99 protein-coding genes and 1 pseudogene (2 of these 100 cut by a window edge) are annotated in these 112,778 nt (G+C 72.1%); 60 read left to right on the top strand and 40 right to left on the bottom strand.

Features of this window, described 5'->3' with window-relative positions; all coding sequences use genetic code 11:
- A protein-coding gene (locus HAV39_RS18375) for a DUF2127 domain-containing protein (protein ID WP_191840436.1) crosses the window boundary here: on the top strand, positions 1–208 show its 3' end. It extends 563 nt beyond the left edge of the window; only the last 208 of its 771 coding nucleotides appear in the window; the start codon falls outside the window, past its left edge; the stop codon is at positions 206–208.
- Between the two features lie 145 nt (positions 209–353).
- Here HAV39_RS18375 and HAV39_RS18370 read toward each other — a convergent pair whose 3' ends face one another.
- Positions 354–761, bottom strand: coding sequence for a YidB family protein (locus tag HAV39_RS18370; RefSeq protein ID WP_120319986.1), 408 nt, complete (start codon positions 759–761; stop codon positions 354–356).
- A gap of 124 nt (positions 762–885) precedes the next feature.
- Between HAV39_RS18370 and HAV39_RS18365 the strand changes: the two genes are divergently transcribed.
- Positions 886–1,284 (top strand): hypothetical protein, encoded by a 399-nt coding sequence (locus tag HAV39_RS18365; protein ID WP_120319987.1) that lies wholly within the window; start codon positions 886–888, stop codon positions 1,282–1,284.
- 150 nt (positions 1,285–1,434) lie between these two features.
- On the opposite strand, the gene HAV39_RS18360 is transcribed toward HAV39_RS18365, so the two are convergent.
- Together HAV39_RS18360 and HAV39_RS18355 are read right to left on the bottom strand one after the other, a co-directional pair.
- Positions 1,435–2,682, bottom strand: coding sequence for an FAD-binding protein (locus tag HAV39_RS18360; RefSeq protein WP_191840435.1), 1,248 nt, complete (start codon positions 2,680–2,682; stop codon positions 1,435–1,437).
- A 205-nt stretch (positions 2,683–2,887) separates the two neighbouring features.
- Positions 2,888–4,294 carry a GH1 family beta-glucosidase gene (locus tag HAV39_RS18355; protein WP_191840434.1) on the bottom strand — a complete coding sequence of 469 codons (1,407 nt, stop codon included), beginning with the start codon at positions 4,292–4,294 and terminating at the stop codon, positions 2,888–2,890.
- A gap of 297 nt (positions 4,295–4,591) precedes the next feature.
- On the opposite strand from HAV39_RS18355, the gene HAV39_RS18350 reads away from it, so the two are divergent.
- From HAV39_RS18350 to HAV39_RS18325, 6 genes are all read left to right on the top strand, one after another.
- Positions 4,592–8,089, top strand: a complete 3,498-nt coding sequence (locus HAV39_RS18350; protein WP_191840433.1) for a discoidin domain-containing protein — start codon at positions 4,592–4,594, stop codon at positions 8,087–8,089.
- Between the two features lie 248 nt (positions 8,090–8,337).
- Entirely contained in the window at positions 8,338–9,390 is a 1,053-nt protein-coding gene (locus tag HAV39_RS18345; RefSeq protein WP_191840432.1) for a LacI family DNA-binding transcriptional regulator, read from the top strand.
- 201 nt (positions 9,391–9,591) lie between these two features.
- Positions 9,592–10,992: an ABC transporter substrate-binding protein gene (locus HAV39_RS18340; RefSeq protein WP_244958826.1), complete on the top strand. Its 1,401-nt coding sequence runs from the start codon at positions 9,592–9,594 to the stop codon at positions 10,990–10,992.
- A 74-nt stretch (positions 10,993–11,066) separates the two neighbouring features.
- Positions 11,067–11,963, top strand: a complete 897-nt coding sequence (locus tag HAV39_RS18335; protein WP_191840431.1) for a carbohydrate ABC transporter permease — start codon at positions 11,067–11,069, stop codon at positions 11,961–11,963.
- Positions 11,963–12,859 carry a carbohydrate ABC transporter permease gene (locus HAV39_RS18330; protein WP_191840430.1) on the top strand — a complete coding sequence of 299 codons (897 nt, stop codon included), beginning with the start codon at positions 11,963–11,965 and terminating at the stop codon, positions 12,857–12,859. The genes HAV39_RS18335 and HAV39_RS18330 overlap by 1 nt, the downstream gene beginning before the upstream one ends.
- Complete coding sequence (locus HAV39_RS18325; protein ID WP_191840429.1) at positions 12,856–14,247, top strand: GH1 family beta-glucosidase; 1,392 nt, start codon at positions 12,856–12,858, stop codon at positions 14,245–14,247. The genes HAV39_RS18330 and HAV39_RS18325 overlap by 4 nt, the downstream gene beginning before the upstream one ends.
- Before the next feature lie 119 nt (positions 14,248–14,366).
- Here HAV39_RS18325 and HAV39_RS18320 read toward each other — a convergent pair whose 3' ends face one another.
- Positions 14,367–15,029: a hypothetical protein gene (locus HAV39_RS18320; RefSeq protein ID WP_191840428.1), complete on the bottom strand. Its 663-nt coding sequence runs from the start codon at positions 15,027–15,029 to the stop codon at positions 14,367–14,369.
- Between the two features lie 155 nt (positions 15,030–15,184).
- Here HAV39_RS18320 and HAV39_RS18315 point away from each other — a divergent pair, with 155 nt between their 5' ends.
- The 4 genes from HAV39_RS18315 to HAV39_RS18300 all read left to right on the top strand — a co-directional run bounded on the left by HAV39_RS18315 (position 15,185) and on the right by HAV39_RS18300 (position 21,697).
- On the top strand, positions 15,185–15,616 hold the full coding sequence (locus HAV39_RS18315) for a potassium channel family protein (protein WP_239120897.1): 432 nt from the start codon (positions 15,185–15,187) through the stop codon (positions 15,614–15,616).
- A 56-nt stretch (positions 15,617–15,672) separates the two neighbouring features.
- The gene (locus HAV39_RS18310) at positions 15,673–16,254 is read left to right on the top strand and encodes a hypothetical protein (RefSeq protein WP_191840427.1); all 582 of its coding nucleotides are present in this window, start codon (positions 15,673–15,675) and stop codon (positions 16,252–16,254) included.
- 497 nt (positions 16,255–16,751) lie between these two features.
- Positions 16,752–18,137, top strand: coding sequence for a DUF1996 domain-containing protein (locus HAV39_RS18305; protein WP_191840426.1), 1,386 nt, complete (start codon positions 16,752–16,754; stop codon positions 18,135–18,137).
- Between the two features lie 212 nt (positions 18,138–18,349).
- Entirely contained in the window at positions 18,350–21,697 is a 3,348-nt protein-coding gene (locus HAV39_RS18300) for an AfsR/SARP family transcriptional regulator (protein WP_191840425.1), read from the top strand.
- Positions 21,698–21,793: 96 nt separating this feature from the next.
- On the opposite strand, the gene HAV39_RS18295 is transcribed toward HAV39_RS18300, so the two are convergent.
- Both HAV39_RS18295 and HAV39_RS18290 read right to left on the bottom strand, forming a co-directional pair.
- On the bottom strand, positions 21,794–22,612 hold the full coding sequence (locus HAV39_RS18295) for an ABC transporter permease (protein ID WP_191840424.1): 819 nt from the start codon (positions 22,610–22,612) through the stop codon (positions 21,794–21,796).
- A complete protein-coding gene (locus tag HAV39_RS18290; protein WP_191840423.1) occupies positions 22,609–23,565 on the bottom strand; it encodes an ATP-binding cassette domain-containing protein in 957 nt (318 codons plus the stop codon). Before HAV39_RS18290 ends, HAV39_RS18295 begins: the two co-directional genes overlap by 4 nt.
- A 144-nt stretch (positions 23,566–23,709) precedes the next feature.
- On the opposite strand from HAV39_RS18290, the gene HAV39_RS18285 reads away from it, so the two are divergent.
- The 5 genes from HAV39_RS18285 to HAV39_RS18265 all read left to right on the top strand — a co-directional run bounded on the left by HAV39_RS18285 (position 23,710) and on the right by HAV39_RS18265 (position 33,257).
- Positions 23,710–23,910 (top strand): hypothetical protein, encoded by a 201-nt coding sequence (locus HAV39_RS18285; RefSeq protein WP_191840422.1) that lies wholly within the window; start codon positions 23,710–23,712, stop codon positions 23,908–23,910.
- Between the two features lie 243 nt (positions 23,911–24,153).
- Positions 24,154–24,573, top strand: a complete 420-nt coding sequence (locus HAV39_RS18280) for a hypothetical protein (RefSeq protein ID WP_191840421.1) — start codon at positions 24,154–24,156, stop codon at positions 24,571–24,573.
- A gap of 53 nt (positions 24,574–24,626) precedes the next feature.
- Complete coding sequence (locus tag HAV39_RS18275) at positions 24,627–25,037, top strand: hypothetical protein (protein ID WP_191840420.1); 411 nt, start codon at positions 24,627–24,629, stop codon at positions 25,035–25,037.
- Between the two features lie 102 nt (positions 25,038–25,139).
- Positions 25,140–28,442 carry an AfsR/SARP family transcriptional regulator gene (locus tag HAV39_RS18270; RefSeq protein WP_191840419.1) on the top strand — a complete coding sequence of 1,101 codons (3,303 nt, stop codon included), beginning with the start codon at positions 25,140–25,142 and terminating at the stop codon, positions 28,440–28,442.
- 546 nt (positions 28,443–28,988) lie between these two features.
- Positions 28,989–33,257, top strand: a complete 4,269-nt coding sequence (locus HAV39_RS18265; RefSeq protein WP_373311849.1) for a discoidin domain-containing protein — start codon at positions 28,989–28,991, stop codon at positions 33,255–33,257.
- Between the two features lie 67 nt (positions 33,258–33,324).
- Here HAV39_RS18265 and HAV39_RS18260 read toward each other — a convergent pair whose 3' ends face one another.
- The gene (locus tag HAV39_RS18260) at positions 33,325–34,410 is read right to left on the bottom strand and encodes an alpha/beta fold hydrolase (RefSeq protein ID WP_191840417.1); all 1,086 of its coding nucleotides are present in this window, start codon (positions 34,408–34,410) and stop codon (positions 33,325–33,327) included.
- A 175-nt stretch (positions 34,411–34,585) separates the two neighbouring features.
- Between HAV39_RS18260 and HAV39_RS18255 the strand changes: the two genes are divergently transcribed.
- Entirely contained in the window at positions 34,586–35,554 is a 969-nt protein-coding gene (locus HAV39_RS18255; RefSeq protein WP_191840416.1) for an aldo/keto reductase, read from the top strand.
- Between the two features lie 281 nt (positions 35,555–35,835).
- Here HAV39_RS18255 and HAV39_RS18250 read toward each other — a convergent pair whose 3' ends face one another.
- Both HAV39_RS18250 and dhaM read right to left on the bottom strand, forming a co-directional pair.
- On the bottom strand, positions 35,836–36,096 hold the full coding sequence (locus tag HAV39_RS18250) for an HPr family phosphocarrier protein (protein WP_191840415.1): 261 nt from the start codon (positions 36,094–36,096) through the stop codon (positions 35,836–35,838).
- Complete coding sequence (dhaM, locus tag HAV39_RS18245; RefSeq protein ID WP_191840414.1) at positions 36,080–36,472, bottom strand: dihydroxyacetone kinase phosphoryl donor subunit DhaM; 393 nt, start codon at positions 36,470–36,472, stop codon at positions 36,080–36,082. Before dhaM ends, HAV39_RS18250 begins: the two co-directional genes overlap by 17 nt.
- A 205-nt stretch (positions 36,473–36,677) precedes the next feature.
- Between dhaM and dhaK the strand changes: the two genes are divergently transcribed.
- From dhaK to HAV39_RS18210, 7 genes are all read left to right on the top strand, one after another.
- A complete protein-coding gene (gene dhaK / locus HAV39_RS18240; RefSeq protein ID WP_191840413.1) occupies positions 36,678–37,676 on the top strand; it encodes a dihydroxyacetone kinase subunit DhaK in 999 nt (332 codons plus the stop codon).
- Positions 37,676–38,317 carry a dihydroxyacetone kinase subunit DhaL gene (gene dhaL / locus HAV39_RS18235; protein WP_191840412.1) on the top strand — a complete coding sequence of 214 codons (642 nt, stop codon included), beginning with the start codon at positions 37,676–37,678 and terminating at the stop codon, positions 38,315–38,317. Before dhaK ends, dhaL begins: the two co-directional genes overlap by 1 nt.
- A complete protein-coding gene (locus tag HAV39_RS18230; protein ID WP_191840411.1) occupies positions 38,314–39,918 on the top strand; it encodes a putative PEP-binding protein in 1,605 nt (534 codons plus the stop codon). Before dhaL ends, HAV39_RS18230 begins: the two co-directional genes overlap by 4 nt.
- A 210-nt stretch (positions 39,919–40,128) precedes the next feature.
- Positions 40,129–40,998 (top strand): MIP/aquaporin family protein, encoded by an 870-nt coding sequence (locus HAV39_RS18225; RefSeq protein WP_191840410.1) that lies wholly within the window; start codon positions 40,129–40,131, stop codon positions 40,996–40,998.
- Between the two features lie 40 nt (positions 40,999–41,038).
- Positions 41,039–42,556, top strand: a complete 1,518-nt coding sequence (glpK, locus tag HAV39_RS18220) for a glycerol kinase GlpK (RefSeq protein ID WP_191840409.1) — start codon at positions 41,039–41,041, stop codon at positions 42,554–42,556.
- A 10-nt stretch (positions 42,557–42,566) separates the two neighbouring features.
- A complete protein-coding gene (locus HAV39_RS18215) occupies positions 42,567–44,267 on the top strand; it encodes a glycerol-3-phosphate dehydrogenase/oxidase (RefSeq protein WP_191840408.1) in 1,701 nt (566 codons plus the stop codon).
- Between the two features lie 19 nt (positions 44,268–44,286).
- Complete coding sequence (locus HAV39_RS18210) at positions 44,287–45,744, top strand: M1 family metallopeptidase (RefSeq protein ID WP_191840407.1); 1,458 nt, start codon at positions 44,287–44,289, stop codon at positions 45,742–45,744.
- 93 nt (positions 45,745–45,837) lie between these two features.
- Here HAV39_RS18210 and HAV39_RS18205 read toward each other — a convergent pair whose 3' ends face one another.
- Both HAV39_RS18205 and HAV39_RS18200 read right to left on the bottom strand, forming a co-directional pair.
- Complete coding sequence (locus tag HAV39_RS18205; protein ID WP_191840406.1) at positions 45,838–47,157, bottom strand: chloride channel protein; 1,320 nt, start codon at positions 47,155–47,157, stop codon at positions 45,838–45,840.
- A 24-nt stretch (positions 47,158–47,181) separates the two neighbouring features.
- Positions 47,182–48,108, bottom strand: coding sequence for a DUF5996 family protein (locus tag HAV39_RS18200; RefSeq protein ID WP_191840405.1), 927 nt, complete (start codon positions 48,106–48,108; stop codon positions 47,182–47,184).
- 71 nt (positions 48,109–48,179) lie between these two features.
- Here HAV39_RS18200 and HAV39_RS18195 point away from each other — a divergent pair, with 71 nt between their 5' ends.
- Positions 48,180–48,929 (top strand): AAA family ATPase, encoded by a 750-nt coding sequence (locus HAV39_RS18195; RefSeq protein WP_191840404.1) that lies wholly within the window; start codon positions 48,180–48,182, stop codon positions 48,927–48,929.
- On the opposite strand, the gene HAV39_RS18190 is transcribed toward HAV39_RS18195, so the two are convergent.
- Complete coding sequence (locus tag HAV39_RS18190; protein ID WP_191840403.1) at positions 48,926–49,591, bottom strand: class I SAM-dependent methyltransferase; 666 nt, start codon at positions 49,589–49,591, stop codon at positions 48,926–48,928. The genes HAV39_RS18195 and HAV39_RS18190 overlap by 4 nt on opposite strands.
- Before the next feature lie 189 nt (positions 49,592–49,780).
- On the opposite strand from HAV39_RS18190, the gene HAV39_RS18185 reads away from it, so the two are divergent.
- Entirely contained in the window at positions 49,781–49,984 is a 204-nt protein-coding gene (locus HAV39_RS18185) for a cold-shock protein (RefSeq protein WP_144124622.1), read from the top strand.
- A gap of 70 nt (positions 49,985–50,054) precedes the next feature.
- On the opposite strand, the gene lon is transcribed toward HAV39_RS18185, so the two are convergent.
- From lon to HAV39_RS18170, 3 genes are all read right to left on the bottom strand, one after another.
- On the bottom strand, positions 50,055–52,418 hold the full coding sequence (lon, locus tag HAV39_RS18180; protein WP_191840402.1) for an endopeptidase La: 2,364 nt from the start codon (positions 52,416–52,418) through the stop codon (positions 50,055–50,057).
- A 269-nt stretch (positions 52,419–52,687) separates the two neighbouring features.
- On the bottom strand, positions 52,688–53,479 hold the full coding sequence (locus HAV39_RS18175; protein ID WP_191840401.1) for a hypothetical protein: 792 nt from the start codon (positions 53,477–53,479) through the stop codon (positions 52,688–52,690).
- A 28-nt stretch (positions 53,480–53,507) separates the two neighbouring features.
- Positions 53,508–54,743, bottom strand: a complete 1,236-nt coding sequence (locus tag HAV39_RS18170; RefSeq protein WP_191840400.1) for an MFS transporter — start codon at positions 54,741–54,743, stop codon at positions 53,508–53,510.
- 100 nt (positions 54,744–54,843) lie between these two features.
- On the opposite strand from HAV39_RS18170, the gene HAV39_RS18165 reads away from it, so the two are divergent.
- A complete protein-coding gene (locus HAV39_RS18165) occupies positions 54,844–55,929 on the top strand; it encodes a DUF5937 family protein (protein WP_191840399.1) in 1,086 nt (361 codons plus the stop codon).
- Between the two features lie 3 nt (positions 55,930–55,932).
- Here HAV39_RS18165 and thrS read toward each other — a convergent pair whose 3' ends face one another.
- A complete protein-coding gene (thrS, locus tag HAV39_RS18160; protein ID WP_275413973.1) occupies positions 55,933–57,216 on the bottom strand; it encodes a threonine--tRNA ligase in 1,284 nt (427 codons plus the stop codon).
- Positions 57,217–57,428: 212 nt separating this feature from the next.
- Between thrS and HAV39_RS18155 the strand changes: the two genes are divergently transcribed.
- Positions 57,429–57,815 carry a DnaJ family domain-containing protein gene (locus HAV39_RS18155; protein WP_191840397.1) on the top strand — a complete coding sequence of 129 codons (387 nt, stop codon included), beginning with the start codon at positions 57,429–57,431 and terminating at the stop codon, positions 57,813–57,815.
- A 67-nt stretch (positions 57,816–57,882) separates the two neighbouring features.
- Here HAV39_RS18155 and HAV39_RS18150 read toward each other — a convergent pair whose 3' ends face one another.
- The 3 genes from HAV39_RS18150 to HAV39_RS18140 form a co-directional block, all read right to left on the bottom strand.
- Positions 57,883–59,157, bottom strand: a complete 1,275-nt coding sequence (locus HAV39_RS18150) for an arginine deiminase (protein ID WP_191840396.1) — start codon at positions 59,155–59,157, stop codon at positions 57,883–57,885.
- A gap of 177 nt (positions 59,158–59,334) precedes the next feature.
- Positions 59,335–61,248: a GH25 family lysozyme gene (locus HAV39_RS18145; protein ID WP_191840395.1), complete on the bottom strand. Its 1,914-nt coding sequence runs from the start codon at positions 61,246–61,248 to the stop codon at positions 59,335–59,337.
- Between the two features lie 8 nt (positions 61,249–61,256).
- Positions 61,257–63,020: an NlpC/P60 family protein gene (locus HAV39_RS18140; RefSeq protein WP_191840394.1), complete on the bottom strand. Its 1,764-nt coding sequence runs from the start codon at positions 63,018–63,020 to the stop codon at positions 61,257–61,259.
- Positions 63,021–63,155: 135 nt separating this feature from the next.
- Here HAV39_RS18140 and HAV39_RS18135 point away from each other — a divergent pair, with 135 nt between their 5' ends.
- Positions 63,156–63,482: a plasmid stabilization protein gene (locus tag HAV39_RS18135; protein WP_191840393.1), complete on the top strand. Its 327-nt coding sequence runs from the start codon at positions 63,156–63,158 to the stop codon at positions 63,480–63,482.
- 42 nt (positions 63,483–63,524) lie between these two features.
- Here the strand turns inward: HAV39_RS18135 and HAV39_RS18130 are convergent, their stop codons facing one another.
- Positions 63,525–63,749, bottom strand: a complete 225-nt coding sequence (locus tag HAV39_RS18130; protein WP_191840392.1) for a hypothetical protein — start codon at positions 63,747–63,749, stop codon at positions 63,525–63,527.
- Positions 63,750–63,887: 138 nt separating this feature from the next.
- Here HAV39_RS18130 and HAV39_RS18125 point away from each other — a divergent pair, with 138 nt between their 5' ends.
- The 3 genes from HAV39_RS18125 (at position 63,888) to HAV39_RS18115 (ending at position 64,981) form a co-directional block, all read left to right on the top strand.
- Positions 63,888–64,217, top strand: a complete 330-nt coding sequence (locus HAV39_RS18125) for a DUF2795 domain-containing protein (protein ID WP_191840391.1) — start codon at positions 63,888–63,890, stop codon at positions 64,215–64,217.
- Between the two features lie 82 nt (positions 64,218–64,299).
- On the top strand, positions 64,300–64,698 hold the full coding sequence (locus tag HAV39_RS18120; protein ID WP_191840390.1) for a hypothetical protein: 399 nt from the start codon (positions 64,300–64,302) through the stop codon (positions 64,696–64,698).
- Positions 64,699–64,738: 40 nt separating this feature from the next.
- Positions 64,739–64,981 carry a hypothetical protein gene (locus HAV39_RS18115; protein ID WP_191840389.1) on the top strand — a complete coding sequence of 81 codons (243 nt, stop codon included), beginning with the start codon at positions 64,739–64,741 and terminating at the stop codon, positions 64,979–64,981.
- Positions 64,982–65,008: 27 nt separating this feature from the next.
- Here the strand turns inward: HAV39_RS18115 and HAV39_RS18110 are convergent, their stop codons facing one another.
- Positions 65,009–66,592: an HAD-IIIA family hydrolase gene (locus HAV39_RS18110; RefSeq protein WP_239120898.1), complete on the bottom strand. Its 1,584-nt coding sequence runs from the start codon at positions 66,590–66,592 to the stop codon at positions 65,009–65,011.
- Positions 66,593–66,801: 209 nt separating this feature from the next.
- On the opposite strand from HAV39_RS18110, the gene HAV39_RS18105 reads away from it, so the two are divergent.
- Positions 66,802–67,254: a CBS domain-containing protein gene (locus HAV39_RS18105; protein WP_191840387.1), complete on the top strand. Its 453-nt coding sequence runs from the start codon at positions 66,802–66,804 to the stop codon at positions 67,252–67,254.
- 21 nt (positions 67,255–67,275) lie between these two features.
- Here HAV39_RS18105 and HAV39_RS18100 read toward each other — a convergent pair whose 3' ends face one another.
- Positions 67,276–68,214 carry a sensor histidine kinase gene (locus HAV39_RS18100; protein ID WP_191840386.1) on the bottom strand — a complete coding sequence of 313 codons (939 nt, stop codon included), beginning with the start codon at positions 68,212–68,214 and terminating at the stop codon, positions 67,276–67,278.
- 9 nt (positions 68,215–68,223) lie between these two features.
- Positions 68,224–69,825, bottom strand: a complete 1,602-nt coding sequence (locus HAV39_RS18095) for a PP2C family protein-serine/threonine phosphatase (RefSeq protein ID WP_239120899.1) — start codon at positions 69,823–69,825, stop codon at positions 68,224–68,226.
- A gap of 493 nt (positions 69,826–70,318) precedes the next feature.
- Between HAV39_RS18095 and HAV39_RS18090 the strand changes: the two genes are divergently transcribed.
- Together HAV39_RS18090 and HAV39_RS18085 are read left to right on the top strand one after the other, a co-directional pair.
- A complete protein-coding gene (locus tag HAV39_RS18090) occupies positions 70,319–74,422 on the top strand; it encodes a HAMP domain-containing protein (RefSeq protein ID WP_425321547.1) in 4,104 nt (1,367 codons plus the stop codon).
- Positions 74,423–74,540: 118 nt separating this feature from the next.
- Positions 74,541–75,086: a response regulator gene (locus tag HAV39_RS18085; RefSeq protein ID WP_144124773.1), complete on the top strand. Its 546-nt coding sequence runs from the start codon at positions 74,541–74,543 to the stop codon at positions 75,084–75,086.
- A 13-nt stretch (positions 75,087–75,099) separates the two neighbouring features.
- Here the strand turns inward: HAV39_RS18085 and HAV39_RS18080 are convergent, their stop codons facing one another.
- On the bottom strand, positions 75,100–77,448 hold the full coding sequence (locus HAV39_RS18080; RefSeq protein WP_191840385.1) for a SpoIIE family protein phosphatase: 2,349 nt from the start codon (positions 77,446–77,448) through the stop codon (positions 75,100–75,102).
- A 143-nt stretch (positions 77,449–77,591) separates the two neighbouring features.
- Here HAV39_RS18080 and HAV39_RS18075 point away from each other — a divergent pair, with 143 nt between their 5' ends.
- The 3 genes from HAV39_RS18075 (at position 77,592) to HAV39_RS18065 (ending at position 79,686) form a co-directional block, all read left to right on the top strand.
- Positions 77,592–77,906 (top strand): STAS domain-containing protein, encoded by a 315-nt coding sequence (locus HAV39_RS18075; RefSeq protein WP_155385517.1) that lies wholly within the window; start codon positions 77,592–77,594, stop codon positions 77,904–77,906.
- A gap of 103 nt (positions 77,907–78,009) precedes the next feature.
- Positions 78,010–78,729 carry an ATP-binding protein gene (locus tag HAV39_RS18070; protein ID WP_191840384.1) on the top strand — a complete coding sequence of 240 codons (720 nt, stop codon included), beginning with the start codon at positions 78,010–78,012 and terminating at the stop codon, positions 78,727–78,729.
- Between the two features lie 183 nt (positions 78,730–78,912).
- On the top strand, positions 78,913–79,686 hold the full coding sequence (locus HAV39_RS18065) for a SigB/SigF/SigG family RNA polymerase sigma factor (RefSeq protein ID WP_191840383.1): 774 nt from the start codon (positions 78,913–78,915) through the stop codon (positions 79,684–79,686).
- A 43-nt stretch (positions 79,687–79,729) separates the two neighbouring features.
- On the opposite strand, the gene argS is transcribed toward HAV39_RS18065, so the two are convergent.
- Positions 79,730–81,451, bottom strand: coding sequence for an arginine--tRNA ligase (argS, locus tag HAV39_RS18060; protein WP_191840382.1), 1,722 nt, complete (start codon positions 81,449–81,451; stop codon positions 79,730–79,732).
- 321 nt (positions 81,452–81,772) lie between these two features.
- Between argS and HAV39_RS18055 the strand changes: the two genes are divergently transcribed.
- From HAV39_RS18055 to HAV39_RS18045, 3 genes are all read left to right on the top strand, one after another.
- Positions 81,773–82,525, top strand: a complete 753-nt coding sequence (locus tag HAV39_RS18055; RefSeq protein WP_191840381.1) for a class I SAM-dependent methyltransferase — start codon at positions 81,773–81,775, stop codon at positions 82,523–82,525.
- A 165-nt stretch (positions 82,526–82,690) separates the two neighbouring features.
- Entirely contained in the window at positions 82,691–83,206 is a 516-nt protein-coding gene (locus HAV39_RS18050; protein ID WP_191840380.1) for a hypothetical protein, read from the top strand.
- Between the two features lie 76 nt (positions 83,207–83,282).
- A complete protein-coding gene (locus tag HAV39_RS18045) occupies positions 83,283–83,894 on the top strand; it encodes a DUF305 domain-containing protein (RefSeq protein ID WP_191840379.1) in 612 nt (203 codons plus the stop codon).
- Positions 83,895–83,976: 82 nt separating this feature from the next.
- Here the strand turns inward: HAV39_RS18045 and HAV39_RS18040 are convergent, their stop codons facing one another.
- The 3 genes from HAV39_RS18040 to HAV39_RS18030 all read right to left on the bottom strand — a co-directional run bounded on the left by HAV39_RS18040 (position 83,977) and on the right by HAV39_RS18030 (position 85,956).
- Positions 83,977–84,498: an SRPBCC family protein gene (locus tag HAV39_RS18040; protein ID WP_191840378.1), complete on the bottom strand. Its 522-nt coding sequence runs from the start codon at positions 84,496–84,498 to the stop codon at positions 83,977–83,979.
- Between the two features lie 93 nt (positions 84,499–84,591).
- Positions 84,592–85,119, bottom strand: a complete 528-nt coding sequence (locus tag HAV39_RS18035; protein ID WP_191840377.1) for a DUF4396 domain-containing protein — start codon at positions 85,117–85,119, stop codon at positions 84,592–84,594.
- A gap of 39 nt (positions 85,120–85,158) precedes the next feature.
- On the bottom strand, positions 85,159–85,956 hold the full coding sequence (locus HAV39_RS18030) for a methyltransferase domain-containing protein (RefSeq protein WP_191840376.1): 798 nt from the start codon (positions 85,954–85,956) through the stop codon (positions 85,159–85,161).
- A gap of 129 nt (positions 85,957–86,085) precedes the next feature.
- Here HAV39_RS18030 and HAV39_RS18025 point away from each other — a divergent pair, with 129 nt between their 5' ends.
- Positions 86,086–87,165: an AI-2E family transporter gene (locus HAV39_RS18025; protein ID WP_191840375.1), complete on the top strand. Its 1,080-nt coding sequence runs from the start codon at positions 86,086–86,088 to the stop codon at positions 87,163–87,165.
- Between the two features lie 55 nt (positions 87,166–87,220).
- A complete protein-coding gene (locus tag HAV39_RS18020; protein WP_191840374.1) occupies positions 87,221–88,165 on the top strand; it encodes a YihY/virulence factor BrkB family protein in 945 nt (314 codons plus the stop codon).
- Positions 88,166–88,218: 53 nt separating this feature from the next.
- Here HAV39_RS18020 and HAV39_RS18015 read toward each other — a convergent pair whose 3' ends face one another.
- Entirely contained in the window at positions 88,219–89,955 is a 1,737-nt protein-coding gene (locus HAV39_RS18015) for a sensor histidine kinase (RefSeq protein WP_191840373.1), read from the bottom strand.
- Positions 89,952–90,644: a response regulator transcription factor gene (locus HAV39_RS18010; protein WP_191840372.1), complete on the bottom strand. Its 693-nt coding sequence runs from the start codon at positions 90,642–90,644 to the stop codon at positions 89,952–89,954. The genes HAV39_RS18015 and HAV39_RS18010 overlap by 4 nt, the downstream gene beginning before the upstream one ends.
- Positions 90,645–90,946: 302 nt before the next feature.
- Here HAV39_RS18010 and HAV39_RS18005 point away from each other — a divergent pair, with 302 nt between their 5' ends.
- Positions 90,947–92,152: an ATP-grasp domain-containing protein gene (locus HAV39_RS18005; protein WP_191840371.1), complete on the top strand. Its 1,206-nt coding sequence runs from the start codon at positions 90,947–90,949 to the stop codon at positions 92,150–92,152.
- Between the two features lie 91 nt (positions 92,153–92,243).
- Here the strand turns inward: HAV39_RS18005 and HAV39_RS18000 are convergent, their stop codons facing one another.
- Positions 92,244–93,461: an MFS transporter gene (locus HAV39_RS18000; protein ID WP_239120754.1), complete on the bottom strand. Its 1,218-nt coding sequence runs from the start codon at positions 93,459–93,461 to the stop codon at positions 92,244–92,246.
- A gap of 100 nt (positions 93,462–93,561) precedes the next feature.
- On the opposite strand from HAV39_RS18000, the gene HAV39_RS17995 reads away from it, so the two are divergent.
- From HAV39_RS17995 to HAV39_RS17965, 7 genes are all read left to right on the top strand, one after another.
- Positions 93,562–93,873 carry an ArsR/SmtB family transcription factor gene (locus tag HAV39_RS17995; protein ID WP_239120753.1) on the top strand — a complete coding sequence of 104 codons (312 nt, stop codon included), beginning with the start codon at positions 93,562–93,564 and terminating at the stop codon, positions 93,871–93,873.
- Positions 93,874–93,878: 5 nt separating this feature from the next.
- Entirely contained in the window at positions 93,879–94,418 is a 540-nt protein-coding gene (locus tag HAV39_RS17990; protein ID WP_191840370.1) for an SRPBCC family protein, read from the top strand.
- A 109-nt stretch (positions 94,419–94,527) separates the two neighbouring features.
- Positions 94,528–95,355: an endonuclease/exonuclease/phosphatase family protein gene (locus HAV39_RS17985; protein ID WP_191840369.1), complete on the top strand. Its 828-nt coding sequence runs from the start codon at positions 94,528–94,530 to the stop codon at positions 95,353–95,355.
- On the top strand, positions 95,355–96,011 hold the full coding sequence (locus tag HAV39_RS17980) for an HAD family hydrolase (protein WP_191840368.1): 657 nt from the start codon (positions 95,355–95,357) through the stop codon (positions 96,009–96,011). The genes HAV39_RS17985 and HAV39_RS17980 overlap by 1 nt, the downstream gene beginning before the upstream one ends.
- Complete coding sequence (locus tag HAV39_RS17975) at positions 96,008–96,931, top strand: 1-phosphofructokinase family hexose kinase (protein WP_191840367.1); 924 nt, start codon at positions 96,008–96,010, stop codon at positions 96,929–96,931. The genes HAV39_RS17980 and HAV39_RS17975 overlap by 4 nt, the downstream gene beginning before the upstream one ends.
- A 234-nt stretch (positions 96,932–97,165) precedes the next feature.
- Positions 97,166–97,903 (top strand): metallophosphoesterase, encoded by a 738-nt coding sequence (locus HAV39_RS17970; RefSeq protein WP_191840366.1) that lies wholly within the window; start codon positions 97,166–97,168, stop codon positions 97,901–97,903.
- A 22-nt stretch (positions 97,904–97,925) separates the two neighbouring features.
- On the top strand, positions 97,926–98,387 hold the full coding sequence (locus HAV39_RS17965; RefSeq protein ID WP_191840365.1) for an SRPBCC family protein: 462 nt from the start codon (positions 97,926–97,928) through the stop codon (positions 98,385–98,387).
- 18 nt (positions 98,388–98,405) lie between these two features.
- Here HAV39_RS17965 and HAV39_RS17960 read toward each other — a convergent pair whose 3' ends face one another.
- From HAV39_RS17960 to HAV39_RS17945, 4 genes are all read right to left on the bottom strand, one after another.
- A complete protein-coding gene (locus HAV39_RS17960) occupies positions 98,406–98,945 on the bottom strand; it encodes a hypothetical protein (RefSeq protein WP_191840364.1) in 540 nt (179 codons plus the stop codon).
- A 58-nt stretch (positions 98,946–99,003) separates the two neighbouring features.
- Positions 99,004–99,435 carry a hypothetical protein gene (locus HAV39_RS17955; RefSeq protein ID WP_155385541.1) on the bottom strand — a complete coding sequence of 144 codons (432 nt, stop codon included), beginning with the start codon at positions 99,433–99,435 and terminating at the stop codon, positions 99,004–99,006.
- Between the two features lie 84 nt (positions 99,436–99,519).
- On the bottom strand, positions 99,520–100,164 hold the full coding sequence (locus HAV39_RS17950) for a 2'-5' RNA ligase family protein (protein ID WP_191840363.1): 645 nt from the start codon (positions 100,162–100,164) through the stop codon (positions 99,520–99,522).
- Complete coding sequence (locus tag HAV39_RS17945) at positions 100,161–100,526, bottom strand: VOC family protein (RefSeq protein WP_191840362.1); 366 nt, start codon at positions 100,524–100,526, stop codon at positions 100,161–100,163. The genes HAV39_RS17950 and HAV39_RS17945 overlap by 4 nt, the downstream gene beginning before the upstream one ends.
- A gap of 75 nt (positions 100,527–100,601) precedes the next feature.
- Here HAV39_RS17945 and HAV39_RS17940 point away from each other — a divergent pair, with 75 nt between their 5' ends.
- Positions 100,602–102,134 carry an aldehyde dehydrogenase family protein gene (locus HAV39_RS17940; protein ID WP_239120752.1) on the top strand — a complete coding sequence of 511 codons (1,533 nt, stop codon included), beginning with the start codon at positions 100,602–100,604 and terminating at the stop codon, positions 102,132–102,134.
- A gap of 1 nt (position 102,135) precedes the next feature.
- On the opposite strand, the gene HAV39_RS17935 is transcribed toward HAV39_RS17940, so the two are convergent.
- The gene (locus HAV39_RS17935; protein WP_191840360.1) at positions 102,136–102,342 is read right to left on the bottom strand and encodes a hypothetical protein; all 207 of its coding nucleotides are present in this window, start codon (positions 102,340–102,342) and stop codon (positions 102,136–102,138) included.
- A 153-nt stretch (positions 102,343–102,495) separates the two neighbouring features.
- Here HAV39_RS17935 and HAV39_RS17930 point away from each other — a divergent pair, with 153 nt between their 5' ends.
- Together HAV39_RS17930 and HAV39_RS17925 are read left to right on the top strand one after the other, a co-directional pair.
- Positions 102,496–102,900 carry a winged helix-turn-helix domain-containing protein gene (locus tag HAV39_RS17930; protein WP_203736399.1) on the top strand — a complete coding sequence of 135 codons (405 nt, stop codon included), beginning with the start codon at positions 102,496–102,498 and terminating at the stop codon, positions 102,898–102,900.
- A gap of 5 nt (positions 102,901–102,905) precedes the next feature.
- Positions 102,906–103,766: a phosphotransferase family protein gene (locus tag HAV39_RS17925; RefSeq protein WP_191840358.1), complete on the top strand. Its 861-nt coding sequence runs from the start codon at positions 102,906–102,908 to the stop codon at positions 103,764–103,766.
- 17 nt (positions 103,767–103,783) lie between these two features.
- Here HAV39_RS17925 and HAV39_RS17920 read toward each other — a convergent pair whose 3' ends face one another.
- Both HAV39_RS17920 and HAV39_RS17915 read right to left on the bottom strand, forming a co-directional pair.
- On the bottom strand, positions 103,784–105,160 hold the full coding sequence (locus HAV39_RS17920) for a Shedu anti-phage system protein SduA domain-containing protein (protein WP_191840357.1): 1,377 nt from the start codon (positions 105,158–105,160) through the stop codon (positions 103,784–103,786).
- 149 nt (positions 105,161–105,309) lie between these two features.
- Positions 105,310–106,266, bottom strand: a complete 957-nt coding sequence (locus HAV39_RS17915; protein ID WP_191840356.1) for a S41 family peptidase — start codon at positions 106,264–106,266, stop codon at positions 105,310–105,312.
- A gap of 57 nt (positions 106,267–106,323) precedes the next feature.
- On the opposite strand from HAV39_RS17915, the gene HAV39_RS17910 reads away from it, so the two are divergent.
- Positions 106,324–106,890, top strand: a complete 567-nt coding sequence (locus tag HAV39_RS17910; RefSeq protein WP_239120751.1) for an ArsR/SmtB family transcription factor — start codon at positions 106,324–106,326, stop codon at positions 106,888–106,890.
- Between the two features lie 80 nt (positions 106,891–106,970).
- A complete protein-coding gene (locus HAV39_RS17905) occupies positions 106,971–109,130 on the top strand; it encodes a bifunctional SulP family inorganic anion transporter/carbonic anhydrase (RefSeq protein ID WP_191840355.1) in 2,160 nt (719 codons plus the stop codon).
- Between the two features lie 77 nt (positions 109,131–109,207).
- Here the strand turns inward: HAV39_RS17905 and HAV39_RS42725 are convergent.
- Positions 109,208–109,699, bottom strand: a pseudogene (locus HAV39_RS42725) (dihydrofolate reductase family protein); the annotation flags it as partial.
- A gap of 257 nt (positions 109,700–109,956) precedes the next feature.
- Between HAV39_RS42725 and HAV39_RS17900 the strand changes: the two are divergent.
- Entirely contained in the window at positions 109,957–110,385 is a 429-nt protein-coding gene (locus HAV39_RS17900) for an STAS domain-containing protein (RefSeq protein ID WP_191840354.1), read from the top strand.
- On the opposite strand, the gene HAV39_RS17895 is transcribed toward HAV39_RS17900, so the two are convergent.
- A complete protein-coding gene (locus HAV39_RS17895; RefSeq protein WP_191840520.1) occupies positions 110,272–111,246 on the bottom strand; it encodes a sigma-70 family RNA polymerase sigma factor in 975 nt (324 codons plus the stop codon). The two genes, HAV39_RS17900 and HAV39_RS17895, sit on opposite strands and share 114 nt — an antisense overlap.
- 206 nt (positions 111,247–111,452) lie before the next feature.
- On the opposite strand from HAV39_RS17895, the gene HAV39_RS17890 reads away from it, so the two are divergent.
- Together HAV39_RS17890 and HAV39_RS17885 are read left to right on the top strand one after the other, a co-directional pair.
- Positions 111,453–112,160 carry a DUF4386 domain-containing protein gene (locus HAV39_RS17890; RefSeq protein WP_191840353.1) on the top strand — a complete coding sequence of 236 codons (708 nt, stop codon included), beginning with the start codon at positions 111,453–111,455 and terminating at the stop codon, positions 112,158–112,160.
- A gap of 76 nt (positions 112,161–112,236) precedes the next feature.
- Positions 112,237–112,778 carry the 5' portion of a GNAT family N-acetyltransferase gene (locus HAV39_RS17885; RefSeq protein ID WP_191840352.1) on the top strand. It continues 175 nt past the right edge of the window, so the window shows 542 of its 717 coding nt (coding positions 1–542); it begins with the start codon at positions 112,237–112,239; its stop codon lies off the right edge, out of view.

Here is a 112,778-nt window from a genome sequence, read left to right as displayed (position 1 = left end):
GGAGGTGTACGAGCTGATCGAGCGCGTCACCTGGGTGCGCGTCACCGCCCTGCTGATCAACATCGGCGCCGTGGTCTTTCTCGTCTACCGCAAGCGCCTGTTCGGCGCCCGCGGCGGCCGCCCCGCCTACGACGCCGAACGCCACCACGCCAGCCTGATCCAGGTCGCCCGCGCCGCCACCGGCCCACCCCCGCCGCGCAACTCTTGACGAGTCGCGGCCTCCCGGACCTTCCGATGCCGCGACTCTTCAAGAGTTGCGGCTCGGGGACGGGGTGGGGGGGCGGGCGGCAAGGCGCCCGCCCGGCGGGGCCGGGCGGGCGCTGGTGCAGGCGGTCGCTGGTGCGGCCGGTGGGTCACTGGCCGAACAGCTTGCCCATCATCTGCTGGAGCTGCTGCGGGTCGGGCATCTGGCCCTGCGGCGTCGCCTGGTTGACGATCTCCGGCAGCACCTTGGCGAGGTCGTCGGCGGCCTGGCGCGGCGTGGTGCCGGCCTCCTGGGCCACGTGCTCGAGCGTGCCGCCGCCCAGTGCCTGCTGCAGCTGCGCGCCGGTGACGTTCTCGTTCTTGCCGGTGCCGATCCAGGACTGCACCTGGGGGCCTAGGCCCGACTTGCTCAGCTGATCCACCAGACCGCTGAGGTTCGGCTGACCGCCACCGCCGCCACCGCCGCCACCGCTCATCTGGCTGAACAGGCCCTTGAGCAGGTTCTGGATCTGCGGGTCGCTCATCAGCTTCATGATCTGGTTGAGGTCGACTGCCATTTCCCGTTACCCCCGTACTCGGTGCTGGACACTCTTCCTCGACCCTAGAAGGTCAACTGAACGGCTGAGGCAAAAGCGGTGAAATGGCCGCAGGACTGGGCTTGCTTCGCCCAGAATGTGCCGCATGACGGAATACACCGATCAAGAGCGCCAGACCCTGCGTACCGCGGCCTTCGGCGCAGTCTTCCTCGTGTCCCATGCGGACCCCGGCTTCTTCGCGAGTTTCAAGGAGAGCATCGCGGGCGCCAAGGCGCTCGCCGGCGCGTCACCCGAGCTGCAGAGCGTGTTCAAGTCCGGCGGCCTGCCCGAGATCCCCAAGGGCTCGCCGGCCGAGCTGGAGTCCGGTGTGCTCACCGCGCTGCAGCAGTCGGCGGGCATCCTGCAGGCCAAGTCGCCACAGGACCTGACCGAGTTCCGCACGGTCATCACCGCCGCCTGCGACCAGGTCGCCAACGCCTCCGGCGGCGTCAAGGACACCGAGACCGCCGCCATCGCCAAGGTCAAGTCCGCCATCGGCGCCTGACCCACCCACCCACCCACCCACCCACCCACCCCGTTGATCATGAACTTACGGACGTGTTCGACGGCGTGTCTCCACCCTGGCGCCGTGATCAGCGGCTCTGCGGGTGGCACCCGTCGGGCGGGGGCGTGGGGCCGGTGCGGGGGCGGAAGATCAGCGCGTGGGCAGGTGGCGGTCGAGGAAGCGGTTGCGGAACTTGGCTGCGGGGTCGAGGCGGGCGGCCAGGGCCGTGAAGTCGGGCAGGCGGGGGTACTGGGCGCGTACGAGGTCGGGGTCGATGCCGAAGACCTTGCCCCAGTGCGGCCGTGCGCCCAGCGGGACCAGGCGGTCCTCGACGGCGGCGACCACGGGCGCGACCGCGGCCTCGTCGGCGATCCAGGTGAAGTGGAACGCGATGCTGTCCTGGCCGTATGCCGGGCTCAGCCACAGCTCGTCCGCGGCGATGCTACGGATCTCGGACACCTGCACGACCAGCGCGATCCGGTCGGCGATCTCGTCCAGCGCGGCGAACGCCGCCAGCGCCCGCGAGCGCGGCACGAAGTACTCCGACTGCAGCTCGTCGCCCGCGCTGGGGGTGAATTCGAGCCGGAAGTGCGGCAGCCGCTCGTGCCACGGGCCGGGCACGCCCTGCTGCGCCGTGCAGTTCACCGGCGACATGGTGACGATCGGGTGCCGCGCGCCGTCGGCGGGCCGCGCCCCGAACAGGTCCGCGCCGAGCGGCTCGGCGTCGGCGCGCTGCTTGAGCCACACCTGCTCGATGTCGGGCCCGCGCCAGCGGGTGAACAGGCTGACGCTGTACGCCGCACCGAACACCTCGTCGAAGTGCTCCTCCAGCGCGGCGCGCGGCAGGTCCTCGTAGACGTGCTGGCGCACCTCGAAGGTCGGCACCACGTCGAGGTCCAGCGCGGTCACCACACCCAGCGCGCCCAGCGACACCACGCTGCCCGGCAGCTCGGCCGGGTCGACGGTGATCAGGTCGCCGTCGGCGGTGACCAGCTCGATGCCGCGTACCGCGGTGGCCAGGTTGCCGTTGCGGTCCCCGGAACCGTGGGTGCCGGTGGCGACCGCCCCCGCGATGGAGATGTGCGGCAGTGAACCCAGGTTGTGCAGCGCGTACCCGTGCCGGTGCAGGTAGGGCGCGAGCTCGCCGTAGCGGGTGCCCGCCGAGACCCGCACGGTCGAGCGCGCCCGGTCCAGTTCCGCCACCCGCGGCAGCCGAGCGACCGTGATCAGGTCGTACGGGGTGTCCGCGATGCGGTTGAACGAGTGCCCGGTGCCCAGCGCCCGCACCTGTCGCGCCCCCGCGACGGCGGCCCGCAGCTCGTCCACCGAGGACGGGCGATGCAGCCGTGCCGCGCTGAAGGTGACGTTGCCGGCCCAGTTGGTCCCGTCAGTGGCCATGACACGTGAGCCTAGATCACATCCCCCGCCCCCGGGGCGACGACCCGAAACCCGCCCCCACCCCCGGCGCAACTCTTGAGGAGTCGCGCCGTCAGGACGCCCCTGAAGGCGCGACTCCTCAAGAGTTGCGACAGGAAGGGGCGGCGTCGTCGGAGAGGTCGACGACGCCGCCCGGTGCTGACACCGTCCCAGCCCCGGGAGGGTGTCAGGCCGCGATGCCGCCGGCGCTGATCACATCGCGGTACCAGTGCGCGCTGTCCTTCAGCAGCCGCTGCTGGGTGTCGTAGTCCACGCGGACGATGCCGAAGCGCTTGCCGTAGCCGAACGCCCATTCGAAGTTGTCCAGCAGCGACCACACGAAGTAGCCGCGCAGGTCGGCCCCGGCGGTCATCGCCTCGTGCGCGGCGGCCAGGTGGGCGCGCAGGTAGGCGATGCGCTCGCCGTCGCGGACCCGGCCGTCGGCGTCGACCTTGTCGTCGTACGCCGCCCCGTTCTCGGTGACGTAGAGCGGCAGGTCCGGGTAGCGGCGGTGCACGGTGGTGAGCACGTCGCGCAGGCCGGTCGGGTCGACGGTCCAGCCCATCTCGGTGCGCGGGCCGGGCGTCTGGTGGAAGGTGATGTCCTGGCTGGCCGGATACACCGAGAGCTCCTCGTGCGGCGTCGCCGCGGCGCTGACCAGGTCGGGGGCGTAGTAGTTCACGCCCAGCGCGTCGATCGGCGCGGCGATCACGGCCAGGTCGCCGTCGCGCACGAACGACCAGTCGCTCACGGACGCGGTGTCGGCGACGACGTCGGCCGGGTAGGCCCCCGTCATGATCGGGTCGAGGTAGACGCGGTTGAGCAGGCCGTCGATGCGCCGGGCGGCGTCGCGGTCGGCGGCCGAATCGGTGAGCGAGCGCACCGCGCCCTGGTTGAGGGCGATGGAGACCTGCGCCGACGGCACGGCCGCGCGCAGCGCCTGCACGGCCAGGCCGTGGGCCAGCAGCAGATGATGGGTGGCGAGCAGGCTGTCGGCGGGGTTGCGGCGGCCGGGGGCGTGGAAGCCCGCGCCGTAGCCGAGGAAGGCCGAGCACCACGGCTCGTTGAGGGTGCACCACAATTGCACCCGGTCGCCGAGGCGCGCGGCGACGACGGCGGCGTAGTCGGCGAAGCGCAGCGCGGTGTCGCGGGCGGTCCAGCCGCCGCGGTCCTCCAGCTCCTGCGGCAGGTCCCAGTGGTAGAGGGTGGCCGCGGGCTTGATCCCGGCGGCCAGCAGCTCGTCGACGAGCCGGTCGTAGAACGCGATGCCGGCCGGGTTCTCCCCGGCGCGCCCGCCCGGCTGCACCCGCGGCCAGGACACCGAGAACCGGTACGCCGACAGCCCGATCTCGCGCATCAGCGCGACGTCGCCGCGGTAGCGGTGGTAATGGTCCGCGGCGACCTCGCCGGTGTGGCCCTCGGCCACCAGGCCCGGGGTGGCGCAGAAGGTGTCCCAGATCGACGCGGTGCGGCCGTCCTCCGCCACGGCGCCTTCGATCTGGTATGCGGCGGTCGCCGCACCCCACCAGAAGTCGGGGGGAAACCGCAGCTCCTGCGCGGTAGCTGCGGCTGGTGCCTCGGTCTGGGTGGGCATGGGTTCCCTTTCGTGGAAACGGGCCGGCGGCGGAGCGCGACGGGAAACGCGATGGAGAGCGCTCTCCGAGTGAGACCCAGGCTCCCGGCAACGGGCCGCCGATGTCAAGAGCGGATAGCTCGGCGACGATGAGGGAATCGACGAGACGGCATACAAATCGCTCTCATGCGGACAGTTCGGCATAGCCGACGATCGCTGTCTTGACAGCGGAGAAATATCGGCGTAACACTCGGAGAGCGCTCTCCACCTCACGGCCCTCCGGCCGGAGCTCTCCCCGTTGCAACAGGTAGGAGCCCCATGACCCCCGTCAGTCACCGCCCGGGTGCGCGGCACATCGCCCGCCGCTGGCGGATAGCGATACCCGTCGCGATCACCACGGTGATCTCGTCCCTCGCCCTCGTCATTCCGCTGACCAGCGCCAGCGCCGCCGACTCGCTGATCTCGCAGGGCAAGCCGGTCACCGCCTCCTCGGTCCAGGGCGCCGACCTCGCCGCGGCCAACGCCGTGGACGGCAACTCCGGCACCCGCTGGGGCAGCGAGTGGAGCGATCCGCAGTGGATCCGCATCGACCTCGGCCAGACCGCGTCGATCAGCCAGGTGATCCTGGAATGGGAGGGCGCGTACGGCCGCTCGTTCCAGATCCAGACCTCGGCCGACGACGTGAACTGGACGCCGGTCTACACGACCGCCACCGGCCCCGGCGGCACGCAGACCCTCACCGTCACCGGCTCCGGCCGGTACGTGCGGATGCACGGCACGGTGCGCAACAGCGGCTACGGCTACTCGCTGTACGAGTTCAAGGTGATCGGCTCGTTCGGGGCCGCCCCCAGCCCGAGCAGCAACCCGGGCGCGTGCGGCACCACGAACGTCGCCCAGGGCAAGACCGCCACCACCTCCTCGATCGAGGGCGCGGGCACCCCCGCCTCGGCGGCCGTCGACGGCAACGCCGGCACCCGCTGGTCCAGCCAGTACAGCGACCCGCAGTGGCTGCAGGTCGACCTCGGCAGCACGCAGAGCATCTGCCAGGTGGTGCTGCAGTGGGAGGGCGCGTACGCGACCGCCTTCCAGCTGCAGACCTCGGCCACCGGCACCGGCGGCTGGACGAACATCTACAGCACCACCACCGGCCCCGGCGGCACGCAGACCCTCAACGTGGGCGGCAGCGGCCGCTACCTCCGGATGTACGGCACCACCCGCGCCAACGGCTACGGCTACTCGCTGTGGGAGTTCAAGGTCTTCACCGGCGGTGTGGTGACCTCCCCGTCGCCGAGCACCAGCCCGCCGACCAGTCCCAGCCCGAGCCCCAGCCCGTCCGGCAACTGGACTACGGTCTGGGAGGAGAACTTCGACGGCGCGGCCGGCACCTCCCCGAGCGCGGCGAACTGGCTCATGCGCACCGGCACGCAGTACCCGGGCGGCGCGGCGAACTGGGGGACCGGCGAGGTCGAGACCGCCAGCAACTCCACCGCCAACGTCTACCTCACCGGTGACGGCAAGCTGAACATCAAGGCGATCCGCGACGGCGCGGGCGCGTGGACCTCCGGCCGGCTGGAGACCCAGCGCACCGACTTCGCCCCGCAGCCGGGTGAGCTGCTGCGCTTCTCCGCCGTCATCCAGCAGCCCAACGTGGCCAACGGCCTGGGCTACTGGCCGGCGTTCCGGGCCACCGGCGCGGCGTACCGCGGCAACTTCAACAACTGGCCGGGCGTCGGCGAGACCGACATCATGAGCGGGGTCAACGGCCGCAGCCAGCTGTCCAACACCCTGCACTGCGGCACCGCGCCGGACGGTCCGTGCGGCGAGTACAACGGGCGCACCTCCGGCCTGGCCACCTGCCTCGGCTGCCAGACCGCCTTCCACGAGTACGCGCAGGTCATCGACCGCACCAAGACCGACGAGGAGATCCGCTTCTACCTCGACGGGCGGCAGACCTGGGTCGTACGGGAGAGCCAGGTCGGCGTCGCCGCCTGGCAGGCCGCCGTGCACCACGGCTTCTACCTGCGGCTCGACCTGGCCATGGGCGGCCTCTACCCGAACGCGATCGCGGGCGAGACCGTGCCGACCTCGGAGACCACCTCCGGCGGCGTGCTCGCCGTCGACAAGGTCACCGTGTCCAAGCAGGTCGGGACCACCGCACCGGCGATGACCGACCCGGCGATCCCGGCCGGGCCGAGCGTCGTGCGGGTCACCGGCACGCAGGGCAACTGGCAGCTCCAGGTCAACGGCGCGCCGTTCCTGGTCAAGGGCCTCACCTACGGCCCGCCGCAGGGCGCGGCCGACGGGTACATGCGCGACCTGAAGAACATGGGCGTCAACACGATCCGCACCTGGGGCGTGGACGACACGCAGACTCCCGTGCTGCTCAACACCGCCGCTCGCCAGGGCATCAAGGTGATCGTCGGGCACTGGCTCAACCAGGGCGCGGACTACGTCAACGACACCGCGTACAAGAACGCCGTCAAGGCCGAGATCGTGGCCCGGGTCAACACGCTCAAGAACAACCAGGGCGTGCTGATGTGGGACGTCGGCAACGAGGTGCTGCTCACCATGCAGGACTTCGGGCTGCCGGCCGCGGAGGTCGAGGCGCGCCGCAACGCGTACGCGGCGTTCGTCAACGAGGTCGCCGTGGCGATCCACGCCGCGGACCCCAACCACCCGGTCACCTCGACCGACGCGTGGGTCGGCGCGTGGCCGTACTACAAGAACAACGCGCCCGCGCTCGACGTCTACGGCATCAACTCCTACGGCGCGGTCGGCGGCCTCAAGCAGGCCTGGATCGACGGCGGCTACACCAAGCCGTACGTGCTCACCGAGGGCGGCCCGGACGGCGAGTGGGAGGTGCCCAACGACGCCAACGGGGTGCCGCTGGAGCCGACCGACCTGCAGAAGCGGGCGCAGTACACGGCGAGCTGGAACGCTCTGCTCAACCACCCGGGCGTCGCGCTCGGCGGCACCGAGTTCCACTACGGCCTGGAGAACGACTTCGGCGGCGTCTGGCTCAACACGCTGACCGGCGGCTGGCGCCGGCACGGGTACCACGCCCTGAAGCAGGCCTACAGCGGCACGGCCTCGGCGAACACCCCGCCGGAGATCACCAGCCTGACCCTGTCGAACACCACCTCGGTGCCCGCGGGCGGCCAGTTCACGCTGTACGTCGGCGCCACCGACCCGCAGGGCGACCTGCTGCGCTACAACCTGATGTACAGCAACAAGCACATCAACGGCAACCGCGGCTTCGACAACGTGCGCTTCACCCAGCTGGGCGGCAGCAACGAGTTCTCGGTGACCGCGCCGCAGCAGATGGGCGTCTGGAAGATCTACGTGTACGTGTTCGACGGCCACGGCAACGTGGGCATCGAGCAGAAGTCGATCCGGGTCGTCGCGCCGACGGTGCCGGGCACGAACATCGCCCAGGGCCGTCCCGCGACCGCGTCGACGTACCAGCCGACCGGCACCAACGGCCCGCAGTTGCCCTCCTACGCGGTGGACAACAACTACGGCACCCGCTGGGCCAGCGAGTGGCTGACCACGGCGTGGCTGCAGGTGGACCTGGGCTCGGTCAAGACGTTCAACAACGTCCTGCTCGGCTGGGAGGCGGCGTACGCCAAGTCCTACCAGATCCAGGTCTCCAACGACGGGACCAACTGGAACACGGTCTACTCGACCACCGCCGGCAACGGCGGGTTCGACATCCTCCCGGTCACCGCGACCGGCCGCTATGTCCGTATGAACGGCCTGGAACGGGCCACCGCGTACGGCTACTCACTGTGGGAGTTCGGCGTCTACCAGAGCTGACGCCGGACCGCTCACCGGGTGCGGCGGGTGGAGGCATCGACCCGCCCGCCGCACCATCACCCCGCTCGCCGTTGCGTGATCGCTCGACTTGCCAGGCACCTGGGCGTATCTTGAAGCGCCGTTCGCCCAGTTGCCCGGCAAGTCGGACGATCACGCGCGCGCGTGTGGCCGCCCGGGCCGGGAAAGCGGCCCAAGTCCGTGCAGGTCGAGAGCGGAGAGCGCTCTCCCTTTGTGCTATAAAGACGTTCATGACCAGTGACCAGACGCCGGCACAGCGGCTGCCGACGCTCGAGGACGTCGCCCAGGTGGCGGGCGTGTCCAGGGCCACCGTCTCACGGGTGATCAACAACATCCGCAACGTCGACCCGCAGCTGCACAAGGTCGTCTGGGACGCGGTCACCGCCACCGGATACGTGCCCAACCGTGCGGCGCGATCACTGGTCACCGGCCGCACGGGCGCGATCGCCCTGGTCGTCTCCGAGGCCGAGAACCGGGCCGCGGACGACCCGTTCCTCGGCCGCTTCTTCTCCGACCCGTTCTTCGGTCGGGTGGTCGGCGGCGTGCTCAGCGTGCTGCGGCCGTCCGGGGTGCACCTGGCGCTGGTGCTGGCCGGTGACGAGGACGCCTGCGCCAAGGTCGTCTCGGACGTGCGCCAGGGACAGGTCGACGGGGTCGTGGTGCTGTCGCTGCACCCGCACGACCCGCTGCCGCGCCTGCTGGCCGACGCGGGCGTGCCCGCGGTCCTGTACGGCCGGCCGGCCGCGCCGATGCCGATCAGCTACGTCGACGTCGCCACCTACCAGGGCGCGAAGCTGGCCGCCGACCATCTCGTCGCCCGCGGCTGCCAGCACGTGGCGACCATCTCCGGCTCGGTGGACATGCCGGCCGGCGTAGACCGCCTCAACGGTTTCCGTGAGGCGATGGCCAAGCAGGGCGTGGCGTACGTGCCATCCTACGACGGCGGCTTCACCCAGGAGGGCGGCGAGCGCGCCATGGAGCGGCTGCTCGCCGAGCACCCCGAGGTGGACGGCGTCTTCGTGGCCAGCGACGTGATGGCCCAGGGCGCGATGATGGTGCTGCGTGACCGGGGCAAGTCGGTGCCGGACGACGTCGCCGTCATCGGCTTCGACGACAGCAGCGCGGCCCTGTCCAGCCGCCCCCCGCTGACCACCGTGCGCCAGCCGGTCGAGGACATGGCCGCCGAGATGGCCCGCCTCCTGCTCAGCCGCATAGACTCCCGCGCCAACCGCACCACCAGCGTCATCTTCGACCCCGACCTGGTCCTGCGCGCCTCCGCCTGACCCACCCCGCAGCACCGGAAAGCCGTTTCCCGTCGATCATGAACATGGGGCACGGGTCGGCGGTGTGTCGTGCTCGCAACCTCATGATCAACTTCTGTTGATCGTCGGGGTCGGACCGTCGCTACCTGCTCCGATGTCTGTTCCTGTAACAGCACGGCAACTGACTCTTGACAGGACCGGACCGCGGGGCGATGCTCTGGCGTGGGAGAGCGCTCTCCGATAGAGCGCTCTCACGAAGCTCCTCAGCACGTTACCCCAAAAGAACGCACCATCCCTTCCTGTGTTTGGAGGAAAAGCATGCGTCCAGCCCTCAACGGCGGAAGCCTGCGCCGCCGCGCCGTCATGGTCGCGGGTCCGCTGCTCGCGACCGCGCTCGTGCTCGTGCTCGGCACCGCGGCCTGCGGTGGCAGTGACGACCCGGCGAAGCCGGGTGAGAAGGTCAAGCTCACGATCGCGACGTTCGGTGAGTTCGGGTACAAGGACTTGTACAAGGAGTACATGGCCGCGAACCCGAATGTGGAGATCGTGGAGCGGATCACCAAGGCCGAGGACCACCACAAGAACCTCGCTGCGCACCTGGCGACGAATACGGGTGCCGCGGACATCGAGGCGATCGAGGAGGGCTGGGCGGGTCAGTTCACGGCGAATCCGGGCAAGTTCTACAACTGGATGGATTACGGCGGCGGGGACATTAAGTCGCAGTGGCCGGCGTGGAAGTGGCAGCAGGGTTCGTCGGCCAAGGGCGAGGTCGTCGGTCTGGGCACGGATGTCGGTGGTATGGCGATGTGCTACCGCCGGGACATCTTCGAGAAGGCGGGCCTGCCGACCGATCGTGAGGCCGTGAGCAAGCTGTGGCCGACGTGGGAGGACTACATCGCCACGGGTGTGAAGTTCAAGAACGCCAACATCAAGGGCTCTTCGTGGATGGACGGGCCGACGATCATCTACCGTTCGATCCTGGGTCAGCAGCCGGTGGGTATCTACGACGCCGACAAGGTCGTGGTGGAGACCAACCCGGGTGTCAAGAAGGCGTGGGATCTGACGATCGACGCGATCAACAAGGGTCTGTCGGCGAAGATCGCGCCGTGGTCGGCGGACTGGAACGCCGGTATGGCCAAGGGTTCGTTCGTCACTCTCGCGTGCCCGTCGTGGATGATGGCCTACATCCAGAGCCAGGCCAAGGACTCCTCGGGTAAGTGGGACATCGCTGCGGTTCCTGGTGGTGGCGGTAACTGGGGTGGTTCGTTCCTGACGCTGCCCAAGCAGGGCAAGAACGTGCAGGAGGCTGCGAAGCTGGCGAAGTGGCTGGTGGCTCCGGAGCAGCAGGCGAAGGTGTTCCGGGCGCTGGGTAACTTCCCGTCGACGGTGTCGCTGTACGAGGATGCGGTGATCAAGGACTTCAAGAACCCGTTCTTCAACAACGCGCCGGTGGGTCAGATCTTCTCGAACTCGGTGAAGACGATGGTGCCGCAGTACATGGGTCCGAAGTCCGGTGACATCAACACGGCGATTCAGAATGGTCTGACCCGTGTGGAGCAGGGCAAGCAGAAGCCTGACGAGGCCTGGACGCAGTCCGTCAAGGACGTCAACGCACTCCTGTGAGCCGGGGGCGGGCCCGGTCATGGCAGCAGCCGTGGCCGGGCCCGCCCGCACCGCCGCCTGAAGGGACACCCCCGATGAAAAACTTGATGTACCGCTTGGACGTGAAGGGTTCCCCCTACCTCTACATCGTCCCGTTCTTCCTGCTCTTCGCCGCGTTCGGGATCTTCCCGCTGGCGTACACCGCGTGGGTCTCCCTGCATGAGTGGAGCCTGCTGTCGGAGACGCACACCTTCCTGGGGTTGCAGAACTACCAGGAGTTGTTCGCCGACGAGTACTTCTGGAACGCGTTGCGTAACACCGCCCAGATCTGGGTGCTGTCGACCGTTCCGCAGCTGTTGATGGCCCTGGTGTTGGCGCATGTGCTGAACCAGCGGTTGCGGGCGCCGACGTTCTGGCGGATGACGGCGGTGCTGCCCAACATCACGTCGGTGGCCGCGGTGGCGATCATCTTCGGGCAGATCTTCGGTAAGGACTACGGCCTGGTCAACTGGCTCCTCGAAACGCTGGGCCTGGGGCGGATCGACTGGCAGGCCGGGACCGCGTCGTCGCAGATCGCGATCTCCGTGATGATCCTCTGGCGGTGGACGGGCTACAACGCGCTGATCTATCTCGCCGCGATGCAGGCGGTGAACAGGGACCTCTATGACGCCGCGTCCCTGGACGGGGCCAGCAGCTTCCAGCAGCTGACCCGGATCACGGTCCCGGCGATCCGCCCGACGATCATCTTCACGGTCATCGTGTCGACGATCGGCGGCATGCAGGTGCTGGCCGAGCCGCTGCTGTTCGGCGGCGGTTCGATGACCGGCGGCAGTGACCGGCAGTTCCAGACGCTGTCGCTGTACCTGTACGAGGTGGCGTTCTCCCGGTTCGACTTCGGTTACGCCTCGACCGCGGCGTGGGCGATGTTCGGCATCATCGTGATCGTCGCGGCGATCAACTACTTCCTGACCAGCCGCCTGCGGAGGTCCTGATGACTACCACGTTGACCCCACCGAAGCGCGCCGCCGAGGCCACCGAGCCCGTGCCGTCGCGACGCTACAAGGGCTTCGTGGAGCGCCGTCCCGGCAAGCTCACCTACCTCGCCCTGACCGGTCTGGCGCTGTTCTCGGCGTTCCCGCTGTACTGGTCGTTCGTCGTCGGCTCGCACGACAACGGCATCCTGGGCCAGGTGCCGCCGCCGCTGGGCCTGGGCCCGAACCTGTTCGAGAACGTCGAGCGGGCCTTCGGCACGATCGACTTCGCCAAGGCGCTGGCCAACTCGTTCATGGTGTCGGGCGCGATCACGATCAGCGTGGTGCTGTTCTCCACGCTGGCCGGCTTCGCGTTCGCCAAGCTGCGCTTCCGGGGCCGCAACGCGCTGCTGGTCATGGTCATCGCGACCATGATGGTGCCGACGCAGCTGGGCATCATCCCGCTGTACATGCTGATGGCCAAGATCGAGTGGACCGGCACCATGTACGCGGTCATCGCGCCCGGCCTGGTCAGCGCGTTCGGCGTGTTCTTCATGACGCAGTACCTGGGCGAGGCGGTGCCGACCGAGCTGATCGAGGCGGCCCGTGCCGACGGCTGCACCACGCTGCGCATCTTCTGGCACGTGGTGCTGCCGGTGTCGAAGCCCGCCGCGGCGGTGCTGGGCATGCTGACCTTCATGACGGCGTGGAACGACTTCTTCTGGCCGCTGGTCGTGCTCACCCCGGAGGACCCGACCGTGCAGGTCGCGCTGTCCGCGCTGGCCAGCGGTTACATCACGGACTTCTCGCTGTCGCTCACCGGAACGATCATCGCGACGGTCCCGTTGCTCATCGTCTTCGTGGCGCTGGGCAAGCACATCATCGGAGGCATCATGCAAGGGGCGATCAAGGGATGACCAGCGTTCTGCCACAGGAGATCGCCACGCCCTCGCGGCTGTCCTTCCCCCAGGGATTCCGCTGGGGCGCTGCGACCGCGTCGTACCAGATCGAGGGGGCGGCGACCGAGGACGGGCGCACCCCGTCGATCTGGGACACCATGTCCCGCGAGCCGGGTCGGGTGTTCCGCAACCACAGCGGTGACGTGGCCTGCGACCACTACCACCGCTACCGCGACGACGTGCGCCTCATGTCCGAGCTGGGCCTGGGCACCTACCGGTTCTCGGTCGCCTGGCCGCGCATCAAGCCCGACGGCTCCGGCCCGGTCAACCCGCGCGGCCTCGACTTCTACGACCGCCTCGTGGACGAGCTGCTGGCCAACGGCATCGCGCCGATGGTCACCCTCTACCACTGGGACCTGCCGCAGGTCCTCGAGGACCGGGGCGGCTGGACCAACCGCGACACCGCGTACTACCTCGCCGATCTGGCCTCGGCGACGATCGCCCGGCTCGGTGACCGGGTGGCGACCTGGACCACGCTCAACGAGCCGTGGTGCTCGGCGTTCCTCGGGTACGCCAGCGGCGACCACGCCCCGGGCCGGCGCGAGCCGCAGGCCGCCTACCTGGCCGCGCACCATCTGCTGCTCGGCCACGGCCTGGCCGCGCAGGCGCTGCGGGCCGGCGGTGCGCGCGAGCTGTCCATCACGCACGTGCTCACCCGGGTCGACGCGCAGAACCCACACGACGCGCACGACCGCGACGCGGCCCGGCTCGTCGACGGACTGCAGAACCGGATCTGGCTGGACCCGGTGCTGCGCGGGCACTACCCGGCCGACATCCTGCCGCTGTTCGAGCGGTTCGGCGCCGCGGACGCGATCCGCGACGGCGACCTGGACGTCATCTCCACGCCGATCGACCTGCTGGGTGTGAACTACTACCAGCCGGCGCTGGTGCGGGCGAAGGTCGGCGCGGTCGGCCAGGCGAACTACCCGGGCAGCGAGGGCGTCGACTTCCCGCCGCAGGGCCTGCCGGTCACCGGTATGGACTGGCCGATCGACGCCACCGGCCTGTCGGACACGCTGGTCCGGCTGTCCCGGGACTACCCGGGCACCCCGCTGATGATCACGGAGAACGGCTCGGCGTACCACGACATCCTGGAGGGCGACCGGGTCGCCGACCCGGACCGGATCGCCTACTTCGACGGCCACCTGCGGGCCGTGCACAAGGCGATCGAGCGGGGCGCCGACGTGCGCGGCTACCTGGCCTGGTCGCTGATGGACAACTTCGAGTGGGCGTACGGCTACGACAAGCGCTTCGGCCTGGTCTACGTCGACTACGACACCCAGCGCCGGGTGCCCAAGGACAGCGCCCGCTGGTACACGCAGGTCATCCGGGACAACGGCCTGTGAGCAGCCCGGTCTGAGCGCTGCCGTCCGTCGCGCTCAGGCAGTGTGACGGTGGGGGGGTGACCGTCACACATGAACGCCCCGGCCCGCGAACTCGCGGGCCGGGGCGCCGTGCTTGCGGGTCAGTGCTGCGGGGCGTTCCACATCGCGGCGAAGCCGGCCGCCTCGCCGGTCAGCCAGCGGTCCACGTCCGCGCCCTTGGTGGCCTCGCTCTGGTAGGCGATGCCGCGCCGCACGTCGACCAGCACCGGCTCGGCGTGCGGCAGGATCTGGTCCATGTTCGCGCGCAGCAGGTGCAGCGTCGCCATGATCAGGTCGGCGGTCGGCGGGTCCTCGTCGAAGTGCAGCCGGACCGCCTCGTTGCGGCCGTCGTCGTAGCGCAGCCCGAAGTGGGCGCTGATGCGCACGGGCAGGGAGCCGATCATCGCGAGCGCGTCGTTGGTCCGCGTCACGCGGCAGCCCTGCCCCTCGATGGACGTCAGGTAGCTGGCCGCGCCCGCCGTCAGCGAGGCGTAGAGCCGCTGCCAGCGGGGGTCGACGACGTCGTTGACCTCGACCAGGTGGGTGCCGGGCGTGTGCTGGTCGATGTCGGTCTTGAGCGCCTTGATGAGCCGGCTGTGCGGGTTGAACCCGCCTCCGGTCTCGCGCTGCTTGCGCAGCTTGCCGACGAAGGCGGCCTTGGCGGGCCCGGACCGGTCGACGTAGCGGGTGAAGGCCAGCAGCGTGGCGTAGGGCAGCGCGGCGGTCGAGGGAGTGTCGGCGACGGTCGCTTGAGGGGTAGGCATGTCGGCTCCGTTCGCAGCTCAGCGATTATTTTTCGTACACACATTCTAATCGACGGCACTGACATTTCCGCCCTCTCGTGCCGTCCGATCGGACGTCGCCGGAGCCGTCCGGTCGGCCACTGACGGGAGTTTGCGCGCGGCTGCACAATGTGGCGGTGAACCTGCTCAAGCGCTTCACCAACTCGCCGAAGGCGCTGGTCTTCACCTACCTGCTGCTGATCTTGGTGTCCGGCATCCTCTACTGGGCGTTCGAGGAAGGCAAGTCGCCGGGTGACGCGGTCTGGTGGGCGGTGGTCACCGCCTCGACCGTCGGCTACGGCGACAGCTACCCGCTCACCTGGCAGGGCCGGATCCTGGCCGGCTTCCTGATCTCCGTCATGGTGCTGTTCGTGATCCCGCTGATCACGGCGCATTTCGCGAGCAAGCTCATCGTCGACAACGACGCCTTCCAGCACGAGGAGCAGGAAGAGATCAAGAACCAGCTCCGGCAGATCCGCGCGATCGTGGAGCGGCTGGCCCCGGCCGACGCCGAGCGAGCCGGTGCGGCGCTGGACGCGGTCGAGGCACGGGCCGACGACGGCCGATGAGCGCGGGCTGCCGGTGATCGCGGCCCGGTGCCACGTCCGCCGGTAGTGTCACGCCGGTGTGGGGACTCGCGGGCTACCGGCCTGAACCGGTGACGGACGTGGCAGGCCTGCGCGGCGCGCACGGCGACCACCTGCGCTCGCTCGTCGGCCGGCGGCTGACCCGGATCCGCGGGCTCTGCTACGTGGCCGAGGGCGACAGGTGCACGACGCTGCCGGTCGTGCTGGAGTTCGAGGGCGAGCGGCTGGAGCTCGCCGCGGAAGGCTTCGACCGGCTCTTCGTGAGCCGTGACGACCTGGCCGACGATCCGCTGCCGGACACCGACGACCAGGACGACCCCGATCAGGAGGTCGCCTGGGCCGACCCCGCGCGTGCCGAGCTGGACGTGCTGCTCGGTGCGACGGTGACCGCGGTGCGGGCGCTGGAGCACGACTTCCGGCTCACCGCGCGCGACGGCGGGCGTATCGAGGCCTGGCTGCTCGGTGGGCTGGAGCTGGTCTTCGCGTGCGGACGGGCCGTGCAGCTCACGAACGCTCTCGACGCATTGGAGATCACCGTCGAGGCGCCGGACGCGGGCCCGTGGCGGCGGACCGCGGTCGACCTGCCCGGTCAGGACCAGCGGGCGCCCGACAGGTCCTGACCGGAAGCAGCGATCTCCGCGACGAGACGGGTCCGCGTCGCATGGCGTGTGCTCTCCGCGCACCGGACCGGCCTGCGAGAGCCGCTGCCGGTGCTTGACACCGGTGCCGCAACCTCGGATCCAGGGGCGGCACCGGCGATGGAGAGCGCTCTCCACAGCGGAGATGTTACGCGGATGTTGCCGCTCGTCAATACCCGGGTGGAATAAGTCCGATTTAAAGCATTAGCGACCGACTTTAGGACGACTCCGTTGGGGTGCAAGGTGATCCGGCTGGTGGGCCGAGTCGCACCGGCCGGCGCGGCGGGCACGGCATAACGGCCAAAACGCCCGGGACATTGACGGAGGTGCACCTGCGGCGCAACACTGTTGGAGAGCGCTCTCCATCGTACTGCGGTGTGGAGACGCCATGCCCGTCATCGGCCCCGCGGTACGGCCCGTCCGTCCCGGCTCGCCGCACCGTTCCCGGTGCGCCGAGCCCCCATCCTCCGGGAGATTCGATGACATCGATCGGCCAGAGCCGGCCGAGGCGCTCCACGCTCGCGGGACTAGCTGCCGCAGCCCTGCTGGCGTCACTGGTCACCGTGGTGCCCATGCAGTCCGCCCAGGCGGCCGTCACCCTGCTCTCGCAAGGCAGGCCGGCCACCGCGTCGTCCACCGAGAACGGCGGCACGCCCGCCACCGCGGCGGTCGACGGCAACCCCGCCACCCGCTGGTCCAGCCAGTTCAGCGACCCGCAGTGGCTGCGCGTCGACCTCGGTTCCACCGCGGCGATCACCCAGGTGGTGCTGCAGTGGGAGGGCGCGTACGCGACCGCGTACCAGATCCAGGTCTCGAACGACGGCAACAACTGGACCTCGATCTACAGCACCACCACGAGCACCGGCGGCACCCAGACGCTCAACGTCACGGGCAACGGCCGCTACGTGCGGATGTACGGCACGGTCCGCAACGGTGGCTACGGCTACTCGCTGTGGGAGTTCAAGGTGTACGGCGACAACGGCACCGCGCCGCCGGCCACCGGCTACGTGCTGGCCAATCCGCAGGTCACCGGGGTCACGCCGTCGACCTACAACCCGCCGCACGCCTACTTCCACGAGTTCCAGGCCAACTGCGCGTTCAGCCACGACCGGCCCGACGACCCGATCGTCTACCCGGGCCTGCCCGGCGCGTCGCACATGCACACGTTCATGGGCAACCGCACCACCAACGCCGCCAGCACGCTGTCGTCGCTGAACGCCGGCGGCACGACGTGCCTGGCGCCCGGTGACAAGTCCGGCTACTGGATGCCGACCCTCTACAACGGCAACCAGGTGATCACGCCGGTCGGGCCGCAGGTCATCTACTACAAGACGGGTGTCAACGACTACACCAGCGTCCGGCCGTTCCCGCCGGGCCTGCGTTTCGTCGTGGGCAGCCCGAACGCCACGGCCGACCAGTTCATGTTCGGGTCGGTCGAGGGCTGGGAGTGCGGCGAGAGCTACCACAACGCCGACTTCCCGACATACTGCCCCGCGGGCACTCAGGTCAACGTCCGCTACCAGGCCCCTAGCTGCTGGGACGGCCTCTACCTGGACACCCCCGACCACAAGAGCCACATGGCGTACCCGGTGAACCTGGTCTGCCCGACCAGCCACCCGGTGGCGCTGCCGATGATCGAGTTCAAGATGGCGTTCCCGGTCAGCGGGGACATGTCCCAGGTGCGGCTGTCGAGCGGGCGGGGCTACTCGTTCCACTACGACTTCTTCAACGCCTGGGACCCGGCCACGCAGGCCGCCCTGGTCAACCACTGCGTACGCGGCGGCCTGCAGTGCAACGCCCGCGGCTACGACGAGACCCAGCCGGGTCGCGGCGCGGCCCTCAACGCGAACTACCAGCTCCCGTAACGCACCGAGGCCGGCCCCGGCATGGCGGGGCCGGCCGCCCCCAAGGTCACCCGACTTGCCTGGCAACCGGTCGTATCGCGGGTCAAGATACGCCCACCTGCCAGGCAAGTCCGATGATCTTGCGGCGGGCGCAGGCCCGGTGGGGGTGGCCGGACCCACGTGCGGGATCGGTGGGATCGGCGGGCGGGCGCACGCCTGGAACACTGGGCGACATGCGCGTGGGGATCCTGGGTCCGCTGGAGGTGCACCTTGCCGGGGAGCCGGTCGAGGTGGCCGGGGCCCGGCTGCGCGCGCTGCTGATCCGGCTGGCCGTGGACGCGGGCCGGACCGTGCCGGTGAACGCGCTCGCCGACGCGCTGTGGGGCGAGACGCTGCCCGCCGACCCGGCCAACGCGGTGCAGACCCTGGTCTCGCGGCTGCGCCGTGCGCTGCCCGACGGCGCGGTCAGCTTCGGCCCCGGCGGCTACCGGCTGGAGATCGTGCCCGAGGCCGTCGACGCGCTGCACTTCGAGGAACTGGCCCGGCGCGGGCGCACCGCACTGGCGGCCGGGCACCCCGGGGAGGCGGCCGAGCTGCTCGGGCGGGCGCTGGCACTGTGGCGCGGCGATGCGCTCGCCGAGGTCGCCGACGTGGCGTACGCCGGCGCGGCGGGCGCGCGGTGGGAGGAGCTGCGCCTGCTCGCGGTCGAGGACCGGGTCGAGGCGGAGCTGGCGGTGTCCGCGCCCGACCGGGTGGTGCCGGAGCTGGAGCGCCTGGTCGCCGACCAGCCGCTGCGGGAGCGCCCGCGCGCGCTGCTGATCCGGGCTCTGCACGCCGCCGGGCGCACCGCTGACGCGCTGGCCGCCTACGCCGACTTCCGCGGGCGGCTCGCCGGGGAGCTGGGCGTCGACCCGTCCGCCGAGCTGCGGCAGCTGCACCTGGCCGTGCTGCGCGACGAGCCCGCGGCCCGGACCTCCTTCACACCGCCCGGCACGATGCGGACCTCGCCTGAACGGCCCGGCATGGCGCAGACCTCCTTCACCGCGCCCGGCACGACGTGGACCTCGCCCGAGCCGTCCGGCATGGCGACGCCGTCCGGCATGGCGACGCCGTCCGGCATGGTGGGCACCTCGTCCGAGCAACCGGGCGCGTTCGTGACCGGCTCCCCGGCTCGCCGGGACAACCTGCGGACCGCGCTGACCAGCTTCGTCGGGCGGGCCGAGGAGCTGGACCGGATCGCGCGCCTGCTGGCCGGCAGCCGGCTGGTGACATTGGTCGGGCCCGGTGGCGCGGGCAAGACCCGGCTCTCGCTCACCGCCGCCGCGCGGCAGCACGCCGACGACCCCGCGCTGCGGGTGTGCCTGGTCGAGCTCGCCCCGGTCACCGACCCGGTGACCCTGGTCCAGGCGCTGCTCGGCGCCCTCGACCTGCGCGAGTCGGGCTACCTGGACAACGGCCAGCCGGTGCTGCCCCGCGACGCGACCTCCCGGCTCGTCGACGCCCTGTCCGCCGAGGACGTGCTGCTGGTGCTCGACAACTGCGAGCACCTGGTCGAGCCCGTCGCGACGCTGGCCGAGGAGCTGCTGACCCGCTGCCCGCGGCTGCGGGTGCTGGCCACCACCCGCGAACCGCTGAACATCCTCGGCGAGGCGCTGTGCCCGGTGTCGCCGCTGGCCCTGCCCGAGCCTGCGGCGAGCGTGGCAGGCGCGCTGGCGTACCCGGTGGTGCAGTTGCTGCGCGACCGCGCCGCCGCGGTGCGGCCCGACTTCGCGGTCACCGACGGCAACGTCGCCGACGTGGTGGAGATCTGCCGCCGCCTCGACGGCCTGCCGCTGGCCGTCGAGCTGGCCGCCGCCCGGCTGCGGTTCATGTCCCCGGCGCACCTGGCGGACCGGCTCGGCGACCGGTTCCGGCTGCTGACCGGCGGCAGCCGCACCGCCATGGCCCGCCACCGCACCCTGCGCGCGGTCGTCGCGTGGAGCTGGGACCTGCTGCTGGAGCCCGAACGCCTGCTCATCGAGCGGCTGTCGGTGTTCCCGGCCGGGGCGACCCGCGACAGCGCGGCGGGCGTCTGCGCCGACGACCGGGTCCCGGCCGCCGACGTCGCCGACCTGCTCGACGCGCTGGTCGACAAGTCACTGCTGCAGGTCACCGGTGACGGCGAGCTGCGATACCGGATGCTCGACACCATCCGCGAGTACGGACTGGAACGGCTGGCCGACACCGACCTGCCCCGGGTGCGGGCCGCGCACACGGCATACTTCCTGGCTCTCGCCGAGCAGGCCGAACCGCACCTGCGCGGGGCCGAGCAGCTGCACTGGATCCGGCTGGTGTCCGCCGAGCGCGACAACATGCTGGCCGCGCTGCACGCCGCCGTCGACGCGGGCGACGCCGACACCGCGGTGCGCCTGGTCGCCGCGCTGGGCCTCTACTGGACCGTGCTCGGCGCGAACGCCGAGGCCGCGAGCTGGCTCGGGCAGGCGCTCGCGGTGCCCGGTGCGGCGCCCGGCCCGCAGCGGGCCATCGCCACCGCGTTCTACCTGGTCAACACCGCCAACTCGGACCAGCCCGGCGACGGCACCGAACTGGTCAAGGAGATCGGCCGCCTGGCGAGCAGCCTCGATCCGGCCTGGGACCATCCGCTGCTGGCCCTGCTGGAGCCCGTCGCGGCGCTGCTGATCGACGACACCGCCGCCGGCCTAGCCGCGATCGACCGCAAGCTGTCCCACCCCGATCCCTGGGCACGGTCGATGCTGCGCCTGTCGCGCGCGTTCATCTCCGACAACGACGGCCACGGCGAGGCCATGTACGCGGACCTGCTCGCCGCGGTCGACGGCTTCCGCCAGGTGGGGGAGCGTGGCGCGCTGTCCATGGCGCTGACCGCGCTCGGCGAGGCCAGGTCCAACCGCGGCGACTTCGACGGCGCGGTGGCCGCGATCACCGAGTCGATCGAACTGACCCGGGAGCTGTCGGGCACCGACGACACCGAGTACCAGCAGGTGCGGCTGGCCGTCGTGCGCGGGCACCGGGGCGAGACCGAGGCCGCCGAGTCGGTGCTGCGGGAGATCGCCGAGCACGGGTCGGCCCGGCACGCCTGCGGTGCCCGCCTGGGCCTGGGCGACCTGGCCCGCCAGCGCGGCGACCTGACCGAGGCGACCCGGCAGTACGGGCTCGCGCTGGCGCAGCTCGGCGACGCGGTGATGGCGTCGCCGCAGTTCCGTTCGCTGATCCTGAGCTCGAAGGCACACCTGGCCCTGGCGGTCGGCGACCTCGACGAGGCGGCCGCCTGCCTGGTCGAGGCCTACGCCGGCGCGCTCACCGTGAAGGACATGCCGGTGGTGGCGCGGGTCGGTGTCGGCGTGGCCGACGTGTGGCGGGCGCGCGGTGACCGGACGCGGGCGGCGCGGGTGCTCGGCGCGGTCGAGACTCTGCGCGGCAGCCCCGATCTGGCCAACCCCGACGTGCTGCGGCTGACCGCCTGGCTGGCCGCGGACCCCGCGCTCGCCGACGCGTTCGCCGAGGGCCGCCTGCTGGACCGCGCCGGCTGCCTCGACGCCGTCGACCCCCACCACCTCACCTGACTCGTCCCGAATCGCCCCAGCTCACCGCCCTGCACGGAGGGGAAGGGCACCTTCTGCACGGACGTCCGTCAAGAAGGTGCCCTTCCTGCGCTCTGGTCAGGTGCGGCGGCGGTAGGCGCGGACGGCGAGGGGGGCGAAGACGGCGAGCAGGCCCAGCGACCACAGGAGGGTGGACGTGATCGGGCCCGCGATGGGGCCGCCGAGCATCAGGCCGCGGGCGGCTTCCATGACGTCGGTGACGGGGTTGAGTTTCACCCAGGCCTGGAGCCAGCCGGGCAGGGTGTCGGTGGGGACCATCATGTTGGTGCCGAAGGTGAGCGGGAACATGATGAGGAACGAGATGCCCTGCACCGCGCCCGGCTCGCGGACCAGCATGCCGATCAGGACCGAGGTCCAGCTCAGGCAGAACGAGAAGACCAGCACGAGCAGGCAGGCGGCCAGGCCCAGGAGCAGGCCGTTGCCGAAGCGGAAGCCCAGCGCGCTGCCGAAGCCGATGAGCACCACCATCGCCACCACGAAGCGGATCACGTCGCCGACCACCGCGCCGATGAGCGGGGCCGAGCGGGCGATGGGCAGGCTGCGGAAGCGGTCGAAGACGCCCTTCTTGATGTCGCTGTTGAGGTTCACCCCGATCGCCGTCGAGGCGAACATGGCCGTCTGCACCATGATCGCGGGCAGCAGGAACTGCAGGTACGCGTGCTGCGAGCCGGCGACCGCGCCGCCCAGCAGGTACACGAAGATGACCACGAAGATGACCGGTTGCAGGGTGACGTCGAGCAGTTGCTCGGGGGTGCGACGGGTCTTGGTCAGGCTGCGGGCGGCCAGCGCGAGGCTGTGCCGGATCAGGCGGAACGGGCGCCGGGCCGGGGCCGCGGGGGTCACGGCCGGGGCGGGCGGGGTGAGGGTGGCGGTCATACGCCGGCCTCCTGGCGGTCGTCGGCTCCGTGGCCGGTGAGGGTGAGGAAGACCTCGTCGAGGCTGGGCAGGCGCAGCGACAGCTCGGTCATGGTGATCCCCGCGGCGGCCAGCCGGCGCACCGCCTCGGTGAACGCGGTGTCGTCGGGCACCGGCACGGTGAGCACGCCGCGGCTGGGCGACTCGGGCCGGTGGCCGGACACCTCGGCGAGGATCTGCTCGGTGTCGCCGAGCCGGGCCGGGTCGGCCGGGCGCGCGGCGATGGTCTGGCCGCCGACGATGCGCTTGAGATCGGCGGGGGTGTCGTGAGCGATCACCCGGCCGTGGTCCATCACCGTGATCTCGTCGGCGAGCGCGTCGGCCTCCTCCAGGTACTGCGTGGTCAGCAGGACCGTGGTGCCGTCGGCGAGCAGCGCGCGGACCATGTTCCACACGTCGTCGCGCTTGGCCGGGTCCAGGCCGGTGGTCGGCTCGTCGAGGTAGATCACCTCGGGGCGGCCGACCAGGCTGGCGGCCAGGTCGAGGCGGCGGCGCATGCCGCCGGAGTAGGTGCGGGCGGGCCGGCCGGCGGCCTCGGTGAGGTCGAAGCGGGCCAGCAGTTCCGCGGCGCGGACCCGGGCGTCGGCGCTGCGCAGGTCCATCAGGCGGCCGATGAGCAGCAGGTTCTCGGTGCCGGTGAGGTCGTCGTCGACGGAGGCGTACTGGCCGGTCAGGCCGATGCGGCGGCGCACCTGGTCGGCGTCGCGCACGACGTCGTACCCGCCGACCGTGGCCCGGCCCGCGTCGGGGCGCAGCAGCGTGGCGAGCACGCGGACCGCGGTGGTCTTGCCGGCGCCGTTCGGGCCGAGCACGCCGAGCACGGTGCCTGGCCGGGCGGCGAGGTCCACGCCGTCCAGCGCGACGGTCTTGCCGTACCGCTTGACCAGGCCCTCGGCCTGGAAAGCGTAGGTCATGATCTTTTCCTTCCCTGGTCTGACGCGACCAGGGTGCGCGGGGGCGCTGGCAGGGCGCGCACAGCCCGCTGGCACGGGCGCACACCTGGGCGTACGCCTTTCGCGGTGCTACCGTCGACAACCCCCGAACCCCGAGGTCAGCCCATGTCCCACCGTTGCGGCAAGCACGTCCTCCTGTCCGCCCCCGCTTCCCCGAGCTCCGGCTGGGTCGCCTGCGCGGTGCACCGGATGGGCGAGAACCAGCTCGGCCAGACCTTCGGCCGCATCGTCGGGCTGGAGTTTTGCGGCGAGGAGGTCCTCGGCTTCGGCTGGATCATCGCCCACGCCATGCTCGACGAGGCCTAGCCGACGATCTCGCGAGGTGCCGGGACGGCGTCCGCCGCCGAGTCGCGCGGACGCGGCCGGCCCTGACCCGTCCCGCCGGGATGTGACCGCTCACCTCACCACGCGCCCGGCGGCTCTGCCGCCGTGACCGATGCCGCGCGAACGGCGCCGGTGCGCGATCCGTACGCGATCCATACGTCCAGATCCCTAGTTTCGACTGCGCCGACGCCACCGTGCGCGGCGGCGAAACAGGAAGGAGGACGTATGGCGCATCCGGTACTGAGACGGGGCCTGTCCCTGGCGGCTGCTGCCGTGGCGGCCGCGGCGAGTGTCGCGATCGGCGCGGTCCCGGCCGCCGCGGCCGTTCCCTCGAAGGACGCCGAGGTCTACACCCTCGACGACAACCCCGGCGGCCGGGGTTTCTTCGAAAGCACCGGCGAGCATCTGTTCGCCTGCGACCAGCAGGCTGACGGCCTGCGCGTGGTCGCCCGGATCACCTGGTACGCGGGCGGCAGCTACCACACCAGGACCGTGCACGACGCGAACGGTGCGAACAACGGCTGCACCGAGTACGCGAACGACATCGAGATCGCCGAGGGCACCGAGGTGATCCTCGAGGTCTGGCTGCAGGACGGGTCCGACGGGACCCCTCGGTTCGGCAACCTCAAGTCCGGCTGGGCATGAGCCGCGGCGGTGGCGAGACCCCACGAGACGACCCGGCAACCGAAGGGAAAGTCATGAGCACCAAAACGATCAAGCAGCGGGCGCTGTCCATCACCGCCGCCACGCTGCTCGCGGGCGGCATCATGCTCAACGCCTCACCTGCTCACGCGGGCGTCGACATCTCGGTGAAGACCACCGACGACAACCCGGGCGGCAGCGCCCACTTCAACGACCTCGGCGAGTACTTCAACGTCTGCGACGACCAGGTCGACGGCAAGCGCGCCGTCGCGTGGCTGGAGTGGTACTCGGGCGGCTTCTACCACGTGGCGGAGGTGCAGGACGCCAACGGCGGCAACAACGGCTGCGTGCTGTACCCGTACGACATCGAGATCGCCGAGGGCAACACGGTGTGGCTGACCGTGTGCCTGCAGGACGGTGCCAACGGCACCCCCGTCTTCTGCAGGACGCAGTCCGGCACGGCGTGACCTGGAGAACCTCCTGGACCGGTGCGGAGGCCGCGGCCTCCGCACCGGCAGGAAGTGGCGTCACGGCAGCGGGATGATCGCCGCCGGACTAGATTGTCCAATATGGTCACCAGCGCCGAGGCTGCCGCAGCCGTCAGTTTCCGCCTGCTCGGCGTGGTGGAGGCTCGAGCAGCGGACCGGCTGATCCCGCTCAGCGGCAGGCAGCGCGCGCTGCTGGCGGTGCTGGCACTCAACGCGGGCCGGGTCGTGCCCGCGCACCGGCTGGCCGATGCCATCTGGGGAGAGCCCCTGCCGCCCTCGCACGCGGCCCGGATCCGCGTGCTCGTGTCGGAGCTGCGCAAGGCGTTCTCCGCCGCGGGCAGTGACCTGGTCGTCACCCGGCCACCGGGATACCTGCTGCACGCCGCCCCGGGCCAGCTCGACCTGCAGATCTTCGTAGACACGCTCGCTCTGGCCCGCGCCGCAGCCGGGCGTGGCGACCACGAGGCGGCGCTCGCCCGCTACGACGAGGCGCTGGCCCTGTGGCAGGGCAGCGCCCTGGACGGAGTCACCGGCCTGTTCCTGGAGGCGGAGGCGGCGCGCCTCGGCGAGCTGCGGCTGCTGGCGCTGGAGGACCGCACCTCCGTCATGCTCACCCTGGGCCGCGGCGCGGAGCTCATCGCCGAGCTGGGCAGCCTGGTCGCCGAGCACCCGCTGCGGGAGCGGCCGCACGGGCAGCTCATGCTCGCCCTACACCACAGCGGACGGCGCGGCGAGGCGCTCGGACTGTACCGGACGCTCCGCGCGCGGCTGGCCACCGAGCTGGGCCTGGAACCCGCATCCGACCTGCAGAAACTACACCGTCAACTGCTGACGGGCGACCCGGCCGTGGACGTGGCGCCGCCCGCGCCGACGCCGCCCGCGCCGGCGACGCCGCCCGCACGCCAGCTGCCGGCGCGGTCGGGGCTGTTCGTCGGCCGCCATGCGGAACTGGCTCAGCTGGAGGCCTGGAGCACGGGCCCCCACCGGCTGATGCTCGTGGCGGGAGCCGCCGGCGCGGGCAAGACCACGCTCGCCGTGCACTGGGCGCACCAGGCGGCCGACAGGTTCCCGGACGGGCAGCTCTACTGCGACCTCAAGGGATTCCAGCCGGGCACGCCGATGTCGCCGTCGGAGGCGCTGCCCCGGCTGCTGCGTGCGCTCGGCGTGGCCGGTGACGACATCCCCGCGGACCTCGACGAGCAGGTCGCCCGCTACCGCTCCGTCGTGGCCGGTCAGCGGCTGCTGCTCATTCTGGACGACGCCGCCGACGTGGGGCAGATCCGGCCGCTGCTGCCCGGTGAGCCCGGCTGTCTCACCGTCGCCACCAGCCGCAACCGGCTCAGCGGCCTGGTGGCCATGGACGGCGCGCAGCGGCTGACCCTCGGCGTGCTCGCCCCCGCCGAATCCCTCGAACTGCTCGGCCGCACGGCGGGCCGGGAACTCGTGGCAGCCGACAGCGCGGCGGCCGCCGAGATGACCGACCTGTGCGGACACCTGCCGCTGGCGCTGCGCATCGCCGGCGCACGGTTGGCCGACTACCCCCGGCGCGGTCTGCGCTGGTATCTCGACGACCTGGCCGGCGACCGGATCAGCGGCCTGCAGATCGCCGACGATCCGCAGGCCAGCGTGCGTGCGGCGTTCGCCTCCTCGTACGCCGCCCTGCCCGCCCCCGCGCAGCGGATGTTCCGGCTGCTCGCCGCCGCCCCGACCCCGGCCGGCGCTGCCGTCGGGGCCGCTGCCGCGTTGGCCGCGGTCGGCACGGACGAAGCCATGCGGCTGCTGGACACGCTCGCGGCGGCGCACCTGCTCATCGACCTGGCACCCGGCCGCTACGGGGTGCACGACCTCATCCGGCAGTACGGCGCCGAACTGGCGGCCGCCGCGCCGGGCGAACGGATCGACGCGCTGCGGCGGCTGCTCGACTTCTACCACCGCAGCGTCGTCGCGGCGACCGCGCACGTGGCGACGACCGGGACACGGCTGCCGCCCAGGGCGGCGGAGCCGGCCGTGCGGCACGTGGCGTTCGCGCAGGCCGCCGCGGCCAACGAGTGGCTGCGTGCCGAGACGGACAACCTGACCGCGGCGGTGGACGAGGCGGCGGCGTCGGGGCTGCCCGAGCTGGCCTGGTACCTCGCTGACGCGCTCGTGCCGGTGCTGCGCCAGCGGGTCTCCCCACCGGAGTGGCTGTCGGTCGTGGAGTCCGGGATGGCCGCGGCGCGAGCGGCCGGCGACCCGCTGGGCACGGCCGCCATGCGGTGCGCCATGGCGTACCGCTGGCTGCTCAACGGCGACTACGGCCGGGCCGCCGAGCAGTACCGGCTGGCCGGTGACGGCTACCGGGCGGCGGGGTACCGCCCCGGAGAGGCCAGCGCGCTGTCGGGTCTGGCGGTGGCGCGCAACCGCGCCGGACGCCCGAGCGAGGCGGCCCGCGTGCTGTCGGCCTCGGTGCTGATCCATCGGGCGGTGGGCGACCGCGCGGGTGAGGCACACGATCTGGCCAATCGCGGCTCGGCGCGCCGGGAACTGGGCGATTTCACCGGCGCGGTCCGCGACCTCGACCTGGCGCTGCCGGTGCTGCGGGAGGTGGGCAACCGCATCGGGGAGTCGGTGGCGCTGTCGAACCTCGGCGAGGTGCGCCACCAGCAGGGCCGGTTCGGCGAGGCGGTGGCGCTGCTCGGCCGGGCGATGGCGGTCGACCGGGAACTCGGCGCGGCACGGCGCGAGGCCGAGCGCCGGTACTACCTCGGGCTCGTGCACAGCGACGCGGGCCGCCTCGACGAAGCCGAACAGGAGCTGGCCACGGCACTCGACGTGGCGGTGCGGCTCGGCGAACGGCGGCTGGAGGTGCTGACCCTGTGCGGGCTGGCCCTGCTGCACGTGCGCGCCGGGCGGGCCGGCCGTGCCGACGAGTGCGCGGACCGGGCCGCCGCGATCGCCGGTGACACGGGTGACCGGTACACCCGCTACCTCATCGCGGTGACCCGCGCCGGGGCGTACGCCGGGCGGCAGCGATACCGGCAGGCGTACGAATCCGCGGCCCTGGCGCTGGAACTGCTCGACGGGAGCGCGTCACCGCTGTACACCGCGCGCGCCGACTACCACCTCGCCGAGGCGTGCTACGGCCTCGGCGACATGTCCGGCGGCCGGGTCCACGCCGCGCGGGCCCTGGCCGTGCAGCGCACGGCGGGGCAGTGGCCCGCGGTGGTCCTGACGTTGGCGGTGCTCGGCCGCGTGCACCAGCACGACGGCACGGTCGAGGCCGCGCGTGCCTGCCTCAACGAGGCGCTGGAGCTGGCCGACTTCATCGGGATGCCGGAACGGCGGACCATCCAGGCGGCGTCGGCGGCGCTGGGCGGCGGGCCGGTCACGATGCAAAAAATCTAGGGCTGAGTGCAAGTTTGCAATTCTGCGCGAAACGTTGCGGACGGTGACGGCGCAACGCTTGCTGCCGCAACTGGCGCGTGGGACGGACTCACCAGGGTCCACGGGCCACCCCTGCTCATCTGTACCTGACGATGCGCCTGGCCGTCCACAACGGAGACTGCCGAGATCAGTGGTCATGAGTGGACGTCACCGGCGGTGACCGGCCCTGGTCGCGAAGGGGTCGTGGCCGTACGCACAGGAAATGATCACTGTCCGTCCTCACTCGACGGTTGCTACGTTTTTTGCATTGCACTGTGGACTTCTAACTACCAAGGCTCTAACGTTTTGCTACCACAGTCAGAAACACCGATGACTTGAGCTCGTAACAGTGCTTCAGGTGGCAGGTGGCTCCTCGGCCGTGGCGGCGTGTGCGCGCGAGCTGGCACGTCGCCGCAATCCGCTCCGGCCGGGTCGCCTTCCGCACCACGGGGTGGCCGTCGTTCGCGACGGCGACCGCGGATTCGCGGCGGGATGAAACGCAGGAGAGGCAATGCAGGGAGGAGTGCAGTGAAACTCAAGAATGTCCGGATCAGACTGCTCGCGACGGTGGTCGCGGCGAGCCTGGCCGTCGTGGCGGGGCCGACGTCATCGGCCTCGGCCGCCGGAGGGCCCAACCTGGCCGCCGGCAAGACGACGTCGGCCAGCAGCGTCAACGGACCCTACGTGACCGGCAACCTGGTCGACTCGAACCAGGGGTCGTACTGGGAGAGCTCCGGCGCCTTCGCCCAGTGGGCGCAGGTCGACCTCGGCAGCACCGTCAGCATCGACCAGGTCGTGCTGAAGCTGCCCGCGGGCTGGGGCGAGCGCACCCAGACGCTGTCCGTGCAGGGCAGCACCAACGGCACCTCGTTCAGCACGATCGTGGGCTCGGCCGGGTACAACTTCCAGCCCGGCTCCGGCAACGTGGTGACCGTCAACTTCACCGCGGCCAGCACCCGGTATGTGCGGATCAACATCACCGCCAACACCGGCTGGGCGGCCGCGCAGCTGTCCGAGCTGGAGGTGTACGGCGCGGGCGGCGGCTCGTCCGGCAACCTCGCCATCGGCAAGTCGATCACCGAGAGCGGCCACGCCGACGTGTACGGCGCGGGCAACGCCAACGACGGCAACCAGGGCACCTACTGGGAGAGCGTGAACAACGCCTGGCCGCAGTGGCTGCGCGTCGACCTCGGCTCGACCGTGAGCGTGAACCGGGTCGTGCTGAAGATCCCGGCCGGCTGGGGTGCGCGCACGCAGACCCTCGCCGTGCAGGGCAGCGCCAACGGCACCACGTTCTCCGACATCGTGGCCTCGACCGGGTACAACTTCACCGGCTCGAACACCGTGACGATCGACTTCGCCACCGCGTCCACCCGGTACGTGCGGATCAACATCACCGCCAACACCGGCTGGCCGGCGGGCCAGATCTCCGAGTTCGAGATCTACGGCCCGACGACCGGTGACACGCAGGCCCCGTCCACCCCGGGCAGCCTGGCCTACACGCAGCCCGCGTCCGGCCAGATCCGCCTGACCTGGAACGCCTCCACCGACAACGTCGGCGTCACCGCGTACGACATCTACGCCAACGGCGACCTGCTGACCAGCGTCAGCGGCTCGACACTGACCTACACCGACAGCCGGCCGGACAGCCAGACGGTCAGCTACTACGTGCGGGCCCGCGACGCGGCCGGCAACCAGTCGGGCAACAGCAACACAGTCACCCGCACCGGCCAGACCGGGGACACGCAGGCGCCCACCGCGCCCGGCAGCCTCGCCTACACCCTGCCCGCGTCCGGCCAGATCCGGCTGACCTGGACCGCGTCGACCGACAACGTCGGCGTGACCGGCTACGACATCTACGCCAACAGCGCGCTGCGGGCCAGCGTGAACGGCTCGACGCTGACCTACACCGACAGCCAGCCGGACACCGCGACGGTCAGCTACTACGTGCGGGCCAAGGACGCGGCGGGCAACATCTCGCCGATGAGCAACATCGTCACCCGCAACGGCTCCGGTGGCGGCGGCACCAACCAGGCGCTCAACAAGCCGATCACGGACAACGGCCACACGCACATCTTCGCGCCGGAGAACGCCAACGACGGCGACCTCACCACGTACTGGGAGGGCAGCACGTCGCCCAACCAGCTCACCGTGGCGATGGGCTCCAACGTCGGCGTCAGCTCGATCGTGATCAAGCTGAACCCGGACGGCGCGTGGGGCGCGCGCACCCAGACCCTCCAGGTCCTGGGCCGCGAGCAGAGCTCGTCGTCGTTCGTCAACGTGGTCTCCTCGGCGGCGTACAACTTCAACCCGGCCACCGGCAACACGGTGACCATCAACGCCTCCGGCAGCTACGCCGACATCCGGCTCCAGTTCACCGGCAACACCGGCGCCCCCGGCGGCCAGGTCGCCGAGCTCCAGGTCATCGGCACCCCGGCGCCGAACCCGGACCTCACCGTCACCTCGGTCACCTGGTCCCCGGCCTCCCCGGTGGAGACCGACGCGATCACCGTGAGCGCGGTCGTGCGCAACGCGGGCACCAACACCTCGGGCGCGACCAACGTCAACTTCTACCTGGGCACCACCCTGGTGGGCACCGGCACGGTCGGCTCGCTGGCCGCCGGCGCGCAGACGACGGTCAACGCCAACATCGGCACCCGCAACGCCGGCTCCTACGCCGTCACCGCGAAGGTCGACGAGGCCAACACGGTCATCGAGCAGAACGAGGCCAACAACAGCCTCACCGCGTCGAGCAACCTCACGGTAAGCCCGGTGCAGAGCTCCGACCTGGTCGCGAACCTGAGCTGGACGCCGAGCAACCCGTCCGCGGGCAACAACGTCACGTTCTCGGTCGCCATCAAGAACCAGGGCACCATCGCCTCGGCGAGCGGCGCGCACGGCATCACGCTGACCGTCCTCAACGAGGCCGGCACCGTGGTCCGCACGCTGACCGGGTCGGTCTCCGGCGTCATCAACGCCGGCGCCACCTCGGCGGCGCAGAACCTGGGCACGTGGACCGCGGCCAACGGCCGGTACACGGTCCGCGTGGTGCTGGCCAACGACGCCAACGAGCTGGCGGTCAAGCAGGCCAACAACACCAGCGACACGCCGCTGTTCGTCGGGCGTGGCGCGAACATGAACTACGACATGTACGAGGCCGAGGACGGCTCGACCGGCGGCGGCGCGGCCGTGGTCGGCCCGAACCGCACCATCGGCGACCTCGCCGGTGAGGCCAGCGGCCGCAAGGCCGTGACGCTGAACAGCAACGGCCAGTTCGTGCAGTGGACCACCAAGTCCGCGGCCAACGCGCTGGTCGCCCGGTTCTCCATCCCGGACAACTCGGGCGGCACGGGCACGACGTCGACGCTGAACATCTACGTCAACAACGTGTTCCACAAGGCGATCACGCTGACCTCGAAGTACTCGTGGCTCTACGGCGCGGAGGCGGGGCCGAGCAACTCGCCCGGCGCCGGCCCGGCGCGTCACCTGTACGACGAGGCCAACATCCTGCTGGACTCCACCATCCCGCAGGGCGCCACGATCAAGCTCCAGAAGGACGCGGCCAACAGCGGCACCTTCGCGATCGACTTCATCAACCTGGAGCTGGTCAGCCAGCGGGCCAACCCGGACCCGGCCCGGTACAAGGTGCCCACCGGCACCTCGCACCAGGAGGTCCAGAACGCCCTCGACGCGGTCCGGATGGACACCACCGGCACGTTCGTCGGTGTCTACCTGCCCGCCGGCAACTACGAGACGGCGCAGAAGTTCCAGATCTACGGCAAGCCGATCAAGGTCGTCGGCGCGGGCATGTGGTACACCCGCTTCAACACCCCGACCGGCCAGGAGAACACCGACGCCGGCTTCCGGGTGGAGAGCAGCGCCAACGGCTCGTCCTTCGAGCACCTGGCGTTCTTCGGCAACTACACCATCCGCCAGGACGGCCCGGGCAAGGTCTGGGGCGAGCTGAGCCAGGTGAACAACCTGACGTTCGACAGCGTCTGGGTCGAGCACACGGTCTGCGGCTGGTGGGGTGTCAAGGTCAGCGGCTGGACGGTCAAGAACAGCCGGGTCCGCAACACCTTCGCCGATGGCATCAACCTGACCAACGACTCCACCAACAACCTCGTCACCAACGTCGAGGGACGCGGCAACGGCGACGACGCGTTCGCGCTGTTCTCCGCGATCGACTCCGGTGGTTCGGTCGGCAACCACGGCAACGTCTTCGAGAACCTCTCGGCGACGCTGACCTGGCGTGCCGCGGGTCTGGCCGTGTACGGCGGCTACGACAACGTGTTCCGCAACCTGTACATCGCGGACATGCTGACGTACTCCGGCATCACGATCAGCTCGCTGGACTTCGGATACCCGTTCGTCGGATTCGGCACCACGCCCACCCGGTTCGAGAACATCTCGCTCGTGCGGGCCGGCGGTCACTTCTGGGGCAACCAGACCTTCGGCGCCATCTGGGTCTTCGCGGCCTCGAAGGAGTTCCGCGGGATCCGGGTGACCGATGTGGACATCGTCGACCCGACGTACTCCGGCATCATGTTCCAGTCGAAGTACCCGGAGCAGCAGCCGGTGACCGACACCGTCTTCACCAACGTCAGCATCAGCGGCGCGCAGAAGAGCGGTGACGCGTTCGACGCCAAGTCCGGCTTCGGCATCTGGGTCAACGAGCTGCCCGAAACGGGTCAGGGTCCGGCGAGGGGTTCGGCCACCTTCAACAACCTGACCTTCAGCAACAACTTCCAGAACATCAAGAACACGACTACCACCTTCACCCTCAACATCAGCTAGTAGAAGAAAGGAAGGGCACCTTCACAACGCTCCGCGTTGTAGAAGGTGCCCTTCTTAACGTCAGTCGCTACGTGAGCTGGTCGGCGTCGGTGACGGCCTGTGCGAACGGCGCCGGGGCCTCCTGGGGCACGTTGTGGCCGATGCCCGGCAGCGCGCGGTGCTCGTAGGGGCCGGTGAACTTCGCCCGGTAGGCCGAGCCGTTGCCCGGCGCCACGAACGGGTCCTCCTCGGCGTCGATCGTGATCGTGGGGACCCCGATCGTCGGGCTCCTCGCCAGCTGCGCCTCCAGGTCGTCGTGGCGCGGGTCGCCCTCGGCCAGGCTCAGCCGCCAGCGGTAGTTGCCGATCACGATCGGCACGTAGTCGGGGTTGTCGAAGGCCGCCGCGGTGCGGTCGAAGGTCGCGTCGTCGAACTTCCACGTCGGGGACGCGTACGCCCAGATCAGCTTCGCCAGGTCGTGCCGGTTCTTGTCGAGACCGAGCCGGCCCCGCTCGGTGGCGAAGTAGTACTGGTACCACCATGCCCACTCGGCCTTCGGGGGCAGCGGCTGCTTGTTGGCCTCCCGGTTGGTGATCAGGTAGCCGGACACCGAGACCAGCGCCTTGACCCGCTCCGGCCACAGCGCGGCCACGACGTCGGCGGTACGCGAACCCCAGTCGAAACCGGCCAGCACCGCCTGCCGGATGCCGAGGGCGTCCATGAGCGCGACCAGGTCCAGCGCGAAGGCCGACTGCTCCGCGGTGCGGGGCGTCGCCGCGTCCCGGAACCGGGTCGTGCCGTGGCCGCGCAGGTACGGCACGATCGCCCGGTAGCCCTTGGCGGCCAGCAGCGGCGCGACGGCGGTGTAGCTGTGGATGTCGTACGGCCAGCCGTGCAGCAGGAACACCGGCCGGCCGGCGGCGGGGCCGGTCTCGACGTAGCCGACGTTCAGCTCGCCCGCATCGAGCTGGCGTACCGGGCCGAACTCGGGCTGCGCCCGCCTCGTGGCGCTCGCCGTCGACCCGCTCGCGAGGATCGTGCCGGCTGCCCGGCCCGTGCCCGCAGCGCGTGCCGGGTCCGCTGCGCGGGCGGCCGCGGGTGGTGCGGCGAGCCCGCCCAGGGCGGCCACCGCCCCCGAGCCGACGATCTTGCCGAATGTGCGCCGGTCGACCATCCGGAACCTCCCGTGAGGTGTCGACGGAGGGGAGCGCGTGCTGCAGACCACCGCGGCGTGGCGACGCGCGGACTCGTATGCCCAGCTCGGACGCTACCGGGCGGACCGGGAGCGCGGGTCGGGTTCTGCGGGAAGTCGGATCGACGCCCGCCGGTGCAGGCGGAATGATGTAGGCATGTCGCTGGAACGGCTCGACCTGAGCAGCCCCGTCGCCCGGCTCGGGTTCGGGCTGGCCGCGGTGGGGCGACCGGGATACATCAACCTGCACCGGGATCGGGACCTGCCCGCCGAGCGGACCGTCGAGGCGCTGCGGGAACGCACGTACGAGCTGCTCGACGCGGCTTACGCGGCCGGGGTGCGGTACGCCGACGCGGCGCGCTCGTACGGCCGCGCGGAGGAGTTCCTGGCCGGGTGGCTGGGCGCGCGGGACGTGCCCGACATGGTGGTCGGGAGCAAATGGGGTTACACGTACACCGGCGGTTGGCGGGTCGACGCCGAGGTGCACGAGGCCAAGGACCACGGGCTCGCCGTGTACGAACGCCAGCTGCTGGAGACGCGGGGGCTGTTGGGGGAGCGGCTGGACCTGTACCAGATCCATTCGCTGACCGTGGAGAGCCCGGCGCTGACCGATACCGCGCTGCACCGGCGCCTGGCCGACCTGGCTGCGACCGGGGTGACCGTGGGGTTCTCCAGCAGCGGCCCCCGGCAGGCCGACACGATCGACGCGGCGCTGCGGATCGAGGTCGACGGGGTGCCGCTGTTCCGCAGCGTGCAGGCCACCTGGAACGTGCTGGAACCGTCCGCCGGACGGGCGCTGGCCGCCGCCCGTGCCGCCGGGTGCCACGTGATCGTCAAGGAGGCCATGGCGAACGGCCGGCTGGCCGAGCCGTCGCCGGACCTGGGCGCGCTGGCCGAGGTGGCGGCGGAGACCGGTGCGCCGGTCGACGCGGTGGCGCTGGCGGCGGTGCTGTGCCAGCCGTGGGCCGGAGTCGTGCTGTCGGGCGCGGCGACGACGGCCCAGCTGGCGACGAACCTGGCCGCGGCCGAGGTGCGCCTCTCCGCTGACCAGCTCGCGCGGCTGTCGGTGTTGGCCGAGCCCGCCGACCGGTACTGGAAACACCGCGCCACCCTGCCCTGGAGCTGACGACCTCCCGCCCGTCCCGCCGCCAGTCGCCCATCAGGCAGGCAGGCCAGTGGCTCGGCCCGCGGAGCAGCGCGCCCGGCATAGACGTTGGCCTATTACGTCGAGTTTGATCTACAAATTCTCGATCAGATAGGCCAGTGTCTATCAAAGTCGGCCCGGATCCGGCGCGAGCGAGCCGTCGCCGCGTTGAACGGGCGGCAGGGCCGCAGGTCAGCGGGTGGTTCGCGTTGAGAAGGTGCCCTTCCTCTACGGATGGCGATGGGAAGGTGCCCTTCCTTCGCTCACTCGGTGGTGCGGAGGGCGGTGGCTACGGCTTCGGTGGCTTGCGGGGCGTCGGGGCCGGTGGCGCGGACGGTGACGGTCTCGCCGGCGGTGGCGCCGAGGGCCAGGAGGGCCAGGACGCCGCGGGCGTTGGCCGTCTTGGCGCCGTAGACGATCTCCACGGTGCTGGTGAACTTGGCGGCGGTGACGACGACCTGGCCGGCGGGGCGGGCGTGCAGGTGGGCGGGCAGGACCACGGTGGTCTCAGAGCTTTCGGGCATGCCAGGCCTCCTCCGCGGCGTCGACGACGGTGTCCAGATCGGCGCCGGTGGACGCGATGACGGCGGCGGCGACCGCGCCCTCCACGAAGGGGGCGTCGACCAGCCGCACCTTGGGGTCCGGGTGCTCCTCGAGCAGCGCCTTCGCGGTGAGCACCGAGCTGCCCAGGTCGGGCAGGACGACCACACCCTCGCCGGAGCCGGCCTCGGCGATCGCGTCGCGGATCAGCTCGTACGAGGTGCCCAGGCCGCCGTCGTCGTCGCCGCCCGCGACGGTGACCGCGACCGCGTCGCCGGCCACCTGCCTGAGCAGGTCGCGCAGCCCGGCGGCCAGATCGGGGCTGTGCGAGACGAGGACCAGGCCAACGGTGCCGCTCATGTGGGGATGGTAGCCCGCGGACCGGTAAACCGGGCGCGGTGCGCCCGGTCGGGGCAGGATGGAATCACGACGCCCACCGGCGGCGCGAGGGTCGCGTCCCCGGGCCGGTCCGATGCGCCCGGGATGACGCTGGTGGGGAGTCACGGTGTCGCCGTCCAGGCGAACCACCGGGACGAGCCACTAGCGCAGTGAAGGGAGCCCGGCCGTGAAGAAGTTCATCAACCACCCCGACGCGGTGGTCCGTGAGGCGCTGGTGGGCCTGGCCGCCGCCCACCCGGAGCTGCGGGTGGACCTGGAGCAGCAGATCGTGGTCCGGGCCGACGCGCCGCGGGCCGGCAAGGTCGGACTGATCTCCGGCGGCGGGTCGGGCCACGAGCCCCTGCACGCCGGATTCGTGGGCCTGGGCATGCTCGACGCGGCGTGTCCCGGTGAGGTGTTCACCTCGCCCGTGCCCGACCAGATCCTCGCCGCGGCGAAGGCGGTCGACGCCGGGTCGGGCGTGGTGCACATCGTGAAGAACTACACCGGCGACGTCATGAACTTCCAGATGGCCGCGGAGCTGTCCGGTGACGAGGGCATCGAGGTGCACTCGGTGCTGGTCGACGACGACGTGGCGGTGGAGGACTCGACCTGGACCGCGGGCCGCCGCGGCACCGGCGCGACGATGCTGATCGAGAAGATCGCCGGGGCGCTGGCCGAGGAGGGCGGCGACGCCGCCTCGGTCGCCGCGCTGGGCACCCGCGTCAACGAGGCCAGCGCCTCCTTCGCGATCGCCCTGACCCCGTGCACGACGCCCGCCGCCGGGCGGCCCGGTTTCGAGCTGGGCGAGGACGAGATGGAGGTCGGCGTCGGCATCCACGGCGAGCCGGGCCGCCGCCGCGAGAAGCTGCTGCCCGCTCGCGACATCGCCACGATGACGCTGGAGGCGATCCTCGCGGCCAAGCCCATCGCCGCGGGCGAGGACGCGATCGTGCTGATGAACGGGCTGGGCGCGACCCCGCTGATCGAGCTGTACCTGCTCTACGGCGAGTTCGCCGGGCTGCTGGAGTCGGCCGGGGTGCGCATCGCGCGCAATCTCGTCGGCAACTATGTGACCAGCCTGGACATGGCCGGCATGTCGCTGACGGTGTGCCGGGCCGATCCGGAGCTGCTGCGGCTGTGGGACGCCCCGGTGCGCACGCCGGCGCTGCGCTGGGGTGTCTGATGGACGTCGCACTCGCCAAGGCCTGGCTGGACACGGCCGCGGACGCCATCGCGGCTCAGGCCGATCAGCTGACCACGCTGGACGCCGCGATCGGCGACTCCGATCACGGCGTCAACATGAACCGGGGCTTCGGCGCGGTGCGCACCGCGCTGGCCGGGGCCGCGCCCGACGGGGTCGGCGCGGTGTTCACGCTGGCCGGATCGACGCTGGTGTCGAAGGTCGGCGGGGCGTCGGGGCCGCTGTACGGCAGCGCGCTGCGGGCGCTGGGCAAGTCGCTGCCGGAGGGTCCGGAGGTGGACGCGGCGGCGTTCGGGGCCGGGCTGCGGGCGGGCCTGGAGGCGCTGCGCAAGCTGGGCGGGGCCGCGCCGGGCGACAAGACCATCGTGGACGCGTACCTGCCGGCGGTCGACGCCTACGACGCGGCGCTGCGCCAGCACGGCGGCGACGGTGACGGCGGGCTGGCCGCGGCCGCCCGGGCCGCCGCGGAGGCCGCGGCCGAGGGCGTGCGGGCCACGGTGCCACTGCAGGCCCGCAAGGGGCGTGCGTCGTATCTCGGCGAGCGCAGCATCGGGCACCAGGACCCGGGCGCGACCTCGACCTGGCTGATCTTCCAGGCCCTGGCCGACGCCACCGCGCCATGAGGCCCGAGGTCTACTGCGGGGTCGCGGGCGCGCCCGGCGTCGCGGTGGGCCGGCTGCGCCATCTGGCGTACGGCGACAACGGCGAATCGGTGTCCGCCACCCCGGACCAGGTCGGGGCGGCGTTCGACGCGGTCGCGGCCCGGCTGCGCTGCACCGCGCAGAGCATGCGCGCCCGTGGCGAGAACGGCACGCCCGCCGACATCCTGGAGGCGACCGCGCTCATCGCCGACGACCCCGACCTGCGCTCGGCCGCGATCGGCGGGGTCGAGAACGGCACCCCGGCGGACCGGGCGGTGCTCGACGCGGCGGAGCGGTACGCGGGGGTGCTGGCCGGGCTGTCGGACCCGACGCTGGCCGCGCGGGCCGCCGACGTACGCCAGATCGGCCGCCGCGTGGTCGAGCAGCTGCGATCCGGGGGCGGGCAGCGGACCGGGCCGGACGACGAGCCGGTGATCCTGGTCGCCGAGGAGCTGGGCGCCGACGACCTGCTGGACCCGGCGGTGCCGGTGGTGGGCGGGGTGTCGCGGCTCGGCGGGCCGAACGCGCACGTGGCGATCGTGGCGCGGGCGCTGGGGGTGCCGCTGCTGTTCGGGGTGAACGTGCCGGCGTCGTCGGCGGGCCGCGAGGCGGTGCTCGACGCGGTCGTGGCGACGCTGACCGTGTCGCCGACGCCGCACCGCGTGGAGGCCGCCCGGCGGGCCGCCACGGTGGCGCGGCTGCGCCGCGAGGAGCTGGCGGCGCAACGCGACCAGCCCGCGGTGACCAGGGACGGCACCCCGGTGACGCTGCTGGTCAACGTGTCGACCGCGGCCGACGCGGTCGCCGGCCTGGCCGCCGGGGCGCAGGGGTCCGGGCTGATCCGCACCGAGGTGGCCTTCCTGCACACCACGCACTGGCCGACCCGGTCCGAGCACGCGGCGGCGCTGCGGCCGGTGCTGGCAGCGCTGGCCGGGCACCGGGCCACCGTGCGCACCCTCGACTTCGCACCGGACAAGCTGCCGCCGTTCCTGTGGGGCACCTCGTCGCGCCACCGCGGGCTGGAGCTGATGCTGGACACCCCGCAGTCGCTGGCGGACCAGTTCGCGGCGATCCTGGACGAGGCCGACGGCGCCCTGCTGCGCGTCATGATCCCGATGGTCGTCTCGGTGGGCCAGCTGGACCGGTGCCGCGAGCTGCTGGACGCCGCGGCGGCCGCGCGCGGGGTCACGCCGCCGCCGCTGGGCGCGATGATCGAGCTGCCGGAGGCGGTGGTGGTGATCGACGAGCTGGCGGCCGCCGCCGACTTCCTGTCGATCGGCAGCAACGACCTGACCGCGTCGCTGCTCGGGCTGGACCGGCGCGATCCGGCGCTGACGCCGGGCCGGATCGCCGACCCGGTGGTGCTGGCCGCGGTCGTGGCGGTGGTGCGTGCGGGCCGCCGGCACGACCGGGACGTGTCGGTGTGCGGCGACGCGGCCGGTGATCCGGCGCTGGTGCCGCTGCTGCTGTCGGCGGGCTGCCGGACCCTGTCGGCCGCGCCGACGGCGCTGGACGAGGTGCGGGCCGTGGTTCGTGACACGACGCTGGACCCGTCCCGGCCGGACGACATAAAGCCCATTTAGTACGCATCGCCCCCGACGATCGCATACCCGGCAGCGGGTATCGGAGAGCGATCTAGGCTGGACGCGATTCGTTCTATGCTGGACACGTAGCGCGAGTGGATCGCCGTTTTCGGTGGTCGGCGGCGGTTTTTCTGCCGCGACGGCACATGACGCACACGCCGCACGGCCTCGCCGCCCCTACCCGCGGACACCTCTGGGGGGCGGACAGACATGGCAAGTTCCGGGACGGCAGTAGAGAAGCCGAGCGCCACGAAGGGACTGTGGCGCGAGCTGAGCGCCGAGTTCGCGGGCACCATGATCCTGATTTTGTTCGGTGTCGGCGTGGTCGCTCAGGTCGTCGGCGGCGGGCTCGGCGACCACGACAGCATCGCCTGGGCCTGGGGCCTGGGCGTGACCATGGGTGTCTACGTCGCGGCGCGTATCAGCGGCGGGCACCTCAATCCGGCGGTGACGTTCTCGCTGGCACTGTTCAAGGGATTCCCCTGGGTGAAGGTGCTGCCGTACATCATCGCGCAGTTCCTGGGCGCGTTCGTCGCGGCGCTGATCGTCCGGTGGAACTACACCGAGGTGCTGCACAAGGTGGACCCCGGCCTCACCATCAAGACGCAGGGCGTCTTCTCCACCCTGCCCGGCAACGGCTCGGCGCCGATCGGCACCTGGGGCGCGTTCCGCGACCAGATCATCGGCACGGCGATCCTGCTGTTCGTGGTGCTGGCGCTGACCGACCTGCTCAACCTGCCGCCGCTGGCCAACCTGGCCCCGCTGATGATCGGTCTGCTGGTGGTCGGGATCGGCATGGCCTGGGGCACCGCGGCCGGCTACGCGATCAACCCGGCCCGTGACTTCGGGCCCCGGCTGGCGTCATATCTGACCGGTTACGAGTCCGCCTTCAGAGATCAGTATGGGAATCTGTATTTCTGGGTGCCGATCGTCGCGCCACTGCTCGGCGGCGCCCTGGGCGCCTGGCTGTACCAGGTCCTGATCGGCCGTTATCTCACGGTGGAGCAGGTGGAAGAGGCGACCACGCCGGTCGGCACGGTCGGGGTGAAGGAGTCGGGCACGTCCGAGAACGACGCGTGAGCCGTGCCGACCAGGACGACGTTCAGGGAGAGGACGCGAGATGGCTGACTTCGTGGGTGCGATCGATCAGGGGACGACGAGCACACGGTTCATGATCTTCGACCGGGGCGGCAACGAGGTCGGCAAGCACCAGCTGGAGCACAAGCAGTACCTGCCGCAGGCGGGCTGGGTGGAGCACAACCCGCTGGAGATCTGGGAGCGCACCAGCGCCGTCATCCGCACGGCGCTGGCCCAGCGCAAGCTGCAGGCCTCCGACCTGGCCGCGGTCGGCATCACCAACCAGCGGGAGACCACCGTGGTGTGGGACCGCCGGACCGGGCGGCCCTACTACAACGCCATCGTGTGGCAGGACACCCGCACCGACCGCATCGCCTCCGCGCTGGACCGCGACGGCCGCGGCGACACCATCCGGCGCAAGGCCGGGCTGCCGCCGGCGACCTACTTCTCCGGCGGCAAGATTCAGTGGATCCTGGAGAACGTCGACGGCGTACGCGAGGCCGCGCAGCGCGGCGACGCCCTGTTCGGCAACACCGACACCTGGACGCTGTGGTACCTGACCGGCGGCTCCGACGGCGGCGTGCACATCACCGACGTGACCAACGCCAGCCGCACCATGCTGATGAACCTGGAGACCCTCGACTGGGACGACGAGCTGCTGTCGTTCTTCGACATCCCGCGCGCGATGCTGCCGGAGATCCGGCCGTCGTCGGATCCGTCGCTGTACGGCACGACCCGGGCCGGCGGACCGTTCGCGGGGGAGATCCCGCTGCCGGCGTCGCTGGGCGACCAGCAGGCGGCCACGGTCGGGCAGGTGTGCTTCGCGCCCGGCGAGGCGAAGAACACCTACGGCACCGGCAACTTCATGCTGCTCAACACCGGCACCGAGCTGGTGCGCTCGAAGTCGGGCCTGCTGACCACGGTCTGCTACAAGTTCGGCGACCAGCCCGCGGTGTACGCGCTGGAGGGCTCCATCGCGGTGACCGGCTCGGCCATCCAGTGGCTGCGCGACCAGCTCGGCATCATCAGCGGCGCGGCGCAGAGCGAGTCGCTGGCCCGGCAGGTCGAGGACAACGGCGGCATCTACTTCGTGCCCGCGTTCTCCGGGCTGTTCGCGCCGTACTGGCGCTCCGACGCCCGCGGCGTGATCGTGGGCCTGTCCCGCTTCAACACCAACGCGCACCTGGCCCGCGCCGCGCTGGAGGCGATCTGCTACCAGTCGCGCGACGTGGTCGAGGCGATGGAGAAGGACTCCGGGGTGGCGCTGGAGTTCCTCAAGGTCGACGGCGGCATCACCGCGAACAAGCTGTGCATGCAGCTACAGGCCGACATCCTCGGTGTGCCGGTCAGCAAGCCCGTGGTCGCCGAGACGACCGCGCTGGGCGCGGCGTACGCGGCCGGGCTCGCGGTCGGCTTCTGGCAGAACACCGACCAGCTGCGCGAGCAGTGGCACGAGGACCAGCGCTGGGAGCCGACCTGGACCGACGAGCAGCGCGAAGAGGGCTACAAGGGCTGGAAGAAGGCCGTCGAGCGGACCCTGAACTGGGTCGAGGTCGGGTAAGGGGCCCACGATGGACGTCGTCGCGCTTTCCGCTGAGTCGCGCCGTCAGGCGCTGGCCGACATGGCCGCTCGTGAGCTGGACATCCTGGTGATCGGCGGGGGCGTGGTCGGCGCCGGGGCGGCGCTGGACGCGGCGACCCGCGGCCTGACCACGGGCCTGGTCGAGGCGCGGGACTGGGCCTCGGGCACGTCCAGCCGGTCCAGCAAGCTGATCCACGGCGGCCTGCGCTACCTGGAGATGCTGGACTTCGGCCTGGTCGCCGAGGCGCTGAAGGAGCGGGCGCTGCTGCTGACCCGTCTCGCCCCGCACCTGGTCAAGCCGGTGAAGTTCCTCTACCCGCTGACGCACCGCGTGTGGGAGCGGCCGTACGTCGGCTCGGGCGTGCTGCTGTACGACGTCATGGGTCTGGGCACCGGCAACGGCCGCGGCGTGCCGCACCACCGGCACCTGAGCCACCGCCGGGCGCTGCGCGAGGCGCCGTGCCTGAAGAAGGCGTCGCTGGTCGGCGCCGTGCAGTACTGGGACGGCCAGGTCGACGACGCCCGGCACACGATGACCGTGGTGCGCACCGCCGCGTCCTACGGCGCGATGGTGGCCAACCGGGCCCGCATCAACGAGTTCCTGCGCGAGGGTGAGCGGGTCGTCGGCGCGCAGGTCGAGGACGTGGTCACGGGGGAGATGTACGAGATCCGCGCCCAGCAGGTGATCAACGCGACCGGCGTGTGGACCGACGAGACACAGCGTATGGCCGACACCCGCGGGCAGTTCCACGTGCGCGCGTCCAAGGGCGTGCACCTGCTGGTGCCGCGCGACCGCATCCAGTCGCGCACCGGGCTGATCCTGCGCACCGAGAAGAGCGTGCTGTTCGTGATCCCGTGGGGGCGGCACTGGATCGTGGGCACCACCGACACCGACTGGAACCTGGACCTGGCCCACCCGGCGGCCACCGCCAGCGACATCAAGTACATCCTGGAGCACGTGAACTCGGTGCTGGTCACCAAGCTGACCACGGCCGACGTGGAGGGCGTCTACGCCGGGCTGCGCCCGCTGCTGGCGGGGGAGTCCGAGGAGACCAGCAAGCTGTCCCGCGAGCACCTGGTCGGGCACCCGGTGCCGGGCCTGGTGGTCATCGCGGGCGGCAAGTACACGACGTACCGGGTGATGGGCAAGGACGCGGTCGACGAGGCGGTGCGCAGCCTGGACCAGCGGGTGCCGGAGTCGATGACGCACGAGGTGCCGCTGGCCGGGGCCGAGGGCTACAAGGTGCTGTGGAACCGGCGGCACCTGCTGGCGCAGGAGTCGGGGCTGCACGTGGTGCGCATCGAGCACCTGCTCAACCGGTACGGCTCGATGATCCATGAGTTGCTGCGGCTGGTCGCCGAGTATCCCGAATTGGCCGATCCGCTGCCCGGAGCCGACGACTACCTGGGTGCGGAGGTGGTCTACGCGGCCTCTCACGAGGGCGCGCTGCACGTCGACGACGTGCTGGCCCGGCGCACCCGGGCGTCGATCGAGACCTGGTCGCGCGGGGTGCAGGCGGCCCCGACGGTGGCCCGGCTGATGGGCGGGGTGCTGGGCTGGTCCGACAAGGAGATCGAGGAGGAGATCGAGGTCTACACGGCGCGCGTGCAGGCCGAGCGGCAGTCGCAGCAGGAGCCCGACGACGAGTCGGCGGAGCAGGTTCGGCTGGCTGCACCCGATCTTGGTTGACCAGCTCTAATGTGATTTCATGCGAATTGTCCCAGTGGTGCGTGATGTCAGGTTCTGGAGCGCCACGCTGCTGGCGGGCGCACTGCTGCTGGGCGGGTGCACCGGGTCGCCGCCGCCCGCCCGGCCCGGGCCGATGGGCATCGAGCCCGGACTGGAGGGGGACACCCCGGCCGAGGTCGACCTGGCGGGCATCGGCGACCCGTACTTCCCGAGCTACGGCAACGGCGGTTACGACGTCTCGTCGTACGCGCTGAAGGTGAAGTTCGATCCGGCCACCGGGCAGCTCGACGGCACGACGACCGTCAAGGCCAAGGCCACCGTCCCGCTCGACCGCTTCCACCTGGACCTCATCGGCCTGACCGTGTCGTCCGTGGTGGTCGAGGGCGACCCGGCCGAGGTCAAGCGGGACCGCGACGAGCTGGTGGTCACGCCGACCAGGCACATCGACTCGGGGCAGGCGTTCACCGCGGTCGTGAAGTACGGCGGCAAGCCGGGGGAGACCCGCGAGCGCGACGCCGACCACAACGGCTTCTTCGTCGGCAAGGACGGGGCGGTCGCGGTCGGCGAGCCGCAGTCCGCGGCGGCCTGGTTCCCCGTCAACGACCACCCGCGGGACAAGGCGCTCTACACCATCGACCTGACCGTGCCGAGCAAGCTCAGCGGGCTGAGCAACGGCGTGCTCAAGGGCAGGAAGACCGACGGCGACTGGACCACCTGGAGCTGGCACGTCACCTCCCCGATGGCCTCCTACCTGGCCACCATGGTCGTCGGCGACTACCGGGTGACGCAGACCGAGCACCGGGGCAAGCCGGTGATCTACGCGATCGCGTCGAGCGTCCCGGCCGGCGAGGCCGACCGCAATCTGGCCCGCACCACCGAGGTCGCCGACTTCCTGGAGAGCCTGTTCGGGCCGTACCCGTTCGACGCCTACGGCGGCATCGTGGTCGGCGACAACCGGGTCTCCGACGAGCTGGAGAACCAGACCCGCCCCATCTACCTGCCCAAGACCTGGCAGAAGGGGCCGGACACGATCATCCTGGCGCACGAGCTGGCGCACCAGTGGTTCGGCGACAGCGTCTCGGTGCAGAGCTGGCGCGACATGTGGCTCAACGAGGGCTTCGCGACGTACGCCGAGTGGCTGTGGGACGAGCACCAGGGCGGCCGTACCGTGCAGGAGCACTACGACCGGCGCTACCGCGACCGCAAGGACCGGATGTGGCGGGTGCCGACCGCCGACCCCGGCAGCGACGGCATCTTCTCCAGCAGCGTCTACGAGCGCGGCGCGATGACCCTGCACGCCCTGCGCAAGCTCGTCGGCGACGAGAAGTTCTTCACCATCATGCGCACCTGGACCGCCGAGCAGCGCGACGGCAACGCCAGCACCGCCGAGTTCGTGACCCTGTCCGAGCGCATCGCCGGCCGCCCCCTCGACGCCTTCTTCCAACCCTGGCTCTACGGCAAGACCCGCCCCGAATAGGGCCTCATTGATCGTCCGACTTGCCTGGCACCTGTGCGTATCTTGAGCATGCTTTCGCCCATGTGCCAGGCAAGTCGGACGACCTTGAGCGGGTCAGGGCTGGCGGGGGCGGGTGAGGCCGTGTTCGACGAGTTGTTCGGTCATGAAGGCGACCACGGTGGCGAGCAGGACGACCGGGGTCATGCTGAAGCCGGCCGGGCCCAGCAGCAGGACCACCAGGACCACGGCGCTGACGGGCAGCGGCAGCATGGCGACGGTGGCCGCGGCCATGCCGGCCGCCATCGCCGGGACCGCGCCGAAGCCGGGCAGCGGGGCGGCCAGCGCACCGAGCACGCCGCCCAGGGTCACCGCGGGGAAGATGGGGCCGCCGCGCAGCGCGGCCAGCGACAGCGCGTAGCCCAGGCCCTTGCACAGGACCATGGCCAGCAGCGCGGTCTCCGGCCAGGCCGTGGGGTCGGCCGCCAGCGCCGCGAGCGTCTGCTGGCCCGACAGCGCGACCTCCGCCGGGGACCGCCCGGTGACCAGGGCGTACGCGGCCGCGCACGCGCCCACGCCGAGCGCGGCGAGCACGGTCACCGCCAGCGGCCGGGCGGCCACCCGCGGGGCGAGGTTCTTGGCGAGCCCGCGTACCAGCCGGATGCCGACCGCGGCGACGACCGCCAGCGGCAGCGCCCACAGCAGGTCGCCGAGGTCGGGCCGGACGGGTGTGGCGGGGATCGGCAGATTCAGCGAACCGATGGGCAGGCCCGACCACAGGCCCAGGCCGGTGAACACGATCGAGCCGACGCCCGCCGACAGCAGGCAGGGGATCACCACCGCCGACAGTGCCGCGCCGCTGAGCTGCACCATCTCTATCAGCAGTACGGCGGCGACCACCGGGCTGCCGAAGATCGCGGCGATGGCGGCCGCCGCGCCCGCCCCGCTGACGACCATCGCCGGGCGGCTGCCGGGCTCGATGCCGAAGACGTGCGCGGCCAGCAGCGCCAGGCCGCCGCCACCGGCGATCAGCGGCGCCTCCGGTCCGAGCACGGCACCCAGCGGCAGGCTGATCAGTGCCGCCACCAGGACCCAGGGCAGTTGCGCGGGGGTCGGCGGCGGGCCGCCCATGCCGTCGGCGGGGGTGTGCCCGCCGTGGCCCGGGGCCCAGCGGGCCACCGCGCCGACACCGAGCCCGGCGAGGGCCAGCAGCGGCAGCGGCCACCACCAGGGCGGGACGTCCCCGCCGGTCAGCGCGTGCGGGAGGTCGTGCCAGATCCGGTGCTCGGACTCGTGCAGCAGGGCCAGGAAACCGAAGGCCACCAGCGACACCGGCACGCCGAGCAGCCCGGCGATCCCCAGCACCCGCAGGTATTCCGGTCGCCGGACCAGCGCCGTCTCGCGATCCGCTGACCCCTGCTGCGCCAAGTCCGACATGTCACCACGCTAGGCGTTTCCGCCTCAGGATCTCGCGTAGACGGCGGATGACACCTCCAGCGCGTGCCGGTCCCAGGCGGCGAGCTCGGCGGCGGCCTCGTAGGTGCACTGCAGGAACGCCATCAGGGTCGCGTCCGGGTCGTCGGCGGTGCGCACGACCTCGTACGGCAGCAGGAACTCGCCCAGTTCCATGTCGTACACGGCCTGCTCGGGCAAGACCGGCCAGGCCTGGAAGCCGGGCGGCTCGGGATAGGCGTACGAGTAGAAGGCACCCTCCGCGCCGCCACCGGGCCAGAATCCGCAGCTGCTCACCTCGTGGTCGTAGGCCAGCCGGCTGACCCGGTCGGGGCAGTTGGGCACCCCGCCCGGATGCGGCGGCGCCTCCTCCCCGGAGAACCGGGTCACCGCGAGGTCCAGCGCGCCCCAGAACAGGTGCACCGGGCTGACCTTGCCCTGGAACCGCGCCCGGAACGCGGTGAACACCCGGTGCATCTGCACCGTCGCGAGCCAGAACCGGTGCGCGTACACCGGGTCGTAGGAGCAGTGCTGCTCGTCCTGCGCGAACGGGATCGCCACCGGCAGCTCCACCGGCCGGGCCATGATGTCGACGGGCATGCCGAGCGAGTCCAGCGCCTGCATGACGGCCGCGTAGAAGTCGGCGACGCTGCGCGGGCGCAGCTCCACCTCGCGGCTGTCGCCGCCGGTCGTGTGCAGGTCGAGCACATGCCGCTGGAAGTCGAACGTGATCTCCAGCCCGGCCGAGCCGTACGGCATCAGCGACGTGGTGAAGCCGCGCACGTCGATGTAGAGCGGCACCTGCCACCACTGGTTGATCATCGGCTCCAGTGCCAGCCGCACCTTGCCCACCACCTGGGTCCACAGGTGCAGCGTGTCCCGTGTGTCCGACCACTCCGCCAGCGTCAAAGCCGGCCAGACGCCCTTGCTGGTCATGTTCCCAGCATGCCGGAGCGGGTGCGGGCGCGGCGGCCGTTCGGCCGGGTCGGCGGCGATACGGTCGGACGATGGCGAAGGCGGCGGGCGGGTTCCTGCGGTGGGTGGAGCTGGACGACGACGGGGTGGACGCGGCGGCGTACCCGTTCGCGCTGCCGGTGGTGGCCGGGCTGCGCAAGGCCGGTCGGCTGGAGCTGGACCCGAAGGTGACGTTCCTGGTCGGTGACAACGGCACCGGCAAGTCGACCCTGGTCGAGGCGATCGCCGTGGCGGCCGGGTTCAACCCCGAGGGCGGCTCGCAGAACTTCGACTTCGCGACGCGGGCCAGCGAGTCCGTGCTCGGCGAGCATCTGACGCTGGTCCGCGGGCTGCGCAAGCCGCGCACCGGGTTCTTCCTGCGGGCGGAGTCGTTCTACAACGTCGCCACCGAGATCGAGCGCCTGCAGGTGCAGGGCTCCTACGGCGGGCACAGCCTGCACGAGCGCTCGCACGGCGAGTCGTTCCTGGACCTGGTCACCCACCGGTTCGGGCCGCAGGGGCTGTACCTGCTCGACGAACCGGAGGCCGCGCTGTCGGTGTACGGCTGCCTGGCCGTCATCGCGCGCATCCAGGAGCTGACGGCGCAGGGCTCGCAGTTCGTGATCGCGACCCACTCGCCGATCCTGCTGGCCGTGCCCGGGGCGCGCATCCTGCAGCTCGACGCCGGCGGCGGGATCACGCAGGTCGGCTTCGACGAGGCCGAGCCGGTGTCACTGACCCGCTCGTTCCTCGCCGAGCCGCAGCTCTACCTGCACCACCTGCTGTCCGGGCCGGACGCCTAACCGCCGAGCCGGAACACGTTGATGCGGCTCAGCTGCGCGTCGATGAAGGTCAGCGCGCTGCCCGCGTCGTAGGTGGCGACCAGGACCAGCTCCTTGGCGGGCAGGAAGTCCCGGCCCGGGTCGCCGACGTACACCGACGCGCCCCGGTCGGCCGCCCGCCGCAGGAACGGCAGCACCCGCTCGGCCATCTCGTCGCTGTAGAAGACGTCCCCGGCCAGCACCAGGTCGGCGTCGCCGCCGTCGCCGTCGAGCAGGTCGCCCTGTCGGCCTGTCACGGTCACCCCGTTGGCCCGCGCGTTGAGCGCGACCGCGGCGATGGCGTACGGGTCGATGTCGTTGGCGGTGACCGTGGCCGCGCCGGCCAGCCCGGCCGCGATCCCGGCCAGGCCGGAGCCCGCGGCGAGGTCGAGCACCCGGCGCCCGTGCGCCACCTCGGGGTGGTCCAGCACGTAGCGCGCCACGGCCTGCCCGCCGGCCCAGGCCGAGGCCCAGAACGGGGTGGGCATGGAGCGGCCTGCCTCGGCTTCCATCCGGGCCCACCACACGATCGCGTCCACCGCGAGGTGGAGGCGGATCTCGGGGACGAGGGGCACCGGGGTCAGGCTGAGCCGGTCGAGTCCGTCGCTGTGCGCCGGTAACGTTTTGTCCTGAAGGTCATGCATTGCGTAATCAACGCGACCTGTCACTCGCCCAGCATGCCCGATCCGGCGCTCGATCGGTCGCAGAATCGCCCTGTTCGTCGGCAAAAGTCATCCTTCCCGTGCATGGCGCGCTAGGGTCAGCGGTTGTGGGGCAATGGCCGCGCCGCGCAGTGCGGTGCGGGGCAGTCGACGGCCCCGTGAGAGGGATTCATGGCAACCGGCACCGTCAAGTGGTTCAACGCTGAGAAGGGCTTCGGCTTCATCGAGCAGGACGGCGGGGGTGCGGACGTTTTCGTCCACTACTCCGCCATCTCCGGTGGCGGATACCGCGAGCTCCAGGAGGGCCAGCAGGTCGAGTTCGAGGTCACCCAGGGCCAGAAGGGCCCGCAGGCGGCCAACGTCCACCCGCTCTGATCAGTGCAGCAAAGGGCGTCCCCGTCACCGTACAGGTGACGGGGACGCCCTTCCCGTTCGCCCCCGAGCGTCAGGCTCCGGCCAGGGCCGGCTCCGCCGGAGTGGCCGTGTCGCCACCGGCCAGCGCCACGCCGTCGGCGGGCTCGACCGGCCGCAGGGCCAGCGCCAGCACGTCGGCGACATCCGACAGCACGTGGATCGTCAGACCCTCGCGCACGTCGGCCGGCACGTCGTCCAGATCCGGCTCGTTGCGGGCCGGGATGATCACCTCGGTGAGGCCCGCCCGGTGCGCCGCCAGCAGCTTCTGCTTGACGCCGCCGATGGGCAGCACCCGCCCGTTCAGCGTGACCTCGCCGGTCATGCCGAACTCCGGCCGGACCGGACGTCCGGACGCGAGCGACGCCAGGGCGGTGACCATGGTGATACCGGCACTCGGGCCGTCCTTGGGCACCGCGCCCGCGGGCACGTGCAGGTGGATCCGCCGCCCGGCCAGCGCGTTGGGGTCCAGCCCCAGCTTGCGGCCGTGCGAGCGCAGGTACGACAGCGCGATGTGCGCCGACTCCTTCATCACGTCGCCGAGCTGGCCGGTCAGGGTCAGCCCCGGCTCACCGTCCATCGAGGTCGCCTCGATGAACAGCACGTCGCCGCCGGCACCGGTGACCGCGAGTCCGGTCGCGACACCCGGTGTCGCCGTACGCTCCGCCGACTCCGGCGTGAACCGGGGACGGCCCAGGAACTCCTTGAGGTTGCCGTCGTCGACCTGCACCTGCCCGCTGTCGCCCGCCTGCTTGACGGCGACCTTGCGCAGGATGCGGGCCAGGGCGCGCTCCAGCTGGCGCACGCCCGCCTCGCGGGTGTGCTCGGCGGCGATCGCGCCCAGCGCGCCGTCGCTGATGGACACCTCGTCGGCGGTCAGGCCGGCCCGGTCGAGCTGCCGCGGCAGCAGGTGGTCCCGGGCGATGGCGACCTTCTCCTGCTCGGTGTAGCCGTCCAGGGTGACCAGCTCCATCCGGTCCAGCAGCGGTCCGGGGATGGTCTCCACCACGTTCGCGGTGGCCAGGAACAGCACGTCGGACAGGTCGAGGTCGACCTCGAGGTAGTGGTCGCGGAAGGTGTGGTTCTGCGCCGGGTCGAGGACCTCGAGCAGGGCCGCGGCCGGGTCGCCGGCGTACCCCGCGGAGATCTTGTCGACCTCGTCCAGCAGCACCACCGGGTTCATCGAACCCGCCTCACGCAGCGCCCGGACCAGGCGGCCCGGCAGCGCGCCGACGTAGGTGCGCCGGTGACCGCGGATCTCCGCCTCGTCGCGCACGCCGCCCAGCGAGACGCGGACGAACTTGCGGCCGAGCGCCCGCGCGACCGACTCGCCGAGGCTGGTCTTGCCCACCCCGGGCGGACCGGCCAGGGCCAGCACCGCGCCGGAGCCACGGCCGCCCACGACCTCCAGGTTGCGGGCCGCGCGGCGGTTGCGCACCGCCAGGTACTCCAGGATGCGTTCCTTGACGTCGTCGAGGCCCGCGTGGTCGGCGTCCAGCACCGCCCGCGCTGCGGCGAGGTCGGTGTTGTCGTCGGTGCGCACGTTCCACGGCATCTCCAGCACCGTGTCCAGCCAGGTGCGGATCCAGCTCGTCTCGGGCGAGGCGTCGCTGGCGCGCTCCAGCTTGCCGACCTCGCGCAGCGCGGCCTCCCGGACCTTCTCCGGCAGGTCGGCGGCCTCCACGCGGGACCGGTAGTCGGCCGTGCCCTCGGGCTCGTCCTCACCCAGCTCCTTGCGGATCGCGGCCAGCTGCTGGCGCAGCAGGAACTCGCGCTGGGACTTCTCCAGCCCCTCCCGCACCTCGCTGTTGATCTTCTCGGAGACCTCCTGCTCGGCCGCGTGCTCGCGCGCCCAGCCGACCAGCAGCTCCAGCCGCGCCGTCACGTCCGGCGAGCCGAGCAGCTCCACCTTCTGCGCCAGCGTCAGCCACGGGGCGTAGCCGGCCGAGTCGGCCAGCTCGCCCAGGTCGGTCATCCGCTCCACGGCGTCGACGACCTGCCACGCGCCGCGCTGCTGCAGCTCGGCGACGACCAGGGCCTTGTACTCGCGGGCCAGCTCCTTGGCCTTGCCGGCCGGTTCCGGCTCGGTGACCAGGGTCGCCTCGACCCACAGCGCCGCGCCCGGTCCGGGCACGCCGGAGCCGATGCGGGCACGGGTCACGCCGCGCAGCACGGCGGCACGCTCCCCGCTGGGGAGGCGGCCGACCTTCTCGATCACCGCGGTCACGCCGTACGAGCCGTACTCGCCGTCCAGGCGCGGCACGGCCAGCACGGTCTTGTCACCGGAGGCCCGTGCCGCGTCGATCGCGGCCTGGGTGTCCGGCTGGAGCGCCACCGCCACCACGTTGCCGGGCAGCAGAACAGCGTCGTCCAGGGGGAGGACGGGAAGTGTGGTCATCGTCGACACCTGCCATTCTGAACTTGAGTCTTACCCACTCAAGTCCAGGACGACCTTGGTTGTTCCCTCAACCAACCCGTGTGACCCACGCCACTGCCCTGCCGCGCCGTTCGCTCAAGATCGTCCGACTTGCCTGGCCATCGTGCGTATCTTGAAGCGCCTTTCGCACAGGTGCCTGGCAAGTCGGACGATCAACGCCGGCGCGGCGGACAGGGCTGCGTGCCCCCGGCCGGAGCGCGGTCTCGACTTCGCCAACTCCGGGACGCGGGTCAGCAATTCCCGCGCGGGATGTACAGCGGGCGGTCGGTCTCCTCGGCGGCGTGGGTGGATGCCGCCGCGCTGACGAGCGTGCCCTCCGCATGACTCGCCACGGCGGGCGACGGGACCACCGGCGCGGTGGCCTCGGGTGCCGAGTGGATCTCGGGACCGCCCTGGATCTCGGATACGGCCCGGACCTGGGACGCGGCGTGCGGCTCGGGATGTGCTTCGGCGTCGGTCGTGGGGCTGACCTCGGTGATCGTCTGAGTCCCGGCCACCGCGTCCGTCGCGGACGTGCTCGCAGCGGGGGAGGCGGTCGCTGCCATCGCACCGGCCGCGGCCATCATCGCGGCGAGCTCGTCGGCCTCGGAGTGCCCGGCGGGCTGGGCGGCGGCCAGTGCCGCACCGTACGCCTCGGCGCTCAGGATCCCGGTGGGCTTCGGCGCGAGCAGGCCGACGGCCAGGCCGGTGATCACGGGCATCACCGAGTACGAGGAGGCCACGTCGGTGAAGTACACGTCGAGCCCGATGTTGAACGCGCCGCCGAGGTAGAGGCCCAGGTCGCCGGCGGTGGTGACGGCGGCCCAGACGAGGCCGACGAGCACGCCCTCGGGGGCTGCCGCCATCGGGCGCTTGCGCAGGTAGCGGATGGCGAAGCCGAGCACCAGCGCCACCATCGTGGTCAGCTTGATCGACTCGTACAGGGCCTCGTGCTTGCCCTCGGCGGGCAGCAGGATCAGCGAGATGCCGACCATGCCGAGCCAAACTCCCAGCCCGTACCCGAGCACGCGCGACGACCTCATGGGCGATTCCTCCTCGAAAGCGGGGTTACTACCCTGCTAACCGCGCGGAGCGTGTCGAGGTCGCTACCACCGAGCCCGCCGCCAGCAGCGTCGCCGCGGCGAGTCCTCCCCACAGCGCGCCGGGACTGAGGGTGAGCAGCCACGTCAGCACCGCCGGGGCGAGCGCCATGCCGATGCCGGTGGACAGTTGGAAACGCGACAGTGCCCGGCCGAGCGACCGCTCCGGCGCATGGGCGATGACCAGGGCGGTGCTGCTGCCCGCGTACATGATCTCGCCGACGGTGAAGACGACCGCGACCGCGGCGATCGCGGCGGCACCGGGCGTGCCGCCGAGCGACCCCGCCCCCCAGAAGCCGAGGTACGAGGCGGCCAGGAGCACGCCGGAACCGGCCAGCACCCGGTGCCGCGGCACCCTGGCCAGCCGTACCACCAGCGCCACCTGCATCGTGATCACGAGCACGGTGTTGCCGACGAAGATGCCCGCCGACCATGCCGGCGACGCGTGCAGGCGGGTCACCAGCAGCACGGGCAGCGCCATCTCCAGCACCGAGAAGTTGGCCGCGTACGGCAGGTTCACCACCAGCAGCGGGCGCAGGAACGACAGGTCGTCCTTCGTGCCTGCGGACGTGTCCCGGTCGAGCGCCGCCGCCCGCAGGCGCATGCCCAGCGCCAGCACGCCCGAGGCGAGGTAGCCGAGCGCGCATGCGGTGGCGAGCCAGCGCAGCGCCGTAGTCCCGCCGCCCAGCGTCGCGGTGGCTGCCAGTGCGCCCACGCCGAGCGCGGCGTTGCGCAACGACCGGCCCGCGGCCAGCGCCGCATCGCGCTCGCGACCGACCGCGATCGTGGCCACCACCGCGGCGTGCGTCGCGGGCCACGCCTGGCTGCCCAGGCCCAGCAGCAGGGCTCCGATCGCGAACCCGGCCGGGGTGGGCGCCGCCACCAGTACGGCCGCGCCCGCCGCCCGCACGAGCAGCGTCGCCGCCACCGGCACGGAGCGCGCTCCGCGGTCCAGCCAGCGGCCGGCCGGCGGCAGCGTGGCCAGCCCTGCCAGCAGACCCAGGGTCACCGCCAGGCCCGCGCCGCCCGGGCTCAGGCCGACCACGGACATTCCGTAGAGCAGCAGGAACGGTCGCAGCATGCCGGCGCCGAGGGCGTCCACGACGAGCACCGCGGCGTATCGCGGCCCGCCGAGGCGGCGCAGCAAGGAGGACCGGACCGGATCCGGCGTCGTGGCGGCCGGGCGGGGAGCAGAGGTGATGGTCATGGCGGTCACCGTGCGCCCGCTGGACCGGCGTCGGCACGTGGGTTGACGGACGTCGTCAATCGTCGGGGGCCCGCTGCGGCGGCGGTGTCACGATGGCCTGGTGACCCTCACCATCGACGTGACCGGCCTGCCGCCGGAGCGCTACGTGTTCGCGCCCTCGCCGCTCGGTGAGCTGACCGCGGTGCTGCACGCGCTGGTCGAGCCCGCGCACCACCCGACGCTGCACGGCTTCGTCACCGCGACCCTGTCCGCGCTCAAGCCCGAGCTGGCCGAACGGATCTTCGAGGGGGATCAGCTGTGGCGCTCGGCACGCGCGGAGTTCCTGCTGCCCGCCCGGCCGCGCGCGACGCTGGCACAGGAGCTGGACGACCTGGACGCGCTCTCTGACGAGACCTGGGTCGCCGGCGCGCTGATCACCACCAGCTGCGGCGCGGTCTCGCAGGCCCGCTCCGGCACCCCGCTGCACGATCCGGCGGCCCGGCAACGGATCCGGGAGCTGGCCCAGGCCCGCGGTCCGCGGCAGGCCGAGTTCACCGAGCGCCTGCTCGCCGATCCGCCCGCGGTGCGGGCGTGGGTGCGCCGGCTGCTGGAGGACTGCCGCGACGACTTCTTCGGCGAGGTGTGGGCGCGGGTGCAACACGGTCTGGCCGCCGACGCCCGGCACAAGGCGGACCTGCTGGCCCGGCACGGCCTCGCCGCGGCGTTGGGCGCGATCTCGCCGGCGCTGTCGGTGAGCGAGGACGGCAGGCGCATCGTCGTCGACAAGCTGACCGACGCCCGGACCAGCGCGGTGGGCGAGGGGATGACCTTCTCCCCCTCCGCGTTCGGCCGCCCGCACCTGGTGGTGGTGCACGCGCCGGGCTGGCGGCCGGTGGTGCAGTATCCGGCCACCGAGCCCGGCGTGCCCGAGGCCGCGCCGCTGGAGCTGGTGCAGCGGCGGCTGGAGGCGCTCGCCCACCCGGTGCGCCAGCGGCTGGCCCGGACCCTGTCCCGCGGCATGCACACCACCACGGAACTGGCCCAGGCGTGGCAGCTCACCGACCCGGAGGTGTCCCGGCACCTCGCGGTGCTGCGCAAGGCCGGCCTGGTCGAGGTGAGCCGCCGCGGCCGGTACGTGCACTACCGGCTCCGCCTCGCCGCCTGCGCCCGGCTCGGCGCCGACTTCGTCGAGGCGCTACTGCGCTGACGGTCACGGCATCGGCTCTCCTGAGCGGGCGGCGACCTCGTCCCCGATGAGGCCCAGGGCCTGGGCGTACGGCATCGGCGGCAGCTGCCGTCCGTCACGCAGCCGCAGTGAGACCTCGCCCGAGTCCGCCTCGCGGGAGCCGATGACGGCCAGGTAGGGCACCCGGCGCTGGGCGGCCTCGCGGATGCGCAGCCCCAGCGACCCGTCCAGACTCAGCGCGGACCGCAGCCCGGCGCGCAGTGCCTGGTCGGCGAACTGTCGCGCCGCCGCGTCCTGGGCCTCGCCGACCGGGGCGACGGCCAGCTGCACGGGCGCGTACCAGACCGGGAAGGCGCCCTGGTGCACCTCCAGCAGGTGGGCCAGCAGCCGTTCCATGCTGCCGACGATGCTGCGGTGCACCATCACCGGCCGGGCGGGGCTGCCGTCGCGGCCGGTGTACGACAGGTCGAAGCGCTCCGGCTGGGCGAAGTCCACCTGCACGGTGGCCAGGGTCGACTCCCGCCCGGCGAGGTCGCGCACCTGGATGTCGATCTTCGGTCCGTAGAACGCGGCCTCGCCCGGCGCCTCCTCGAACGGCACCCCGGCCTGCACCAGGGCGTCGCGCAGCAGCGCTTCGGCGCGGGCCCAGTCGGCGTCCACGCCGAGGTAGCCCGCGCCCGGCCCGCGCAGCGACAGCCGGTAGCCGTCGGCGGCGAAGCCGAGCGCCGGATGGATCCGCGCGCACATCGCCAGCACCAGCGCCACCTCCGCGCCGACCTGGTCGAGCGAGCAGAACACGTGCGCGTCGTTGAGCGAGATCGCCCGCACCCGGCTCAGCCCGCCGACGACGCCGGAGCGTTCGGCGCGGTACATGCCGCCGATCTCGGCGATGCGCACCGGCAGCTCGCGATAGGAGCGGCCGCGGGAGCCGAACACCATCGCGTGGTGCGGGCACAGGCTTGGGCGCAGCATCAGCGCCTCGGCGTCGTCGGCGGGCGCGTCGGGATCGTCGGACATCGCCGGGAACATGTCGTCGGCGAACTTCGCCAGATGCCCGGACCGCTCGTACATCTGGCGTTTGGCCATCGGCGGGGAGTAGACATGCTGGTATCCGGCGAGGCGTTCCTCCTCGCGGACGAACTCCTCGATGGCGTGGCGGGCGGCGGCGCCGTTGGGCAGCCACAGCGGCAGGCCGGCACCGATCATCGGGTCGGAGTGGTAGATCTCGAGGTCGCGGCCGAGGCGGCGGTGGTCCTTCACGGTGTGCTCCTGGGCGTGAAGCGGCCGGGGAGCACACGTGGGGCGGATACGGGCCGGCCCCGGGGCGTGTGCCCCGGGGCCGACGGTCGACTGAAGTTCAGCAGGTCAACGCGTACGAACGCCGGGACGTCCCGGCGTAGTCGTGCTGACCATGTGCTGATGCATACCGAGCACGATAACGCCCCCGCCACACCCCTGGCCAAGCGATATCCGTCACCGAGGTATTTTCGGATCAGGAGTCGATCACCCGGGGGTGAGCGGTGGCGCACTGGTACGAGTCGAGCATCGACAAGCAGATCCGTGAGGCGCAGGAGCGCGGCGAGTTCGACGACCTGCCCGGCATGGGCAAGCCGCTGCCCGGAGCGGGGCAGACGCTGCCCGACGACTGGTGGCTGCGCGACCTCGTGCAGCGGGAGAACCTGTCTGCGGCGATCCCGGCCACCCTGCTGCTGCGCCGCGACATCGAGGACCTGCCCGGCGCGCTCGCGAACAAGAACTCCGAGCAGGCGGTACGCACGTACGTCGCGGAACTGAACGCCCGCGTGGTCCGCGCCCACCGAGGCGAACTCGCCGGCCCCGCAGTGGCCCTTGCCCTCGTCGACGCCGACGACGCCGTCCGCCAGTGGCGCGCCCGCCGCACCCGCTGAGCGGAAGGAAGGGCACCTTCACATCGCTATGAGTTGTGCAAGGTGCCCTTCCTGACGGCTCCGCGCGTCAGGCGTCGCGAAGGAGGGGGCAGGTCATGCAGTGGCCGCCGCCGCGGCCCTTGCCGATCTCGAAGCCGTCGATCTCGACGACCTCGATGCCCGCCTCCCGGTACTTGCGGTTGCTGTAGACGTTCTTCGAGTACGCCACGACCACCCCCGGCGACAGCGCCACCACGTTGTTGGCGCAGTCCCACTGCTCGCGCTCCTGCTGGGCCTCGTCGCCGCCGGTGGTGATGACCCGCAGGTCCTTCTCGTGGGACAGCCCGATGGCGTGCGCGACCGCGGCCAGGAAGCTGTCCTCGGCGGTGACGTCGAGCGTGCCGGCCTTGTCGCCGGGGCGGATGCTGTACGCCGTGGTGCCGTCGACGACCTTCGGGTAGACGGTGACGGTGTCGCGGTCCATGAACGTGAACACGACGTCCAGGTGCATGAACTGGCGTTTGCGCTCCAGCTGCACCGCGATGATCCGCTCGGCTGCGCCCTTGGCGAACAGCCGCTGCGCCAGGATCTCCACCATCTGCGGGGTGGTGCGCTCGCTGATCCCGATCAGGACGGTGCGGTTGCCGACCGGCATCACGTCGCCGCCCTCGATCGACGAGCGCCCGAAGGACTGTATGTCGAACTCGTCGTGCTCGTCCTTGCCCGCGTCCGGGAACCAGAAGTTGATCTTCTCCTGCCGGAACATCGGGTGGAAGCGGTACACCGTGCCCAGGTTGACGGTCTCCAGCTGGCGCGACGGCCAGTACATCGGGTTCAGCGACACGCCCTCGTAGATCCAGCACGAGGTGTCCCGGGTGAACAGGTGGTTGGGCAGCGGCGGCAGGATGAACGACGAGCCGACCGTGGTCGCCACGGCCAGCGAGCGCGCCGCGAGCCGGTCGTCGTCGGCGAACTGCATCAGCTCGGCCCGGGTCACCCCGCCGGTCAGATGTGTCGCGAGGGTCTTCGGGTCCATGTTGGCCAGCGCCTCGCGCACCGCGTCGACCATGGCCGGACCCACCGTGTACGGGCTGACGGTGTGCCCGATGACCCACTCGCGCGCCTCGGGTGAGGACAGGGCCTCGGTGAGCAGGTCGTGCAGCAGGAACACCTCGATGTCGCGGGACCGCAGCTCGGCGACGAACTGGTCGTGCTCCTGCTGCGCCCGCTCCACCCACAGTACGTCGTCGAAGAGCAGCTCGCCCCGATTGGACGGGGTGAGCCGGCGCAGCGCCAGATCGGGGCGGTGCACCAGCACCTTGCGCAGCCTGCCGACCTCCGAGTGGACTCCGAATCCGGTCATCGCGCGCTCCTTCGCCGCAGCCCTCCCACCGCCCTCGCCGCTGCCCCGAATGGTACGTCCGATTCACCTTCTTCGCGCCGAATCACCGCTTCGCGCACGACGAAGGAAGGGTGCCTTCTACAGCGCGGAGCGCTGTAGAAGGCACCCTTCCCCACAGTGTCGGGCTCGGGCCAGGCGTTATGGACGCGGAGCGGTGCGGGTCGCCGGGTGGGCGTGGCTTGCCGACGGAGCCGGCCGCGGCGTGGGGCTCGCGCCCACGGCGGCAGCCCGGCTCGGGGACGGGCTCGGGGCGGCCGCGGGAGTGCGGTTGGGCGACGGGCTCGGCGCGGCGGCGGGTGTGCGGCTCGGCGAGGCCGACGGGCGGGCGCCGGCGGCGACCGCGCCCGACGGCGAGGCGCTCGGCGACGGCGCGGTCGACGGGCTCGGTGCGGCCGACGGTGCCGGGTTCGCGGCGGGCGCCGGGACCGAGGTCGACCCGGTGCTGCCGTACGTGAAGCTGACCTCGACCGTGGAGCCCCCGGTCAGGCTGTTGGTCAGCTGCCAGACCAGGCCCGCGTCGCCGGAGGCGTCGATCGCGCCCGGGGTGAAGACCTTGTCGCCGTTCCAGTCGCCGACCAGCGGCACCGTGTACACCGCGCCGAAGCCCAGGCGGACCTGGGTCGGGCCGGCCGCGTTGACGTTGCTCAGGTAGTAGTCGTGGCGCTCGCCGTCCATGTCGACGGTGCCGGGCGTGAAGGTGCGGTTGCCGTCCCAGTCGCCGACGATCGGCGTCTTGGCGGCGTCGCCGTACTCGAACTCGACCTCGGTCACCGGCTTGGCGAACGTGTTCGTGAGCTTCCACTCGTGCAGCTTGCCGCTGCTGTCGACCGCGCCCGGGGTGAACGTGCCGTTGCCGTCCCAGTCGCCGACCACCGGGATGTCCTCGATGTCGCCGAAGCCGGTGTGGATGTCGGCGGGCCCGCTGCGGAAGCCGTTGGCCAGGTAGTAGTCGCGGCGCTTGCCCTCGGCGTCGACCGTGCCGGGCGTGTATGTGCCGTTGCCGTCCCAGTCGCCCACGATCGGCGTCTTCTCCGCGTCGCCGTACGTGAAGTCCAGCGCCGGATCGGGTGTGCCGTCCAGGGTGTTGGACAGGCGCCAGCGCCAGGTCTCGCCCTCAGCGCTGACCAGGCCGGGCGTCATGGTGCCGTTGCCGTCCCAGTCGCCGACGACCGGGCGGGGCAGCGGCCCGGCCGGGTTCGCGGCGAGGCTCGCCAGGTCGGCCAGGTTGCCGTTGAAGACGTTCTGGTCACCGGGCAGCTTGCCATGGTTGGCGTACTGCCACAGCGTCCAGCGGTCCCACCCGGCGGGCAGCCCGCGCACCTTGTCGGTGTAGCTGGAGATGAACAGGTAGTGGTCGCCGAAGTCGGCGTTCTTCCCGGTGCACGGGTTCCACCAGTTCGGGTTCGTGTAGATCATCGTGGCGCTGCCGGTGCGCTCGCGCACCCGCTGGGTGAAGTCGCGGATGAAGCGGACCAGCTCGCTCTTGGACTTGCCCCAGCACGGGCCGGGCGCGACCAGCTTGCCGCCCAGCTTGTACGGCCACTCGATGTCCAGCATGGGCGGCAGGCTGCGCCCGTCGTTGCGGTACTGCGCCCGGTCCAGGAAGAAGTCGGCCTGGGTGCGCCCGTTGGTCTTGTCCGGCCGGGCGAAGTGGTACGCCCCGAAGAGGATGCCGTTCTTGCGCGCCCCGCTGTAGTTGTCCTTGAACGAGGCGTCCACGTAGTGCACGCCCTCGGTCACCTTGGCGTACACGAACTTCGCGCCCTTGTCGGCGACCTTCTCCCAGTTGATCGTCCCCTGGTGGTGCGAGACGTCGATGCCCGTGACCGGGTAGCCGCCCGGCGCGGCCGCCATCACCCGGGCCGCCGCGGGCGGGGCCGCCAGCTCCGCCGGGGTGCCCGCGCCCGCCCAGCCGTCGGTGATCGGCTTGCCGTCCGGCCCGAGCGGGTCCGGGGGCGGTGCGGCCCCGGCCGGCAACGCGGTCAGGGCCAGGAACAGCCCGGCCGCGACCAGGACGGCGCGGCGGGCTGCGGCGGTGCGGTGACGGTTCACGGCTCTCCTCAGTGCAGAACGGTGGGCTGGTCCAGCGGTGGCACCCCGGGCGGCGGCGCGAACTCGACGGCCGCACTGCCCGACGGAGTCGGCGACGACCCGCCCGGCGGTGGCGTGGCGTCCACACCGGGGGCCGCGGAGGGCGCGCCCGGGCTCCCGGACGCCCCGGGCGTGGGGGCGGGGCTCGGCACGGGCCCGGTGGGCAGGGGCGTGCCGGGCAGGTCCCCGCCCGGCAGGAGCGGGCCGGTGGGTGCGGCGCCGGGGGACGGGGTGCCGGGCACGGGCGCGGCCGGGGACAGGTCCGCCGAGGGGCGTGGCCCGGGGAGCAGGCTCGGCGAGGCGGACGGGGACGGGCCCGGGGCCGCCGGAGTGCCGGCGTACGCGAAGACGGTGTCGGCGATCCCGCTGGCCAGCGCGTTGGACAGCCGCCACTCGTGGCCGGCGCCGGGGTCGGCGACACCGGGAGTCACGACCCCGTCGCCGTCCCAGTCGCCGGTCACCGGCAGCTGCGCCACGTCCCCGAAGGAGACCTCGGCGTCGGTCGCCGGGTCGTCGAGGCTGTTGGTGAGCTCCCAGTCCCGGTGCTCGCCCTCGGTGTCGACGACCCCGGGGGTGCTCACCCGGTCGCCGTTCCAGTCGCCGACCACCGGCGCGGCGTCCACGTCGCCGAACCCGACGTGCAGGTCGTGGTCGCCGCCGGTCAGGTTGTTGGTGAGATACCAGTCGCGCACGTCGCCCTCGGCGTCGACCACGCCCGGGGTGTACGTGCCGTCGCCGTCCCAGTCACCGACGACCGGGGCCTTCTCCACGTCGCCGTAGCCGACCCGCACGTCCGGCTCGCCGCCGCGCAGCGAGTTCGACAGGTACCAGTCGTGGTGGTCGCCGGTCAGGTCGACGGTGCCCGGCGTCCACCGGCCGTCGCCGTCCCAGTCCCCGACGATCGGCAGCTTGCGCACGTCGCCGAAGAGGAAGTCGGCGTCGGTCGACGCGCCACGCGGGTCGTCGGACAGCCGCCAGCGCCAGGCGTCGCCCTCCGGCACGGCCGTTCCGGCGGTGACCCGGCCGTCGCCGTCCCAGTCGCCGGTCACCGGATACCAGACCGCCTCGTTCTCGATCACGTTGCGGTAGCGGTAGGCCTTGTACTTCTTGCTGCTGTAGCCCGAGTCCGACCAGGTGCGGTGCTTGACCGAGGGCGGCGTCTGCTCGTACATCACGAAGTCGCCGCCGGGCTCGTCGACCCAGCGCTCGAACAGCACCACGTGCGAGCCGTCCTTGGGCCGCGCCCGGTTGTGGTGGAGCAGCATGTCGCCGGGGCGCATCTCGTCGAAGTCGATGCGCTCGCCGACCTGGTGCAGGTCCCCGGTCCAGTGGTTGCGGCCCAGTTCCCAGGCCATCGAGACGTATCCGGAGCAGTCGGTGCGCCAGCCCTTGCGGAACTTCAGCTGGCTGTAGCCGACCTGCGCGTCGGCCCAGATCGCGGCGCGGGCGAGGATCTGCATGCGGGTGATCGGGCGGCCGAGGCCGCGCGAGGGCGCGGCCAGGCCGTCGGGCTGCAGCGGCAGGCCCTGCGCGTCGACGCCCTGCGGGCGCAGCACGTCCGGGTCGTCGGCGCCGTCGGGCACGCCCGCCGCGGGTGCGGCCAGCGCGAGCGCCGCGGCGACGGCCAGCAGGCCGGCGGCCGCCCGGCGCAGCGGACCGCGGTCCCGCCCGTCCGGCAGGGTCCGGCGGGTCAGGACGTCGCCGTTCTCGTCGCTTGATCCGCATTGCCGCATGCCGTGTCAACGAAGCGGTGCCGGATGGCGTTGCGCCTGCTCGGGCGCGCCGTGGAGCGATCTTCCCGGGCGCGTCGCACGTTTGCCCGCGACAGCGGGCGGGAATGTCCGCAGCAGCGTGAAAGGAGCGTGATCATGCCTCAGCAGGCCTGGAGCGCCAAGCGTGAGCGCCAGTACAAGCACATCAAGGCCAGCGCCGAGGAGCGCGGCAAGTCCGAGGACGTCGCCGAAGAGATCGCCGCGCGCACGGTGAACAAGGAACGGGCCCGTGCCGGCGAGGCCAAGCAGTCCAGCGCGCTGTCGAGGAAGGACATCTCCTCCGGCCGCCGTGGCGGGCTGCGCTCGCACCGCGGCGAGGGCGGCCGCACCCGCGACCAGCTCTACGAGGAGGCCAGGAAGAAGAACGTCAAGGGACGCTCGACCATGACCAAGGCCGAACTCCAGCGCGCCGTCGACCGCTGAGCTGCCGGGCGCCGCGTCGTCGCGCGCTCGGCGGCGCCCGGCTCAGAGCGCGGGCGGTGTCGTCACGGCGTGCGTGTGCAGCGCGTCGAGGACCTCGTCCTGCGCGTACTCGCCCTCGGGCAGCGTGTCGATGGACAGCAGCACCTGCGACGGCATGTCCTCGGCGACCGCCCGGCGGCGCAGTTCGGCGACGCTGAGCCGCTCCTCTCCGATGAACAGCGTGTCCAGCAGCGTCTCCAGCATCCCGCCGGAGGTGTCCTCGGTCATCGCGCCGCCTCCTCCCGTCAGCGATCCGGTTTCGGTCCTCCCCAGTGTCCGCCTGGTCGTACCCGCGCGCGGCGGTTCCGCCGGGACAAACCAGGTGAAGACGTTTCAGTTCGCCGGTCTGCGGGAACCCGGGACCGTATGACGCACACACCGTATGGCAGCAGGCAAGCCATCGACCCGGTCGAGGACGATCTCGATGCGCGGTCCTGGGACACGCCCGGCCGCGACGGCGTCGTGGGCGACGACGAGCGCGACCCCGACCGCCGCGAGCTGCGCGCCCGCATCGGCCAGCAGGTCTCGCTGGCCACCTTCCCGGCCACCGCGGAGCAGCTGCTCGAGGTCGCGCGCCGCGGCGACGCCCCCGACGAGGTGCTCGACGAACTGGGCACCCTGGAGCCCGAGCGCAGCTTCGCCAACGCGCGGGAGCTGTGGCAGGCCCTCGGACTCGAGGTCGAGGAGCGCTTCTGACGCGCACCTCGGAGCACGCCGACCGGACCCCGCAAGAGCGGAACACCCGCGCGGACGCGGTCCGGCATGGTGAGGTCATCACATGGCCGACGAGGACGGCACAGGGCTGGTGCCCGGGATCGACGATCCGGGGCCGATCGGTGACGTCCGTGAGGGCATGCATGTCGTCGACAGCACCGGGGCCGGCCTGGGCACCGTGCAGGACGTCAAGATCGGCGACTCGGCCGCGGTCACCGCGGAGGGCCAGCGGATGAGCGAGTCGGTGAGCCTGTTCGGGCGGATCGCGCAGGAGGCGGCCGGGCCGGAACCGGACGTCGAGCAGGAGCTCGCCGAGCTGCTGCTGCGCGAGGGCTACGTGAAGATCAAGAGCAAGGTGCCGCTGCGGCGCGGGCGTTATGCGGGGGCCGGGCAGATCGCCGGCGTACGCGACGGGGTGGTGACGCTGAACGTGCCGGCCGACCACCTCGCCGTCGAGGTGTGATCGGCCCTTGTCGGGCAGATCGTGAAGGGAGTCGGTTCGGGTGGACAGGATCGCCGCGAAGTTCGTGCACGGCGCCGCCGAGATCACGCGGGAGATAGAGGTGGACTCGGCCGTCGATCCGCCGGAGACGTACTCGATCTGGCTGCCGACCGGGCTGGACACCGACCGGGACCGCTGGGCCGGGGACGACCCGTGGGAGGCCGTGTACGTGCGAGAGGCCAACCCGGCCGGGGAGCCGGCCTGGATCTACCGCTTCCGGGCGCTGGTCGACCCGGAGGAGTGACCGCCTGCGCCGCGCCCGGACAGTGCCTCACGGCCGCGTCCGAGCCAGCAGTTCGACGGCGGCGACCACCTCGGCGGGGTCGACCTCGCCGAGGCAGGGGTGGCCGGGCTGGGCGCAGGTGAGCGCGCGGGTGTCGCGGCACGGCGCGTCGGGGTCGCCCAGGCGCACGTGCGGCACGCCCTGCGGACCCCACCGGGCGAACGGCACCGTCGGCGCGAACATGCTCACCACGGGAGTGCCCACCGCCGCCGCCAGGTGCGCCGGGCCGGTGTTGCCGGCGACCAGGCACGCCGAACCGGCCAGCAGCCGGCCCAGCGCGGCGAGGTCGGTGAGCCCGCCGAGGTCGCCCGCCACGTCACCGGCCACCTCGGCGGTCAGCTCGGTCTCCTCAGGTCCCCCGGTGACCAGCACCTCCCGGCCGGAAAGCGCCAGCTCCCGGACGATCTCGACGGCGATCTTGCGGGGCAGCCCGCGGGCCGAGGCGCCCGCGCCGGGATGGACGACGACGCGCCCGGTACGCGCTCCCGCCGCCGGCAGCACCGTGCGCAGCCGCCCGTCGTCACCGGGCGGCAGGCCGTACCCGGCCGCGGCGGCCAGCGACAGCGCGCGCTGCGCCTCGGGCAGGTCGTCAGGCACGTGGTGGCGCACGTCGAGCAGGGCTCCCGGGTAGTCCTCGCACACGGCGCTGATCCGGCCGACCCCGGCCAGCCGCAGCAGCAGCGCGGTGGGCAGCGGCGACTCGGCCGCCGAGGTGAAGATGACGGCCTCGTCGACCTGCCAGCAGCGCACCGTGTCGATGAGCCCGTCCACGGCCGACCGGTCCACCGGGGCCGGATCGCGTTCGGCCCAGGGCGTGCGCCACTCCAGGACCCGGGTCACCCCGGGCAGCAGCCGCCCGGCGGGCGCCCCCGGCGGCCCGGTGAGCAGGGTGACCGAGTGCGCCCGCGCGGCCAGTGCCCGCAGCGCCGGGCCGGTGAGCAGCACGTCTCCGGCCGAGCCGGCGCGCACCGCGAGCACGTTGCGGGGCTCGTCGGCCCCCGCCGGGCCGGGGCGCAGCAGCTGCCGGCGGGCGAGCACCCACTCCGCGGCGGCGAGCAGGCTCGGCACGCGGTAGGGAGCCGCGGCGGCCTCGGCCACGCAGGTCTGCCCGGTCGGGACCAGTAGCCCGGTCGCCCCGGCCGCCGCCGCGGCCTGCAGGTCGCTGCCGAGGTCGCCGACCATGACGCAGCGGTGCGGTCCGATGCCCAGCGCGCGGGCCGCGGCGGTGATCAGGCCGGGCTCCGGTTTGCGGCAGGCGCACCCGTCGGCGGGCGTGTGCCAGCAGGTCTGCCACGTGTCGAAGGGACCGAGCAGCTGCTCGATGCGGGTGTCGACCGCCTGCGCCTGCGCGCGGGTGACGAACCCGAAGCCGACCGCGGACTGGTGCGACACGACGCCGATCCGCAGGCCGGCGTCGCGCAGCAGGTCCAGCGCCGCGCGTACGCCGGGCATCGGCACGACCAGGTCCGGGTCGCTGATCCGGGGCACCTCGCGGATCAGGGTGTTGTCGCGGTCGAACAGCACCGCGTCGTACAGGCTGGTGGGGCTGCCGTCGGTCTCAGCTCTGCGCACCCGCCCGGCATACCCCGTCTTACCTACCCCAAACATCCCACAGTGTGGTTTCCCTCGTGAATGCCGCAAGCATCCTTTTCTTCGCCCCGAGACAACGGTCTAGCAGCCTAGGAAGTTCTAGGGACCGTGCCCTGGCCGACGCGTACCGGTGGGCCTGCCGGCACCGGCGAATGAGCCCGGCCCGGTTCCGGCGCGACGAGACTGGAAGGGTGGGGGAGCAGCTGGCCGGACGAACGATCCGCGACGTGATGACCGGCCGCCCGGTGTGCGTCGACGCGGGCACGACACTGACCGAGGCGGCTCGGCTGATGCGCGATCACGGCATCGGCGACGTGCTGGTGACCACCGCGGACGGGCAGCTGATCGGCATCGTCACCAGCGGGGACATCGTGCGGGTGGTCGCCGCCGAACGCGATCCCCGCACCGTGCCGGCGGGCGAGCTGACGAACCGGGAACTGGTGACGGTGCACGCCGACGACGACACCGGGGAGGCCGCCCGGATCATGAAGGCGCGGTCGCTGCGCCGCCTGCCGGTCTGCGAGCGCGACCGCGTCATCGGTGTCATCACCTGGAACGACCTGACCCGCGGCCAGCGGCCGCAGCCGCCCGACTCGGACGCGGGCGCGCCGGGGATGGGCTGGTCCACGAGGCCGGACGGCTGACGGCCGCCGCTCCCGGGTTGGTCAGGCGTTGAGCCCGAGGCGGACCGTGCAGCCGCCGCCCGCCGCGTCGACGGTGAGGTCGTCGGTCATCTGACGGGCCAGCCACAGCCCCATGCCGCCCGCCCCGACCGGCCGGTCCGTCGGCACGTAGCCGCTGTACGGGCTGAAGCAGCGACCGGCGTCGGACACCGCGCACAGGGCCCGTCCGCCGTCGGACCACAGCCGCACCCGCACCGGGGGCGTGCCGTGCAGCAGCGCGTTGGCGGCGACCTCGCTGACGGCCAGCACGAACCCCTGCACGGCGTACGCGGACATGCCGTCGCCGAGCAGCGTCTGCTCCGCGACGGCGCGCAGCGCGGCCAGGTCGCGGGGGTCGGTGAGGTCGAGCCGGGGCGGCCGGTCCTCCAGCGGATCCGGCCAGCGCATGCGGGCGTCGCCGAGCAGGGTCACCGGGTCGGTGTAACCGGCGCTGGGCACCCGTCCGCCTCCGGCGAGCAGGTGGGAGTGGCTGCTCTCGCCCGCGCGCAGGATCTCCGGGGGGACCCGGCGGCGGTCGTAAAGGCAGAGGTTCCAGATCGGGTAGGCGGCCAGGGCGTGGCCGAGCGCCGCGTCGAAGCGGGCCCATTCCCACTGCCCGCTCGGGCGCGACCCGAAGTCGATCTCGGTGACCACGCGGACCCGGCCGCTGCCGCGCTGCTGCTCGCGTGCGACGAGTTCGCGGTATGCGGTCAGGGCGGCCACGGTGCCGCCGTACACGTCGTCGCGGGGCAGCTCGACGACCTGGTGGTCGCCCATCGCCGCACGCAGCAGGGCGGCGTTGTCGGGGCGGCAGATCAGCACGACGCTGTCCCCGGCGGTCGCGCCGTCGCGCAGGAACGGCACCACCGCGTCCAGCAGCTGGCCGTCGTGCTGGTACTGCAGGGCGTCGTGGCGGCTGGGGAGCTGGTGCGGGAGGTTCATGTGCGCGCCTCACCGCTCGGCGTCGTTGCGCACGGCCATGATGGCCATGTCGTCGCGGGGCGGGTCGGTCGAGAAGTCCACGGCGGCGGTGCGCAGCCGTGCCGCGATCACGTCGGCCGGATGGCCGGCCAGGTACGTCAGCCGTTGCGCGAGTCGCTGGGTGCCGAAGAACTCCTGGCCGTTGCGGCGTTCGGTGACGCCGTCGGTGAAGAACACCAGGGTCTCGCCGGGGTGCAGCACGAGCCGGGCGGGCGGGCAGGTGACGGGGGAGACGAGGCCGAGTGCGGTGCCCCAGCGGCCGGCGGAGGAGACGCGGCCGTCGGCGTGCAGCACCAGCGGCCGGTCGTGGCCGGCGAGGTGCAGGGACACTTCGACGTCGGAGTCGCGGCTGCGGGTGTCGAAGGCGGCCAGGGCGAGAGTGCAGTATCGCTCGGAGCGTTCGCTGAGGGTGTCGTTGAGGGTGGCGAGCACGGACTGCAGCGGCCGGCCGTCCTTGACGAGCACGCGGATGACCTCGCGGATGAGTCCGGTGACCGCGGCGGCGTGCACGCCCTTGCCGGACACGTCGCCGACCATGACCAGCCAGCGGCCGTCGGGCATGGGCATGATGTCGTACAGGTCGCCGCCGACCTCGACGCCGCGGCCCGCGGGCACGTATTCGGCGCCGATGCCCAGGCCCGGGATCATGGGCAGTTTCGCGGGCAGCAGGGCCTGCTGGAGGGTGTGCGAGACGGTCTGGCGTTCCTCGTGGATGCGGGCGTTGTCCATGGCCAGCGCGCAGCGGCGGGCGACCTCTTCGGCGACCGGGATCTCGTCGGGGTCGCGGGGCGAGTCGGTGTCGCGGCCGATGCTGAGCACGCCGAGCCATTCGCCGCGGGCGAACAGGGGCACGGCGATTCCGGACAGCGAGGTGGGCAGGGGGACGTTCTTCCCGGCCAGGAGCGCGTCGGCGACCGGTGGGGCGAGCAGCGAGCGGGTGAGGTCGTCGCTGACGGCGTCGAGCCAGCCGCTGAGGGCCTCGTCGGCGTGGGCGGCGGCGGCGGGTTCGAGGCGGCGGCCGGCGGTGGCGCGGTGCAGGGTGCACCAGGTGCCGAGGCGGGGCACGACGAGCCGGGGGATCAGCGCCAGGGTGAGGGTGAGGTCGAGGGACTGCGCGAGCAGTTCGCTGACCTCGGCGAGGAAGGCCAGGGAGGTCTGGCGGCGGCGGTCGCTGTCGCGCAGCCGCTGGTGTTCGAGGGTCATGCCGAGGCGCTGGGTGGCCAGGTGGGTGAGGGTGTGCTCGCGCGGGGTGTCGGGTGCGTCCAGGCGCAGTTCGGCCGACCAGGGCAGGCTGACCGGCACGGTGATGCGCCGGGCGGTGGTGGCGGGGTGCAGCCGCTTGCCGTGGGCGGCCAGGAGCTGCGGGCCGGTGCCGTCGCCGCGGTCGAGCCAGACGGCGCTGCCGGTGGCGCCGGTGTGCTCGGCGAGGGCGCGGAGCAGGTCGCCGGCGAATCCGTGCACGGTGCCCGACTCGTCGGCGGTGGTGGCCACGTCGAGCAGGGCGTCGACGGCGGCCAGCGGCTCGGCGGTGTCACGGGGGGTGGGCTCGGCGTCCGGAGCGCGGTTCGGCACCTGTGTAGTGTCCGCCGATCAGGGCCGGGTTTCCAGCGCGGGCCTGTTGCCGCGTGCCGCTGGCTCGCATCCGGGGGCGGTACGGACGATGATGAAGCGTGCGTCGCGATGGTGTGGCGCGGCGGTGGGCCATGAGGCGCGAGTCGGCCATCGAGGGGAGTGGGTCCTGGTGACGGCGAATCGGACGACGACGAGTCGGACGGCGGCACAGCGTGGGCGGGCGGATGACACCGACGCGCGGTGGCATGAGGTCGCGGCGGCGTTGCGGGCGGTGCGCAACGGGGACTTCAAGGTGCGTCTGTCTCGTGGTTCGGGCATCGTCGGCGAGGTCGCGGACGCCTTCAACGAGGTCGTGATGATGCAGGAGCAGCGCAACCGCGAGTTCCTGCGGATCTCGCGGGTGGTCGGCCGGGAGGGCCGGGTGACCGAGCGCCTGGACGAGGAGGCGTACGAGGGGGCCTGGGCCGACGGTGTGCGCGCGGTCAACAGCCTGATGGACGATCTGGGGCGGCCCACCGCCGAGATCGCCCGCGTGATCGTGGCGGTGGCCGAGGGTGACCTGAGCCAGCACATGACGCTGGACATCGACGGGCGGCCGCTGCGGGGCGAGTTCCTCACCATCGGCCGGACCGTGAACCGGATGGTCGACCAGCTGTCCTCGTTCGCCGACGAGGTGACCCGGGTGGCGCGGGAGGTCGGCACCGAGGGCAAGCTGGGCGGTCAGGCCGATGTGCGGGGCGTGTCGGGCACCTGGCGTGACCTGACCGACAACGTGAACTTCATGGCGTCGAACCTGACCGCGCAGGTGCGGTCGATCTCGCAGGTGACGACGGCCATCGCGCAGGGCGACCTGTCGCAGAAGATCGCCATCTCGGCGCAGGGCGAGGTGGCCGACCTGGCCGACACGATCAACTCGCTGACCGACACGCTGCGGGTGTTCGCCGAGCAGGTGACCCGGGTGGCGCGGGAGGTCGGCACCGAGGGCAAGCTGGGCGGCCAGGCCGAGGTGCCGAACGTGGCGGGCACCTGGAAGGACCTGACCGACGCGGTGAACTACATGGCGTCGAACCTGACCGCGCAGGTCCGCAACATCGCGCAGGTGGCGACGGCGGTGGCGCGGGGCGACCTGTCGCAGAAGATCGCGGTGGCGGCGCAGGGCGAGATCCTGGAGCTCAAGGACGTCGTCAACACGATGGTGGATCAGCTGTCGTCGTTCGCCGACGAGGTGACGCGGGTGGCTCGTGAGGTGGGTTCGGAGGGCAAGCTCGGTGGTCAGGCGCAGGTGGCCGGGGTGTCGGGCACGTGGCGGGACCTGACCGAGAACGTGAACCAGCTGGCGGGCAACCTGACCGCGCAGGTCCGCAACATCGCCCAGGTCACCACCGCCGTGGCCCGGGGCGACCTGAGCCAGAAGATCACCGTCGACGCCCGGGGCGAGATCCTGGAGCTCAAGAGCACGGTCAACACGATGGTGGATCAGCTGTCGTCGTTCGCCGACGAGGTGACGCGGGTGGCTCGTGAGGTGGGTTCGGAGGGCAAGCTCGGCGGTCAGGCGCAGGTGGCCGGGGTGTCGGGCACCTGGCGGGACCTGACCGAGAACGTGAACCAGCTGGCGGGCAACCTGACCGCGCAGGTCCGCAACATCGCCCAGGTCACCACCGCCGTGGCGCAGGGCGACCTGAGCCAGAAGATCACCGTCGACGCCCGGGGCGAGATCCTGGAGCTCAAGAGCACGGTCAACACGATGGTGGATCAGCTGTCGTCGTTCGCCGACGAGGTGACGCGGGTGGCTCGTGAGGTGGGTTCGGAGGGCAAGCTCGGCGGCCAGGCGCAGGTGCGCGGCGTGTCCGGCACGTGGCGGGACCTGACCGACAACGTCAACGTCATGGCCTCGAACCTGACCGCGCAGGTCCGCAACATCGCCCAGGTCGCGACGGCGGTGGCGCGGGGTGACCTGTCGCAGAAGATCGCGGTGGCGGCGCAGGGCGAGATCCTGGAGCTCAAGGACGTCGTCAACACGATGGTCGACCAGCTGTCCGCGTTCGCCGACGAGGTGACGCGTGTCGCCCGTGAGGTGGGTTCGGAGGGCAAGCTCGGCGGCCAGGCCCAGGTGCCCGCGGTCGCCGGCACCTGGCGCGACCTGACCGACAACGTGAACTTCATGGCGTCGAACCTGACCGGCCAGGTCCGCAACATCGCCCAGGTCACCACGGCCGTGGCCAAGGGCGACCTGTCGCAGAAGATCACCGTCGACGCGCACGGCGAGATCCTGGAGCTGAAGAACACCGTCAACACGATGGTGGACCAGCTGTCCTCGTTCGCCGACGAGGTCACCCGCGTGGCCCGTGAGGTCGGTTCGGAGGGCAAGCTCGGCGGCCAGGCGCAGGTGCGCGGCGTGTCCGGCACCTGGCGGCACCTGACCGAGAACGTCAACCAGCTCGCCTCGACGCTGACCACGCAGCTGCGCGCCATCGCCCAGGTGTCCACCGCGGTGACCCGCGGCGACATGACCCAGCGCATCTCGGTCGAGGCGCAGGGCGAGGTCGCCGAGCTGAAGGACAACATCAACCAGATGATCGTCACCCTGCGCGACACCACCAAGAAGAACGCCGAGCAGGGCTGGCTGGACTCCAACCTGGCCCGCGCGGGCGAGCTGCTGCAGGGCCAGCGGGACCTGGAACAGGTCTCCCGCATGATCATGTCAGATGTGACGCCGCTGATCGAGGCGCAGATCGGCGCGTTCTTCCTGGCCGAGCCCGACGGCGAGGACGTACGGCTGCAGCTGGCGGCGGCCTACGGCTACGCCGGTGGCGGCACCGCGGCGCAGTACGCCGCCGGGGAGGGGCTGGTCGGCCAGGCCGCCGTGGACCGGCGCACCATCCGGGTCGGGTCGGGTCGCACGAAGATGACGGTGCGGTCGGGCATCGCCGACACGAAGGTGTCGGACCTGATCCTGGTGCCGATCGTGTTCGAGGGCGAGGCGCTGGGCGTCATCGAGTTCGGCAGCGTCACCCCGTTCTCGGAGCTGCACCTGGACTTCCTGGACCGGCTCGCGGGCACGCTGGGCATCGCGCTGAACACGATCCTGGCCAACCGGCGCACCGAGGAGCTGCTGGCCCAGTCGCAGCGGCTGGCGCAGGAGCTGCGCGACCGGTCGGTGGAGCTGCAGCGCACCAACAACGAGCTGGAGGAGAAGGCCGCCCAGCTGTCGGAGCAGAACCGCAACATCGAGATCAAGAACCGGGAGATCGAGCTGGCGCGGCTCGGTCTGGAGGACAAGGCCCGGCAGCTGTCGGCGGCGTCGCAGTACAAGTCGGAGTTCCTGGCCAACATGAGCCACGAGCTGCGTACGCCGCTGAACTCGCTGCTGCTGCTGTCGCGGCTGCTGGCCGACAACCCGGAGGCCAACCTCACCCCGAAGCAGATCGACTTCGCGCGCACCATCCACAGCGCCGGCTCGGATCTGCTGGTGCTGATCGACGACATCCTGGACCTGTCGAAGATCGAGGCGGGGCGGATGGACGTCGAGCCGGGCGAGGTCCGCTTCCAGGACATCTGCGACTACGTGGAGCAGGCGTTCCGGCCGCAGGCCGAGGAGAAGCGGCTGGAGCTGCAGCTGACCCTGTCGGAGCAGCTGCCCGCCGGCATGATCACCGATTCGCAGCGGTTGCAGCAGATCCTGCGCAACCTGCTGTCGAACGCGGTCAAGTTCACCGACGCGGGCACCGTGCACCTGGAGATCGGGCCCGCGCCGGCCGACCTGGTGTTCGAGGAGCCGTCGCTGAGCCAGTCCGGCGAGGTGGTGATGTTCGCGGTGCACGACACCGGCATCGGCATCTCGGCCAGCAAGCTGGCGCTGATCTTCGACGAGTTCCAGCAGGCCGACGGGACGACCAGCCGCAAGTACGGCGGCACCGGCCTGGGCCTGTCGATCAGCCGGGAGCTGGCGCGGCTGCTCGGCGGCACCATCACCGTCACCTCCGCGCCGGGGCAGGGCTCGACGTTCACCCTGTACCTGCCGGGCATGCTGACCGGGCCCACCACCGCGCCGACGCTGCCGCTGGTGCCGGCACTGACCGGGGTGGGCGCACCGGCCGGGGCGGTGCCGGTCAGCCCGGCGGCGCAGGCGCACTACGCGACGCCGGTGTCGCGCCCCATCATCGGCCGGGCCGCGACCGACACGCTGGGCGACGAGGTGTCCTCGACCCTGGACGGGGCGCGGGTGCTCATCGTCGACGACGACGTGCGCAACGTGTTCGCGCTGGCCAGCGCGCTGGAGCACCACGGCATGCAGGTCCTGTACGCCGACAACGGCAACGACGGCATCCAGCTGCTGGCCGAGCACCCGGACATCCACATCGTGCTGATGGACGCGATGATGCCCGAGCAGGACGGCTACGAGACGACCCGGATCATCCGGCGCAACCCGCACCTGATCACGCTGCCGGTGGTGTTCCTGACCGCCAAGGCGATGCCCGGTGACCGGGAGGCCGCGCTCGGGGCGGGCGCCAGCGACTACATCACCAAGCCGGTCGACCTGGACGAGCTGCTGCGGCTGATGGCCCGCTGGATCGGCCGGCAGGGGCAGGCCTCATGATCGTGCGAGCGGGGTATGCCGTCGACGAGTACGGTGAGCGCTTCGGTGGGCCGCGCGGTCACGCCGCCGGCGACCGTGGCGAGGAGACGGCGTGAGCGAGCTGGAGGCGGGTTTCCTGATGGCGAAGGTGCTGCTGGTCGACGACCGGCAGGACAACCTCATCGCGCTGGAGGCGATGCTGCAGGGGCTGCCCGTGGAGCCGGTCGCGGTCAGCAGCGGCGAGGCGGCGCTCAAGCGGCTGCTCGTCGACGACTTCGCGGTGATCCTGATGGACGCGCAGATGCCGGGCCTGGACGGGTTCGAGACGGCGGGACACATCAAACGCCGCGAACGCACCCGGCACATCCCGATCATCTTCCTCACCGCTGCCGACCGTGACGCCCGGCTGGCGCTGCGCGGGTACGCCGCGGGCGCGGTCGACTACCTGACCAAGCCGTTCGACCCGTGGGTGCTGCGGGCGAAGGTGGCCATCTTCGTGGACCTGTGGGTGAAGACCCAGCAGCTGCGCCAGCAGGCCCAGCAGTGGGCGCGGCTGTCCGGCGCGGCCCAGGACGCGGTGCGGCTGCTCGAGGAGCCCGGCCTCGACAACGTCGAACGCGCCCGCGAGGCGCTGCGCGCGGCGCTGCCGCACGACCCGGAGCCGCTGACCCGCCGCACCCGCTGACCCTGGCGCGTGGTCAGCCCGCGGTGATCTCCAGGGCGAGCAGGCACGCCTCGTCGTCGCGTTCGGGCGGGGTGAGTTCCCACAGCCCGGCGGTGCCGTCCTTGCGGTATGCGGCGGCGACGCGGGTCGCGAACTCGGCCAGCGGGTCGCGTTTGCGCTTGTGCAGCACCCCGTCGGTGAACGACACGAAGCTGTCGCCCGGTTGCAGCCGCAGCGTGTGGGTGTCGAAGCGCTGGCCGTCGAGCAGGCCCAGCAGCGGCCCGGCCGGGTCGTCGACGACGGTGGCGACCCCGTCGCGCACCAGCAGCGGCTGCAGGTGACCCGCCGACGCCCAGCGCAGCGTCCGGTCGGCCGGCTGGTAGTGCCCGATCAGCAGGCTGGCCAGCGGCCCGTCGGGCGCGCCCATGAGCATCCCGTTGACGATGCGCAGGATCTCGGCCGGGGCGGTGCCGGCCGCGCCGAGGGTCACCACGGGGAACCGGAGCCGGACCACCGCGGCCGCGGCGACCAGGCCGGTGCCGAACGCGTCGCCGATGACGAACAGCAGCGACCCGTCGTCGAGCCGCTCGGCGTCGCAGAAGTCGCCGCGCAGCTGCGTACGCGGGGCGGTGGCGGCGTAGTGGCGGCCGGTGACCGCCGCGCCGGGCGTGTGCAGCACCAGGTCCCGGCCGGGGTAGAGCAGCCGGGTGAGGTTGGCGGTCAGCGACTGCTCGGCGGCGAGCTGGATCTGCCGGGCGGCGGCGACGGTCTCGCTGCGGGTCCAGCGGTCCTCGGCGGCGTGCTGCTCGCTGACGTCGTGCAGGACGAGCCGGATCAGGCGGATGTCGTCGCCGGCGAGGTCGGCCTCGGCGAACACCCGCACCGGCACCACGCCGTGGGCGGTGTTCAGCCGCAGCAGAGCCAGGTCCGGCCGGCCCTGGGCGAGCCCGGTGAGCAGTTCACGCAGCAGGCCGCGGTCGGCGGTGGCGAAGAACGACCCGAACTTGTCCAGGGTGGTGGGTCCGTGCGCCTGGTCGCGGCCGACGAGCCCGTACAGGCCGGGGGACCACACCGCGTCGCCCGCCTGCAGGTCCCATTCGGCCCAGCCGGAGCGGCTGAGTGTCTCCAGGCGCGCCATGCGGGCGTCGCTGCTGACCGCGGCGTCGATGCGTTCCCAGGAGGCCAGCAGCGCGTCGCCGACGCGCGCGGCACGGCGGTTGAGGATGACGCGGCGGGGCCGCCCGTCGACCACGGCGTCCTCGACGACACCCTCGCGGGCGAACGGCACGTCGCCGGAGAGCAGTTCGACATAGGCGTCGAAGACGCCGTTGACGCGCAGCCGCGGGTAGACGTCGAGCAGCAGCCGCCCGACGGTGTCGCCGTCGGAGGCGCGTACGGCGGGTCCGGCGGCGGCGATGACGAAGTCCTCGACGGAGCCGTCGTCCCCGCGCACCGGGGTCAGCAGGTGCCCGCGGCCGCCGAGCACGTCGAGCGCGGTGGCCAGCCACACCGGCAGCGCCGCGGGCGTGGTGTCGGCGGTGGACCACAGCCGGCGTACCGCCCGGCCCGCGCCGGCGGCGAGCCGGTCCAGGAAGGCGCGGTCGGTGGCGGTGAACTCGCGGGGTTCGCCCCAGACCAGCGACAGCGCACCGACCATGTGGTCGTCGACGGCCAGCGGGTAGACGGCGCGGGCCGGTCCGGGGCCGATCAGGACGAAGTCGTGCGGCTGAAGGCCGTCGAGCAGCAGCGGGCGTCCGGTGCGCACCACGGCGCCGATGGTGGTGGGCAGGGAGCTGGGCGAGCGCTGCCACTCGCTGGCGACCTGGGCGGGCCAGCCGTGACTGGCCACCAGGCGCACCGCGCCGTCGACTTCGGCGCTGAACACGGCGGCCACCGCGCCGGGCGCGTCGCCGAGGCCGACGGTGACGAGCACGTCGGCCAGCGTCGGGAAGTCCGGCGCGGCGTCGAGGGCGGCCAGGCACTTGCGCAGCACCCGGGCGCGGGCCTGGGGCAGGGTGCGGGCCGGGTCGTCGTCGAGTCCGACGATGGTGCGCAGGCCGGGCGTGGCCCGGCCGGGCAGGTCAAGGGGCGCGGCGGCTGCCGTGGGCGGGTCCTGGGCCTCGGCGGTGTCGGGCACGGTCGCGCCGACGAGGTCGGCGGCCAGGTCGACGACGCTGACGTTGCGCTGCTGGGACATCGCCGACAGGCGTGCGAAGGCGCTCTCCGGGTCGCTGCCGAACCGTTCCGCGAGCAGGCCCTTGGCCTGCTCGATGAGGCCGCGGGTGCGCATCGCCTTGCGCAGGCCGGCGAGTTCGGCCTCCAGGCGCTGCACACGGGCGACCCAGTCTGCCTCTGCGGGCGGGGGTGCGGCTTGCCGTGCCATGATTCGTACTCTGCCCATCGCGATCGGCGCCGAAACGGTGAACCCACCATTGTCCGGCAGGCGCGTGACCGTGGGGACGGCGGGTGTGCGAACGGCGCTGGGCGTGCGTTAATGGAACTGTTTCAGGTGGCGGAGGGAGTGGGATGGACCGGGGTTTCGGTGTCGAACGGGTCGTGGACGCGGACCGCATCGTGGTCAGGGTCCGCGGCGAGATCGACCTGATGACCGCGGGCAGCCTGCGCGACGAGCTGTGCGACGCGGTCAAGCAGTCCCCCGAGGTGATCGTCGACCTGCAGGGCGTGGGCTTCCTCGACTCGACCGGCGTGCGGGCGCTGTTCGACGCCTACCGGTCGGCCAACGAGCTCGGCCACCGCTTCTACGTGACCGGCGCCCGCCAGTGGGTGGCCAAGGTGCTCGACGTGACCGGCGTCGGCAAGCTGCTGGCCCCGCCGGCCTGAGCCCGGCCCCGCCCGAGATGGTGGGCGTGCTTGACCTATTTCCGAAATTATCACCGGTGCAGGCTTCGACGCCGCGCGACAGGGGCACGTGAGGAGTATGTCCATGCTGGTGTGCCATGTGCGGCGGCAGCAGCCCTTCGCGCTCGTCGCGATGGCCGGGACGCTCGACCAGGACACACTCATCCAGGCCGGGGTCACGCTGGCCGACTGCCTGGCTGCGCAGCCGGAGGCCGTCGTCCTCGACCTCGCCGACACGAGGTGTGCCGACGAGCGGCTCGTGCCGTGGCTGCACCGTGCCGCGGTCAGCGCGTCCCGCTGGCCCGGTGTGCCGATCATGGTTGCCGCGCCGCCGTGCCCGGTGCCGGTGGCGCACCCGGGCCTGTCCGTCTTCGACGACGCCGGGCTGGCCGAGAAGGCCGCCGAGGCGCTGCCCGTCAGCCCGCGCCGCTCGGTGACCCTGCCGCCGACCCCGGCCAGCTGCGCGCGCGCCCGCGACCTGGCCCAGCGTGCCTGCGCGGCGTTCGGGCTGCCGCGGTTGGGGCAGCTGGCGCAGCTGCTCGCCTCCGAGCTGGCCGCGAACGCGGTCACCCACGCGCGCACCGACATGGAGCTGACGCTGCGCCGCGCTGGTGAGGCGGTGATCGTTGCGGTCCGCGACGGGGATCCGCGGCTGCCGCACGAGTCCGGCCCGGAGGACCGCGGCGCCGGCCTGGAGCTGGTTTCAGCGATGGCCACCGATTGGGGCAGCCTGCTGACCAGCGGCGGAAAGGTCGTCTGGGCGCTGGCGTCGGTCGCCGAGCCGCGGCGCGCCGCCGCTTCCTGAGGACCCTTCGCGCGTATACTTGAAACCCTGCCGTGCGAGCGGCAGAACGGCGCTCTAGCAGCAGGGCGCCGTGGCCCGCCAGGAACAGCCTGCCGGCCCGTGCGGTGCACGGGTGACGCGACGCAGGCGTCGGCAGGTGTGATGAATATGCGAACCGCTACCGTTTCGTCCCCGAAGTCCGCCATGAGCGCCGTAGACGTGCTGGCGAGGTTCGAGGACGCTTTGCTGCTGCTGCACCGGCTGCCCGACGGCGACACCGGCCGGGGCAGGCTGCGTGACGAGATCATCTGCGGGTGTGCGCCGGTGGCCCGCCGTCTGGCGATGCGTTTCCGCAACCGCGGCGAGGACGTCGAGGATCTCGTGCAGGTGGCCACGATCGGCCTGATCAAGGCCGTGGACCGGTTCGAACCCGAGCGCGGGGCGCCGTTCGCGAACTATGTCATGCCGACGATGCTCGGCGAGATCAAGCGCTACTTCCGCGATCGCACCTGGACCCTGCACGTGCAGCGCTCCCTGCAGGAGCTGCACCTGGCGGTGTGCCGGGCGATTCCGGAACTGAGCCAGTCCCTGCAGCGCACGCCGACCGCCGAGGACATCGCCGGATACCTGGGCGTCAGCGAGGAGGACGTGCTGCGCGGCATGCAGTGCGCCGCGGCGTACACGGCCAGCTCGCTCAACGCGCCCGCGACCGCCGACGACGGCGACGGCGAGCTGCAGGACCTGCTGGGCGAGTGCGACGACACCCTGGAGGCGCTGCCCGAGCGGGAGGCGCTGCGGCAGGCCATCGACACCCTGCCCGAGCGCGACCAGCGCATCCTGCGGATGCGGTTCGTGGACAACCTGACCCAGTCGGAGATCGCCGAGCAGGTCGGCGTCTCCCAGATGCACGTCTCCCGGCTGCTGGCGCGCGCCTTCCAGGTGCTGCGCGAGGAGCTGACCTGCGCCGACGCCGGGTGATCCGCCCGGTCCGCGCCACCGGTAGGCGCGGACCGGGGCGGGTTCACATGCGCTCGGGGGCCTCGATGCCGAGCAGGTCCAGGCCCTGGGCGATGACCCGGGCGGTGAGGTCGCACAGCAGCAGCCGGCTGGCCCGGGTCGGCCCGTCGGCCTTGAGCACCGGGCAGTTGTCGTAGAAGGCGGTGTACGCCCCGGCCAGGCCCTGCAGGTAGCCGGCGAGCCGGTGGAACTGCAGCGTCTGCGCCGCGTCCGCGACGACGGTCGGGAAGCCCAGCAGCTCCATCGCCAGCGCCCGCTCGGCCGGGGAGTCGAGCAGCACCGCCGCCGCGCGGTCCGGGGTCACCGCGCCCCGGCGGAAGATCGAGTTGATCCGCGCGTATGTGTACTGCAGGTAGGCGCCGGTGTCGCCGGAGAACGACAGCATCCGGTCCCAGTGGAAGCTGTAGTCCTTGATCCGGTCGCTGGACAGGTCGACGTACTTGATCGCGCCGATGCCGACCATGCGCGCCACCTCGGCGCGGGTGTCGGCGTCCAGTTCGGGGTTCTTCTCCGCCACGATCGCCGCGGCGCGGGCCACCGCCTCGTCGAGCAGGTCCACCAGCTTGACGGTGTCGCCGGCCCGCGACGCCAGCTTCTTGCCGTCCGCGCCGAGCACCTGCCCGAAGCCCACGTGCACGGCCCGTGCCGGCTCGGCCAGCCAACCCGCCTCGCGGGCGGCCTGGTACACCATCTCCAGGTGCTGGTGCTGGGGCGAGCCGACCACGTACAGCAGGCGGGTGGCTTTCAGGTCCTGGGTGCGGTGGCGGATCGCGGCCAGGTCGGTGGCGCCGTAGCCGTAGCCGCCGTCGCGCTTGCGCACGATGATCGGCTGCGGTTCGCCGTCGCGGCCGGCGAAGCCCTGCGGGAACACGCACTGCGCGCCGTCGCTCTCACGCAGCAGGCCGAGCGTGTCGAGGGCGTCGACGACGGGGGCGAGCATGTCGTTGTAGTACGACTCGCCGTAGAAGTGCTCGGCGGTCAGGGTGACGCCGAGCTTGTCGTAGACGGCGAGGAAGTACTTCTCGCTCTCGTCGACCAGCAGCCGCCACAGCCGCAGCGTCGTCGCGTCGCCGGACTGCAGCGCCACGACCCGCAGCCGGGAGCGTTCAGCGAACGCCGCGTCGGCGTCGAACTTCACCCGCGCGGCCCGGTAGAAGCCGTTGAGGTCGCCGACCGACAGCTCGTGCGCGGCTTCGGTCTCGCCGAGGTCGAGCAGGTGCTCGATGAGCATGCCGAACGGGGTGCCCCAGTCGCCGACGTGGTTGGCGCGCCGTACGTCGTGGCCCAGCCAGTCCAGCGTCCGCGCCGCCGCGTCGCCGATCACGGTGGAGCGCAGGTGCCCGACGTGCATCTCCTTGGCCACGTTCGGCGCGGAGTAGTCGATGACCACCGTCTCCGGTGCGGCGGCGGTCGGCACGCCGAGCCGGGCGTCGCCGCTCATCGCGCCGACCAGCCCGGCCAGCGCGTCGTCGCGCAGCTTCAGGTTGATGAACCCGGGGCCGGAGATCTCCGCGGTGGCGACCAGGTCGGCCAGGTCGGCGCGGCCCAGCGCGTCGGCGGCGATGTCGCGTGGCGCGCGGCCGAGCCGCCGGGCCAGCGGCAGCGCCCCGTCGGCCTGGAAGTCGGCGTGCTGCGACCGGCGCACCACCGGATCCGCCGGCTCGCCCGCGACCGCCGCGAACGCGGCCGCCAACCGGTCGTTGAGGAGACTCTCCAGGTCAGTCACGTGAACTCAGCTCTCTCGCAAGGAAACGGGCAGGAGCAGCCCGCCGGGCGGCATCGCTCCGGGCAGGCCACGACGAAGATCAGGCAGAAGGTGCGGAGAAAGGCAGCGCAGCGCGCGAAGACGCGTCAGCGAGCTGCCACGATTCGTCGTCGCTCGATCACGACGACGCGCCCCGCCCGGCGCACGGCGACACGGTCACGAAGACCGGCGCGCACCACAGCAGAGGACATGCCCCGACTCTACCCAACCCCGCCACCGAGAAAGGAAGGGCACCTTGTTATCGGCATGCGTAACGGAAGGGCACCTTCCTAACATGGGCGGATGACCGACGGCGCGGACGGGCAGCACCGGTTCTACGGCGAGCTGGCCCGGTGGTGGCCGCTGATCTCGCCGGTCGCCGACTACGCCGAGGAGGCGGCGTTCGCGGCGCAGCTGCTGCGCTCGGCGTCGATCCCGGTGCGCGAGGTGCTGGAACTGGGCAGCGGCGGCGGCCACAACGCGGTGCACCTGCGCGAACACTTCACGATGACGCTGTCGGACCTGTCCGCCGAGATGCTCGACGTGTCCCGGCGGCTGAACCCCGATTGCGCGCACCACGTCGGCGACATGCGCACGCTGCGGTTCGGCCGGACTTTCGACGCGGTGTTCCTGCACGACGCGGTGAGCTACATGACCACCGAGGACGACCTGCGGCAGGCGATCGCGACGGCGTACGCCCACTGCCGGCCCGGCGGCGTCGCCGTGCTGCTGCCCGACGAGACGACGCAGACCTGGGAACCCGGCTCCGACCACGGCGGCGTCGACGGCCCGGACGGGCGCGGCGTGCGCTTCCTCGAATGGTCCTGGGACCCTGACCCCGCCGACTCGTGGACCGTCACCGAGTACGCGTTCCTGCTGCGTGAGGCCGACGGCAGCGTGCGCACGGCGCACGAGACCCACCGCACCGGCCTGTTCGCCCGCGAGGTGTGGCACAAGGTGCTCGCCGAGGCCGGATTCATGCCCGAGCTCGTGATCGAGCAGACCACCGAGGACCGCACCCCCCGCGACTGCTTCGTCGCCCACCGCCCCGCGTAGCGACCCGCCCCGGGACGTGCCCGTTGATCGTCCGACTTGCCTGGCAAGTGGGCGAAAGCGGGCTCAAGATACGCCCAGGTGCCAGGCAAGTCGAGCGACCATGGCGGGGTCGGGCGGTCGCGCAGGTGCGCGCGGCGGACCCGGGTGATCGGATACGGTGACGCCATGCGGCGGCTCTCGACAGCCCGGCCGGGCCGGGCGGCCCGGGTGCTGGTGCTGCTCGCCACCCTGGTCGGCCTCGCCGCGATGCACACCCTCGGGCACGGCGGCGCGGCCCACGCCGCCATGACGCCGATGCCCGGCCACGAAACCGCCACGGCCGCCGAGGCGACCGCAGCGGGCATGGCCGCGGCGGTCGCCATGACGGCCGCACAGGTCCAGGCCGGTGCCGCGACGGCCGCACAGGTCGAGGCCGTGCCGCAGGAAGGGTGCCCCGACGGGCACTGCGCCGGGCTGCTCGCCCCGCCCGCCCGGCACTCCGCGGGCATGGACTGGTGGGACGTGTGCGTGGCGGTGCTGACCGCCCTCGGCGTGCTGCTGCTGCTGTGCTGGCTGGTCGGCGTCGTCTCCCGGCGCGGCTCCGGAACCCCGTCGCAGGCCCGCGCGGTCGCGGCGTCACGCGGCCCGCCCGTACGCGGACTGGGTTTGACCCTGGCCACGGTGTCGGTGATGCGGCACTAGGACCCGCGCTGCCGCGCTCCGGCGCGGCCGGTCCTGCCGTACACCGTTCTTCCGACACCGAGAGGTCGATTCGATCATGTTCAGGAACATCTCGCTGCGTGCTGCCCTGATGCCGGCCGCCGCAGCCGTCACCGCCCTGGTCCTCACCGGCTGCGGCGCCGGCCACGCCGGCATGGACCACGGCTCCGGCGCGGCGCCGACGGCGACCGCGAGTTCGGCGATCGGCGCGTTCAACGACGCCGACGTGGCCTTCGCCCAAGGGATGATCCCGCACCACCAGCAGGCGGTGCGGATGGCGCAGCTCGCGGCCACACGCGCGGCGGACCCCGAGGTCAAGGCCCTGGCCGAGCAGATCCGCGCAGCCCAGGACCCGGAGATAGCCACCATGACCGGGTGGCTGCGGACCTGGCAGCGGCCGACCGCCATGCCCGGCCACGAGACCGGCCACCAGGGCATGCCCGGCATGATGAGCGACGCCCAGCTGGCGACGCTGGAGGCCGCGTCGGGGCGCGACTTCGACCGGATGTTCAGCGAGCTGATGATCGCGCACCATGAGGGCGCGGTCACCATGGCGCAGCAGGAGCTCGCGAACGGCGCGAACCCGGCGGCCAAGGAGCTGGCCCAGCGGATCGTCACGGCGCAGCAGGCCGAGATCGCCACGATGAAGGCGCTGCTGGCCCGCCTGTGAACCGGGCCCGGGTGGCGCGGTCCGGACCGCGCCACCCGGGTGCTCAGCCGGCGCGGTAGGGCCGCGCCAGCCGGCGCTCAAGTCAGTCGCCGGCCCGGCCGGCGTGCGCGCCGTCACGCCGGCCGGTACACAGCTCGTCGAGCCGGCGCAGCGTGTCGTGCATGCTGTCGATCCAGATCCGGCCGCCGTCCATGGACTCCCGCTCGTCGGCGGGTATCCGCGAGCAGTCGTAGCTCTCGGTCACGATGGTCGTGTCGGGGCCGTCGGGGACGAGTTCGTAGCTCCACCGGTGGCCCCACCGGGCGTCCGGCGCGTCGGCGTCGGGGTGGCCGCGGCCCGCCACGGGCTCCCAGCCGATCCGCCGGTCCTGTTCGTACTCGACGACGTGGTTGTCCATCTCGTAGTCGCCGTGGGCCGAGTAGTACATGCGCATGACGAAGACGTCGCCGACCCCGGTGACGGCCGCCTGCGTCACGGCTCCGCGCAGCATGCCGGACCCGTCCAGGGCCAGGTGGCAGGTCGGGTCGGCGAGGGCCTGGAAGATCGCGGCCGCGGGGGCGTCGATGCGCCGGGACACGCGCACCGGGCTGCCGTCGCCGTCCATGGGCGGGCCTCCTCCATCAGGGAACGTGGATGGTCCGCCGCATGGTAAACGCCCCGTCCGACAGGACGGGGCGTTCGGTCGTGCCGGCGGGCCTCAGTGGAACCGGTGCACGACGGCGTGGCCCTTGCCCCGGCCGATGAGCCAGCGGTTGACGGGCACGGTGAGCACGAACGCGATCAGCAGCGAGACCGCCAGCGCCACCCAGAACAGCCGGCTGTTCAAACCGGCGTCCATGGCGCCCGGCACGCCGACCATGATGGCGTTGTCGATCAGCTCCATCACCGCGATGGACACCGTGTCCGCGGCGAGCGCGACCTTCAGCGCCTGCCGGAAGCCGACCCCGGCGCGCAGCACGCCGCGCATGGTCAGCGCGTAGCCGAAGACGAATGCCAGAGCCACCGACAGCACGACGGTCGGCCCGGCGGTCCAGCCCAGCGCGGTGCCGATGACCATGCCCAGGACCTCGCCGATGGCGCAGCCGGTGAGGCAGTGCAGCGTCGCCGAGGCGGCCATGCGCCAGGTCGCGGCGGGGGCGGGGTGGACGTGGGGGGTGTGCTCGCTCGCCGCGCTGCGGGCGTCCTCGGCGACATGGCCATGGGCGGCATGGTCGTGATGATCCATGCCGCCCACCATACCCCAAAATACCCCTGGGGGGTATGGTCAGACGTGGCAGAGGATCTCGCCGTGCGGCACCGTGAACCAGCCGTCCTCGGCCGCCACCCACTCCCGCCAGCCGTCGGCCATCCGCCGCAGGTCGGCCTCGGTGGCGTAACCCTTGGCGACGGCCTGCCCGGCCAGCGACGACTGCACGACGCGCTCCGCCCACATGCCGCCCCACCAGGCCCGCTCCTCGGGGGAGGCGTAGCACCAGACGCTCGCGGTCGCGGTGACGTCGGTGAACCCCGCGGCCCGTGCCCACGAGTGCAGGCGACGGCCGGCATCGGGCTCGCCGCCGTTGTCGCGGGCGATCCGCCGGTACAGCGCCAGCCACTCGTCGAGCGCCGGAACGACCGGCCACCAGGTGAACGCGGCGTAGTCGCCGTCGCGGGCGGCGACCACCCCGCCGGGCCGGCACACCCGGCCCATCTCGCGCAGCGCGCCGACCGGGTCGGACAGGTGCTGCAGCACCTGGTGGGCGTGGACCACGTCGAACGAGTCGTCGGGCAGGTCGAGGGCCTGCACGTCGGCGACCAGGAAGTCGACGTTGGCGGTGCCGCGGGCGGCGATCTCGGCGCGGGCCAGGCCGAGCGCGTCCTCGGTCAGCTCCAGCGCGGTGAGGCGGGCCGGGGCGACCGCGTCGGCCAGGTCGGCGGTGATGGTGCCCGGCCCGCAGCCCACGTCCAGGACCGTCCGGCCCGGCCGCAGGTGGGGCAGCAGGTAGGCGGCGGAGTTGGCCGCGGTGCGCCAGCGGTGTGACACCAGCACCGTCTCGTGGTGTCCGTGCGTGTACGTCGTCATGAGTGATCCCTCCTAGCTGGAGAGTCTAGAGATCGCGTCTCGTTATGTAGGAGCGTTGTCTCAGATTATGAACATGTTTGGGAAAGGAGCAGGTGAGGGAACGTATGGTCGGTGACGAACGGCCGTCGAGTGAGCGCTGCCGATGTCTTCCGCTGGGCGGTGGCCGGCTCGTGCGGCGTCGCCCTGGTGGGCATGGTCTTGGCCGCCGTCTGGTCCGTACGCGGCATCCTGGTCCTGGTCCTCGTGTCGCTGTTCGTGGCGGTCAGCCTCGACCCCGCGGTCCGCTGGCTGGTCCGCCACCACATCCACCGCCCCTACGCGGTCACGGTCATCCTGCTCGCCCTGCTGGGCCTGCTCGCCCTGCTGATCCTCGGCATCGGGCCACCGCTGGTGCGCCAGGCCGGGCAGCTCACCGCCGACCTGCCCGGCCAGATCCAGCAACTCGACGCTCGCTCGCGGGCGTTCCGCGAGCTCAGCGCCCGCTACGGGCTCGGCGACCGGCTCCACGAGCTCGCCGCCACGGTGCCCGAACGCGTCGGCGCGAGCCTGCTGAGCCTCTTCCGCACCTTTCTCGGCGTGCTCGCCGCAGCGCTGACCGTGCTCGTGCTGTCGCTGTACTTCCTGGCCGACATGCCCCGGCTGCGCCGCCGGATCCAGCTGATGGCCCCCGACCGGCAGCGCGAGCGCACCCGCCGCATCGTCGACGTGGTGGTCGACAAGGTCGGCACGTACATGATCGGCAACCTGATCATCTCGTTCATCGCGGGCGTCGTCGCGTACGCCGGCCTGCTGGTGCTGAACATCCCGTTCGCGCTGCCGCTCGCGCTGATCGTCGCCGTGACCGACCTGATCCCGCTGGTCGGGGCGACGCTGGGCACCGCGGTCTGCGGGCTGGTCGCCGCCATCGCGTCCGGGGTGTGGCCCGCCGCGGTCGGCATCGTGATCTGGCTGCTGATCTACCAGCAGATCGAGAACTACGTCATCGTGCCGAGGGTGATGAAGCAGAGCCTGGACATGCCCGCGCTCGCGGTGTTGCTGGCCAGCCTCATCGGCGCCGGACTGCTGGGCCTGATCGGCGCGCTGATGGCCATCCCCATCGCGGCCACCGTCAAGACGGTGCTGGCCGAACTGCGCGAACCGCTGCCACCCGAGCATCTGCCCGAGCCCGCCGACGATTCGGATCATCGGCAGCCGGGTAAGGAGCTGTGATGCGCGACGCCGCGATGGGGTCACGGTGACCCGCGCGCAGACCGGAGGATCGCCTGTGCCCACAACACCGTCCACCGCACCGGTTCCCGACGGCCCGGCAGACCTGACCCGCCGGGACTGGCGGGCCGTGATCAGACGCACCGCCAAGGAGTACAAGGAGGACAACCTGAGCGACTGGGCCGCTGCGCTGACCTACCGCGCGGTCATGTCACTGTTCCCGGCCATCCTGGTGCTCGTGGCGGTGCTCGGCTGGACCGGCGCCGACACCGCCCAGCGTGCCGCCGCCGAGGTCGGCGGGTTCGCGCCGGGCGCCGCACGCGACGTGCTCGTCAACGCCCTCACTGAGCTGCAGCGTGGCCAGGGCGCCACCGCGGGCCTGGTCGCCCTGGCCGGCTTCCTGCTCGCACTGTGGTCGGCGTCGAGTTACGTCGCCGCGTTCATGCGGGCCGCCAACATCATCTACGACGTGCCGGAAGGCCGCCCGATGCGCAAGACACTGCCCATCCGCCTCGGCGTCACGATCGTGGCCTGCATCGCGATCGCCGCCGTCGCCGTCGCGCTGGTGTTCACCGGCCCGGTCGCCGAACGCACCGGCGAGTACCTGCACCTGGGTTCCGGGGTGGTGCGGATCTGGGACATCGCGAAGTGGCCCCTGGTCCTGCTGGTCATCGCCCTGATCTTCGCCCTGCTCTACTGGGCCTCGCCCAACGCGCGGCAGAGCGGCTGGCGCTGGATCACCCCCGGCAGCCTGCTTGCCGTGCTCCTATGGCTGCTGGCGTCCGCCGGCTTCGCGCTGTACGCGGCGAATTTCGGTTCCTACAACAAGATCTACGGCAGCCTGGCCGGTGTCATCGTCTTCCTGATCTGGATGTGGATCGGCAACATCGCCCTGCTGCTCGGCGCAGAGCTCGACGCCGAACTGCACCGCGAACGCGCCATCGCCGCCGGCCACCCCGCCGACGAGGAGCCCTACATCGAACTCCGCGACCGACCGGAGTGAGCAAAGGCATCGTCGGCTCGCGTCAGCGAGACGAGCAGCGGCTCAGCACATCGCTATACGTCATGCAAGGGTGCCTTCCTGCCCCCGGACAGGCCGCGACCTGCGGCGGGCGTCGTCTCGCCGACCGGCAGGGAGATCATGAAGGTCGTGCCGTGGCCGGGTTCGCTGACCAGCCCGATCGTGCCGCCGTGGTCGACGGTGATCTGCCGGGCGATGGTCAGCCCCAGCCCGCTGCCGCCGGTGGCCCGCGTCCGCGCCCGGTCGGCCCGCCAGAACCGCTGGAACACCCGCCGCTGGTCGTCGGGCGGGATGCCGCAACCGCGGTCGGTGACCTGTATCTGCACGTCATGCCCGACCCGCAGGGCCGCCAGCGTGACGGTCGTGCCCGCGGGCGCGTGCCGGACCGCGTTGGTCACCAGGTTGCCCACCGCCTGCCGCAGCCTGCCCGCGTCGGCGTGCACGAGCAGCGCGGGCCCGGCGGCCACCGCGAGTTCGACGGCGACGGCCGCGGCCGCGGGCTGGTGCGCCGCCCGGCAGCTGTCGAGCAGCTCGCCGACGTCGACCGTGGACCGGTCGTACGCGAGCGCGCCCGCCTCGGCCAGGGCCAGCGTCTGCAGGTCGTCGATGATCCGCTGCTGCAGCATGGTCTCCTCGTGCAGCGAACGGAACAGCGTCTCGTCGGCGCTGACCAGGCCGTCCTCCAGCGCCTCGAGGTAGGCGCGCACGTTCGCCAGCGGCGTGCGCAGTTCGTGGGCGATGTCGGCGATCATGCGCCGTTGCTGTTCCTCGGCGTGCTGCAGGGAGTCGGCCATGCCGTTGAACGTGACGGCGAGCTGGGCCAGTTCGTCACCGCCCTGCACGGCCACGCGCTGGTCCAGGGAGCCTTCCCCGAAGCGGCGGGTGGCCACCGTCAGGCGCTGGATGGGGCGCAGCACGTGCCGGCTCAGCAGGAGGGAGCCGAGCACGATCGGCACGGCGACCACGCTGAAGGCCAGCATGATCGGTGTGGTGTCGATGCCGTCCTCGGAGCTGACGGCCAGCCGCAGCGGCTCGGGTCCGACGATGCCGATCCGGGTGAGGAACACCTCGCGCAGACAGGTCCGCAGGTGCTGTGCCGGATCGGTTTCCAGGGTGCGGGGGGCGGCGGAGCGGGAGCCGGGGGCGGTCTTCTCGGCGGGCGTGTCGAAGCAGCGGCCGACCTCCTCCTGGTCGCGGGTGATCGAGCGCGGCTGGCTCGCGGTGCCCGTGCGGCACTCGGCGACCGTGTCGGGCGGGGCCATGGTGTGCGTGATGAGCGGCAGCCCGTAGTGGGTCGTGACGGCCTGCGGTTGCATGCCCGCGCGGGACAGGCAGGCGGCGAACCGGATCTCCTGCCGGTACTCCTCGATCGCCTGCAGCGTGATCTGCCGCTCCTGTCCCGAGGCTTGGGGGAGGTCGAGCTGCGGCCGGGCGTCGATCGGGAAGGTCAGCTTCGTCATCGGGGTCACCGGCTCGCCGGCCAGCACCGCGGTGTCCACGACGCCGACCGCGCCGTCCTGGGTGTCGAGCCGGATGCGCCGTCCGGTCCGGCGGGCGATGCCGGCGGCCACCTCGGCTACGCCTTCCCAGGTGCCGTGGTCGCGGCCGTACCGGGTGACCTCTTCGGCGATCTGCCGCATGAGCTGCTGCTGGGCGGTCGCGGACGAGGTCACCGCGTTCTGGGCGAGGGTGAGCGTGAGGTACGTGCTGACTCCGGCGGCGAGCAGCACGACGACGGCCACCAGCGCGAACACCCTGATCCGGAAGGTCATGCGCCCGGCTGGGCCATGCGGTAGCCGCGGCCGTAGACGGTCTGGACGTAGCGCGGCTCGCCCGGATCCGGCTCGATCTTGCGGCGCAGGTTGACGACGTGCACGTCGACGGTGCGTTCCAGGACGTCCTGGTCGAAGCCGAAGGCGCGGTCGATGATCTGCGCCCGGGTGAAGGCGCGGCCGGGTTCGGCGGCCAGCACCTCCAGGATGCCGAACTCCTTGGCGGTCAGCGCCACCGCCCGCCCGCCGATCCGCACCTCGAAGCTGTCGGCGTCCACGACGAGGTCGCCGACGACGACCGGCCCGGCCGGGCCGGCCGGGACCGCGCCGGTGCGGCGCAGCAGGGCACGCACCCGTGCGACGAGCTGGCGGGGGCTGTAGGGCTTGGTGATGTAGTCGTCGGCGCCGAGGTCGAGCCCGAGCAGGATGTCGTTCTCGGTGCTGCGGGCGGTGAGCAGGATGATCGGCACGGCGGACTCGCGGCGCAGGATGTGGCACACGTCCAGCCCGTCGACCTCGGGCATCATCACGTCGAGCACGACCAGGTCCGGGTTGCGGGTCCGGCACTGGTCGAGCGCGGCACGGCCGTCGGCGACCGTCAGCACGCTGTGGCCCTCGTGCTCCAGGTACATCCGGAGCACCTGCACGAGTTTCGGGTCGTCGTCGGCGACCAGGATCCGGGCTGCCACGTGTCACCTCCTGCGCGTCGTATTCGCTGCGCGGATTGTGCCCCGGGACCTGTGAACAACATGTTAGGAAACGGTCGGCGTCGATGCCGTGAATGCGCTGATGGTGCGATTCCGGCACGCTGACCTCGCAACATCGTTCGCTAATCGCCTCTTAATAGGGCCTTAATAAGTCGCCGAATACGTTGCGCTGCATTGTTGGCAGCAGCGGAAGAGGTGCTTTCGATGAACGGGTTCGCGATCTTTGTGAACGCCTTGGCCGGTGGCCGGGGCGCGTGCGGCACCGCGGCCGGGCAGGTGGCGGCATGACCGCCGTGCTGCTGGTCGGCTGGCGTCCGAAGGCCGTCGCCGCGCTGCGCCGCCTGGGCGCCGAGGTCACCTGCGTGTTCCGGCCGGGCGACGACGACCACGCGACGTTCGGGCAGCGGCCGCACCGGTCGGTGCGGGTCGCCGACCCGGGCGGCGCCGAGTCGGTCCTGGCCGGTCTGGCGCGGCAGGGCCTGCGGCCCGCCGACTTCGACGTCGTATGCAGCCAGCAGGAGTTCACCATGGTGACGGCCGCGGCGATCGGCGGCGACCGGTCCTGGATGCCCCTGTCCACGGCCATGAACCTGCGGGACAAGCAGTTGCAGAAGCGCCGCATCCGGCAGGCCGGCCTGCGGGTGGCCGACTGCTGGGTCGTCGACGACATCCGGGACCTGCGGGTGCCGGCCTATCCCAGCGTGCTCAAGCCGCTGGCGGGCGCGGGCGCTCGCGACACCGTCGTGCTGGGCGGCCCGGCGGCCGCCGACGAGGCGCGCGAGCGCCTGCTGGACTCCCGCAAGCGCGGTCCGTGGCTGCTGGAGCGGTTCATGGCAGGCCACGAGCACGCCGTCGACGGCGTCGTCCGCGGCGGGCGGGTGCGGCACCTGGCCATCTCCCGCTACCAGAGCAACCTGATCCGGATGCGGGACGGCGCGCACATGCTGTACGTGGCGCAGGACCCGGCCGAGCGTCCAGAGCTGTACCGGCAGGGCTGGGAGCTGGCCGAGGCGGCGATGCGCGCCCTCGGCCACACCGACGGCGTCTTCCACCTGGAGGCGTTCCTGGACGAGGACGGTTTCGTCTTCAGCGAATGCGGTGGCCGGGTCTGCGGCGGCAAGGCCGACGTGATGGCGGAGCTGAAGTTCGGCATCGACCTGCACGACGAGTGGGCGCGGGCGGTGCTGCGCCTGCCCGCCGGACGGCAGCGGCCGGCCCGCGCGGGCAGCTACGCCCACGGCTGGCTGCCGCTGCCCGCCGGCCGCCTGGTGTCGGCGCCCGGCCCGGAGCAGATCGCCGAGCGTCCCGGGGTGCGCGAGGCCCACGTGTGGCTGGCGCCCGGCGACCGGGTGGTCGACCCGCGCACCTCCTCCGGCGCCGGGCTCGGCGCGGCGCTGCTCGCGGGCGACACCGTCGCCGACGTCGAACGCGACTTCGCCGAGCTGGTGACGTGGGTCCAGCAGACCTCGAAGGTCGACCAGGACGCGTGACCCCCCGCCGCCACCCCGCCCCGAAAGCGTCCGGAGCGAAGGAAGGGCACCTTCCACAACACATAGCGATAAGAAGGTGCCCTTCCTTTCCTCAGGCGGGGGCGCGGCGGAGGTGGCGGACCGGGCGCACGGCGAGCAGCACGGCGCAGCCGAGCACGCCGACCAGGGCGGAGACGCCCAGCACCTGGTCGGCGCCGACCAGGGCGGCGGCGGGCCCGGCGAGGACCTGGCCGACGGGGATGCCCGCGACGGAGCCCGCGATCTCGTACGCGGAGACCCGGTTGAGCACCGCGTTCGGCACCTGGGTCTGCACGCTGGTGGCCCACATGACCGACCAGAACGCCCACGCCGCGCCGCCGACGGCATGCGCCCCCAGCAGCAGCCCGAACGGCGCGTGCACCGACACCGACAGCGGGATGAGCGCGAAGCCGAACATCGCCAAGCCGCCCGCGGCCAGCGGCCGCGCCGGGCGCACCCGCATCGCGACCAGTCCGCCGAGCACGGTGCCGCCGCCCATCGCCGACATCGTCCAGCCGTACGCGCTCTCGCCCAGGTAGCCGGTGATCACGCCGGAGCTGAGCGGGATGTACGGACCGAACAGCGTCACGCCGAACACCACCCAGATCAGGATCACGCTCCACATCCAGCTGCGCGACCGGAACTCGTGCCAGCCCTCGCGCAGGTCGCGGCGGATGGTGACGTCGGGTCTCGGGGCGCGGACGACCGGCGGCAGCCGCAGCGCCAGCAGGCACAGCGCGCTGACGGCGAAGGTCGCGGCGTTGATGGCGTACACCGTGCCGGGCCCCGTCAGCACCACGAGCGTCGCCGACAGCGCGGGCCCGAGCAGCTGCGCCCCGGCGTCGGCCACGCGCAGTGCCCCGTTGGCGCGCTGCACGTCGGCGGCGACGCGCGGCACCATGCTGGCGACGCCGGGCTGGAACATGGCGGCGGCTGCCCCGGCCAGCGCCGACATCGTCACCAGCAGCCACAGCGGCGAGTCGCCGGTGATCAGCGCGACCGCGAGGACGGACTGGGTGACCACGCGTACCGCGTCCGCGCCGATCATCAGGCGGCGCGCGCCGAAGCGGTCGGCGAAGACGCCGCCGAACAGGATGAGGGCGACCAGCGGGGTCATCCACGAGGCGAGCACCAGCCCGACGCCGGAGTCGCCGTGCCCGGCCGAGCGCACCGCGAGGGCCACGGCGACAGGCAGCATGCCGTCGCCGAGCAGGGCGATGGCGCGGGCGACGAAGTAGAGGGCGAAGTCACGGGTCCACATGCGACCCGTACCGGATGGTGCGACTGTCATGCTGATCATGAACCAAAAACTGTTAAGACTCCTTCCCGATTCCGCGGGAATTCTTGTGTACGACTTGACAGGCATATAACCAAGAAGGCATGTTAAGAGCGTGACGGTGGTGGGAGCGTTCGCGGTGCTCGGTGAGGCGAACCGGCTGCGCATCCTGGAGCACCTGCGCGGCGCCGAGTGCAGCGTCGGCGAGCTCGTGGACCGGCTCGGCATGAGCCAGCCCGCCGTCTCCAAACACCTGCGGGTGCTGCGCGAGGCGGGTTTCGTGTCCAGCCGCATCGCCGCCCAGCAGCGGATCTACCGCATCGAACCGGAGCCGTTCGCCGAGATGGAGCACTGGCTGGCGCAGTACCGCCGGCTGTGGGACCGCCACCTCGACGCGCTGGAACGGCATCTCGACAACCAGGAGTGACGACCATGAACACCATCGACCCCGGCCCGATCTGGCCGGTCGAGTGCCACCCGTCGGGGGAGCGCTGGACCCTGGTTCTGCAGCGCGACCTGGCCCACCCGCCCGCGAAGGTGTGGGCCGCGCTCACCGAACCCGGTCAACTCGCGCAGTGGGCCCCCTTCCTGGCCGACCGCGGCCTCGGCCGCACCGGCCCGGCGACCCTGACGATGATCGACGGCGAGCACGCCGAGGACCTGTCCGCGACCGTGCAGCGCGCCGAGCCGCCGCACCTGCTCGTCTACACGTGGGGCGAGGACCTGCTGCGCTGGGAGCTCGCGGGCACGGCCACCGGCACGCGGCTCACCCTGCGGCACACCATGGCCGACCGCACCTGGGTGCCGAAGGTCGCGGCGGGCTGGCACCTGTGCCTGGTGGTCGCCGGGCGGCTGCTCGACGGCGACCCGGTGCCCCCGATCCGGGGCAGCGAGGCCAAGAACCACGGCTGGGCCGAACTCGACGCGGCGTACAGCCATGAGCTGGGCATCCCGGACGCCGAGACGCTGTAGCGGCGGGCCGGGTGTTTCCCGCCGGGATGGAAACGGATACGCTGCTGCGCTGCGAGGCCGGTGAGGGACCGCCGGGATGTCATTGTGCGAGCAGGAGTGTTGAGCGGCGATGGGCGTAGACAACGGTTACCTGAAGGTCATGTCGTGGAACCTGTGGCTGGCCGGCCGCTTCGTCGACGACGCCCGGCCCAAGCAGCTCGCGTTTCTGCGCGAGCAGGCACCCGACGTGGTCGGCCTGCAGGAGACCCTCGGCGAGGCGGCCCGTGAGCTGGCCGAGGACCTCGGCTGGCACCACCACCAGGGCGGCAGCTGCGGCATCATCTCGCCCCACCCGATCACGCAGCGCTACGGCGACGAGTCCCTGCGCGGCGTCGGCGCGCGCGTCCAGCTGCCCACCGGCCGCGAGCTCGTGGTCTGGAGCGCGCACCTGAACTACGAGCCGTACGGGCCCTACGACTTCCACCTGTCCGGCATGACCGTGCCGCAGGTGCTGGCGCGCGAGGAGGAGGCGGGCCGGCCGCGCCAGATCGCCGACATCATCGACGCGATGCGCCCGGCCCTGGCCGAGCGAGACCTGCCGGTCCTGCTCACCGGCGACTTCAACGTGCCCTCGCACCTGGACTGGCCGAACCTGCCGTGGCAGGTCAGCGTCGCGGTCGAGCGGGCCGGGCTGCGCGACTCCTACCGGGTGGTGCACCCCGACGCGAAGGCCAAGCCCGGCCACACCTGGTCGCCGCTCAACCACTGGCACGAGCAGCAGGAGGGCGTGCTCGAACCGCAGGACCGCATCGACTTCGTGCACTACGCGGGGGCGCTGCGACCAGTGGCGTCGGACACCGTGGGCGTGGGCGAGCCGCGGCAGATGCCGCACCACGCCGACAATGAGTGGACCTCGGACCACTGGGCGGTGCTGAGCACGTTCGTCATGGAGGCGTGATGCGGTTCGACCTCGGCTCGTACGACGCCGTGCTGCTCGACATGGACGGCACCCTGGTCGACACCGAGTCGCTGTGGATCGAGGCGGTGCTCGGCGTGGCCGCAGAACTGGGCGCGGAGCCGCTCGACCAGGCGCGGCTCATCGGCGGGACGGTGGCGTCCATCGTCGCGGTGGTGGGCGCGGCCACCGGCGGGCGGCACTTGCCCGCCGACCTGGACCTGTGGATCGACCAGGCGGTCAAGCGCCGGGTCGCCGAGGTCGGCGTGCGGCTGCGCCCGGGTGCGCGGCGGCTGCTCGACGAACTGATCGCGACCGGTATGCCGTGTGCGCTGGTCACCTCGTCGGGCCGGGCCGACACGGAGATCATCCTCGACGTGCTGGGCCGGGCGGCGTTCGCGCACACGGTCACCGCCGACGACGTGCCGCGGCACAAACCGGACCCGCTGCCGTACGCCACCGCGGCGGCGCTGCTGGGCGTGGACCCGTCGCGCTGCGTGGCCGTCGAGGACAGCCTGGCCGGGCTGGCTTCGGCGGAGGGGGCGGGCTGCACCACGGTCGCCGTACCTCACCTTCAGGACATTCCGGATGCTCCGCGGCGATACGTATTGACGAGCCTCGAACTGGTCTCCGTAACGGCGGTTAAGGTGACTCCGTGATCCTCACCGTGACCCCGAACGCCGCCCTCGACGTCACCTATCAGGTCGACGCGCTGACCCCGTACGCGACGCACCGGGTCGCGGCGGTGGCCGAACGCGCCGGCGGCAAGGGCGTCAACGTGGCCCGGGTGCTGCACGGGCTCGGCACCCCGGTGCTGGCCACCGGCCTGGCCGGCGGACCCACCGGGCAGCGGCTGCGCGAGCTGCTCGTCGCCGACGACGTCGCCGAGGCGTTCCTGCCGGTGACCGGCGACGCCCGGCGCACCGTCGTGGTCGCCGACCGCGCCGACGCCACCGGCTTCTGGGAGCCCGGCCCGACCGTCTCCGCCGCCGAGTGGTCGGCGTTCACCGCGCACTTCGCCGCACTGCTGGCCGGGGTCAAGGTCGTCGTGCTGTCCGGCTCGCTGCCCCCGGGCGTGCCCGCGACGGCGTACGCGGAACTGCTCGCCCTGGCCCACGCGGCCGGCGCCGCCACGATCCTCGACGCCGACGGCGACCCGCTCCGCCAGGGTCTGCGGGTGCAGCCCGACCTGGTCAAACCCAACGCGTCCGAACTGCACGCGCTCACCGGCATCCGCGTGGACGGCCCCGACGCGGCCCGCACGGCCGTCGCGGCGCTGCGCGAGCTCGGCGCGGGCGACGTGGTCGCGTCGCTGGGCGGCGGCGGCCTGGTCGCGGTCAGCGCGCAGGGCGTGTGGCGCGCCCGGCTGGCCGAGCCGCTGACCGGCAACCCCACCGGCGCGGGCGACGCCTGCGTGGCGGCCCTGGCCCGCGGCCTGCTGGCCGGGCAGCCCTGGCCCGAGCGGCTGCGCGACGCCGTGGCGCTGTCGGCGGCCGCGGTGCTGTCCCCGGTCGCCGGCACCGTCGACCCCGACGTCTACCAGCGCCTGCGCACCGAGGTCATCGTCGACGCCTGCTGACCGCACCGGATCCGCGTCGCGCCCGGCGAGCCCTGCGCCTTCGGGCGGGTCAGCGCGCCTGCAGTTTCGGGGAAACTGCAGCTTTCGCCATGTCGCAAGGGCCGGTTTCCTTGAAACTGGTGCCGACGGCGACGCCCGCCGGACGGAGGGCACGGGCCAGGCGGGGCGGATTGGCTCTGGCGGGCCGGGTGGTGGCGGCGTGAGACTGGCTGTCCGCAGAACGGGGGGATTCTCGTGATCGTCATTGCGCAGGTCAGCGACACGCACTTCGACGGCGGCCCGCGCGCCGCCGAGCGCAGTGCCCGGGTGCTGGCCTACCTGGCAGCGCTGCCGCACCCGGTGGACGTCGTCCTGGTCACCGGCGACATCGCCGACCACGGCCTGCCGCACGAGTACGAAGAGGCGGCCAAGGCCCTCGCCACCGTGCCCGGCGCGCTGACCCTGCCCGGCAACCACGACGTGCGCGCGGCCTATCGCGCCGGGCTGCTCGGCGAGCCCGCGGCCGACGGCCCGGTCAACCGCGTGGCCGTCGTCGGCGGCGTGACCCTCGCGCTGTGCGACTCCACCATCCCGGGCCGCGACGACGGCCGGCTCGACGACGAGACGCTGGACTGGCTGCGCGGTGTGCTGACCGGCACCGACGGCCCGGTCCTGATCTGCATGCACCACCCGCCGGTCGAGTTGCGCGTCCCGTTCATCGACGCGCTGCGCCTGCACGACGCCCAGCCGCTGGCCGACCTCCTCGCAGAGTTCCCGAACGTGCTCGCGGTGCTGTGCGGGCACGCGCACAGCCCGGCCGCGACGACGTTCGCGGGCAGGCCGCTGCTGGTCGCGCCGGGGGTGGTCTCGCGGCTGCGGCTGCCGTGGGAGGGCGCGGACCCGCCGATGGACTACGACGCGCCGCCGGGGCTGGCGTTCCACGTGCTCGACGACGACCTGCGGCTGACGACCCACTACCGGTTCCTGGCCTGAGCGCGCCCACTACGCTGTCGCGATGGCCGTCGCTCACCTCGCCCACTCCTGGCGCGTCGACTCCCCGCCGGAGACCGTCTTCGCGCACCTGACCGAGCCGCAGCACTACATCGGGCTGTCGCCGCTGGTCGTCGAGGTGCGCGACGTGCGTCGCGGCACCGACGAGCAGGGCGTGCCGGTGACCGACTACGTCGCCGTCGAACGCTTCCGGTTCCTGAAGGTGCTGCGCTGGGACAACCTGATCCGGGTGCGCCTGCGCGTGGTCGAACCCGGCGCGGCGCTGCGCCAGAGCGTGGTCAGCCCCGGTGGGGTGCGACTGGAGTGGACGGTGCGGCTGACTCCGGACGGCGACGGCACGACCGTGGACGATCAGATGGAGATCACCATGGCCGCGCCGATGCGCGGTTTCGTCACCGGCCAGGCCCGCGGCGTGCAGCTGCACCGGGCCACCGAACTGACCCGCCGCATGGCCCGACACGGCTGACCGGCGCCCACGACCGTCCTACCGGGCTGATCCCCGGCGCCGCAGTGCCACCGCGACCAGTCCGGCGGCGAGGATCACCAGTAACGCGCCGGGTGCCAGCCACCAGCGGCTCGTTCGGACAGGAGCGGATTCGGCCGGCGCGGGCGTCGGGACCGCCGCAGACGGCGGGACTGCCGTGGCGGTCGGGACGGCCGCGGACGCGGCGGGCAGCGGGCGGACGCCGATGCACAGCCCGGTGGCGCCGTTGTTCGCGTTCACCTGGTACCGCGCGCCGACGCGGAAGTCGTAGCCGCAGCTGACCTCGCTGCGGTTCACCCGCAGCCCGAGCGTTTCACCGACCCTGGCGTCGCCCTTGACCACGGAGTCGACCGTGAGCCGGACCCCCTCGTCGGTCACCTGCGTGACGGTGCCGGTGACGGTGCGCTGGGCCCGCTCGTCCTGTTCGGCCGGGGTGTGCGCGCAGGAGCAGGCCCAGGCGGGCTGCGCCGGGGAGACGACCACGACGAGACCGATGCCGACCGTGGCGAGGACGAGCAGGATTGCCGCACGCAGCTTCATGCCATCACCGACGGACCGGCACCCGCGGCGGTTCCGTCCATGTCCGCCGCAGACGCGGTTACCGGGTGACCGCGGCCTGTTCGAGCATCGCGGTGACGTGGGGGTCGTCGGACGGCATGGACAGGTCGCCGGCGAACGCCGCGAGCGCGTGCTCGCCGAGGCTGAGCTGCTGGCGCAGCCCGCGCCAGGCGTGCAGGTTGGGGTGCGGCAGCTCGGTGCAGGCCACGGCGGGTGTCAGCAGCGCGATCACGCGGTCGAGGGCGGCCGGGGTGAGCGGATAGGACGCTGAGCCGCCGCTGTGCCCGCAGACGCTGGCCAGCACCACCGCGGGCAGGAAGCCGTCGCCGACCGCGACGCGCGCGAACACGGGACGCCCGGAGACGAGCCGGGCGACGCCGAACGCGGCCGGCGGCTGCCAGCCGGGGATGGCCGCCTCGAAGCGTTGCCGTGCCGCGTCCAGGTCCGCGATGGTGCGCCACTGCTCGAGCATGTCGCGATGATGGCACGTGCCGGGGTCTGCTGTCGCGGCGGATCCCACGTCAGGGGCGGCGACACGGCGGGTGACGTGCGCACATCAGGTTCGACGAGGCGGCGTGGCGAGCGGGATGCGGGCCACCGGCGTCCACCGGTATCCGGCCGTACGGGTGTCCTGCGCGACGTCGAGCAGGTGCACCTCGCGTACGGTCAGCGCGGCGTGGCCGGGGCGCACCTGGCGCAGCGCGGCCTGCACCCGGCCGGAGTCGCCGGACCCGGTGGCGTAGGCGAGCGTGAGATGGCCGGGCATCGCCTGGTAGGCGACGGCCTCGCTGCCGAGCACATCGGAGATCGCGGCCCGGGTGCGGGTGTACACCGTGTGCAGGGGCTCGCCAGGCAGGTCGCCGTCCAGATCGGCGAGCACGACGGTGACGCTGGCCAGCGCGGAGCCGGCGGTGAGGGTGAACGCGGGCACCTCGGACAGCGCCTCGGTGAGCCGCGCGGTGAGCTTGTCGCGCTCACCGGGGCCGATCTCGGCGGCGGGGATGCCCATCACCGGCTGGACGGTGACGTGCAGCCACGGGTCGGGCACCGGGTTGAGGAAGCCGAACGGGGCCATCGCCGCCCGGCAGCCGTGCACGAGCCGGGCGAGGCCCTGGTCGCGCTGGAGGTCGGGGAGCAGGTACACATGCAGGCGGGTCCAGCCCGCAGGCCAGACCCGGGTGCCGGTGAGGAAAGGTTTCATCGGCCGCGCGGCGGCTGCCACAGCTCGAAGCGGTTGTCCTCGACGTCGTACGCCCAGCCGAACCGCCCGAACTCGCCGTCCTCGACCTCGTCGGCGACCCTGACCCCGGCGGACCGCAGCTGGGCGAGCATCGCGTCGAGGTCGTCGACCCGGAAGTTCATCATGTACGGCTGGTCGGGGTCGAGGTAGTCGGCGTCCTTCTCCAGGACCGTCCAGGTCGTCGTGCCACCCGCGTGCCAGCGGAAAGTGTGCCCGCCCCATTCTCTGACATCGATGCCGAGGTGGGTGGCGTACCAGGCCCGCAGGACTTCGGCATCGCGGGCGCGGAGGAAGACACCGCCGATACCTGTTACTCGCTGCATTCGGACATTCTCACATGAAATGAAGCGCCGGGCCGGACCTTGGCGCACGCTGCGCGCGGGGGCATGATGCTTGGCATGCTTCGTTCGATGATCGACGGCGGGCCGGTTCCGGCCGGGGCCCGCGTGCTGGGCAGCCGCAACCCCGCCGACCTGGACGACGTCGTGGCGCAGGTGGTCCTCGCCGACCCGGCCACGATCACCTCGGCCGCCCGGTCGGCGCACGCCGCGCAGCGTGCCTGGGCCGACGTGCCCGCGCCGGTCCGCGGCCAGGTCGTGGCGAACATCGGCGCGCTGGTCGAGGCCAACGCCGAGGCACTGGCGCGGCTGGTCACCCGCGAGATCGGCAAGCCGCTGGCCGAATCGCGCGGCGAGGTGCAGGAGATCGTCGACACCTGCCGGTTCTTCCTCGGCGAGGGCCGCCGCCTCTACGGCCAGACCGTGCCGTCGGAGATGCCGGACAAGCAGCTGTTCACCTTCCGCGAACCGGTCGGCACCGCGATGATCATCACGGCGGGCAACTTCCCGGTCGCCGTGCCGTCCTGGTACCTGGTCCCCGCGCTGCTGTGCGGCAACACCGTGGTGTGGAAGCCCGCCCTGTACGCCGCGGCCGCCGCCGACGCCCTCTACCAGCTGTTCGTCCGGGCCGGTCTGCCCGCCGGGGTGCTGAACCTGGTGCACGCCGACGGCCCGGAGACCTTCACGGGCCTGTCCCACGCGCTGGAGGAGGGGCTGGTGCAGAAGGTCGGCTTCACCGGCTCGACCGAGGTCGGCCGCGCGATCGGCGAGCTGTGCGGCCGCCACCTGCAGAGCCCGTGCCTGGAGCTGGGCGGCAAGAACCCGATGGTGGTCACCGAGGACGCCGACCTGGACCTGGCGGTCGAGGGCGCCTTGTTCGCCGGGTTCGGCACCGCCGGCCAGCGCTGCACGTCGCTGGGCACCGCCATCGTGCACGAGTCGGTGCACGCCGAGTTCCTGCGCCGCTTCGCCGCGGCGACGGCCGCCGCCGCGGTCGGCGACCCGACCCGCGACGTCCTGTACGGACCGCTGCTCGACGAGCGCTTCGCCGCCTCGTACGAGAAATATCTGGGTTGGATCACCGGCGGGCAGCGGGTGTACGGGGCGACCGGCCGGATCACCGCGGACAACCCCCGCGCCGGTTTCGTCGGCGACCCGGCGAGCGGCCTGTTCTACCACCCGGTGATCGTCGACGGGGTGCGTCCCGGCGACGACCTCTTCGACCACGAGACGTTCGGCCCGCTCGTCGGCGTGACCACCTACGGCGCCCTCGACGAGGCGATAGAGCTGGCCAACGCCCCCGGGTACGGGCTGTCCAGCGCGATCTACACCACGGACCCGAAGAAGGCGTTCGCGTTCCGGCGCGGCATCGGCGCGGGCATGGTCAGCGTCAACAACTCGACCTCCGGCGCGGAGGCGCACCTGCCGTTCGGCGGCAACGGCCGCTCCGGCAACGGCAGCCGCCAGTCCGGCATGTGGGTGCTCGACCAGTTCACCCGCTGGCAGGCGTTGAACTGGGACTACTCCGGCCGGTTGCAGAAGGCACAGCTGGAGGTCGCGGTCGTCCCCGCCGACCTGGACTTCCGGCTCTAACTCACCCGGCGGGCACGGGTGCGGTGGCGATCACCCTGCCGTCCGCGCCGGTCGCGGTCACCGTCGCGCCCTCCACGGTCGCCTCCGGTGCCAAGATGGCGAAGTAGACGCCGTAGTGCCTGCTGGGCAGCACCTCACCGGAGATCAGCGACGCCTCGATCGCGGTCCCAGCGGTGAACGACCGACCTATCGTAGGTAACCGGCGCAACTCGGGCTGATCTGCGAGTGGCCGCCTCGTCAGTCGGTCTGTCGCCAGCGTATCAGGGCGATGATGTCGAGGGGCCGCACGCCGAGGTGATCGCCAACGCGCCTTCCAGAGGTGACCTCGACGATCGGGCAGCCCGCCACGGTCACGGCAACGATGGGACCCTCGCCGTCCTCCGTGGCGACGACGTCGCCCAGCCGTACGCCGGTGCCGTCGGCGACAACCCAGAACTATGGCGTGCTCACGACGCGTCGCCTTGGCCAGCGCGTAGGCTCGCGAGTGCCGCGCGGACGACGGTGGTTGACCTGTTCCAAGCAACTAGCTGGGGAAAGTCGCGGGCGACCCGATCAACGGGGGTCAGCTCGCGCCGCGAACATCGTTGCCGACATCCGACGCCAGATCGCGGCCGGAGAACTCAAGTCGGGTGATCAGCTGCCAAGTCTGCCCGCGCTCAGGGAGCACTACGGATGCAGCCTGGGCAGTGTTCGGAACGCGTTGGACCGCCTCAAAGCCAGCGGCGAACTGATCTCGCATCAGGGCATCGGCCACTTCGTACCGTAGTCGGCATGCCTGCGAACCCGTATCCGCCGCCGACGCCCGAGACGCTGCACTGGCTGCACCGCGCCCTCGGTGCGCCGATCGCCGCCGTGACCCCGCTCATCGGCGGTATCGCGCACGCCATCAGCGCCGTCGACACCGCCGACGGGCGGCGGTACGCGCTGCGCCGCTGGTGCCGCCCCGGCTGGCAGGTCGAGGATCCGTGGTTCACCCCGGCGAACGAGGTCGCCGCGCTCACCGCGCTGTCCGGCACCGGCCTGCCCGTGCCCGAGGTCGTCGCGGTGGACCCGACGGGTGCGCACACCGACTTCCCGGCCCTGCTGATGACCTGGCTGCCCGGCACCATGCTGCCCAGCGCCACCCACCGCGCGGCCGCCGAACCGCCGCCGTCGACGGCCATGCTGCGCCAGCTCGTCGCCGCGGCACACGCCGTGCACGCCGTCGACGGCACGGGCGTCGCCGCGTGGGAGCCGTACGTCGTGCTCGGCGATGCCCGCCCGCCTGCCGCCACCACCCGCCCCGAGCTGTGGGAGCGGGCGTTCACAGCCGGCGCGGCCGTCGGGCCGCCCGCCCGGTCCACTCTGCTCCACCGCGATTACCACCCCGGCAACACGCTGTGGTGCGACGGCCGCCTCACCGGCATTGTCGACTGGACCAACGCCTCCCGCGGCACACCCGGCTACGACTTCGGCTACCTGCGCGTCAACCTGCTCATCGCGCACGGCCAGCAGACCGCCGACGCCCTGCTGCCGCTGCTCGACGACCGCGACCCGGCTGCCGACCTGCTCGCCTTCCTCGACATGGAATGGGAGGGTCCGCACGCGGCCCCTCTTCCCGTCATGGAGTCCTACCTGGAACAGCTGCTGTGATGCGGCAGTGTATTCACCTAGTGGTGCGAGCTCTCCGCCGCGAACATGAGCGCACGGTCCGCGGCGTCCAGTAGTTCGGCGTATGTCACCACCTGTACCCGAGTGAGCTGCGCGTTGTAGGCTCGAAGCGTTCGTTCGACCTGTTCGCGGGTGACATCCGGTAGGTTGACGTGATCCGGGTGGCCGATGACCACAGTGCCCCGCGCACGCCGATAGTCGTAGTCGAGGCCCAGTTCATTGCGATGTAGGGTGCGCAGGCTGGCGCCCATCTCGTCCAGTGACACCAGATAGTTCTGGCACTGGCTGACGGCTTCGTGCACCTCGCTCGACACGATGAAGTGATTACGGTGCCGTTTGATCAGCCTGCTGTCCGGCCCCTTCAATTCGACGACGTGCAGACTTCCATCTGCACAGATCAGGGTGATGTCGTGCTCGTCGAGCGGCACCAGGTTACGGCGCTCGGCCATGCCGACGTATTGGCCGCCGAAGAGCCAGTACCGGTCGCCGATCGCCTTGTGCATCTGCGTCTCGTTCGTGCTCCGGTCGCGGGCGAGTTGCTGCAGTTCGGCCACGGCCTGCCGGCGCTGCCGGATGACGGCGCCTTCGGCGGCGGACAGCCCTGCGGAGACCGACGTGATGCCCGACAGGACGTCATCCACATCCTCTCGGCCGGCCAGGCGCCGGCCGAGGCCGATCGGTCCCGCGTCGGCGCTGCGCCTGATCGACCTGATCGCGGCGACGCGGTCGGCCACCCGCCGCAGAAACGAGGAGAAGGTCATGCGGTCGGAGGGCTCCTGGACGGCGAAGTCGGGTGGCCGGCTGGTCGTGAGGTAGCAGATGGCGTCGTACATGTTGTCGTCGAGCAATCGCTGAAATGTCTGTTCGTAGAGTTCTTGATAAGACATGTTTCGGCGCGAGGGGGGCACTGTCGAGGATGCGGGCAGGCGCACTGGGACGCTGGATCGCTCGCAGTGCTCAAGCATGAAGACAATACCCAGACAGGGCCTGAAAGGCAGGGTCACGTCATCGGACAGCGCACGATTGTTGTCGGCGGCGAGGCCGAGGAAGTCGTCGACGCGATTGTTGAAGTTGTTGCCGAAATATGGTCCGATTGAGCTGCTGAAATCGATCGCGGCGACGAGCACGCCCTCGTCCACGATCGCGATGTCGAACGTGCGGGGCATCGATCGATAAGAGCGTTCCAAGGTGAATCTCTGGCCGGTCAGGATGTCCTCTCGCGCCACGCCATGTGCCACCAGGCCACTGATGACGGCGTCGATGACGCGGTGCACCTCCCCGACGGGCCAGGTCCCGTGTCCTGGACCCACGCGGCGTTGATCTTCGCGGGCATCCCACCACGCGCGCACCGCGTCGTTCAGTTCCTCGGTGACCACGCTGCCTCCCATCGAACCGTCCCCGGAGCAGCCGCCACAATGCACCGCCCACAGGCTTGTGTCTATCAGGCACGTCCGACGTCCACCTGCCCGTGGCGTGGTCGTCTGCCCGCTTCGCGAACCTGAGCAGTCTGCGCGCAGCGCGGGGATCAGAGCAGTGCGCCGGCGTCGAGCGCGGCGCGTGCCTCGGCCGCGGACGGCCCGGCCTGGCGGCAGACATGTTCCAGCGCGGAGCGGTACGCCGCAGCCAGGGCCTGTTCGGTCGCGACCGGCACGTCCGGCGTCACGCCGACGCTCTCCCAGTTCGTGCCGGAGACGGGGCTGACTGCGCGGGCGACCGAGATCGTCGCCTCCAGGTGCGGGTGCAGGCGGAAGCCCTCGCGCGGGTGCGCGCCGCCGCGGGTCTGCGCGCCGACGACCGTGCCGCGGCCGGTCTGCTGCACGTCGTACGCGAGCGCCTCCCCGCCGGAGAAGGTGCGCTCGCTGGTCAGCACGTACAGCGGCCGGTCACGCCCGTATCGGCGGCCGGGCACGTGGGCGTGGGTCCACGACTGTCGCACCTGGTCGGTGGCGCGCTCGTACATCCCGGTCAGCTGCACCGGCTCGTGGTCCCACAGGTAGCTCATGAACAGCCCGACCGCGGACGGCTCGCCGCCCAGGCACCCGCGCAGGTCGACGATCAGCGCCTGCACCGGCGCGAGCAGTGTGAACGCCGCGGCGTACACGTCGCCGACGAGCACGGCGGGGAACAGCACCGGTGTGATCTCCAGCAGGCCGACGTCGCCGGGCAGGCGGCGTGCTGCGGCGACTCCGCCACAGGTGCGGTCGGCCCATTGCGCCATCGCCGCGTACTCGGCCGCGTCGTCGCCGGGGACCTGCTCCGGCTGTGGTTCGGCGTGGTGCAGCAGGCGCAGGTGCTTGTCGCCGTTGACGGACTGCAGGTCGGCGGTGACCGCCGCGGCGAACGCGGCGAGGTCGGTGGGGTAGCTGTCGCGGCGGGCGGCGAGCCGTGCGGAGATCTCGGCGGCCGCGTCGGGGAACACGTAGCGCTCCTCGACCAGGGTCCGCAGCCGGTCGACGATGTCGGTCACCTCAGGGGTCTGCATGGCGTCCAGGTAAGCACGCCGCTTGACAAAGCGTCAAGAGTTCTTGACGCTTGACGCATGACACCGCGCGACACAGGCCCCGCAGACCGGGCGACCCCACCGCCGGACCCGCCCGAGAACGAGACGGTCATGCAGGTGAACGCCGCGGAGCACTACAAGGCGCTGGCCCACCCGATGCGGCACCGGCTGCTGTTCGCCCTCGAACGTCCCGCGACCGTGAGCCGGCTCGCGGCGGTGCTGCGTACCAACAAAGGCAATGTGGCGCACCACCTGAAGGTGCTCGTGGACGCCGGGTTGGTGCGGCCCGCCGGCACCCGCACCGTGCGCGGCGGCACCGAGCAGTACTACGCCCGCCCGGCCCGCGCCCTGCACTACACCGGCCCCGGCGCCGCGGAGAACACGGCGGTCGCGTTCCAGGCGCTCGGCGCGGAGATCGCCGCGGCCGCGCCCGACCCGTTCCTGGTGCTGCGCCACCTGCGGCTGACCGCCGACCAGGTCCGCGAGCTCACCGCGACCCTGACCGCGCTGGCCGAGGACACTCCTGACGCAGGGGACGACGGCACGCGGTATGGCCTGCTGCTCGGCCTCTACCGACCGCACGATCCGGACGGTCCATCTGATTGATCGACGATCTCTTCATCAGCGTTTTCTCAGCTTGGCGCAGTTGAGGTGGGCAGAACGCGTAAGGAGAGGTGGTCGTCTACATGAGCGCACAATGGCGTGAGCGGTTGCGGACGGACGTGCCCGCGTCCCTGGTGGTGGTGCTGGTGGCGCTGCCGCTGTCGCTGGGCATCGCGGTGGCGTCGGGCGCCCCGGTGATAGCGGGGTTGGTCAGCGCGGTGATCGGCGGCATCGTCGCCGGCGCGCTGGGCGGGTCGGTGGTGCAGGTCAGCGGTCCGGCGGCCGGGCTGACGCTGATCGTGGCGCAGACCGTGGCCACCTTCGGCTGGCGCGGGGCGTGCGCGGTCACCGTCGCGGCGGGCGTGCTGCAGCTGGGGCTGGGCGCGTCCCGGGTGGCGCGGGCCGCGCTGGCCGTGTCGCCCGCGGTCGTGTACGGCATGCTCGCCGGGGTCGGCGTCGTGATCGTCCTGTCCCAGCTGCACGTGCTGCTGGGCGACGCCCCGCAGGCATCGGCGCTGGCGAACCTGCGCGCCCTGCCGTCGGAGCTGCTGCACAACCACACCCCGGCGGTGTTCGTCGGCGTGCTCACCCTGGCCGTGCTGTGGGGCTGGCGGGCGGTGCCGAGCCTGGCCGGGGTCGTGCCCGCGCCGCTGGCGGCGATCGTCGTCGGCACCGCCGTCGCGGTCGTGACCGGCTGGGACCTGCAGCGGGTCGACATCCCCGACGACATCCTCGCCTTCGACATGGGCCCGATCTGGCCCGACGCCTCCCCGTCGGTGTTCCTCGCCGCGGTCGGCGCGGTGGCACTGGTCGCCAGCGTCGAGTCGCTGCTGTGCGCGGTCGCCGTGGACCGCATGCACGACGGCCCGCGGGTCAACCTGGACCGCGAGCTGGCCGGGCAGGGCGCGGCGAACATCGTCGCCGGGGCGCTGGGCGGGCTGCCGGTGGCCGGGGTGATCGTGCGCTCGACGACCAACGTGAACGCCGGCGGCCGGTCCCGGCTGTCCACGGTGCTGCACGGGGTGTGGATCCTGGTGCTGGTCCTGGTGGCCGCGCCCGTGATCGAGCTGATCCCGCTGCCCGCGCTGGCGGCGCTGCTGGTCTACACCGGGGTGCAGATGGTCAACCTGACCCACGCCCAGCAGGTCCACCAGCACCGCGAGATGCCGGTGTACGTGCTGACGATGCTCGCCGTGGTGGTGCTGGGCCTGTTCGAGGGCGTGCTCGTCGGCATGGGGTGCGCGCTGCTGCTGTCGATCTGGCGGCTCACCCACGCCACCGTGCGGGCCTACCAGGACGAGAACGGCTGGCACGTCGCCATCGAGGGCTCGCTGACCTTCCTCGCGGCGCCGCAGCTGACCCGGACGCTGGCCCAGGTGCCCGCGGGGGTCGCGGTCGGCGTCGAGCTCAACGCCGACTTCATGGACCACGCCGCGGTGACCGCGCTGCACGACTGGCGCACCGCGCACGAGCGCGGCGGCGGCAGCGTCGAGGTGCACGAGCTGCACCACCACTGGTACGCCGATGCGATCACCGGCCGGCGTTCGCCGGCCCGGAAGATGCACCCGACCGCCTGGCTGCTGCCCCGCGTGCACCGCGCGGTGCCGCACGGGGCCCGCGAGCGCCTGGCGCGCGGCGCGCGGCTGTTCCACCGGCACGGCGCGCGCCGGGTCGGCCCGCTGCTGGCCGATCTGGCCCGCACCGGTCAGCAGCCGACGCAGCTGTTCATCACCTGCGCCGACTCGCGCGTCGTGCCCAGCATGATCACGTCGACCGGCCCGGGGGATCTGTTCACGGTGCGCAACGTCGGCAACCTGGTGCCCCGGCACGGCGACGGCGAGCACGACGGCAGCGTGCCCGCCGCGATGGACTTCGCGCTGCACGTGCTGCAGGTGCGCACCATCACGGTGTGCGGGCACTCCGGCTGCGGCGCGCTGGCCGCGCTGCTGCGCCCGGGCACCCTCCCGGCGCGGATGCCGGACCTGCTCCGCTGGCTGCGCCATGCCCAGCCCAGCCTGCACCGGGTGAGCCAGGGGGCCGTCGGCGACGGCGACCACCTGACGCAGCTCTGCCAGCAGAACGTGGTCCAGCAGCTGGAGAACCTGATGAGCTACCCGGACGTGGCCGAACGCGTCCACGACGGACGCCTGGAGCTGGTCGGCATGTATTTCGACATCGCCACCAGTCGCATCCACCTGCTGGACCCGACCCACACCCGGTTCACGCCCGTGTCCAGCCACTGACCGTCCCGCAGGTGGGCTCGGAAGGAAGGCCGGACGCACGGCCGGGCCGGGGTGTAGACGACGTTCAGCACGCCGGTCTTGAACGTCTCGGACGACGCCAGGGTGAGCGGGATCGTCTCGCCGTCGTCGAACAGGCGCTGGCCGTGGCCGACCACGATCGGGTGGATCAGCAGGTGCAGCTCGTCGAGCAGGCCGGCCCGCAGCAGTGAGCGCACCAGCACGACGCTGCCGGTGATGCCGAGGTTCTTGCCCGGCTGCGCCTTGAGCTCGCGCAGCTCGTCCAGGTCGCGCACGATGGTGCTGTTCTCCCAGGTCGCTTCCTGCAGGGTGCTGGACACGACGACCTTGCGCTTGCCGTTCATGACGGCCGCGAACTCGTCCTCGCTCGTGGGCCAGTACTCGGCGAAGCCGTCGTAGGTGGTGCGGCCCAGCAGCATCACGTCCGAGCTCTCCATGAGCGCGCCGACGGCCGCGCCCATGGCGTCGTCGAAGTACGGGAAGTGCCAGGTGTGCGGGTCCTGGACGACGCCGTCCAGCGACACGAACAGTCCAGCGACGATCTTCCTCATGATGTCCTCCGGTAGGTGTCAGCGCCGTGCCCGGGTGGCCCGGCTGCTGTCTCACCCACTCAGACGAACGAGCCCCGGCAAACTCATCGGCCCTCGGAAGAAAAATTTGTCGGCTCCCCGAACGGGGCACTGACCTGCGCCGACGTGTTCGACTCCGGTACGCCGATGAGTCGGGGCCGCGCCGACCGTCCTAACTGACAGGTGCCCCGCGCCCGGCCCGCGTCCGGCGGTGGGCGGGCACCACGGAGGAGGCGGGCGTGCGCGAGCACGGGCGGGAGTCGTACGCGGTGCTGGTCCTCGGCCCTTCGCTGGGGGCGGGGGACCTGGCGGCGCTGTGCGCCCGGGTCGACGAGGCCCGCAGCGACCTGTCGGCGGGCGGTGACCTGGTGGTGCTCTGCGACGTCGGCGCGCTGACCCGGCCGGACCTGGCCGGGCTCGACGTGCTGGCCCGGCTGCGCCTGCACACGAGCCGGGCCGGGGGCACGCTGCGGCTGTGGCGGGCCGGCCCGCACCTGCGGCTGCTGCTGGAGCTGACCGGGCTGCGCAGCGTGCTGCCGTCGCATCCGGGCGACTCAGCCGACGAGTTCGGCCTCCTTGCCCCGCACGAGCACGGGGGGCAGGCCGAACAGCGGGAACAGCCGCTCGGTGTCGAGGAAGTTGTTGACCCCGGCGATCCGTCCGGCTGAGATCTCCAGGACGATGAGCGCCCACGGCTCGTGGCGGTCCGGGTCGTCGGTGGGCCGGTACTGCCCGAAGGCGGGCAGGCCGTTGGCGGCGACGGGCACCAGCCGCGAGCCCTTGCAGCCGATGCCGATGCCGAGCATCCAGGTGCTGATGTCGTCGATCCCGCGGAACCACAGGTCCAGCGGCGGCATGGACAGCGTCGCGTCCTCGTGCAGCAGTGCCGCGAGCGCTTGCAGGTCGTAGCGTTCGAAGGCCTCGACGTATCGGGCGAGCAGGGCGGCCTGGTCGGCGTCGGTCGGGGCCAGCACGTCGGCGTCGGTGGCGCTGACCGCGCTGAGGCTGGCCCGGGCGCGCTGCAGGGCGCTGTTGACCGAGGCGACGGTCAGACCGAGCAGCTCGGCGGTCTCGGCGGCGCTCCACGCGAGCACCTCGCGCAGGATCAGCACCGCGCGCTGCTTGGGGGCCAGGTGCTGCAGCGCCGCCACGAAGGCGAGCCGGACCGACTCGCGGGCCACGGTCAGGTCCGCCGGGTCGGCGGTGTCGGGCAGCAGCCGGTCGTCGGGCGCGGGGCCGACCCACACCGACTCGGCCAGCGGCACGGGCGCGCTGGTGACCCGCTCGGGCGCGCCGGCCGAGGCCAGGTCCATCGGGCGGGCCCGGCGCTGGGCGCTGCCGAGCATGTCCAGGCACACGTTGGTGGCGATGCGGTAGAGCCACGAGCGGACGGCCGAACGGCCCTCGAACTGCTCGTATCCCTTCCAGGCGCGGATCAGGGTCTCCTGCACCGCGTCCTCGGCCTCGAACGCCGAGCCCAGCATCCGGTAGCAGTAGGCGGTCAGTTCCCGGCGGTGCGCTTCGAGCATCTCCTCCACGTCCGCGAACCTACACCCGCCGCCCGACACGAACCGTCACCCCGACGGGGCATCGGCGTCCGCGCGGGCGCGGCCGTGCTGTGTAAAAGATTCTTGACATCGTATCGAAGCCGCCCTACCTTCGAGATGTCAAGTTTTCTTAACATGGCCGCGGGTGCGGCGTGGTTCCGCGCACCCGGAATCAAGGAGGAGCCACCATGCACGCGCTGACCCGTACCGCCCGCGTGACCGGGCTGTTCTACCTCGGCAACGCCATCACCGCGATACTCGGACTGCTCATCGTCCGGCCCCGACTGTTCGCCGCCGACGACGCCCAGGCGGCTCTGGCCGACCTGATCGCGCACGAGTCGCTCGCCCGCGCCGCCGTCGCCCTGGAACTGGGCATGGTTGTCACGCAGACCCTCGCCGCCGTCTGGTTCTACCGCCTGTTCCGTACCGTGGACGCCGTCACCGCGAGCGGGATCGCCGCCTTCGGCCTGGTCAGCGCAACCGTGGGGCTGGTCAGCGCCGCTCTGCTGGCCACGGCGGTCGGGCTGGCGGTCGACCCGGTCGGCGACGCCGCGGGCGTCGTCCCGGTGCTGCTCCTGATCAGCGACAACCTGTGGGGCGTGGGCGCGCTGTTCTTCGGCCTGTGGCTCCTGCCCATGGGCCGGGGCGTGCTGCGATCCGGCTGGATGCCCCGCGTCCTGGGCTGGATCCTGCTGACCGGCGGCGTCGGGTACGTGGTCAGCGCGTTCGTCGTATACCTCGCCCCCGACGCATCCGTCGTGGCCGAGGCGCTCACCTATCCCGCCGCCGTCGGGGAACTCTGGATGGTCGGCTACCTGCTCATCCGCGGCGTGCGCCGAACGGCATCGGCGGAAGCGCCGCCGACCGTTCACCCGCTGGCGCCGGTGGCGGGCTGAAGCGCCGTCGATGCCGCGGCAGCGGGCTGCGGGGCGGTTGCGGGCGGGGGCGGGGCGGGCGACGTATCTTCGGGCGATGGACAGCCGCGAGATCTCCACGGACCGACGTCTCACCGACTTCCTCGTCGAGTACCTGGGCAAGTGGACCGAGGCGCAGGGGCTGACCGTGGTCGGCAGCCCGGTGCGGACCCGCCCGGGATGGGACGGCCAGGTCCGCGACGTGGTCGGGGTGTCGACGCCGCACGGCGGGGTGCTGTCCGTTCCCCCGGAAGCCCTCGACGCGGTACGCGACGCGGTGCGCACCTGGGACGACGTGCCCGAGCACCTGCCCGCGGCACTCGGGCGGCCCGACGCGACCGCGTACCGCGGCGTGTTCCGGTGGACGCAGACCCCCGCCGAGCTGCCGGACGCGGGACAGTGGGTGGACGCGCTCGACCCGCGCGTGCCGGAGTGGCTGCACCCGTTCGGCGGGCAGGTGCTGATCAGTTTCGACGACGCGGGCCGGTACGCGGCGGGCGTGGGCGTGAAGCGGCACAACACCGCGGGTATGGAGATCTCCGTCGGCACCGAGGAGGCGCACCGGGGCCGCGGCCTGGCCACGGGACTGGTCGCGCAGGC

The sequence above is a fragment of the Catellatospora chokoriensis genome, assembly GCF_011297315.1.
Classification (GTDB): Bacteria; Actinomycetota; Actinomycetes; order Mycobacteriales; family Micromonosporaceae; genus Catellatospora; species Catellatospora citrea.
This window is presented reverse-complemented; position numbering and strand designations above follow the sequence as displayed.

What these genes read in the sequence shown, in the direction of transcription:
- HAV39_RS18355 (WP_191840434.1), bottom strand. Translation starts at nt 4,294, where the DNA reads ATGCCCACCCAGACCGAGGCACCAGCCGCAGCTACCGCGCAGGAGCTG.
- HAV39_RS18150 (WP_191840396.1), bottom strand. Translation starts at nt 59,157, where the DNA reads ATGACCGGATTCGGAGTCCACTCGGAGGTCGGCAGGCTGCGCAAGGTG.
- HAV39_RS18035 (WP_191840377.1), bottom strand. Translation starts at nt 85,119, where the DNA reads ATGGATCATCACGACCATGCCGCCCATGGCCATGTCGCCGAGGACGCC.
- HAV39_RS18230 (WP_191840411.1), top strand. Translation starts at nt 38,314, where the DNA reads ATGAGGCCCGAGGTCTACTGCGGGGTCGCGGGCGCGCCCGGCGTCGCG.
- HAV39_RS18200 (WP_191840405.1), bottom strand. Translation starts at nt 48,108, where the DNA reads ATGACCAGCAAGGGCGTCTGGCCGGCTTTGACGCTGGCGGAGTGGTCG.
- glpK (WP_191840409.1), top strand. Translation starts at nt 41,039, where the DNA reads ATGGCTGACTTCGTGGGTGCGATCGATCAGGGGACGACGAGCACACGG.
- HAV39_RS18210 (WP_191840407.1), top strand. Translation starts at nt 44,287, where the DNA reads ATGCGAATTGTCCCAGTGGTGCGTGATGTCAGGTTCTGGAGCGCCACG.
- HAV39_RS18130 (WP_191840392.1), bottom strand. Translation starts at nt 63,749, where the DNA reads ATGACCGAGGACACCTCCGGCGGGATGCTGGAGACGCTGCTGGACACG.
- HAV39_RS18280 (WP_191840421.1), top strand. Translation starts at nt 24,154, where the DNA reads ATGGCGCATCCGGTACTGAGACGGGGCCTGTCCCTGGCGGCTGCTGCC.
- HAV39_RS18055 (WP_191840381.1), top strand. Translation starts at nt 81,773, where the DNA reads ATGACCGACGGCGCGGACGGGCAGCACCGGTTCTACGGCGAGCTGGCC.
- HAV39_RS18285 (WP_191840422.1), top strand. Translation starts at nt 23,710, where the DNA reads ATGTCCCACCGTTGCGGCAAGCACGTCCTCCTGTCCGCCCCCGCTTCC.
- HAV39_RS18070 (WP_191840384.1), top strand. Translation starts at nt 78,010, where the DNA reads ATGCTGGTGTGCCATGTGCGGCGGCAGCAGCCCTTCGCGCTCGTCGCG.
- HAV39_RS18350 (WP_191840433.1), top strand. Translation starts at nt 4,592, where the DNA reads ATGACCCCCGTCAGTCACCGCCCGGGTGCGCGGCACATCGCCCGCCGC.
- HAV39_RS17910 (WP_239120751.1), top strand. Translation starts at nt 106,324, where the DNA reads ATGACACCGCGCGACACAGGCCCCGCAGACCGGGCGACCCCACCGCCG.
- HAV39_RS18030 (WP_191840376.1), bottom strand. Translation starts at nt 85,956, where the DNA reads ATGACGACGTACACGCACGGACACCACGAGACGGTGCTGGTGTCACAC.
- HAV39_RS17925 (WP_191840358.1), top strand. Translation starts at nt 102,906, where the DNA reads ATGCCTGCGAACCCGTATCCGCCGCCGACGCCCGAGACGCTGCACTGG.
- HAV39_RS18040 (WP_191840378.1), bottom strand. Translation starts at nt 84,498, where the DNA reads ATGGACGGCGACGGCAGCCCGGTGCGCGTGTCCCGGCGCATCGACGCC.
- HAV39_RS18205 (WP_191840406.1), bottom strand. Translation starts at nt 47,157, where the DNA reads ATGTCGGACTTGGCGCAGCAGGGGTCAGCGGATCGCGAGACGGCGCTG.
- HAV39_RS18170 (WP_191840400.1), bottom strand. Translation starts at nt 54,743, where the DNA reads ATGACCATCACCTCTGCTCCCCGCCCGGCCGCCACGACGCCGGATCCG.
- HAV39_RS18175 (WP_191840401.1), bottom strand. Translation starts at nt 53,479, where the DNA reads ATGAGGTCGTCGCGCGTGCTCGGGTACGGGCTGGGAGTTTGGCTCGGC.
- lon (WP_191840402.1), bottom strand. Translation starts at nt 52,418, where the DNA reads ATGACCACACTTCCCGTCCTCCCCCTGGACGACGCTGTTCTGCTGCCC.
- HAV39_RS18305 (WP_191840426.1), top strand. Translation starts at nt 16,752, where the DNA reads ATGACATCGATCGGCCAGAGCCGGCCGAGGCGCTCCACGCTCGCGGGA.
- HAV39_RS18260 (WP_191840417.1), bottom strand. Translation starts at nt 34,410, where the DNA reads ATGGTCGACCGGCGCACATTCGGCAAGATCGTCGGCTCGGGGGCGGTG.
- HAV39_RS17960 (WP_191840364.1), bottom strand. Translation starts at nt 98,945, where the DNA reads ATGAAGCTGCGTGCGGCAATCCTGCTCGTCCTCGCCACGGTCGGCATC.
- HAV39_RS17890 (WP_191840353.1), top strand. Translation starts at nt 111,453, where the DNA reads ATGCACGCGCTGACCCGTACCGCCCGCGTGACCGGGCTGTTCTACCTC.
- HAV39_RS18270 (WP_191840419.1), top strand. Translation starts at nt 25,140, where the DNA reads ATGGTCACCAGCGCCGAGGCTGCCGCAGCCGTCAGTTTCCGCCTGCTC.
- HAV39_RS18330 (WP_191840430.1), top strand. Translation starts at nt 11,963, where the DNA reads ATGACTACCACGTTGACCCCACCGAAGCGCGCCGCCGAGGCCACCGAG.
- HAV39_RS18255 (WP_191840416.1), top strand. Translation starts at nt 34,586, where the DNA reads ATGTCGCTGGAACGGCTCGACCTGAGCAGCCCCGTCGCCCGGCTCGGG.
- HAV39_RS18185 (WP_144124622.1), top strand. Translation starts at nt 49,781, where the DNA reads ATGGCAACCGGCACCGTCAAGTGGTTCAACGCTGAGAAGGGCTTCGGC.
- HAV39_RS18275 (WP_191840420.1), top strand. Translation starts at nt 24,627, where the DNA reads ATGAGCACCAAAACGATCAAGCAGCGGGCGCTGTCCATCACCGCCGCC.
- HAV39_RS17980 (WP_191840368.1), top strand. Translation starts at nt 95,355, where the DNA reads ATGCGGTTCGACCTCGGCTCGTACGACGCCGTGCTGCTCGACATGGAC.
- HAV39_RS18120 (WP_191840390.1), top strand. Translation starts at nt 64,300, where the DNA reads ATGGCCGACGAGGACGGCACAGGGCTGGTGCCCGGGATCGACGATCCG.
- HAV39_RS18325 (WP_191840429.1), top strand. Translation starts at nt 12,856, where the DNA reads ATGACCAGCGTTCTGCCACAGGAGATCGCCACGCCCTCGCGGCTGTCC.
- HAV39_RS18065 (WP_191840383.1), top strand. Translation starts at nt 78,913, where the DNA reads ATGAGCGCCGTAGACGTGCTGGCGAGGTTCGAGGACGCTTTGCTGCTG.
- HAV39_RS18125 (WP_191840391.1), top strand. Translation starts at nt 63,888, where the DNA reads ATGACGCACACACCGTATGGCAGCAGGCAAGCCATCGACCCGGTCGAG.
- HAV39_RS17965 (WP_191840365.1), top strand. Translation starts at nt 97,926, where the DNA reads ATGGCCGTCGCTCACCTCGCCCACTCCTGGCGCGTCGACTCCCCGCCG.
- HAV39_RS18090 (WP_425321547.1), top strand. Translation starts at nt 70,319, where the DNA reads ATGGACGATCTGGGGCGGCCCACCGCCGAGATCGCCCGCGTGATCGTG.
- HAV39_RS17930 (WP_203736399.1), top strand. Translation starts at nt 102,496, where the DNA reads ATGGGACCCTCGCCGTCCTCCGTGGCGACGACGTCGCCCAGCCGTACG.
- HAV39_RS18360 (WP_191840435.1), bottom strand. Translation starts at nt 2,682, where the DNA reads ATGGCCACTGACGGGACCAACTGGGCCGGCAACGTCACCTTCAGCGCG.
- HAV39_RS18295 (WP_191840424.1), bottom strand. Translation starts at nt 22,612, where the DNA reads ATGACCGCCACCCTCACCCCGCCCGCCCCGGCCGTGACCCCCGCGGCC.
- HAV39_RS18250 (WP_191840415.1), bottom strand. Translation starts at nt 36,096, where the DNA reads ATGCCCGAAAGCTCTGAGACCACCGTGGTCCTGCCCGCCCACCTGCAC.
- HAV39_RS18370 (WP_120319986.1), bottom strand. Translation starts at nt 761, where the DNA reads ATGGCAGTCGACCTCAACCAGATCATGAAGCTGATGAGCGACCCGCAG.
- HAV39_RS18140 (WP_191840394.1), bottom strand. Translation starts at nt 63,020, where the DNA reads ATGCGGCAATGCGGATCAAGCGACGAGAACGGCGACGTCCTGACCCGC.
- HAV39_RS18335 (WP_191840431.1), top strand. Translation starts at nt 11,067, where the DNA reads ATGAAAAACTTGATGTACCGCTTGGACGTGAAGGGTTCCCCCTACCTC.
- HAV39_RS18365 (WP_120319987.1), top strand. Translation starts at nt 886, where the DNA reads ATGACGGAATACACCGATCAAGAGCGCCAGACCCTGCGTACCGCGGCC.
- HAV39_RS18190 (WP_191840403.1), bottom strand. Translation starts at nt 49,591, where the DNA reads ATGCATGACCTTCAGGACAAAACGTTACCGGCGCACAGCGACGGACTC.
- HAV39_RS18345 (WP_191840432.1), top strand. Translation starts at nt 8,338, where the DNA reads ATGACCAGTGACCAGACGCCGGCACAGCGGCTGCCGACGCTCGAGGAC.
- HAV39_RS18135 (WP_191840393.1), top strand. Translation starts at nt 63,156, where the DNA reads ATGCCTCAGCAGGCCTGGAGCGCCAAGCGTGAGCGCCAGTACAAGCAC.
- HAV39_RS17905 (WP_191840355.1), top strand. Translation starts at nt 106,971, where the DNA reads ATGAGCGCACAATGGCGTGAGCGGTTGCGGACGGACGTGCCCGCGTCC.
- HAV39_RS18215 (WP_191840408.1), top strand. Translation starts at nt 42,567, where the DNA reads ATGGACGTCGTCGCGCTTTCCGCTGAGTCGCGCCGTCAGGCGCTGGCC.
- HAV39_RS17940 (WP_239120752.1), top strand. Translation starts at nt 100,602, where the DNA reads ATGCTTCGTTCGATGATCGACGGCGGGCCGGTTCCGGCCGGGGCCCGC.
- HAV39_RS18075 (WP_155385517.1), top strand. Translation starts at nt 77,592, where the DNA reads ATGGACCGGGGTTTCGGTGTCGAACGGGTCGTGGACGCGGACCGCATC.
- HAV39_RS17915 (WP_191840356.1), bottom strand. Translation starts at nt 106,266, where the DNA reads ATGCAGACCCCTGAGGTGACCGACATCGTCGACCGGCTGCGGACCCTG.
- HAV39_RS18085 (WP_144124773.1), top strand. Translation starts at nt 74,541, where the DNA reads ATGGCGAAGGTGCTGCTGGTCGACGACCGGCAGGACAACCTCATCGCG.
- HAV39_RS18050 (WP_191840380.1), top strand. Translation starts at nt 82,691, where the DNA reads ATGCGGCGGCTCTCGACAGCCCGGCCGGGCCGGGCGGCCCGGGTGCTG.
- dhaL (WP_191840412.1), top strand. Translation starts at nt 37,676, where the DNA reads ATGGACGTCGCACTCGCCAAGGCCTGGCTGGACACGGCCGCGGACGCC.
- HAV39_RS17990 (WP_191840370.1), top strand. Translation starts at nt 93,879, where the DNA reads ATGAACACCATCGACCCCGGCCCGATCTGGCCGGTCGAGTGCCACCCG.
- HAV39_RS18100 (WP_191840386.1), bottom strand. Translation starts at nt 68,214, where the DNA reads ATGAACCTCCCGCACCAGCTCCCCAGCCGCCACGACGCCCTGCAGTAC.
- HAV39_RS18080 (WP_191840385.1), bottom strand. Translation starts at nt 77,448, where the DNA reads ATGGCACGGCAAGCCGCACCCCCGCCCGCAGAGGCAGACTGGGTCGCC.
- HAV39_RS18045 (WP_191840379.1), top strand. Translation starts at nt 83,283, where the DNA reads ATGTTCAGGAACATCTCGCTGCGTGCTGCCCTGATGCCGGCCGCCGCA.
- HAV39_RS18225 (WP_191840410.1), top strand. Translation starts at nt 40,129, where the DNA reads ATGGCAAGTTCCGGGACGGCAGTAGAGAAGCCGAGCGCCACGAAGGGA.
- HAV39_RS17985 (WP_191840369.1), top strand. Translation starts at nt 94,528, where the DNA reads ATGGGCGTAGACAACGGTTACCTGAAGGTCATGTCGTGGAACCTGTGG.
- HAV39_RS18320 (WP_191840428.1), bottom strand. Translation starts at nt 15,029, where the DNA reads ATGCCTACCCCTCAAGCGACCGTCGCCGACACTCCCTCGACCGCCGCG.
- HAV39_RS18195 (WP_191840404.1), top strand. Translation starts at nt 48,180, where the DNA reads ATGGCGAAGGCGGCGGGCGGGTTCCTGCGGTGGGTGGAGCTGGACGAC.
- HAV39_RS18005 (WP_191840371.1), top strand. Translation starts at nt 90,947, where the DNA reads ATGACCGCCGTGCTGCTGGTCGGCTGGCGTCCGAAGGCCGTCGCCGCG.
- HAV39_RS17950 (WP_191840363.1), bottom strand. Translation starts at nt 100,164, where the DNA reads ATGAAACCTTTCCTCACCGGCACCCGGGTCTGGCCTGCGGGCTGGACC.
- HAV39_RS18290 (WP_191840423.1), bottom strand. Translation starts at nt 23,565, where the DNA reads ATGACCTACGCTTTCCAGGCCGAGGGCCTGGTCAAGCGGTACGGCAAG.
- HAV39_RS18300 (WP_191840425.1), top strand. Translation starts at nt 18,350, where the DNA reads ATGCGCGTGGGGATCCTGGGTCCGCTGGAGGTGCACCTTGCCGGGGAG.
- HAV39_RS18015 (WP_191840373.1), bottom strand. Translation starts at nt 89,955, where the DNA reads ATGACCTTCCGGATCAGGGTGTTCGCGCTGGTGGCCGTCGTCGTGCTG.
- HAV39_RS17955 (WP_155385541.1), bottom strand. Translation starts at nt 99,435, where the DNA reads ATGCTCGAGCAGTGGCGCACCATCGCGGACCTGGACGCGGCACGGCAA.
- HAV39_RS17895 (WP_191840520.1), bottom strand. Translation starts at nt 111,246, where the DNA reads ATGCTCGAAGCGCACCGCCGGGAACTGACCGCCTACTGCTACCGGATG.
- HAV39_RS17945 (WP_191840362.1), bottom strand. Translation starts at nt 100,526, where the DNA reads ATGCAGCGAGTAACAGGTATCGGCGGTGTCTTCCTCCGCGCCCGCGAT.
- HAV39_RS18000 (WP_239120754.1), bottom strand. Translation starts at nt 93,461, where the DNA reads ATGACAGTCGCACCATCCGGTACGGGTCGCATGTGGACCCGTGACTTC.
- dhaM (WP_191840414.1), bottom strand. Translation starts at nt 36,472, where the DNA reads ATGAGCGGCACCGTTGGCCTGGTCCTCGTCTCGCACAGCCCCGATCTG.